The organism is Bradyrhizobium sp. WSM4872, from assembly GCF_055811715.1.
In genome coordinates this window covers 1-112015 of record NZ_JBVVPT010000019.1, presented here as the reverse complement: position 1 = coordinate 112015, position 112015 = coordinate 1, and the positions used below count along the sequence as shown (strand labels likewise).

General features: G+C 64.6%; 110 protein-coding genes, 2 tRNA genes, 1 pseudogene and 1 riboswitch (1 of these 114 cut by a window edge). Of the genes and pseudogenes, 57 read left to right on the top strand and 56 right to left on the bottom strand.

Going from position 1 to position 112015, the window contains the following annotated elements; translation table 11 throughout:
• Both AC0L3C_RS23835 and AC0L3C_RS23830 read right to left on the bottom strand, forming a co-directional pair.
• A protein-coding gene (locus tag AC0L3C_RS23835) for a cytochrome P450 (RefSeq protein ID WP_473409113.1) crosses the window boundary here: on the bottom strand, positions 1-640 show its 5' portion. Its footprint begins 728 nt before the window's first position; the window shows 640 of its 1368 coding nt (coding positions 1-640); the start codon lies at positions 638-640; its stop codon lies off the left edge, out of view.
• A gap of 34 nt (positions 641-674) precedes the next feature.
• The gene (locus AC0L3C_RS23830) at positions 675-2042 is read right to left on the bottom strand and encodes a hydrolase (protein WP_473409112.1); all 1368 of its coding nucleotides are present in this window, start codon (positions 2040-2042) and stop codon (positions 675-677) included.
• A 161-nt stretch (positions 2043-2203) separates the two neighbouring features.
• Here AC0L3C_RS23830 and AC0L3C_RS23825 point away from each other — a divergent pair, with 161 nt between their 5' ends.
• Positions 2204-3892, top strand: coding sequence for an MFS transporter (locus AC0L3C_RS23825; protein ID WP_473281737.1), 1689 nt, complete (start codon positions 2204-2206; stop codon positions 3890-3892).
• 24 nt (positions 3893-3916) lie between these two features.
• On the opposite strand, the gene AC0L3C_RS23820 is transcribed toward AC0L3C_RS23825, so the two are convergent.
• Positions 3917-4129 carry a hypothetical protein gene (locus AC0L3C_RS23820; RefSeq protein WP_007604145.1) on the bottom strand — a complete coding sequence of 71 codons (213 nt, stop codon included), beginning with the start codon at positions 4127-4129 and terminating at the stop codon, positions 3917-3919.
• Between the two features lie 178 nt (positions 4130-4307).
• Entirely contained in the window at positions 4308-4634 is a 327-nt protein-coding gene (locus AC0L3C_RS23815; RefSeq protein WP_473409128.1) for a hypothetical protein, read from the bottom strand.
• 252 nt (positions 4635-4886) lie between these two features.
• On the opposite strand from AC0L3C_RS23815, the gene AC0L3C_RS23810 reads away from it, so the two are divergent.
• Positions 4887-5933, top strand: coding sequence for a polysaccharide deacetylase family protein (locus AC0L3C_RS23810; protein ID WP_473281733.1), 1047 nt, complete (start codon positions 4887-4889; stop codon positions 5931-5933).
• A 76-nt stretch (positions 5934-6009) separates the two neighbouring features.
• On the opposite strand, the gene AC0L3C_RS23805 is transcribed toward AC0L3C_RS23810, so the two are convergent.
• The 5 genes from AC0L3C_RS23805 to AC0L3C_RS23785 form a co-directional block, all read right to left on the bottom strand.
• A complete protein-coding gene (locus tag AC0L3C_RS23805; protein WP_473281731.1) occupies positions 6010-6411 on the bottom strand; it encodes a hypothetical protein in 402 nt (133 codons plus the stop codon).
• Between the two features lie 211 nt (positions 6412-6622).
• Positions 6623-6698, bottom strand: a tRNA-Thr gene (locus AC0L3C_RS23800).
• A gap of 100 nt (positions 6699-6798) precedes the next feature.
• Positions 6799-8598: a heme biosynthesis HemY N-terminal domain-containing protein gene (locus tag AC0L3C_RS23795; protein WP_473409111.1), complete on the bottom strand. Its 1800-nt coding sequence runs from the start codon at positions 8596-8598 to the stop codon at positions 6799-6801.
• A 36-nt stretch (positions 8599-8634) separates the two neighbouring features.
• On the bottom strand, positions 8635-9888 hold the full coding sequence (locus tag AC0L3C_RS23790) for a COG4223 family protein (RefSeq protein ID WP_473409110.1): 1254 nt from the start codon (positions 9886-9888) through the stop codon (positions 8635-8637).
• Positions 9889-9953: 65 nt separating this feature from the next.
• Positions 9954-10700, bottom strand: coding sequence for a uroporphyrinogen-III synthase (locus AC0L3C_RS23785; protein WP_473409109.1), 747 nt, complete (start codon positions 10698-10700; stop codon positions 9954-9956).
• 164 nt (positions 10701-10864) lie between these two features.
• Here AC0L3C_RS23785 and tsaD point away from each other — a divergent pair, with 164 nt between their 5' ends.
• The 3 genes from tsaD to AC0L3C_RS23770 are packed head-to-tail and all read left to right on the top strand — an operon-like array spanning position 10865 to position 13337.
• Positions 10865-11938 carry a tRNA (adenosine(37)-N6)-threonylcarbamoyltransferase complex transferase subunit TsaD gene (tsaD, locus tag AC0L3C_RS23780; protein ID WP_473409108.1) on the top strand — a complete coding sequence of 358 codons (1074 nt, stop codon included), beginning with the start codon at positions 10865-10867 and terminating at the stop codon, positions 11936-11938.
• A 2-nt stretch (positions 11939-11940) separates the two neighbouring features.
• Positions 11941-12921: an NAD(P)H-dependent glycerol-3-phosphate dehydrogenase gene (locus AC0L3C_RS23775; protein ID WP_473409107.1), complete on the top strand. Its 981-nt coding sequence runs from the start codon at positions 11941-11943 to the stop codon at positions 12919-12921.
• Positions 12922-12923: 2 nt separating this feature from the next.
• Entirely contained in the window at positions 12924-13337 is a 414-nt protein-coding gene (locus AC0L3C_RS23770; RefSeq protein ID WP_473409106.1) for an EVE domain-containing protein, read from the top strand.
• 87 nt (positions 13338-13424) lie between these two features.
• Here AC0L3C_RS23770 and AC0L3C_RS23765 read toward each other — a convergent pair whose 3' ends face one another.
• A complete protein-coding gene (locus AC0L3C_RS23765; RefSeq protein ID WP_473409127.1) occupies positions 13425-14519 on the bottom strand; it encodes an adenylate/guanylate cyclase domain-containing protein in 1095 nt (364 codons plus the stop codon).
• A gap of 101 nt (positions 14520-14620) precedes the next feature.
• On the opposite strand from AC0L3C_RS23765, the gene AC0L3C_RS23760 reads away from it, so the two are divergent.
• A complete protein-coding gene (locus AC0L3C_RS23760; protein ID WP_473409105.1) occupies positions 14621-15076 on the top strand; it encodes an SRPBCC family protein in 456 nt (151 codons plus the stop codon).
• Between the two features lie 13 nt (positions 15077-15089).
• Here AC0L3C_RS23760 and AC0L3C_RS23755 read toward each other — a convergent pair whose 3' ends face one another.
• A complete protein-coding gene (locus tag AC0L3C_RS23755; RefSeq protein WP_473409104.1) occupies positions 15090-16259 on the bottom strand; it encodes a DNA topoisomerase IB in 1170 nt (389 codons plus the stop codon).
• A gap of 402 nt (positions 16260-16661) precedes the next feature.
• Here AC0L3C_RS23755 and acs point away from each other — a divergent pair, with 402 nt between their 5' ends.
• Complete coding sequence (gene acs / locus AC0L3C_RS23750; RefSeq protein ID WP_473409103.1) at positions 16662-18608, top strand: acetate--CoA ligase; 1947 nt, start codon at positions 16662-16664, stop codon at positions 18606-18608.
• Positions 18609-19052: 444 nt separating this feature from the next.
• Positions 19053-19568 carry a L,D-transpeptidase gene (locus AC0L3C_RS23745; protein WP_007598677.1) on the top strand — a complete coding sequence of 172 codons (516 nt, stop codon included), beginning with the start codon at positions 19053-19055 and terminating at the stop codon, positions 19566-19568.
• 55 nt (positions 19569-19623) lie between these two features.
• Here the strand turns inward: AC0L3C_RS23745 and AC0L3C_RS23740 are convergent, their stop codons facing one another.
• Entirely contained in the window at positions 19624-20211 is a 588-nt protein-coding gene (locus tag AC0L3C_RS23740) for a thermonuclease family protein (protein ID WP_473265594.1), read from the bottom strand.
• A 57-nt stretch (positions 20212-20268) separates the two neighbouring features.
• Entirely contained in the window at positions 20269-20478 is a 210-nt protein-coding gene (locus AC0L3C_RS23735; RefSeq protein ID WP_063992276.1) for a DUF1674 domain-containing protein, read from the bottom strand.
• A 187-nt stretch (positions 20479-20665) separates the two neighbouring features.
• Between AC0L3C_RS23735 and AC0L3C_RS23730 the strand changes: the two genes are divergently transcribed.
• The 3 genes from AC0L3C_RS23730 (at position 20666) to purH (ending at position 25646) form a co-directional block, all read left to right on the top strand.
• Positions 20666-22012 carry an RsmB/NOP family class I SAM-dependent RNA methyltransferase gene (locus tag AC0L3C_RS23730; protein ID WP_473265595.1) on the top strand — a complete coding sequence of 449 codons (1347 nt, stop codon included), beginning with the start codon at positions 20666-20668 and terminating at the stop codon, positions 22010-22012.
• Positions 22013-22168: 156 nt separating this feature from the next.
• Positions 22169-23887: a heparinase II/III family protein gene (locus AC0L3C_RS23725; RefSeq protein ID WP_473265617.1), complete on the top strand. Its 1719-nt coding sequence runs from the start codon at positions 22169-22171 to the stop codon at positions 23885-23887.
• 59 nt (positions 23888-23946) lie between these two features.
• Positions 23947-24028: riboswitch (ZMP/ZTP riboswitch) on the top strand.
• A 25-nt stretch (positions 24029-24053) separates the two neighbouring features.
• Entirely contained in the window at positions 24054-25646 is a 1593-nt protein-coding gene (gene purH, locus AC0L3C_RS23720; protein ID WP_473265596.1) for a bifunctional phosphoribosylaminoimidazolecarboxamide formyltransferase/IMP cyclohydrolase, read from the top strand.
• A gap of 144 nt (positions 25647-25790) precedes the next feature.
• Here purH and AC0L3C_RS23715 read toward each other — a convergent pair whose 3' ends face one another.
• Complete coding sequence (locus tag AC0L3C_RS23715; RefSeq protein WP_473409102.1) at positions 25791-27179, bottom strand: MFS transporter; 1389 nt, start codon at positions 27177-27179, stop codon at positions 25791-25793.
• A 99-nt stretch (positions 27180-27278) separates the two neighbouring features.
• Between AC0L3C_RS23715 and ggt the strand changes: the two genes are divergently transcribed.
• Entirely contained in the window at positions 27279-29030 is a 1752-nt protein-coding gene (gene ggt, locus AC0L3C_RS23710) for a gamma-glutamyltransferase (RefSeq protein ID WP_473409101.1), read from the top strand.
• Positions 29031-29142: 112 nt separating this feature from the next.
• Positions 29143-30438, top strand: a complete 1296-nt coding sequence (locus AC0L3C_RS23705; protein ID WP_473409100.1) for an MFS transporter — start codon at positions 29143-29145, stop codon at positions 30436-30438.
• Positions 30439-30448: 10 nt separating this feature from the next.
• Here AC0L3C_RS23705 and AC0L3C_RS23700 read toward each other — a convergent pair whose 3' ends face one another.
• A complete protein-coding gene (locus tag AC0L3C_RS23700) occupies positions 30449-31114 on the bottom strand; it encodes a glutathione S-transferase family protein (protein WP_063992271.1) in 666 nt (221 codons plus the stop codon).
• 149 nt (positions 31115-31263) lie between these two features.
• On the opposite strand from AC0L3C_RS23700, the gene AC0L3C_RS23695 reads away from it, so the two are divergent.
• The 3 genes from AC0L3C_RS23695 to panE all read left to right on the top strand — a co-directional run bounded on the left by AC0L3C_RS23695 (position 31264) and on the right by panE (position 33738).
• Positions 31264-31860, top strand: a complete 597-nt coding sequence (locus tag AC0L3C_RS23695; protein WP_473409099.1) for a DUF2239 family protein — start codon at positions 31264-31266, stop codon at positions 31858-31860.
• Between the two features lie 126 nt (positions 31861-31986).
• Positions 31987-32601, top strand: a complete 615-nt coding sequence (locus AC0L3C_RS23690) for a 2-hydroxychromene-2-carboxylate isomerase (protein WP_473281698.1) — start codon at positions 31987-31989, stop codon at positions 32599-32601.
• Positions 32602-32814: 213 nt separating this feature from the next.
• The gene (gene panE, locus AC0L3C_RS23685) at positions 32815-33738 is read left to right on the top strand and encodes a 2-dehydropantoate 2-reductase (RefSeq protein ID WP_456766892.1); all 924 of its coding nucleotides are present in this window, start codon (positions 32815-32817) and stop codon (positions 33736-33738) included.
• A gap of 12 nt (positions 33739-33750) precedes the next feature.
• Here the strand turns inward: panE and AC0L3C_RS23680 are convergent, their stop codons facing one another.
• The 4 genes and pseudogenes from AC0L3C_RS23680 to AC0L3C_RS23665 form a co-directional block, all read right to left on the bottom strand.
• Positions 33751-34344, bottom strand: a complete 594-nt coding sequence (locus tag AC0L3C_RS23680; protein ID WP_018459679.1) for a c-type cytochrome — start codon at positions 34342-34344, stop codon at positions 33751-33753.
• Positions 34345-34559: 215 nt separating this feature from the next.
• Positions 34560-35852 carry a PQQ-dependent sugar dehydrogenase gene (locus AC0L3C_RS23675; RefSeq protein WP_473409098.1) on the bottom strand — a complete coding sequence of 431 codons (1293 nt, stop codon included), beginning with the start codon at positions 35850-35852 and terminating at the stop codon, positions 34560-34562.
• Between the two features lie 379 nt (positions 35853-36231).
• Positions 36232-37217, bottom strand: a pseudogene (locus tag AC0L3C_RS23670) (NAD-dependent epimerase/dehydratase family protein).
• Positions 37218-37292: 75 nt separating this feature from the next.
• Positions 37293-37367 (bottom strand) — tRNA-Gly (locus tag AC0L3C_RS23665).
• A gap of 275 nt (positions 37368-37642) precedes the next feature.
• On the opposite strand from AC0L3C_RS23665, the gene trxA reads away from it, so the two are divergent.
• Both trxA and AC0L3C_RS23655 read left to right on the top strand, forming a co-directional pair.
• On the top strand, positions 37643-38566 hold the full coding sequence (gene trxA, locus AC0L3C_RS23660) for a thioredoxin (protein ID WP_007598659.1): 924 nt from the start codon (positions 37643-37645) through the stop codon (positions 38564-38566).
• A 68-nt stretch (positions 38567-38634) separates the two neighbouring features.
• On the top strand, positions 38635-39312 hold the full coding sequence (locus tag AC0L3C_RS23655; RefSeq protein ID WP_473409097.1) for an LON peptidase substrate-binding domain-containing protein: 678 nt from the start codon (positions 38635-38637) through the stop codon (positions 39310-39312).
• Positions 39313-39331: 19 nt separating this feature from the next.
• Here the strand turns inward: AC0L3C_RS23655 and AC0L3C_RS23650 are convergent, their stop codons facing one another.
• The 3 genes from AC0L3C_RS23650 to AC0L3C_RS23640 form a co-directional block, all read right to left on the bottom strand.
• A complete protein-coding gene (locus AC0L3C_RS23650; protein WP_473409096.1) occupies positions 39332-39925 on the bottom strand; it encodes a cytochrome b/b6 domain-containing protein in 594 nt (197 codons plus the stop codon).
• Positions 39926-39988: 63 nt separating this feature from the next.
• Complete coding sequence (locus tag AC0L3C_RS23645; RefSeq protein ID WP_473265610.1) at positions 39989-40267, bottom strand: PepSY domain-containing protein; 279 nt, start codon at positions 40265-40267, stop codon at positions 39989-39991.
• Positions 40268-40480: 213 nt separating this feature from the next.
• Positions 40481-40831 carry a hypothetical protein gene (locus tag AC0L3C_RS23640; protein WP_473409126.1) on the bottom strand — a complete coding sequence of 117 codons (351 nt, stop codon included), beginning with the start codon at positions 40829-40831 and terminating at the stop codon, positions 40481-40483.
• Positions 40832-40938: 107 nt separating this feature from the next.
• Here AC0L3C_RS23640 and AC0L3C_RS23635 point away from each other — a divergent pair, with 107 nt between their 5' ends.
• Both AC0L3C_RS23635 and AC0L3C_RS23630 read left to right on the top strand, forming a co-directional pair.
• Positions 40939-41469 (top strand): TetR/AcrR family transcriptional regulator, encoded by a 531-nt coding sequence (locus AC0L3C_RS23635; protein ID WP_473409095.1) that lies wholly within the window; start codon positions 40939-40941, stop codon positions 41467-41469.
• Between the two features lie 60 nt (positions 41470-41529).
• Positions 41530-41727: a Trm112 family protein gene (locus tag AC0L3C_RS23630; protein ID WP_007598651.1), complete on the top strand. Its 198-nt coding sequence runs from the start codon at positions 41530-41532 to the stop codon at positions 41725-41727.
• 184 nt (positions 41728-41911) lie between these two features.
• Here the strand turns inward: AC0L3C_RS23630 and AC0L3C_RS23625 are convergent, their stop codons facing one another.
• Positions 41912-43132, bottom strand: coding sequence for a ubiquinone biosynthesis hydroxylase (locus AC0L3C_RS23625; protein ID WP_473264262.1), 1221 nt, complete (start codon positions 43130-43132; stop codon positions 41912-41914).
• A 148-nt stretch (positions 43133-43280) separates the two neighbouring features.
• On the opposite strand from AC0L3C_RS23625, the gene tesB reads away from it, so the two are divergent.
• Positions 43281-44144 carry an acyl-CoA thioesterase II gene (gene tesB, locus AC0L3C_RS23620; protein ID WP_106943919.1) on the top strand — a complete coding sequence of 288 codons (864 nt, stop codon included), beginning with the start codon at positions 43281-43283 and terminating at the stop codon, positions 44142-44144.
• A gap of 40 nt (positions 44145-44184) precedes the next feature.
• Here the strand turns inward: tesB and AC0L3C_RS23615 are convergent, their stop codons facing one another.
• Positions 44185-45075 carry a DUF4339 domain-containing protein gene (locus AC0L3C_RS23615; RefSeq protein ID WP_473264264.1) on the bottom strand — a complete coding sequence of 297 codons (891 nt, stop codon included), beginning with the start codon at positions 45073-45075 and terminating at the stop codon, positions 44185-44187.
• A gap of 238 nt (positions 45076-45313) precedes the next feature.
• Here AC0L3C_RS23615 and AC0L3C_RS23610 point away from each other — a divergent pair, with 238 nt between their 5' ends.
• From AC0L3C_RS23610 to xth, 12 genes are all read left to right on the top strand, one after another.
• The gene (locus AC0L3C_RS23610; RefSeq protein ID WP_007598647.1) at positions 45314-45652 is read left to right on the top strand and encodes a P-II family nitrogen regulator; all 339 of its coding nucleotides are present in this window, start codon (positions 45314-45316) and stop codon (positions 45650-45652) included.
• A gap of 126 nt (positions 45653-45778) precedes the next feature.
• A complete protein-coding gene (locus AC0L3C_RS23605; protein WP_473264265.1) occupies positions 45779-47080 on the top strand; it encodes an ammonium transporter in 1302 nt (433 codons plus the stop codon).
• A gap of 41 nt (positions 47081-47121) precedes the next feature.
• Positions 47122-47436, top strand: a complete 315-nt coding sequence (locus AC0L3C_RS23600; RefSeq protein ID WP_247285017.1) for an ArsR/SmtB family transcription factor — start codon at positions 47122-47124, stop codon at positions 47434-47436.
• Positions 47433-47789 (top strand): SRPBCC family protein, encoded by a 357-nt coding sequence (locus tag AC0L3C_RS23595; protein ID WP_473409094.1) that lies wholly within the window; start codon positions 47433-47435, stop codon positions 47787-47789. The genes AC0L3C_RS23600 and AC0L3C_RS23595 overlap by 4 nt, the downstream gene beginning before the upstream one ends.
• A 41-nt stretch (positions 47790-47830) precedes the next feature.
• Positions 47831-48433 carry an ATP-dependent Clp protease proteolytic subunit gene (locus tag AC0L3C_RS23590; RefSeq protein ID WP_473281669.1) on the top strand — a complete coding sequence of 201 codons (603 nt, stop codon included), beginning with the start codon at positions 47831-47833 and terminating at the stop codon, positions 48431-48433.
• 435 nt (positions 48434-48868) lie between these two features.
• Complete coding sequence (locus AC0L3C_RS23585; RefSeq protein ID WP_007598642.1) at positions 48869-49207, top strand: P-II family nitrogen regulator; 339 nt, start codon at positions 48869-48871, stop codon at positions 49205-49207.
• A gap of 38 nt (positions 49208-49245) precedes the next feature.
• On the top strand, positions 49246-50694 hold the full coding sequence (locus AC0L3C_RS23580) for an ammonium transporter (protein WP_473248850.1): 1449 nt from the start codon (positions 49246-49248) through the stop codon (positions 50692-50694).
• Positions 50695-50911: 217 nt separating this feature from the next.
• Positions 50912-51316: a GFA family protein gene (locus AC0L3C_RS23575; protein ID WP_473409093.1), complete on the top strand. Its 405-nt coding sequence runs from the start codon at positions 50912-50914 to the stop codon at positions 51314-51316.
• Between the two features lie 325 nt (positions 51317-51641).
• Complete coding sequence (locus AC0L3C_RS23570; protein WP_473409092.1) at positions 51642-52856, top strand: aminotransferase class I/II-fold pyridoxal phosphate-dependent enzyme; 1215 nt, start codon at positions 51642-51644, stop codon at positions 52854-52856.
• A gap of 9 nt (positions 52857-52865) precedes the next feature.
• Complete coding sequence (locus AC0L3C_RS23565) at positions 52866-55343, top strand: DNA translocase FtsK (protein ID WP_473281663.1); 2478 nt, start codon at positions 52866-52868, stop codon at positions 55341-55343.
• Between the two features lie 152 nt (positions 55344-55495).
• Positions 55496-56251, top strand: coding sequence for an outer membrane lipoprotein carrier protein LolA (locus AC0L3C_RS23560; protein WP_456769767.1), 756 nt, complete (start codon positions 55496-55498; stop codon positions 56249-56251).
• 153 nt (positions 56252-56404) lie between these two features.
• A complete protein-coding gene (gene xth / locus AC0L3C_RS23555) occupies positions 56405-57220 on the top strand; it encodes an exodeoxyribonuclease III (RefSeq protein WP_473409091.1) in 816 nt (271 codons plus the stop codon).
• Positions 57221-57342: 122 nt separating this feature from the next.
• Here the strand turns inward: xth and AC0L3C_RS23550 are convergent, their stop codons facing one another.
• Both AC0L3C_RS23550 and AC0L3C_RS23545 read right to left on the bottom strand, forming a co-directional pair.
• Positions 57343-57786 carry a cyclic nucleotide-binding domain-containing protein gene (locus tag AC0L3C_RS23550; RefSeq protein WP_473264271.1) on the bottom strand — a complete coding sequence of 148 codons (444 nt, stop codon included), beginning with the start codon at positions 57784-57786 and terminating at the stop codon, positions 57343-57345.
• 57 nt (positions 57787-57843) lie between these two features.
• On the bottom strand, positions 57844-58530 hold the full coding sequence (locus tag AC0L3C_RS23545; protein ID WP_007598630.1) for a response regulator transcription factor: 687 nt from the start codon (positions 58528-58530) through the stop codon (positions 57844-57846).
• 202 nt (positions 58531-58732) lie between these two features.
• On the opposite strand from AC0L3C_RS23545, the gene AC0L3C_RS23540 reads away from it, so the two are divergent.
• Entirely contained in the window at positions 58733-59302 is a 570-nt protein-coding gene (locus tag AC0L3C_RS23540; protein ID WP_473409090.1) for a L,D-transpeptidase family protein, read from the top strand.
• A gap of 6 nt (positions 59303-59308) precedes the next feature.
• Positions 59309-60082: a 2-keto-4-pentenoate hydratase gene (locus AC0L3C_RS23535; RefSeq protein WP_473264273.1), complete on the top strand. Its 774-nt coding sequence runs from the start codon at positions 59309-59311 to the stop codon at positions 60080-60082.
• A gap of 156 nt (positions 60083-60238) precedes the next feature.
• Here AC0L3C_RS23535 and AC0L3C_RS23530 read toward each other — a convergent pair whose 3' ends face one another.
• Complete coding sequence (locus AC0L3C_RS23530) at positions 60239-60928, bottom strand: YggS family pyridoxal phosphate-dependent enzyme (protein ID WP_473409089.1); 690 nt, start codon at positions 60926-60928, stop codon at positions 60239-60241.
• A gap of 108 nt (positions 60929-61036) precedes the next feature.
• Here AC0L3C_RS23530 and AC0L3C_RS23525 point away from each other — a divergent pair, with 108 nt between their 5' ends.
• From AC0L3C_RS23525 to holA, 4 genes are all read left to right on the top strand, one after another.
• On the top strand, positions 61037-62734 hold the full coding sequence (locus AC0L3C_RS23525) for a diguanylate cyclase domain-containing protein (RefSeq protein ID WP_473264275.1): 1698 nt from the start codon (positions 61037-61039) through the stop codon (positions 62732-62734).
• A 169-nt stretch (positions 62735-62903) separates the two neighbouring features.
• Positions 62904-65528, top strand: coding sequence for a leucine--tRNA ligase (gene leuS / locus AC0L3C_RS23520; protein WP_473281657.1), 2625 nt, complete (start codon positions 62904-62906; stop codon positions 65526-65528).
• Complete coding sequence (gene lptE, locus AC0L3C_RS23515; RefSeq protein WP_473264277.1) at positions 65515-66066, top strand: LPS assembly lipoprotein LptE; 552 nt, start codon at positions 65515-65517, stop codon at positions 66064-66066. The genes leuS and lptE overlap by 14 nt, the downstream gene beginning before the upstream one ends.
• A gap of 47 nt (positions 66067-66113) precedes the next feature.
• Positions 66114-67142, top strand: coding sequence for a DNA polymerase III subunit delta (gene holA, locus AC0L3C_RS23510; RefSeq protein WP_473409088.1), 1029 nt, complete (start codon positions 66114-66116; stop codon positions 67140-67142).
• A 150-nt stretch (positions 67143-67292) separates the two neighbouring features.
• Here holA and AC0L3C_RS23505 read toward each other — a convergent pair whose 3' ends face one another.
• The 8 genes from AC0L3C_RS23505 to AC0L3C_RS23470 all read right to left on the bottom strand — a co-directional run bounded on the left by AC0L3C_RS23505 (position 67293) and on the right by AC0L3C_RS23470 (position 76299).
• The gene (locus tag AC0L3C_RS23505; RefSeq protein WP_473264279.1) at positions 67293-68177 is read right to left on the bottom strand and encodes a ParB/RepB/Spo0J family partition protein; all 885 of its coding nucleotides are present in this window, start codon (positions 68175-68177) and stop codon (positions 67293-67295) included.
• Between the two features lie 140 nt (positions 68178-68317).
• Positions 68318-69172 (bottom strand): ParA family protein, encoded by an 855-nt coding sequence (locus AC0L3C_RS23500; protein ID WP_473264280.1) that lies wholly within the window; start codon positions 69170-69172, stop codon positions 68318-68320.
• Positions 69173-69201: 29 nt separating this feature from the next.
• On the bottom strand, positions 69202-69975 hold the full coding sequence (gene rsmG / locus AC0L3C_RS23495) for a 16S rRNA (guanine(527)-N(7))-methyltransferase RsmG (RefSeq protein WP_473409087.1): 774 nt from the start codon (positions 69973-69975) through the stop codon (positions 69202-69204).
• Positions 69976-69982: 7 nt separating this feature from the next.
• Positions 69983-71863: a tRNA uridine-5-carboxymethylaminomethyl(34) synthesis enzyme MnmG gene (mnmG, locus tag AC0L3C_RS23490; RefSeq protein ID WP_473409086.1), complete on the bottom strand. Its 1881-nt coding sequence runs from the start codon at positions 71861-71863 to the stop codon at positions 69983-69985.
• Between the two features lie 431 nt (positions 71864-72294).
• On the bottom strand, positions 72295-73650 hold the full coding sequence (mnmE, locus tag AC0L3C_RS23485; protein ID WP_473264283.1) for a tRNA uridine-5-carboxymethylaminomethyl(34) synthesis GTPase MnmE: 1356 nt from the start codon (positions 73648-73650) through the stop codon (positions 72295-72297).
• Between the two features lie 309 nt (positions 73651-73959).
• Positions 73960-75225, bottom strand: a complete 1266-nt coding sequence (rho, locus tag AC0L3C_RS23480; protein ID WP_007598612.1) for a transcription termination factor Rho — start codon at positions 75223-75225, stop codon at positions 73960-73962.
• 246 nt (positions 75226-75471) lie between these two features.
• Positions 75472-75906: a protoporphyrinogen oxidase HemJ gene (gene hemJ, locus AC0L3C_RS23475; protein ID WP_473409085.1), complete on the bottom strand. Its 435-nt coding sequence runs from the start codon at positions 75904-75906 to the stop codon at positions 75472-75474.
• A 177-nt stretch (positions 75907-76083) separates the two neighbouring features.
• Positions 76084-76299, bottom strand: a complete 216-nt coding sequence (locus AC0L3C_RS23470; protein ID WP_473264285.1) for a hypothetical protein — start codon at positions 76297-76299, stop codon at positions 76084-76086.
• 66 nt (positions 76300-76365) lie between these two features.
• On the opposite strand from AC0L3C_RS23470, the gene AC0L3C_RS23465 reads away from it, so the two are divergent.
• The 4 genes from AC0L3C_RS23465 to dnaQ are packed head-to-tail and all read left to right on the top strand — an operon-like array spanning position 76366 to position 79237.
• Positions 76366-77205, top strand: a complete 840-nt coding sequence (locus AC0L3C_RS23465) for a pyruvate, water dikinase regulatory protein (protein ID WP_473264286.1) — start codon at positions 76366-76368, stop codon at positions 77203-77205.
• A gap of 55 nt (positions 77206-77260) precedes the next feature.
• Positions 77261-77869 carry a Maf family nucleotide pyrophosphatase gene (locus tag AC0L3C_RS23460; RefSeq protein WP_473264287.1) on the top strand — a complete coding sequence of 203 codons (609 nt, stop codon included), beginning with the start codon at positions 77261-77263 and terminating at the stop codon, positions 77867-77869.
• Between the two features lie 23 nt (positions 77870-77892).
• On the top strand, positions 77893-78492 hold the full coding sequence (gene coaE, locus AC0L3C_RS23455) for a dephospho-CoA kinase (protein WP_473283701.1): 600 nt from the start codon (positions 77893-77895) through the stop codon (positions 78490-78492).
• Positions 78493-78520: 28 nt separating this feature from the next.
• A complete protein-coding gene (gene dnaQ / locus AC0L3C_RS23450) occupies positions 78521-79237 on the top strand; it encodes a DNA polymerase III subunit epsilon (protein WP_473283699.1) in 717 nt (238 codons plus the stop codon).
• On the opposite strand, the gene secB is transcribed toward dnaQ, so the two are convergent.
• On the bottom strand, positions 79234-79716 hold the full coding sequence (gene secB, locus AC0L3C_RS23445) for a protein-export chaperone SecB (RefSeq protein ID WP_007598595.1): 483 nt from the start codon (positions 79714-79716) through the stop codon (positions 79234-79236). The two genes, dnaQ and secB, sit on opposite strands and share 4 nt — an antisense overlap.
• 415 nt (positions 79717-80131) lie before the next feature.
• Between secB and AC0L3C_RS23440 the strand changes: the two genes are divergently transcribed.
• The 3 genes from AC0L3C_RS23440 to AC0L3C_RS23430 are packed head-to-tail and all read left to right on the top strand — an operon-like array spanning position 80132 to position 82918.
• Complete coding sequence (locus tag AC0L3C_RS23440) at positions 80132-80827, top strand: Tim44/TimA family putative adaptor protein (RefSeq protein WP_027566245.1); 696 nt, start codon at positions 80132-80134, stop codon at positions 80825-80827.
• Positions 80805-82331 (top strand): murein transglycosylase A, encoded by a 1527-nt coding sequence (gene mltA, locus AC0L3C_RS23435; RefSeq protein ID WP_473264290.1) that lies wholly within the window; start codon positions 80805-80807, stop codon positions 82329-82331. The genes AC0L3C_RS23440 and mltA overlap by 23 nt, the downstream gene beginning before the upstream one ends.
• Positions 82328-82918: a Smr/MutS family protein gene (locus tag AC0L3C_RS23430; RefSeq protein WP_473264291.1), complete on the top strand. Its 591-nt coding sequence runs from the start codon at positions 82328-82330 to the stop codon at positions 82916-82918. The genes mltA and AC0L3C_RS23430 overlap by 4 nt, the downstream gene beginning before the upstream one ends.
• Before the next feature lie 51 nt (positions 82919-82969).
• On the opposite strand, the gene AC0L3C_RS23425 is transcribed toward AC0L3C_RS23430, so the two are convergent.
• The 5 genes from AC0L3C_RS23425 to hslV form a co-directional block, all read right to left on the bottom strand.
• Positions 82970-84094 carry a hypothetical protein gene (locus AC0L3C_RS23425; RefSeq protein ID WP_473283693.1) on the bottom strand — a complete coding sequence of 375 codons (1125 nt, stop codon included), beginning with the start codon at positions 84092-84094 and terminating at the stop codon, positions 82970-82972.
• Between the two features lie 29 nt (positions 84095-84123).
• The gene (gene hslU, locus AC0L3C_RS23420; protein ID WP_473409084.1) at positions 84124-85428 is read right to left on the bottom strand and encodes an ATP-dependent protease ATPase subunit HslU; all 1305 of its coding nucleotides are present in this window, start codon (positions 85426-85428) and stop codon (positions 84124-84126) included.
• Between the two features lie 52 nt (positions 85429-85480).
• Positions 85481-86098 (bottom strand): DUF2585 domain-containing protein, encoded by a 618-nt coding sequence (locus AC0L3C_RS23415; RefSeq protein ID WP_275168973.1) that lies wholly within the window; start codon positions 86096-86098, stop codon positions 85481-85483.
• The gene (locus AC0L3C_RS23410; RefSeq protein ID WP_473409083.1) at positions 86095-86580 is read right to left on the bottom strand and encodes a GNAT family N-acetyltransferase; all 486 of its coding nucleotides are present in this window, start codon (positions 86578-86580) and stop codon (positions 86095-86097) included. Before AC0L3C_RS23410 ends, AC0L3C_RS23415 begins: the two co-directional genes overlap by 4 nt.
• A gap of 216 nt (positions 86581-86796) precedes the next feature.
• A complete protein-coding gene (gene hslV, locus AC0L3C_RS23405) occupies positions 86797-87357 on the bottom strand; it encodes an ATP-dependent protease subunit HslV (RefSeq protein WP_473264296.1) in 561 nt (186 codons plus the stop codon).
• Positions 87358-87548: 191 nt separating this feature from the next.
• On the opposite strand from hslV, the gene hisB reads away from it, so the two are divergent.
• The 8 genes from hisB (at position 87549) to AC0L3C_RS23365 (ending at position 92636) form a co-directional block, all read left to right on the top strand.
• A complete protein-coding gene (hisB, locus tag AC0L3C_RS23400) occupies positions 87549-88142 on the top strand; it encodes an imidazoleglycerol-phosphate dehydratase HisB (protein ID WP_456766931.1) in 594 nt (197 codons plus the stop codon).
• A gap of 64 nt (positions 88143-88206) precedes the next feature.
• Positions 88207-88737 carry a DUF2628 domain-containing protein gene (locus AC0L3C_RS23395; protein WP_473409082.1) on the top strand — a complete coding sequence of 177 codons (531 nt, stop codon included), beginning with the start codon at positions 88207-88209 and terminating at the stop codon, positions 88735-88737.
• On the top strand, positions 88734-89384 hold the full coding sequence (gene hisH, locus AC0L3C_RS23390; RefSeq protein WP_473283683.1) for an imidazole glycerol phosphate synthase subunit HisH: 651 nt from the start codon (positions 88734-88736) through the stop codon (positions 89382-89384). The genes AC0L3C_RS23395 and hisH overlap by 4 nt, the downstream gene beginning before the upstream one ends.
• Positions 89372-90112, top strand: coding sequence for a 1-(5-phosphoribosyl)-5-[(5-phosphoribosylamino)methylideneamino]imidazole-4-carboxamide isomerase (hisA, locus tag AC0L3C_RS23385; protein ID WP_473283681.1), 741 nt, complete (start codon positions 89372-89374; stop codon positions 90110-90112). The genes hisH and hisA overlap by 13 nt, the downstream gene beginning before the upstream one ends.
• A 10-nt stretch (positions 90113-90122) precedes the next feature.
• Entirely contained in the window at positions 90123-90899 is a 777-nt protein-coding gene (gene hisF / locus AC0L3C_RS23380) for an imidazole glycerol phosphate synthase subunit HisF (RefSeq protein WP_473409081.1), read from the top strand.
• Between the two features lie 88 nt (positions 90900-90987).
• Positions 90988-91314 (top strand): phosphoribosyl-ATP diphosphatase, encoded by a 327-nt coding sequence (locus tag AC0L3C_RS23375; RefSeq protein WP_007598445.1) that lies wholly within the window; start codon positions 90988-90990, stop codon positions 91312-91314.
• A 20-nt stretch (positions 91315-91334) separates the two neighbouring features.
• Positions 91335-92291 carry a type I pantothenate kinase gene (gene coaA, locus AC0L3C_RS23370; protein ID WP_007598451.1) on the top strand — a complete coding sequence of 319 codons (957 nt, stop codon included), beginning with the start codon at positions 91335-91337 and terminating at the stop codon, positions 92289-92291.
• A 105-nt stretch (positions 92292-92396) separates the two neighbouring features.
• Positions 92397-92636 carry a hypothetical protein gene (locus AC0L3C_RS23365; RefSeq protein ID WP_473264301.1) on the top strand — a complete coding sequence of 80 codons (240 nt, stop codon included), beginning with the start codon at positions 92397-92399 and terminating at the stop codon, positions 92634-92636.
• Between the two features lie 61 nt (positions 92637-92697).
• Here the strand turns inward: AC0L3C_RS23365 and AC0L3C_RS23360 are convergent, their stop codons facing one another.
• The 5 genes from AC0L3C_RS23360 to AC0L3C_RS23340 all read right to left on the bottom strand — a co-directional run bounded on the left by AC0L3C_RS23360 (position 92698) and on the right by AC0L3C_RS23340 (position 99030).
• Complete coding sequence (locus AC0L3C_RS23360) at positions 92698-93756, bottom strand: AI-2E family transporter (RefSeq protein ID WP_473409125.1); 1059 nt, start codon at positions 93754-93756, stop codon at positions 92698-92700.
• Between the two features lie 56 nt (positions 93757-93812).
• Positions 93813-94436 (bottom strand): histidine phosphatase family protein, encoded by a 624-nt coding sequence (locus tag AC0L3C_RS23355; RefSeq protein ID WP_473409080.1) that lies wholly within the window; start codon positions 94434-94436, stop codon positions 93813-93815.
• 123 nt (positions 94437-94559) lie between these two features.
• Positions 94560-96785 carry an ATP-binding protein gene (locus AC0L3C_RS23350; protein WP_473409124.1) on the bottom strand — a complete coding sequence of 742 codons (2226 nt, stop codon included), beginning with the start codon at positions 96783-96785 and terminating at the stop codon, positions 94560-94562.
• Positions 96786-96925: 140 nt separating this feature from the next.
• Entirely contained in the window at positions 96926-97393 is a 468-nt protein-coding gene (locus AC0L3C_RS23345; protein WP_473409079.1) for a hypothetical protein, read from the bottom strand.
• A gap of 98 nt (positions 97394-97491) precedes the next feature.
• Positions 97492-99030, bottom strand: coding sequence for a YifB family Mg chelatase-like AAA ATPase (locus AC0L3C_RS23340; RefSeq protein WP_473409078.1), 1539 nt, complete (start codon positions 99028-99030; stop codon positions 97492-97494).
• A gap of 228 nt (positions 99031-99258) precedes the next feature.
• Between AC0L3C_RS23340 and AC0L3C_RS23335 the strand changes: the two genes are divergently transcribed.
• A complete protein-coding gene (locus tag AC0L3C_RS23335; RefSeq protein WP_007598461.1) occupies positions 99259-99504 on the top strand; it encodes a PilZ domain-containing protein in 246 nt (81 codons plus the stop codon).
• An 80-nt stretch (positions 99505-99584) separates the two neighbouring features.
• Positions 99585-100370 (top strand): tetratricopeptide repeat protein, encoded by a 786-nt coding sequence (locus AC0L3C_RS23330; RefSeq protein WP_473264305.1) that lies wholly within the window; start codon positions 99585-99587, stop codon positions 100368-100370.
• A gap of 108 nt (positions 100371-100478) precedes the next feature.
• Here AC0L3C_RS23330 and AC0L3C_RS23325 read toward each other — a convergent pair whose 3' ends face one another.
• From AC0L3C_RS23325 to rsmI, 7 genes are all read right to left on the bottom strand, one after another.
• Complete coding sequence (locus AC0L3C_RS23325) at positions 100479-101768, bottom strand: CpaE/TadZ family protein (RefSeq protein WP_106943964.1); 1290 nt, start codon at positions 101766-101768, stop codon at positions 100479-100481.
• A complete protein-coding gene (locus AC0L3C_RS23320; RefSeq protein WP_473264306.1) occupies positions 101765-102499 on the bottom strand; it encodes a CpaD family pilus assembly protein in 735 nt (244 codons plus the stop codon). The genes AC0L3C_RS23325 and AC0L3C_RS23320 overlap by 4 nt, the downstream gene beginning before the upstream one ends.
• Positions 102500-102567: 68 nt before the next feature.
• Positions 102568-104085 (bottom strand): type II and III secretion system protein family protein, encoded by a 1518-nt coding sequence (locus AC0L3C_RS23315; protein ID WP_473283704.1) that lies wholly within the window; start codon positions 104083-104085, stop codon positions 102568-102570.
• A gap of 10 nt (positions 104086-104095) precedes the next feature.
• A complete protein-coding gene (cpaB, locus tag AC0L3C_RS23310) occupies positions 104096-104899 on the bottom strand; it encodes a Flp pilus assembly protein CpaB (RefSeq protein WP_473283659.1) in 804 nt (267 codons plus the stop codon).
• A 446-nt stretch (positions 104900-105345) separates the two neighbouring features.
• Positions 105346-106290: a glutathione synthase gene (gshB, locus tag AC0L3C_RS23305; RefSeq protein WP_473409077.1), complete on the bottom strand. Its 945-nt coding sequence runs from the start codon at positions 106288-106290 to the stop codon at positions 105346-105348.
• A gap of 10 nt (positions 106291-106300) precedes the next feature.
• Positions 106301-106702 carry a YraN family protein gene (locus tag AC0L3C_RS23300; protein ID WP_473264308.1) on the bottom strand — a complete coding sequence of 134 codons (402 nt, stop codon included), beginning with the start codon at positions 106700-106702 and terminating at the stop codon, positions 106301-106303.
• Entirely contained in the window at positions 106689-107639 is a 951-nt protein-coding gene (gene rsmI / locus AC0L3C_RS23295) for a 16S rRNA (cytidine(1402)-2'-O)-methyltransferase (RefSeq protein WP_473409076.1), read from the bottom strand. The genes AC0L3C_RS23300 and rsmI overlap by 14 nt, the downstream gene beginning before the upstream one ends.
• Positions 107640-107990: 351 nt before the next feature.
• Between rsmI and AC0L3C_RS23290 the strand changes: the two genes are divergently transcribed.
• Positions 107991-109244 (top strand): penicillin-binding protein activator, encoded by a 1254-nt coding sequence (locus tag AC0L3C_RS23290; RefSeq protein WP_473264310.1) that lies wholly within the window; start codon positions 107991-107993, stop codon positions 109242-109244.
• A 147-nt stretch (positions 109245-109391) separates the two neighbouring features.
• On the opposite strand, the gene hemW is transcribed toward AC0L3C_RS23290, so the two are convergent.
• Genes hemW through rph form a run of 3 tightly spaced genes read right to left on the bottom strand, consistent with a single transcriptional unit; the run spans position 109392 to position 111953 of the window.
• Positions 109392-110576, bottom strand: a complete 1185-nt coding sequence (gene hemW / locus AC0L3C_RS23285; RefSeq protein WP_473264362.1) for a radical SAM family heme chaperone HemW — start codon at positions 110574-110576, stop codon at positions 109392-109394.
• Positions 110577-110592: 16 nt separating this feature from the next.
• Entirely contained in the window at positions 110593-111228 is a 636-nt protein-coding gene (rdgB, locus tag AC0L3C_RS23280) for an RdgB/HAM1 family non-canonical purine NTP pyrophosphatase (RefSeq protein WP_106943971.1), read from the bottom strand.
• An 11-nt stretch (positions 111229-111239) separates the two neighbouring features.
• Positions 111240-111953 (bottom strand): ribonuclease PH, encoded by a 714-nt coding sequence (gene rph, locus AC0L3C_RS23275; protein WP_027514789.1) that lies wholly within the window; start codon positions 111951-111953, stop codon positions 111240-111242.
• Positions 111954-112015: the final 62 nt, after the last annotated feature.

Sequence of the window (112015 nt, the reverse complement as noted above, 5' to 3'; positions counted from 1 at the left end):
TGCGGAAACGGGCACGGGCAAAATCCATCGGGCTCGGCCAGGACAGCGGCAGCACCATGTCGAGCAAGTACGGCCGCCCGAGTCGGGCTCCATATTCCATGACGAAGTTGCGCAAGGTCGGACCATGCCGGTCCATGCCGAACGAGAACATGGTGCGTCCGGCGATTTCCAGCGTCATGCGCTGCATGATCTCGCGCAGATCGACCGGCTCGCTCGTTCGCCCGTCGAGCTTCGCGATGGTCTCGTCGACCACCGCGGTCATGTGCGGAACGAGATTTGCCGTCGCCCGCGGCGTGAACGCCGGCGCGAGAGTGCGGCGCTGAAACGTCCACGAATGGCCCTCCGCAATGAGAAGACCGTCGCCGAGCACGGGGCGGAGCATGCGGATGCCCGCCGGGGTGCGCGAATAATTCTCGTAATTGCTGAGCAGGACATGCCGGATCGCATCCGGCCGGTTCAGGATGAAACTGTTGCGGAAGAAGAAGCGGCCCTCGATCACGTCTTCCTCGTAGGCGCGCTGCCCCCAGGTCGCGATCATGTTTCGCTTGAGCACGGCAAGCCGGCCGAGGAACGACATGTCGTCGGGCGCACGCGGCGGGGTCGGAGGGACGATGGGCCGACGCACGCTGGCGATGTTCATGGCTCTCTCCCGCAGAGGTAACGCAGGCAAATAGCTAGTAAGTCAGCTCGGCAATCGCAATCCTGTTCTCCGAGGCAGGCCAGGCGCGTGCCACAATTCGTTCTTCGCCAAATTGGGCTACGATGATACGCCCGACCTCGCCGGCCGGAAGGCGCAATGTTGCTGTCGAATCCGTGGGCACACCCGATTTGACGTCCGCCGGCTCCTTGCCGTCGAGCAGCACCACGTCCCGCGGCAGGCCGAAATAGCCGCGCGGACGCGACATGATCACGACAGCGCCGGCGTCCTTGTCCGCGGGCCCAAGCGGACGCGCGGCGCGCAGATGCACCACGTCCGATGAGCGCGGGAAGGGCGAGCGGTAGATGTGGGTCGTCGGCGCATCCGGCGATGCGAGGGCGAATTCGAGAGACCAGGAAGGCTCGACCTGCGCCGGTCCCCAGCGACCGTCGGTGCCGGTCTTCGAGCTGTGCACAGGGCTGCCTTTGCGCTCCCCGGTATCAGGGTCGATGCGGAATATTTCGACCGTTGCGCCCGTCACCGGGCGGTTGGTCGACACGCCGCCGGGTGTGCCGGTAACAAGGCCACTCAGCTTCACGCTCTCCTCCGGCATGATCGCAATGCGCGCGGGCTCGCGGCCGGCGATGAACTTATAGATCTCGCGGAAGGCTCGGGGGTCAAACGCCACTTCGCGATGATCGAGTGCGCCGAGCACGAGGTTGCTGGCCCCCTTCAACTCCGGACCTTCGACGCTGACGCCGGTTGGCGTACCGGGCTTGCCGATGAAACGGCCATCGGCTTGCGCGTATTTGTCCATGCCGTCGCTGCGCAAGGTCAGGAAGGCGACATCCGGCGTCACCTCGCTCTCGCCCTCATTGAGGCTGCGCAGGAACGCGCCGCGGCCGTTGAACTCGCTGTTGGGCTGGTCGTCGGTCGCGAACACACCATGATTGGGCGTGCCGCACAGCACGGCGTGGCTGACATCGCCGGCGCCGCCGTTCTTGATGACGTTGCGGATCGCATAGCCGCCGCGCGAGCTGCCGACCAGCGCCACGCGGGCTGCGCCGGTCCGACGCTTCAATTCAACGATGGCGGCGGCGAGCTCGCGGCGCTGGTCCTCGGTCGAGGAGCGGGCCGCCTGCTCGACCTTGTCGTCGCTTCGTGCATTGGGATCGGTGAAATTGATCGCATGCATGCGATCGCGCGCAATGCCGTTGGATTCCATCCGCCACATGGTGGTCATCCAGAGCGCGTCGTAATCGCCATTGCCGTGGACGAACAGGATCGGCGGCACCTCGCTCCGCGGGGCGGATGCCGTTTGGGCCAGCGCGCCCGTCCGCAAGCTCGCAACTGCGAAGGGCAAGCTGCCGGCCGCTTGCAAGATCATCCGTCGTGACAGCTTCATCTGTTCCTCCCCCGCAAAACCATCTCTGTGCACCGCTTATACCGGCCTAACCACTGGACAGCGAAGGACTTTCGCGGGCATCACTGAACTTGCCGGAATCGCCCGAAGACCACTCCAAGACAACGTCAAGACAACTTCTGCCAGCCCATTTGGAAGGGGATATGACCGAGCAGACGAACCGTCAGAAAATTGCGGCCGACGGCATCATGGCGCCGCTGCGGTACACCGTGTTCCGGCGCATCTGGCTCGCCAGCCTGCTCTCCAATCTTGGCCTGCTGATCCAGGGCGTGGGCGCCGCCTGGGCGATGACACAGATGGCGGCGTCGGCGGACAAGGTGGCGCTGGTGCAGACCGCTTTGATGCTGCCTATCATGCTGATCTCGATGCCGGCAGGCGCCATCGCGGACATGTATGACCGCCGTATCGTCACCCTGATCGCGCTCATGATCGCGCTGACCGGCGCGACCGCGCTCACGGTCCTGGCCTGGTTCAATTACATTTCCCCGGAAACGCTGCTCGCGTTCTGCTTCGTGGTCGGCAGCGGCAACGCACTGTTCGGTCCGGCCTGGCAATCCTCCGTGAGCGAGCAGGTGCCGCCCGATGCCCTGCCGTCGGCCGTTGCGCTCAACGGCATCAGCTACAACATCGCGCGCAGCTTCGGTCCGGCCGTCGGCGGCGTCATCGTCGCCGCGCTCGGCGCCGTCGCGGCATTTGCGTGTAACGCGATCCTCTATTTGCCGTTGCTGGTGGTGCTGCTGCTCTGGCGGCGCAACACCGAACCCTCGCGGCTGCCGCGGGAGAAGCTCAACCGCGCCATGGTGTCGGGCTTCCGCTACATCACCAATTCGCCGCCGATCAAGATCGTGCTGTTGCGCACGCTGGTGATGGGCCTGATTGGCGGCGCCATCATGGCGTTGATGCCGCTGGTGGCGCGCGATCTGCTGCATGGCGGCGCGCAGACCTACGGGATCATGCTCGGCGCCTTCGGCATGGGCGCCGTGGTCGGAGCGCTCAACATCCACGAATTGCGCAAGCGCATGAGCGGCGAAGCCGCAATCCGCGCCTGCACCATCTCGATGGCGTTTGCGATGGCCGCTCTCGCCGTGAGCACCGAGCCGGTGCTGACCGCGGCTGCGCTGGTGCTCGCCGGCGCGGTCTGGATGGCCGCCGTCGCGTTGTTCAATATCGGCGTGCAGCTCTCGGCGCCGCGCTGGGTCGCCGGCCGCTCGCTCGCGGCGTTCCAGGCCTCGATTTCCGGCGGCATCGCGATCGGCGCCTGGGGCTGGGGCCATCTCACCGACTATGCCGGCGTCGAGCTCGCGCTGCTGACGGCCGCCGGGCTGATGCTGATCTCGCCGGTGCTCGGGATCTGGCTCACGATGCCGCGCGTCGGCGCCCGCAACGAAGATGCCGACGTGCTGGCCGATCCGGAAGTCAAACTGTCGCTCACGGCGCGCAGCGGACCGCTGGTGGTCGAGATCGAATACCGCGTCGCCCAAGAGAACGCGCGCGCCTTTCACAACGTGATGCAGGACGTGCAGCTCTCTCGTCAGCGCAACGGTGCCTATGGCTGGTCGATCGCGCGCGACATCGCCGATCCCGAATTGTGGACCGAGCGCTACCACTGTCCGACATGGCTCGACTATCTGCGCCAGCGCAACCGCTCAACGCAGTCCGAACGCGCTCTGCATCAGGAGGCGATCGATTTCCACATCGGCCCCGATCCGGTGCGGATCCGCCGCATGCTGGAGCGTCCGTTCGGCTCGGTGCGCTGGAAAGAGGAGACGCCGGACCAGGCAGCAAGTGAGGTGCTGCCCGTGGTCGCCACCGCGGCGGGAAGCAGCACGTAGGATTTGAGAGTGCGTAGCGACCCCTTACTGCCCGTGATCCGTCAGCACCTTGTCGCAGCCTTTGGTGAGCCGCGTACGGTTCTGCTTGAGGCAGGCGAGCACAGCCTGATCGCCATTGTTCATCACCGGGCGGCAGAAGCGCGTGACGTCGCGTGCACAGGCGTCGTGACCGGGCTGCTGCGCGGACGCAGCCGATGCAAACAGGATCAATGGAATGATGAAAAGAAATCTGGTCATCGCGTAATGCCTCTTACCCGGAAGATGTGCGGGGGAAGCTAGAGCGACGATCCCGAAGCCGCAACGGCTTTATTGGCAGGCGGGCTTTGCAGGCCAATTGCGCCGCCGCGTGGCCCCGGCATTCACGCCGGGGCAATCGCGAGGGGAGCTAACCGACGCAACGACGCTGTCGTTGCTATTACTGACCGTCCTGGGCGTCAGCGACCTTGCGTGACGCGCCGCCCTTGGCGAGGTCCTTGTCCATCACCGCACGGCAACCGGCGCTCAGATCCGAACGATGCTTCACCATGCACGCCGTGATCTTTGGGATGTTCGGGATTTCCGACGAGCACAGGCGGAAAGCGTCGCCGGTGCACTGCTGCTGGGCTTCGGAGGAGAAGGCGAAGCTGGAGCCGGTCGAGGCGATCGAGAGGATGGCGGCAAAGCCCAGAGCCAGGCTGGTGTCGCGGATCTTGTTACTCAAGGACTTGGCGTTCAGAGACTTGGTGTTCAGCGAGTTGGTCATTCGAAGCTCCCATTGGCACCGCTGGAAGCGGGCCCGTTGTTGATGGGATTGACCATGCTCCAGCAAAACAGTTTCCACTGTGATGACGGTCACGGGAGGCCACCCTCTGTGACTATGGTCACGTTGGCGCACCTCGCTGAAATTCCTTCATATCCGCTGTCGTGTTGGTGTCACGTTAACTGTTCCTTCGCATTAATGGCTCGGCAAGCGGGAAATTCCGCCGGTTTGGTTGCGTAATTGGAAAGAATGGCGATGCGTAATGCGTTGGGCCTGATGCTGGCCAGTGTAGTTGCGGCGGTCGTGATTGCCGCCGGCGGTTGGTTTTATTATTCCTCGCGCGCCGACCAGGCCGCTCCCAAGACAATTGCCGCCCGTGCCGCCGATCCATTGCCGGCACAGGCGAAGCTCGCCGCCAAAGACGACGTCGCGACCACGGCGGCGATTGCGGCCAAGCCGGCGGCAGCCGCCCCGGCGCCCACACCCGCGCCGATGCCGGTTCAGCAGAAAGCGACCTGCGCCAATCCGAACGCGCTCGGCGTCTCCCGCGTGGTCGAGATCGACACCACCGGCGGTCCGGGCTTCGGCTTCGATCACTTCAAGCAGTTCGACTTCCTCACCGACAAGGAGGTCGTGCTGACGTTCGACGACGGTCCCTGGCCGGTCAACACGCCCGCCGTGCTGAAGGCGCTCGCCGATGAATGCACCAAGGGCCTGTTCTTCTCGGTCGGCAAGCATGCGACCTATCATCCCGAAATCCTGCGCCAGGTGCTGGCCCAGGGCCACACGGTCGGCACTCACACCTGGTCGCATGTCAATCTGAACGGCAAGAAGATGACCGAGCAGATGGCCAAGGACGAGGTCGAGAAGGGCATTAGCGCGGTGAAATACGCGCTCGGCACCAACCCGGCGCCGTTCTTCCGCTTCCCGCAGCTGCAGCACAATCCGGCGATCGTGAGCTATTTCGGCACCCGCAACGTCGCGATGTTCTCGACCGACATCGACTCCTTCGACTTCAGGAAGGGCGCGACGCCGGAGAAGATCATCGAGACCGTGATGACCAGGCTGGACAAGCTCGGCAAGGGCATCATCCTGATGCACGACTTCCAGAAGCATACCGGCGAAGCGATGCCGGCGCTGCTCGCGCGGCTCAAGGCCGGCGGCTACAAGGTCGTGCAGATGAAGGCCAAGACAACGCTCGAGTCGCTGCCGGAATATGACGAAGCATTGCTGAAGGATCTGAAAGTGCCGACCTCGAGCGCACGTCCGATCGGAAGCGTGGTGCAGACGGTTTCGCAGTAACGCGTCCAGTCCGATCCAAAACTCTTGCGTCATGGCCGGGCTTGTCCCGGCCATGTGCGTTTTGAGAGCAGGCACCTTACCAGTAGATGCCGTGGCGATGCAGCTCGCTGATGATGCGGCCTTCGGTCCAGGAGCGCTTGTGCTTCGGCTTATCCGCCTTGGCGGTGGTCTTCGCGGCGGGTTGGGTCGTCGTCGCGGGCGCTGAGGCCGTCGTGGCCGTCGGGGTGGTCGTGGGTGCGGCGGCCGCCGCAGGCGCAGCAAGCGAAACCGCCGGCGGGCGATCGAGATATTTCGGAGCTTCGGCGGCTGGCGCTGCTTCGCTCACCTGCGTCGGCGCGGCAGCAAGCGCCGGCGCCATTTGCTGAGCCGAAGCCGGCTCGCTCGCCGCGGACAGCGACAGGCTGCGCGGGCCTCCGGCCTGGGCAGAGGCAGAGGCAGAGACCAGCACCATGGCGGCCACCAGAATGATCTTGCGCATATGAAATCTCCCCGTGTTTGGCGTGAGCTGGACACTAGGAGAGCCGATCGCGCGGTTATGTGATTACGATCACTCAGGCTGCCGTGCGATATTGATGCCACGCTGATGCAATGGCTGCGCTCGACCGGACTCATCTGCGCAGTGCGCGCATGATGACCGTCTGCGCCGGTCAGAACGTCTGGCGTGCGGAGATCAAATGAGCTGTGAGCGCTGGTGCCGCAAGAGGGATTCGAACCCCCGACCCCGTCATTACGAATGACGTGCTCTACCAACTGAGCTATTGCGGCGAACTCTGCCGGGGCCCGCGCGAGGCCGGTCCCGATACGCGCGCTCCTGATATCGGGCATGGCCCGAATTGGCAAGGTGGAGCCGGCTCCCAAATGCCGCTCACCCGCCCCAGCGAGACCAGAATCCGCGCCAGCCGCCGGCCTGGGCCTTTGCATGGTCCCTGGGCGTGCCGATTTGTTCCGTAAATTCATCGCTCGGACCCTCGTCGTCGATCCCGGGATCATCCGGGGCGCGGACGATCGGGATGACGGCGGGAATAGGCGCTGGTGCAGGTTTGCCGAGGTCGGCGCGGGTTCTGAACACCGGCGTCGCCACCGCGGGCGATGATTCGGCGATCTCAGGGGCAGGTTTGACCGGCTCGGCGGGCGTGACGACCGGCTCTTCGTTGACGGTTTCCTTGGCGGTCTCCTTGACGGCTTCCTTTGAGATTTCCTGGGTCTCAAGGGGCGGCGAATTGTCCTGCGCGGCAGGCGCCGGATCCGGCGCGATGACAGCCGGTTCCGCGGAGCTCTCGCTCGGGGCCGCCGTCACCCGCTTCGGTGGCGGGGCCGCCAGCATGGCCTCCTCGAAGGCCGAGGATTCGATCATGGCGCCCTTGTCGGATGGAAGACTGGCGACCGGTGCTTGCCACTGGAAGGCGTCGAGGCGGCCGGTGACCGGGGAGACCGGACGCCAGCGGTCGCTGACATAACCGTCCGCGGTCCAGGCTGGATCATGGCGGGCGCGCACCGCGCGCAAGGTCCAGGCGCGGGCCCGGCCGCCGTCACCGTGCTCTGTGCGCTCGATCTCGGCCATCAGCAGCGCCACGCGCTGGGTCGGATCGTTGACGTAAGGCGCCAGCACCGCGCGCGCACGGGCGAACTCAGACGCATCGATCGCGGCGCGCGCGATCGCCAGCTGGCCCTCGACATAACCAGTCTTGTCGGCAGGAATCTTGGCCGCAAGCGTCTCGACCCGCTGCAAACGCTGCCGCGCGGAATCGCCGAGCTTCACATGCGCATAGGCATCCGCGAGATCAGGATGCGGATTGGCGAGCCAAGCGGTTTCCACCAGCTTCATGGCGCGGCGTACCTGATGCGCCTCGCTCTCGAATTTTGCGGCGAGCACCGCGGCCGGGACCAGGGTCGGCGCGAGCTTGACCGCCTGCATCACGCTCTCGCGCGCGACGTCGCGGTCCATCGTTTCCAATTCCAGCGCGCGGGCGGCGAGCAGCACGCCGCGCTGGCGGCGATAGGCCTGCTTGTCGATCAGGCCCGCGGACAGATTCGAATCGAGGATCGCGAGCGCGCCACTCCAGTCACCGCGCGCGCAGCGGAAGCCGAGCACCGCATGCGAGGCCCAGGTCGAGGACGGCGACAGCTTGATCGCTTCCTCGGCGATCATCACGGCGCCGACCGCATCGTCGGCGCGCTGCGCCTCGATGAACAGGCCACGCAGGCCGAGCAGGCGCGTGTCCTCGCGCTCGGCCATGGCACGGAAGACGCGCTGGGCCTCGTCGCGATTGCCCTCGAGCTGCGCCGACTGCGCATGCAAGAGTAGCGCAAGCGGATCGTTTGCGGCCAGCCGCCGCGCGGTATCGGCGTGACGACGGGCAAGCGCGGTGTCGCCATGGCCGATCGCAAGCAGCCCGTGGGTAATGGCGTGGCGGCCCCGCGCATGACGCTTTTCGTGACGACGGCGGCGCAGACGCCCAGGAGCGCGCCAGACCATCGTCAGCAGGCTCCAGACCAGCACGACTGCCGCGGCAAAGAGGCCAAGCAAGAACACGAATCGGGGAAGCGTCGTTGTGGCGCGGAAACTGCCCGCGGTCAGGACGAGGTCGCCGGGCTGATCGGCAACCCAGGCTGCGCCGGCCGCCGCCAGCGCGATCAGGACGAGGAAGAGGACGATGCGAAGCATGACGATCCCTATACGCGCAGATTGTTGCGCGAACCTTTATTGACCAGGCTTGACGAGATCCGCCATGGCGGCGTCGGCGAATTTGCGTGAGGCTGCGAGCGCGGCGTCACGGGCATCGGCCTTGTCGAGCCAGGCCTGTGCCGGTGCGCGATCGGCCTCGGGCAGCGTCTTCAACTCGCGCCGTGCCTCGACGAAATCGTTGCGCAACGCAGCCGCCGTCACCCGCGCGACGATGGCGCCGCGATCAGTCCCTACCCCATCGGTACGCTCGATGCGGACGAGTTTTGACGCCCCCGCCTGAAGGCGCTCGACGATTCCCGTGCCGCTGGCCGGGGCTTCCGCCGGCGGCGACAATTTCGGCACGATGTTGAGGAGTTCGCGACTGAGCGCGACCGGTGTCGGAATGCCTGACGACGCAAAGGTGTCGAGCGGCTTAAGCATATCCGGCTTTGCTGCCAGCGACCGCGCCGCGGCGAGCTGCGATTCGTAAGCGTCGCCGTGGCGAACGGCGACGTCGAGCAAGGCCGCCGCCACCACATGGCGCAGCGGCTTGTCGTCCATCGCCTTAGCCTCGGCGATCTTCTCGCTTTGCTGTGCGAGTTCTGCACGTTCGGTTTTGCTGGCACGCTCGAGCTGCGCGAGGCGGCCGTTGAGAGCGGCAATATCTGGCGCGGCAGCAGACGGCGCCGGTTTCGCGTCGTTCAGGGCGCTGGCAGTCTTGTCGGACTGCGCGCGCAGAGTGGCGATGTCGCTGCGCAGGCTCGTTGCGGATTTCTCCAGCGCATCGATCCGCGCAATTATGGCCGGATCGGCGGCAGGCTTGCCCGCCTTGGCTTCGACCGCGGCCACGCGACCGCTCAGCGCCTCGACCGTTGCGCCCGTCACTTGCGGAGCAGCCGGCGCCTGCACCGCAGGCCAGCCCAGCATCCAGCCGACCGCGATCACAATGGCGGCTGCGACAGCGCCGGAGAACGGAGCAATAACCCAGGGTGAAATCGACGGCGATACGGACGCGGACGCAACGGATGACTCTTCCTCGGCAGGTTCGGGCTGCGGCGCGGCATTGGCCTGTTCGGACTTGCCCTCTTCAGACTTTGCCTCTTCAGATTTGGCCTCTTCAAATTTGGCTTGCTCATCCGCGGCCTGTTCGGTCGCGGCCACAGGCTCGCCCACCACCTCCTGCGGCTGGGTCGAGACTTCGGTCGCCTCGAGGTCAATGGTGGGCGGAGTGCGCTTGGCACGGCCGGACTCGGGAGCCAATCCTGCGTCTTCAGGCTTGTCGTCGGCCATCGTGACGGTTCCTCACACTTACATGCCCTAAACGGACCCGATTGCGTCGGATTCGGCCCGACCTCTTACGCCAAACGGGTGCGCAAAGCACGCTCCAAGGTGTCAATTAAGGCATTTTCGTCTGGGGTCGCGGCCACCAGAACCTGCGAGGCACCAGCCTCGCGCAGCACGCCTGCGACCGTCTCGGACAGGCAGCATTGCGGGATCGCCAGAGCCGAGATTTCGACACCTTCGTCCCGCGCGGCCTCCAGGAAAGCCCGCGCGCTGCGCCGGGAGTAATGCAGCACCGCCTCGATTCCATGGGCGGCAAAGCCCTCACAGACATCGCGCGGCAACAGCTTGACCGGGGCCATGCGATAGGTCGTCTGCGTGACGACGTTAAAGCCTTCGGCGCCCAGCTCACTGCCGAGGTCGCGCGACAGATCCGCGCCCGCGAGATAGAGCAGCGTGCTCTTTTTGCTGAGCCGCTTGTCGCGCGCGCTCTGCATCACCTTGTCGCGCAAGGCGGCGGCATCGCCTCCGGCGACGACCACCTCGGCAAAGCCGGCATCGCGCGCGGCGGCGGCCGTGTGCTCGCCGACGGCAAACAGCGGCAGCTCCAGGAGACCAAGTTCCTGCAATTGCGGCGCGACGGCACGGATCGCATTGGCCGACGTGACAATGACGGCGCTGTAGCTCGTTTCACTCTCGTCATGGAAGGCGACCGGCTCGAACTTGAGCACCGGCGCGAGCAGCACCCCATGCCCCCGTGCACGCAGGTTTTCCGATGTCGCCTCATTGTCGGGATGCGGCCGTGTGACAAGAATGGACATCGCTTGTGTTCCCGAACCACGTGGCGGTGGCGCTTTCGCGAGGGACGGCCGCGCGTGACGATTGCGTTGGCCGACCCCGGAATGCTACCGGACGTACCAGAACTCTGCTTTGCGGATGAGCGCAAGGGGGGTGAGAAGGGCGCAAATTGGATAACAATTCGCCAATGCTGGTACTGGGCATCGAAACCACCTGCGACGAGACCGCCGCGGCGGTGATCGAGCGTGCGCCTGACGGCAGCGGCAAGATCCTGTCCAATATCGTGTGGTCGCAGGTCGAGGAGCATGCCCGTTTCGGCGGCGTGGTACCGGAGATCGCGGCCCGCGCCCATGTCGACCTGCTCGACGGCATCATCGACCGCGCCATGACTGAGGCCGGCATAGACTTCGCCCAGCTCGACGGTGTCGCGGCCGCGGCGGGGCCCGGGCTGATCGGTGGCGTCATCGTCGGGCTCACCACCGCGAAGGCGATCGCGATGGTGCATGACACGCCGCTGGTCGCGGTGAACCATCTGGAAGCGCATGCGTTGACGCCGCGCCTGACCGACGCACTCGAATTTCCCTATTGCCTGTTTCTCGCCTCGGGCGGCCATACCCAGATCGTCGCCGTCACCGGCGTCGGCCAGTACGTGCGGCTCGGCACCACCGTCGACGATGCGATCGGCGAGGCCTTTGACAAGGTCGCGAAGATGCTGGGCCTGCCCTATCCGGGCGGGCCGCAGGTCGAGCGCGCGGCAACCAACGGCGATCCCGCGCGATTTGCGTTTCCGCGGCCGCTGCAGGGACGCCCCGACGCCAACTTCTCGCTCTCGGGATTGAAGACGGCGGTGCGCAACGAAGCCAGCCGGTTGGCCGAGATCACGCCGCAGGACGTCAGCGATCTCTGCGCAAGCTTCCAGGCTGCCGTGCTCGATTCCACCGCCGACCGGTTGAGCGTCGGCCTCAAACTCTTCCGCGAGCAGTTCGGTGCGCCACGTGCGCTGGTGGCGGCCGGCGGCGTTGCCGCCAATCAGGCGATCCGCGGCGCCTTGCATGAGGTTGCGAGCAAAGCCGGAACACAATTGATCATGCCGCCGCCGGCGCTCTGCACCGACAACGGCGCGATGATCGCCTGGGCCGGCGCCGAACGTCTCGCACTCGGCATGACCGACACGATGGAAGCACAGCCCCGCGCGCGCTGGCTGCTCGATGCGAACGCGACGGCACCGGCCGGATACGGCAAGACACGCGCGGAATTCTAGCAATGACAGCGTTCCGATCTGTCGCGGTGATCGGCGCGGGCGCCTGGGGGACGGCGCTGGCGATGGTGGCGGCGCGGGCCGGACGGAACGTGACGCTGTGGGCGCGCAATCCCGAGCACGCGACGCGGATCGCATCGACCCGCGACAATCCGCGGCTGGCGGGCGTGCGGCTTGCGCCGGAGATCGTCGTGACGAGCGACCTGGCCCTCGCCGCGCAGGCGGACATGCTGCTGATCGCAGTGCCCGCGCAGCATCTGCGCGGTGCTGTCAACATGCTCGCCTCCCACCTGGAAAAGCCGGTGCCGATCATTGCCTGCGCCAAAGGCATCGAGCACGGCACCCATAAATTCATGACCGACGTGATCGCCGAGGCCGCGCCTCACGCGCAGCCGGCGATCCTGTCGGGCCCGAGCTTTGCCGATGATGTCGCGCGTGGCCTGCCGACCGCGGTCACGCTGGCGGCGAGGGAGGAAGCGCTGGCCAACAGCCTGGTGCAGGCGCTGGGCTCGACGACCTTCCGGCCCTATCACTCCACCGATGTCCGCGGCGTCGAGATCGGCGGCGCCGCCAAGAACGTGCTGGCGATCGCGGTCGGCATCGCGGTCGGGCGCAAGCTCGGCGCTTCCGCCCAGGCCGCACTCACCACCCGCGCCTTTGCCGAGCTGACACGCCTCGGCCGCGCGCTCGGTGCACGCAGCGAAACACTCACGGGCCTGTCTGGCCTCGGCGATCTGATCCTGACCTGCTCGAGCCCACAATCGCGCAATTTTGCGCTCGGCCTGGCGCTTGGCCGCAGCGAGCAGCCGCCCACCGGCAAGCTTGCCGAAGGCGAATTCACCGCGCCGGTACTGATCGAGCTCGCGGCTTCGCAAAACATCGAAATGCCAGTATCGGAAGCCGTCGCATCGATCCTGACCGGCAGAAGCACGATCGATGCCGCGATCTCGGGGCTGATGGCGCGACCTTTCAAGGCAGAGGAATGAAGATGGCATACTGGCTGGTGAAATCCGAACCATCGGTGTGGTCCTGGGACCAGCAGATGGCGAAGGGCGCCAAGGGCGAAGCCTGGACCGGCGTGCGCAATTACACCGCGCGCCAGAACCTCGTCGCCATGAAGAAGGGCGACAAGGCGTTCTTCTATCATTCCAACGAGGGCAAGGAGATCGTCGGCATCGCGGAAGTTATCAAGGAAGCCTATCCCGATCCGACCGACAAGACGGAAAAATTCGTCTGCGTCGACATCAAGGCCGACAAGCCGTTGAAGAGTCCGGTGACGATGGCCGCGATCAAGGCCGAGAAGAAACTCGCCGACATGGCGCTGGTGAAATATTCGCGGCTCTCGGTGCAGCCGGTGACGGCCGAGGAATGGAAGCTCGTCTGCAAGATGGGCGGGATGTAGTTGCTGCCGTAGCCCGGATGGAGCGCAGCGTAATCCGGGAAGTCTTCATGTGGCACAAGACCCGGATTGCGCTCCGCTCCATCCGGGCTACGATATCGGAGCTTGTTTCTCCGGCAACGCAAAAACCTCGCATGGCGCGGCAATGCCGCGCAGCGAATGCGATCCGAGCGCGATCAGAGGCATGTCCGTCTCGGCGGCGAGCGCGCCCGACACCAGCACGGTCTTTTCGAGCGGCTTGCACAACCCTTCGAGCCGGCTGGCGAGATTGACGGCGGGACCGATCGCCGTGAAATCGAGCCGGTTGGCGGCGCCGATATTGCCCCACAGCATTTCGCCGAGATGCAGCGCCGCGCCGAATGCGAGCGACGGCAGAGCTTGGGCACGGCGCTCCGCGTTGAGATACGCCATCCCGGCTTCGGCTGCGCTCGCGGCACGCAGAGCCGCCTCGCACGCGTGACGCGGTGACGCCCCGACCACCGGAAAGATCGCGAGCACACCGTCGCCGATGAATTTCAGCACCTCGCCGCCGAAGGCGTGAACCGCGCCGGCGATGCGATCGAACCAGGCATCGAGCGCCGCGATGACTTCGGCAGGCGCTGTGGTTTCCGAAAGCAGCGTGAAACTGCGCAGATCGGCATAGAGCAGCGCGGCCTGTATGGTCTCGCCGAGATCGCGCCGCAGGGGTGCCGCCAGCACCCGCTCCGCGCTACGCTTGCCGAGATAAGCATCCAGCGTCGCGCGCAAGGTTGCACGCGCGGCAAGCACCGCAAGAGGTGTCGCGGCAAAGCGCGCGGCCTGGCGCAAATGCTCGGTCTCGTCCGTGGTGAACGGACGCGGCCCGATCCAGCCGAGCAACGGCCCGTCGGCCCGTCCGACCACGTCCTCGTGCACCTCGCCGTCCGCGATGTCGCGCAACCAGCGGCGGCCGGCGTCGTTGGGCGGGTCGGGCGCGAGGCCGCCTGGTGCGAAGCCGAGCGCTTCGATCACCCGGCCGTTCTCCGCGCGCCACAACCAGGTCCGCTTCGCGATCAGCGGATGCGGTACCTCCAGCGTCAGGCTGCCTGCCGCAAGCGGCACGCCGTCGGCGACCAGATGTGCGCCGAGGTCCGCGAGCAGGCGGTCAGCCCCGGTGCTATCGGCGGCGGCATCGACAAGCCAGGCGAGCGTCGGCGAGAGGTGCATGGCCCGATCATGACGAAGCCAGGCCGTCTTTGTCACGGGCAATCCTTGACGGGCCGCTCGCGCGCCGCCATGTCCCGCAGTCAGCCCAGGGATGATCGCCAATGACCGAACCGTTCATAGTGCGACGCGAGACCCAGATCGCCGCCCCACGCGCCACCGTTTTCGCTTACCTGACCGACCCCGAGAAGATTTTGAGCTGGATGGGTTCCGATGCCACCACGGAGCCGCATCCCGGCGGGCTCTATCTGCTCAAAGGCATCGGCCCGCGCGGCGGCGTCGCCCGCGGCGCGTTCCGCGAAGTCGTGCCGGTGCATCGGCTCGCCTACACGTTTGGATGGGAGGGTGGCCAGGAAGTGCCGCCCGGCTCGAGCCTGATCGAGATCGACCTGATCGAACGCGACGGCGGCACATTGCTGCGCATGACCCATAGCGGGCTGCCGACCGAGGAACAGGCTGCCGCACACGCAACGGGATGGGCGCACTATCTGGGACGGCTCACGGCGGCAGCCGCAGGCGGCCATCCCGGTCCCGACAACGGCGTTTCCAACAAGGCGTAACGACGGGAGCGGGTCAGACCGCCGCGGTCGCCACCACCTGCTGCAAAAGTTGCTCGCGCCTGGCCTGCGAGCGCTGGCCCTTCATGGTCGCGGCGAAGCGTTCCAGGATGCCGTCCTCGAACGCGGTGACGATGGTATCGTGAACGTAGCTCTTGCGGCAGATCGCCGGCGTGTTGGAGAGCTGATCGGCCGCGCCGCGGATCGCTTCCAGCACCTGCTTCTTGCGGCCGCGTTGGCTGGTCGCGGGCGTGATCCGCGACAGCGATTCCACGACGACGGCAGAGGCCATCAGCGTGCGGAAATCCTTCAGCGAGATCTTGATGCCGGCGATCTCGCGCAGAAACGCGTTCACCTGCGTGGTGCTGACCGCGCGCACGATGCCGTAGGGATCGCGATACTGGAACATGCGCTTGCCGGGAACGCCCTGCAAAATCCCGATGGCGCGCACGAGCTTGGCCGCGTCGCACTCCTTGCGCACGGCCTTGCCGCCCTTTGCCTTGAAGGTCAGCACGAAGCTGTCGTCTTCCAGCGAGACGTTGGACTTCAACAGCGTGGTGGCGCCGCGGGTGCCGTTGAGACGGGCATAGGATTCGTTGCCGGGGCGGATCGCAGTGCGCGCAATCAGTTCGATGACGGCAGAGAGCGCGAATTCGCGGGTCGGCTCGTCGCCCGACAGGAACGCCGAGACCTTGCGCCGGATCTTGGGCAGCGCGCCGACGAGCTTCTCCAGGCGATGCGCCTTGCGTTGCTCGCGGACCTTCTCCCAATCGGCGTGATAGCGATATTGCAGCCGGCCCGCGGCATCGCGTCCCACCGCCTGGAGATGCGTGCTCGGATCGGCCGAGTAGCGCACCTCGCGATAGGCTGGCGGCACCGCCATCGAATGCAACCGCCGAATGGTGCGGGCGTCGCGGATGTGGACGCCGTTGGGCCGCACGAAGGAATAGCCCTTGCCGCGCCTGATGCGGCGAATGGTCAGCTCGTTCTGGTCGCCGAGCCGCAGGCCCAGTTCCTTGGCGAGGGCCTCGACCGTCGCCGCAGGCGCCGAGTCGAACGCTTTTTTCGGGCTGGGGCGGCCGGAACCGCCCGGTTCCGGCCATTGTCCGAGGGCTTTGGCCAGCGCAACGGCTGCAGGATCGGCTGAAGCGGGCCGCAAAGTCCCGAGATTCTGCTGATCCATCATAGTCTTATGCCTTAGCCCTGTCTGTTATCGGTCAATGCCGCTGTTCTGATTTTTGTTCCAAGGGGTCTCGTTGGACCCGGGTTAGCCACTTAGGGTGTTCCGAACCGCATTGCGAGTCCCGAATCAGTGAGAGGCGGTTTCTAAATACCTCTGCTGGGTGCATGGCGCTCTGCGCGGGCCCATTCAGAGGATCTGGGGCAAAGACCCGAAAGCCGCCCGTGGCCCCTGTTTCAAAACTGCGACAGTCGCTCGAAGCGGCTTGATCCTCCGCATGGCAGGCTGCTCGCCGAAGGTCCAGCTTGTGCACCTTGTCGGGTCCGGTTAGCCCGACGCATAATCGGTTCAAGGATCAAGTCGGCTCGCCAGTGGTCTGTGCTCGGCGTGCCGTATGTGGAGGGAAGCATGTCCGAGAAGATCTACGACGTCCCCGCGGAATGGGCGAAGCGCGCCTGGGTCGACCAGGCCAAGTACAAGGACATGTACGCCCGCTCGATCTCGGACCCGAACGCCTTCTGGGCCGAGCAGGCCAAGCGCATCGACTGGATGCACGCTCCGACGAAGATCGAGAACGTCTCCTTCGCGCCGGGCAACATCTCCATCAAATGGTTCGAGGACGGCATCCTCAACGTCGCCCATAATTGCATCGACCGGCATCTCCACAGCCGGGCCAACCAGACCGCGATCATCTGGGAAGGCGACGATCCCTCGCAATCCCGGCACATCACTTACAAGGAGCTGCACGACGAGGTCTGCCGGATGGCCAACATCCTGCGCACCCGGAACGTCAAGAAGGGCGACCGCGTCACCATCTACCTGCCGATGATTCCGGAGGCAGCCTACGCGATGCTGGCCTGCGCGCGGATCGGCGCAATTCACTCCGTGGTGTTCGCCGGCTTCTCGCCCGACAGCCTTGCCCAGCGCATCAACGATTGCCAGTCCAAGGTGATCATCACTGCGGATGAGGGCCTGCGCGGCGGCAAGAAGGTGCCGCTGAAGGCCAATGTCGACGCGGCACTCGCCAAGGCAGACGGCGTCGACTGGGTTGTCGTGGTCAAGCGCACCGGCGGCGCGGTCGACATGAATCCCTCGCGCGACCTCTGGTACCACGACGCCGCCAAGATGGTGACGACCGAGTGCCCGGTCGAGCACATGCACGCCGAGGATCCGCTGTTCATCCTCTACACCTCGGGCTCGACCGGCCAACCCAAGGGCGTGCTGCACACCTCCGCCGGCTATCTCGTGTTCGCCGCGATGACGCATCAATACGTCTTCGATTATCACGACGGCGACATCTACTGGTGCACCGCCGACGTCGGCTGGGTCACCGGCCACAGCTACATTCTCTACGGACCGCTCGCCAACGGCGCGACCACGCTGATGTTCGAAGGCGTGCCGAATTACCCGGATAATTCGCGATTCTGGAACATCATCGACAAGCACAAGGTCAACATCTTCTACACCGCGCCGACGGCAATCCGCGCGCTGATGCAGAGCGGCGACGCACCCGTGAAGAAGACCTCGCGCGCCAGCCTGCGCCTGCTCGGCTCGGTCGGCGAGCCGATCAATCCGGAAGCCTGGGAGTGGTATCACCGCGTCGTCGGCGACGACCGCTGCCCGATCGTCGACACCTGGTGGCAGACCGAGACCGGCGGCATTTTGATCACGCCGCTGCCCGGCGCCACGAAGCTCAAGCCGGGCTCGGCGACGCAGCCGTTCTTCGGCGTGGTGCCTGAGATCGTCGACGCCGACGGCAACGTGCTGGACGGCGAGACATCAGGCAATCTGTGCCTGACGCGATCATGGCCGGGCCAGATGCGCACGGTCTATGGCGATCACGCCCGCTTCGAGCAGACTTATTTCTCGACCTACAAGGGCAAGTACTTCACCGGCGACGGCTGCCGGCGCGATGCTGATGGTTATTACTGGATCACCGGCCGCGTCGACGACGTCATCAACGTCTCCGGCCACCGCATGGGTACCGCCGAAGTCGAAAGCGCGCTGGTGGCGCATGAGAAGGTATCGGAGGCCGCCGTGGTCGGCTTCCCGCACGACATCAAGGGCCAGGGCATCTACGCCTATGTGACCCTGATGGCCGGCATCGAGCCAACCGAGGATCTGCGCAAGGAGCTCGTCACCTGGGTGCGCAAGGAGATCGGCCCGATCGCTTCGCCCGACCAGATTCAGTTCGCACCGGGTCTGCCAAAGACCCGCTCCGGCAAGATCATGCGCCGCATCCTGCGCAAGATCGCCGAGGACGAGCCGGGCAGCCTGGGCGACACCTCGACCCTGGCCGATCCCGGCGTGGTCGACGACCTCGTCAAGAACCGGCAGAACAAGAAGTCCGCGTAGGGCAGTCTCGTGCCCCGGACGCAGCGCAGCGCTCTTTAGCGGTGCGCTGCTGAGCCGGGGCCCATGCAACGGCAGGCTCTGTAGCTGTCTCGGTCCCGGCCCTGCGTCGCACCGCTTCGCGCTGCGCTGGGGACACGAGACCCATCCCCGCGTTCGCGCCTCCCCGAACAACGGCCGTTCATACCCTCACGCACTTGTCAGGCCGCGCCCCGGCGCCCGGGCATCTTTCCCGCTGAGTGTTGTTTTCAGGTCATTTACTTTGTTTCGAACATTTCCTTTGTTCCCCCTGCTGGCTGGCCCTTGGCGGCCGTGTGTGGAAACCATCCGGTTAACAGGCGCGGTTAAGAATGTGCCCTGACAAGGACTTGTAACAAGGACTTGGCGAGCCAGCGATTGCCGGTTTGCGTAATTTTGGACGGTCCGTTCGGGGCAAGGGGAAAATCGATGTCGATGAGGATTGCTGTGGCGCTGGCCGCCACCGTCGGGGCTGGGGTCTTGATGTCGACGGCGGCGCAGGCGCGGCCGGAAATGGTGGGGACGCACCTGGCCGACTATTCGCCGGGCACCATCGTGGTCAAAACCAACGAGCGTCGGCTCTATCTCGTCCTCGATAACGGCCACGCCGTGCGCTACCCGGTCGGCGTCGGCAAGTCCGGCAAGCAGTGGGCCGGCACCACCCGCATCGACGGCAAGTACCGCAATCCGGCCTGGTCGCCGCCTGCCGAAGTGAAGCGCGACAAGCCGAGCATCCCGGACGTTATCCCGGGCGGCTCGCCGCGCAATCCGATGGGCGTCGCCGCGATGACGCTGTCTGGTGGTGAATATGCCATCCACGGGACCAACGTGCCGGGCTCGATCGGCGGCTTCGTCTCCTATGGCTGCATCCGCATGCTCAACGACGACATCACGGATCTCTATAGCCGCGTCTCGGTCGGCACGACGGTGGTCGTGACGCGCTGATCGCCGGCATCAGGGCGAGACGGCAAGAGCCGCGTCCTTCGACGCGGCTTTTTTGTTACCAGAAGCGCCAGCTCCGCGCGCACCAGCCGTCGCGATGGCCGCCATTGTAGCTTCGCGCGTAACCGCCGGCGAGCAACGCCGCCGAGACATTGGCCGTGCGTTTGGTCGCGACGTCGGCGAGAACGCGTCCGTATTTGTCAGATCCGAGATTGGTGATCGTCACGCCACCTTGGCCGAGCAGGTCGCGCAATGCGCGGGCCGCGGCTTCGGCCTTGTCCAGTTCCTCCTGGCAGGAGGCTTTCATCTCGGGTGCATCGATGCCGCGCAGGCGAACGCGCGCGACGAGGTCGCGGCCATCGCGTTGATGCACGCGCGCAAGGAAGGTGTCGCCGTCGATGGTGCGGATGACGTCGACCGGCTCACGGAGGTCAGGACTTGCCTGCTGTAAGATGATTTCGGCGTCTCGCGATTGACCGTCAGTCGCACGAGGGAAGGGCCAATTCATCCCGTGCCGGAACGTGAACACCACGGCCACCACGATTCCGACCACGAACATCCACGGCAACAGGCCTGAGAAGCGGCAGCCAAACGGTGAGCCGCTGTACGAACGCCGATAACGATGGCTTGGATTGAAACGCGACATCCGCGCACGCTAGGGCTGAGTCGGGCAGTCCGGCAAGCGAGCCTCAAAAGACAAGCTTCAGAAGTCGGAAGCGATGCCCTTGCGCTCCCAATCGCCATAGCGGGTCGGCTCGGGTCCTTTTGGGCCCTGCAACTCCTTTGGCGCCGCCTGGCCGTCATTTTTGGCTCGGACTGCCGCAGCCTGCCGGCGCGCTTCGGCCTCGGCCAGCGCACGCTGGGCGGCCGGCGTGAGCGGCTTGCGGTCGGGAACGGAAGGCTGGTCACTCATCGTCGGCTTTCTAGCGCGGGACGGCCCGCGGCGCGACGCCCAATAACGCATTCCTGAAATGGCTCCGAAAGGGCTAAAAAACCCGGAAGCGATTCTTACATTTGGCATATTCGCGTGCCAGAGATCGCCTTCTCAAGGCATGCGCCCGTATCGGCGGAACTGCCGCTCGCTAAGAACCTTAAGCCGCATGCCTTCTCAACGTTTCGCTCCTCCATCCGAAGTGCCCGGTCTCGCGGCGCGGCGGATTGCCGCCGACATCGTCGACGGCGTGCTGCAAAAGCACCGCACGCTTGACGAGCAGCTCGACGGCAGTGGCGCCCATCCCGGACTGAAGACGCTCCCCGACCGCGACCGCGCGCTGATGCGCCGCCTTGTCGCTACCGTGCTGCGCCGGCTCGGCACACTCGGCCATGTGCTGTCCCGCTTGCTCGACAAGGGCATTCCCTCCGATGCGCCGCGCGCGCAGAGTGCGCTGTTGATCGGCGCCGCCCAGATCCTCTGGATGGACGTGCCCGATCACGCAGCCGTCGATCTCTCCGTTCGCCTCGTGCAATCCGACCGGCGCGCCGCGCGCTATGCCGGCCTCGTCAACGCCGTGCTGCGCCGCTGCGCCCGCGAGGGCAAGGCGCTGGTGGACGAGGTTGCGGCGCAGTCACTGGATCTGCCGCCCTGGATGGTCGCACGCTGGAGCGCGCATTACGGCGAAGCAGTCGCAAGGGACATGGCGCTCGCGCTCAGCCACGATCCTTCGCTGGATCTGACCGTGAAGTCGGACGCCGCGCAATGGGCGAGCCGGCTTCATGGCGAAGTGCTGCCGACCGGATCGGTGCGCACGGTGCTGCACGGCGCGGTGACCATGCTTCCCGGCTTCGCCGAAGGACAATGGTGGGTGCAGGACGCCGCCGCCGCGCTGCCAGCCCGGCTGTTCGGCGACATCAAGGGCAAATCCATCGCCGATCTCTGCGCCGCTCCCGGCGGCAAGACCGCGCAACTGGCGCAGGCCGGCGCGCACGTCACGGCGATCGACCGCTCACCCGCCCGGGTGGCGCGGCTGCGCGAGAATCTGACGCGGTTGTCGCTCCAGGCCGAGACTGTCGTCGCCGACGCTGCGGAATGGGCGGGTCCGGCCGATGGCTTCGACGGCATCCTGATCGATGCGCCCTGCACCTCGACCGGGACGATTCGCCGCCACCCCGATGTCTCTTGGCTCCGGCAGGAATCCGACATCGCCGCAATGACCGTGCTCCAGCGGCGGCTGCTGCAAAAATCGGTCTCCCTGCTCAAGCCCGGCGGGACGCTGGTCTACTGTACCTGCTCGCTGGAACCCGAAGAGGGCGAGCATGCGGTCGCCGCGCTGCTGGCCACAGAGCCTGGGCTTCGCCGGGTCCCGATCGATGCGTCCGAGGTGTCGGGGCTCAGCGAGATCGTCACCGCCGAGGGCGATTTGCGCACTCTGCCCAGCCATCTGCCGAACGCCGATCCCAAGCTCGGCGGGCTCGACGGATTTTTCGCGGCCCGGCTCGTTAAATCCTGATTTTGCACTGGATTTTGCAACCACGGCGCTGATTCGCGTCGTTCAAGGTGGTGTCGGCCGTCCGATTTTGGGATTAATAAGGATTCGTCGGAATCCTCTCCCCCATCAAGGCAAGGCGTGTCGGTCGCTCAACGCAGACGTATCTCGACGCTGGTGATGAACCGCTTCGCGCGGAACATGCTCGCGCGCGCGAGCGGCGGTTCCGTCGCCCTGTCGCGGGTCTGGCCCGGCCGCGCCGACCGGCTGATCATCGCGCCGCATGATCTGCGCACCGCGGATGCGACCCGCGCCGCCGAAATCTATGCCGGCCGCTTCGTCTTCGCCGGCAAGATCGTCAATTGCCACGGCCGTTCGATCTTCGATCTCGAGCCTCCGTCGGAGGATTGGGAGGTTGCGCTGCTCGGCTTCGGCTGGCTGCGCCATTTGCGCGCCGCCGACACCGCGCTGACGCGCGCGAATGCGCGCTCGCTGATCGAGGACTGGATCGCCAATCCTGCCAGCAAGCGCCGCCCCGTAGCGCGACGCGCCGACGTGCTGGCGCGGCGCGTGATCTCCCTGCTGTCGCAGGCACCGCTGGTGCTCAACGATACTGACAACAAATTCTACCGCCGCTATCTGCGCGCGCTGGCGCGCGAAATCCGCTTGCTGCGCTACACCATGGTCAACATTCCCGACGGAGTGCCGAAGCTCCAGGTGCTGATCGCGCTGTGCTATGCGGCGCTGTGCCTCGCCAACCAGGCAAGTCACATCCGCAGCGCCTCGAAAAAGCTCTCGGATGAATTGCAGCGGCAGATCCTGCCCGACGGCGGGCATGTCTCGCGCAACCCGGGCGCGCTGATCGAGCTGTTGATCGACCTGTTGCCGCTGCGCCAGACCTTTGCCGCGCGCAACATCGCGCCGCCGCCCGCGCTGCTCAACGCGATCGACCGCATGATGCCGATGCTGCGCTTCTTCCGCCACGGCGACGGCAATTTCGCGCTGTTCAACGGCATGAGCGCGACGCCCTCGGATCTGCTCGCGACGCTGCTTGCCTATGACGACACCCACGGCGCGCCCATGTCGAACATGCCGCATACCGGTTTCCAGCGCCTCGATGCCGGCCAGACCACTTTGATCATCGACACCGGCCCGCCGCCGGCAGCCAGCGTCAGCCACGACGCCCATGCCGGCTGCCTGTCATTCGAACTGTCCTCCGGCATCAGCCGCATCGTCACCAATTGCGGCATGCCGACCACGGGCCGCGACAATTGGCGGCCGTTCGCACGCGGCACGGCGGCGCATTCGACGCTGACCTATCACGACACCTCGTCATGCCAGTTCGTGGAGATGTCGGCGATGAAGCGGCTCTTGCACGGCGCTCCGATCACCAGTGGCCCCGTCGAGGTCGAGAGCTATCGCGAGATCGTGCAGAACGGCACGCTGCTCACGACATCGCATGACGGTTATCTTACAAAATTCGGCGCGATCCATCGCCGCGTGCTGATGATCGCAAATGACGGCGCGCGCATCGACGGCGAGGACACGTTGTCGCCGCCGCAAGGCGGACGCTTCAAGGGTGCGGATGCCGATTTCGCGCTGCGCTTCCATCTGCACCCGGCGGTGAAGGCGAGCCGGCTGTCCGATGCCCGCGGCGTCATGCTGGTGCTGCCGAACCGCGACGTCTGGACCTTCGAGGCGCTCGACGACAAGGTGGAGCTGGAGGACAGCGTGTCCCTGGCCGGCAATGACGGCCCGCGCCGCACCGCGCAGATCGTGATCCGCCAGGATGCGCGGCAGGCGCCCTCGATCCGCTGGAGTTTTGTCCGCTCCACCGCCTCGCCGGCGGTCACGAATGCCCGCAGAAATGCGCGGCGGGAGCCGGAACTTCCGCTGTAAACGCATGCGATTCGGCGCCATCTGATCGTTGTGAAAGCGACCGAAAACTGCTATCGAGCCCTCGCTCGCGCGACTGGCGACCTTGGATGGAGCACCATCGGGAAGCGCGAGACTGAGCAGCCGCGCGCCTGGGCATAGACACTCCTTCAGACAGAGGATCTTGCTCATGACTGACCATCCCCGCCGCGTCACCCGCGCCCTTCTCTCCGTTTCCGACAAGACCGGCCTGATCGACTTCGCAAAGGCGCTTGCCGCGCACGATGTCGAACTGATCTCGACCGGCGGTACCGCAAAGGCGATCGCCGCGGCCGGCCTGAAGGTGAAGGACGTCTCCGAGCTGACCGGCTTCCCCGAAATGATGGATGGCCGCGTCAAGACGCTGCATCCGAAGGTGCATGGCGGCCTGCTCGCGATCCGCGACAACAAGGATCACGCGGACGCGATGGCGGCGCATGGCATCGCGCCGATCGATCTCCTCGTCGTCAATCTCTATCCGTTCGAGGCGACCGTCGACAAAGGCGCGGGCTTCGAGGATTGCATCGAGAACATCGACATCGGCGGCCCCGCGATGATCCGCGCCGCCGCGAAGAACCATGATGACGTCGCCGTCGTGGTCGAGGCGCAGGACTATCAGGCCGTGCTCGACGAGCTCGCGGCCAACAAGGGCGCGACCACGCTGAAGCTGCGCCGGCGCCTTGCCGCCAAAGCCTACGCGCGCACCGCGGCTTACGATGCCGCGATCTCGAACTGGTTCAATCGCCAGCTCGAGATCGACGCGCCCGACTTCCGCGCCTTCGGCGGCAAGCTGATCCAGTCACTGCGCTATGGCGAGAATCCGCACCAGATCGCGGCGTTCTATGCAACGCCCGACAAGCGGCCGGGCGTCTCGACCGCGCGGCAGCTCCAGGGCAAGGAGCTCTCCTACAACAACATCAACGACACCGATGCCGCCTATGAATGCATCGGCGAGTTCGACGCCAAGCGCACCGCGGCCTGCGTCATCGTCAAGCATGCCAACCCCTGCGGCGTCGCAGAGGGCTCCGACCTCGTCAGCGCCTACCGCAAGGCGCTGGCCTGCGATTCCACCTCGGCGTTCGGCGGCATCATCGCGATGAACCGCGCACTCGATGCCGACACCGCGCGCGAGATCACGAAGATCTTCACCGAGGTGATCATCGCGCCCGACGCAAGCGAGGAAGCGATCGCCATCATCGGCGCGCGCAAGAACCTTCGACTTCTGCTCGCCGGCAGCCTGCCCGATCCGCGCGCATCGGGCCTCACCGCCAAAACGGTGGCCGGCGGCCTGCTGGTGCAGAGCCGCGACAATGCGGTGGTCGACGACATGAGCTTCAGGGTTGTCACGAAGCGCGCGCCCACTGATGCCGAGATGCGCGATCTGAAGTTTGCTTTCCGTGTCGCAAAACACGTCAAGTCCAACACCATCATCTACGCCAAGGATCTCGCCACCGTCGGCATCGGCGCCGGCCAGATGAGCCGGGTCGATTCAGCGCGGATCGCGGCACGCAAGGCCCAGGATGCGGCGGCCGAGCTGAAGCTCGCCGAACCGCTCACCAAGGGCTCGGTCGTGGCGTCGGATGCGTTCTTCCCGTTCGCCGACGGCATGCTCGCCTGCATCGAGGCCGGCGCCACCGCCGTGGTGCAGCCCGGCGGCTCCATGCGCGACGATGAGGTCATCAAGGCTGCCGACGAGCACGGCATCGCCATGGTGTTCACGGGCACGCGGCACTTCAGGCACTAGATCTGTCGTGTACGAAACTCTTAACGGGTCGTCCCGGCGAAGGCCGGGACCCATAGCCCAGGAAGTAGTTTGGTCTGCGGTACTAGCCGCGTCGCGGCAACGAGAAATCACGCGGTATGGGTCCCGGCCTTCGCCGGGACGACACTAATTTTCCCGCACCCGCATCAATAGCGCCAGCCCCGCGACGAAGAACACCACCAGCACGGCCATGCCGGCCTTCTGGCTCGCCGTCACTGCGGTGATCACGCCGATCAGGAGCGGGCCGACGAAGGATGTCACTTTCCCCGTCAGTGCGAACAGACCGAAATACTGTGCGATGCGGTCTTTCGGTGCGAGACGGATCAGGAGCGTGCGCGAGGCCGCTTGCAGCGGACCGCCGGCTGCACCGATCAGGCAGCCCAGCACCAGATAAGCGCGCTCTGACGCAGCGGCGAACAATGCACCGCCGGGCGTGGGCGGCGCGACCTTGATGAAGAAGATCGAATCCTTGTCGACCAGCAGGATCGCCGCTAGAGCCAGCAGCAGGATCAGCATGCTGCCGGCGATCACGCGCTTCGGCCCGAAGCGATCGTCCAGCTTGCCGCCAAACCACGCGCCGAACGCGCCGGCGATCGCGAGCATGATGCCAAAGGTGCCGATCTGGATCGTGTGCCAGCCGAACGTGCCCGCCGCATAGATGCCGCCGAAGGCAAACAGCGACACCAGACCGTCGGTGTAGATCATGTTGGCGAGCAGAAACGCCGCAAGCGATTTCTGCTGCGGCAGACCCTTGATCGATTGCTTCAGCTCCGACAGGCCTTCGTGCAGTGCCGCGCGCAGCGGACGCTTCGCCGGATAGTCCGGCGTGAACAGGAACATCGGCGTCACGAAAATGATGAACCACAGCCCGGTCAACGGTCCGGCGGCGCGGTCGCCCTGATGGCTGACGGGATCGAGCCCGAACAGAGGCGTGAAGCCGAGCAGCGTGCGGCCGGTCTCGGGATTCGCGGCGAGCAGGCCAAGCACGATGATCAGGCTGACGATGCCGCCGACATAGCCCGTTGCCCAGCCGGTGCCGGAAAGGCGCCCGATGCGCTCTGGGGGCACCAATGTCGGCATCATCGCATTGTTGAACAGCGTGGCGAATTCCGCGCCGACGCTGGCGAGCGCGACCGCGATGAGCAGCGGCGGAATGATCGAGGGGTCGCCGGGCTTGCCGATCCACAGCGTGCAGGATGCCAGCACCAGCACTGCGCCGAATCCGGCGATCCATGGCTTCCTGCGGCCCGAAGCATCGGCGATAGCCCCGAGCACCGGCGACATCAGCGCGATCGCGAGGCCGGCGGCAGCCATCGCAAAGCCCCACAGCGATTGCCCGGTGGCGGGATTCGGCGCAATGCCGGTGGCGAAATAGGGCGCGAACACGAAGGTCGTGATCAGCGTGAAATAAGGCTGCGCGGCCCAGTCGAAGAAGATCCAGCTGACGACCGCGCTGCGCGGCGGATAGGTCCGCTGCGCGCCGGCGATGCGCGCATCCGGGGCGATCGTCGTCACTCGATAATCCTCATCACGAACAGTTTTGCCTCTGTCGAAGCAAACCGTATAGCATTGCAGCGCTGCATGTGAACTGCCCATGGCCATTGCGGAAGTTTGATGATGTCGTCTTTTTCGACGCGGCGGACATTTTTCGCCTTCCTTGCCACTCTGGCGTTCGGACTTCCGACCGCGACCGCGCAGGATGCGCGGCGGGCCTATGTGCCGCCCGCGCTCGACACGGTGCATGCCGTTCCCGCCGAGCACGGCATGGTGGTGGCGCAGGAGAAAATCTCTGCGCAGGTCGGTGCCGACATCCTGCGGCGCGGCGGCAATGCCGTCGACGCCGCGGTCGCGACCGGCTTTGCGATGGCCGTGACCTATCCGCGCGCCGGCAATATCGGCGGCGGCGGCTTCATGGTGATTCATTCCACGGAGCGCAACGAAGACATCACGATCGATTATCGCGAGACCGCGCCGGCCGCGACCACACCGCAGATCTTTCTCGGGGCCGACGGCAAGCCAGATGCGGCGAAGTCACGGGATTCAGCGCTCGGCGTCGGCGTGCCCGGCACTGTCGCGGGTCTTGCGCTGGCCCTGGAAAAATATGGTTCGGGCCGGTTCACGCTAGCGCAACTACTCCAGCCCGCGATCGCGCTCGCCCGCGATGGCTTCCTTGTCGGCGACGACATCGCCGACACGCTGCCGGGCTGGCACAAGCGGCTGGTGCGCTGGCCCTCCTCAGCCAGGATCTTCTCGCGGCCTGATGGCACGTCGCTTAGTGAAGGCGACCGGCTGGTGCAGAGCGATCTCGCCGAGACGCTGTCGGCTGTCGCCGCACAGGGCCCGCGCGGCTTCTATGAGGGGCCGGTCGCGGAGAAACTCGCCAAGGCCGTGGCTGACGCGGGCGGCATCATGACGCCGGCCGATTTGCAATCCTATCGGGCGGTGATCCGCGCGCCAGTGCGCGGCACCTATCGCGGCTATGACATCGTGTCGATGCCATTGCCGTCGTCGGGCGGCGTGGTGCTGGTGGAGACGCTCAATATCCTCGAAGGTTTTCAGCTCGCCGATCTGAAGCAGGGATCGCCGGCCTCGCTGCATCTGCTGATCGAGGCCATGAAGCGCGCCTATGCGGACCGTGCGCGCTATCTCGGCGATCCCGCCTTCATCAACGCGCCGATCGGGACGCTCACCGCCAAAGACTACGCCGCCAAGCTGCGGGCAACCATCTCCGCCGATCGCGCCACGCCGTCGAAACAGCTCGTTTCCACCGCGACCTCACCGCATGAGGGCAGCAACACCACGCATTTTTCCGTCGTCGACGGCAGCGGTAACGCGGTCAGCAACACCTATACGCTGAACTTCAGTTACGGCCTCGGCCTCGTCGCCGAGGGCACCGGCGTGCTGCTCAACAACGAGCTCGACGATTTCACCGCGGCGGTCGGCGCGTCCAATGCCTATGGCCTCGTCGGCTTCGAGGCCAATTTGCCCGGGCCGGGCAAGCGGCCGCTGTCCTCGATGTCACCGACCATCGTCCTGAAGGACGGCAAGCCGGTTCTGGTGACGGGCTCGCCGGGCGGCAGCCGCATCATCTCGACCGTGCTCCAGGTGATCGTCAACGTCCTCGATTACAAGATGGACGTCGCGGCCGCCGTGGCGGCACCGCGGCTGCATCACCAATGGCTGCCCGACGAAGTCCGGGTCGAGAGCGGCTTTCCCGATAATGTGCTGCTCGAGTTGAAGGCGATGGATCATCTCATCGTCGCGCCGATGGGGCAGACATCGGCGAATTCAATCGCGGTGACCGCCAACGGTCCGCTCGGCGCGCCCGATCCGCGTAGCCGGGGTGCGGAGGCAGCGGGGCAGTAACTCTGTCCTTGCATGGCGCGAAGGCCGGGCGACCGGCTTGCGTGCGCCGCCGCGCGTGCTACCACCGCGAGACCAAAGAAACTACGAAAGAAAACACTGTCGGGAAACGCACATGACCACCGTTGATCCGAACCAGCGCATCGAACGCGCCGAGATCGAGGACACCAGCCTTCTCGCCTTCTATCGCGACATGAACGCGCCGGAACGGCGGACGTTCTGGGCCTGCGCAGCAGGCTGGGCGCTCGACGGCATGGACTTCATGATCTATCCGCTGGTGATCGGCACCATCATCGCGCTGTGGAAGGTCGATGCAGGATCGGCCGGGCTCGCCGGCACCGTGACGCTACTGGCCTCCGCGATCGGCGGCTGGCTCGGCGGCTATCTCTCCGACCATATCGGCCGGGTCAGAACGCTCCAGATCACCATCATCTGGTTCTCGTTGTTCTCGCTGGTGTGCGCGGTCGTGCAGAACTTCGAACAGCTCCTGATCGCACGCGCGGTGCTGGGCCTCGGCTTCGGCGGAGAGTGGGCGGCGGGCGCCGTGCTGATGGGTGAAGCGATCCGGCCGCAGTATCGCGGGCGTGCGGTCGGCTCGGTGCAGTCGGGCTGGGCGGTCGGCTGGGGCCTCGCGGTATTGTCGCAGGCGATCCTGTTCTCGGCGTTGCCCTCGGAGACAGCGTGGCGCTGGATGTTCGTGATCGGCGCGCTGCCGGCGCTGCTGGTGTTCTACATCCGCCGCTCCGTGACCGAGCCGGAGATAGCGGCTGAGGCTCGCGCCAGGCACGCCGCGAGCGGCAATCGCCCGGCGCTCTGGGAAATCTTTTCAGGCCCGATCCTGAAGACCACCATCCTGGCGTCGCTGATGGCGACGGGCTGCCAGGGCGGCTACTACGCCGTCACCTTCTGGGTGCCGCAGTTCTTGACCAAGGAGCGGCATCTGTCGATCGTCGGCTCGACCGGCTATCTCTCGACCCTGATCATCGGTTCTTTCATCGGCTATCTTACCGGCGCGTGGCTCGCCGACCGGATCGGACGGCGCAATCTGTTCCTGATCTTCTCGATTGGCGCCATCGCGATTGTGCTGCTCTATACGCAGCTGCCGCTGACCAACGAGGTCCTGTGGGTGCTCGGCTTCCCACTCGGCTTTTTCGCTTCGGGCTACTTCTCCGGCGTCGGCGCATTCCTGACCGAGCTTTATCCAACGCGACTGCGCGGCTCGGGCCAGGGATTCTGCTACAATTTCGGCCGCGGCATCGGCGCGCTGTTTCCGTTCCTGGTCGGAGCGCTGTCGGCGACGACGTCGCTTGCGAATGCGATCGCGATCTTCGCGGTGGTGGCGTATGCGCTGTTCTTTATCGCCGCCTTCGCGCTGCCGGAGACGCGCGGGCGCGTGCTGCATGCGGACTGATGCAGGCTAACTATCGTCCGACCTGATACGGTCCGCCCTTTTCGAGGGCGCGGCTGTACGCCGGCCGCGCATGAATGCGCTCCAGGAACGCCATCGCCTTGGGGTGGCCGAGCTCGAGCCCGCCACGCGCCTGGGCCGCTTCGAGCGGAAAGCTCATCTGGATGTCGGCGGCGGTGAACTCGTTACCGGCGAACCACTCGCTCTTGCCGAGCTCGCCTTCCCAATAGTCCATGTGCTGCTTGAGCTGCGGATTGACCAGCGCAGTCAGCGCCTGGTTCGAGACCTTGCGCACCAGCGGGCGGAGCAACGCGGGCGCGCGCTTCGGCATCAGCGTGAACAGCAGCTTGAGCAGCAGCGGCTGCATCGCCGAGCCTTCCGCATAGTGCAGCCAGTAGGTGAAGCGCAGCCGCTCGGGCGTGTTCGGTGGCGGGACCAACCGGCCGTTGCCGTAGGTGGCGATGAGATATTCGATGATCGCGCCGGATTCGGCGATGGTGTTGCCGTTGTCGGTGATGACGGGCGACTTGCCGAGCGGATGGATGGCGCGCAGCTCCTTCGGCGCGCGCATGTCCGGCTGGCGCTGATAGCGCACGATCTCGTAGGGCACGCCCAACTCCTCGAGCAGCCACAGCACGCGCTGCGAGCGGGAATTGTTGAGGTGGTGAACGGTCAGCATCGCGTGGTCCCCGGGGCTAAGCATGGTCGATCGGCCGCGCGTTCGTGCCAGCCCGGGAACACAATGTCGAGCCATCCGGTCGGATATTTTCATCCGGGTATATTGACCTTTGCAATTTACCCGGGTATTAAAGTCTCAACATGATCAATATGGCAATGATTCCAATGCAGAAGACTTTCACCGCCTTCCAGGGTTCACGCCGCCTGGTCTCCGGGCCAGCCGGAGAGGTCGCGCTGGTTATCAAGCGGATGGCGGAGCGGCCGGACCAGCCCATCATCATCTTCGAGGACGTCACGGGCCGGTCGATCGACTTCGATCTGCGCGGCGGAGACCGCGAGGTGCTGGCGCGGCTGGCGAAGCTTGTCCCACCCCCGGTTGAGGAGACCGCATCGGCGAGCGAACCACGCGGTCGCGGCCGGCCGAAGCTCGGCGTGGTCGCGCGCGAGGTGACGCTGCTGCCACGGCACTGGGAGTGGCTCAGCGCGCAAGCTGGCGGCGCCTCGGTCGCACTACGGAAACTTGTCGAAGAGGCGCGGCGCGCCAGCGGCGACAAGGACCGCGAGCGGCAGGCGCGCGATGCGGCCTATCACTTCATGTCGACCATGGCCGGCAATCTGCCGCAGTTCGAGGAAGCTTCGCGCGCATTGTTTGCGGATGACCGGCGGCGTTTCATCGGACTGATCGCAGATTGGCCCGCCGACATCCGCGACCACATCGTCAAGCTCGCCTACAGCGACCGCGCTTGAGCTCAGGCGTTCGTACGTCCGACTCGCGCCCAACGTGTTCGCGCGCTCACAATATTATGACCGTCATTAAACGATGGACCCGCGGCGCGCGCTGCGCCACAATGCGAAAAAGCGACGTCAGGGAGGATGATTTTGACCCGCGCAGCCCCGCAATTCCTGTTCGATTTCGGCAGTCCGAACGCCTATCTCAGTCATCTCGCGATTCCGGCGATCGAGCAGCGCATCGACGTCAAATTCGAATATGTGCCGATCCTGCTCGGCGGCATCTTCAAGTCGACCAACAACAAGTCGCCGGCCGAGACGCTTGCCGGCATCAAGAACAAGCGGGAATTCCAGGCGGTCGAGACCGAGCGCTTCGTCAAGCGCTTCAAGGTGCAGCCCTATGTCTGGAATCCGTTCTTCCCTGTCAACACGCTGAACCTGATGCGCGCGGCAATCGCGGCGCAGCTCGAGGGCGTGTTCGAGCCATATGTCGAGGCCGCCTTCCACCACATGTGGCGCGAGCCGAAGAAGATGGACGATCCGGAAATCGCCGCGAAGGCGCTGGCGTCCTCCGGCCTCGACGCGCAAAAGCTGTTCACCCTCGCGGCGGAACCCGAGGTGAAGGGCAGACTGATCAAGAACACCGAGGAGGCTGTCGCGCGCGGCGCGTTCGGCTCGCCGACCTTCTTCGTCGGCAACGAGATGTTCTTCGGCAAGGAGCAGTTGCGCGAGGTCGAGGAGATGGTCTCGGGGAAGTGATTTTCGTATGATGGACAGAGCGAGCCATCATCTCTGATGTCGTCCTGGCGAAGGCCAGGACCCATAACCACCGAATCGCGTTTGGCGATAAGCTGGGCCTCCGACTTGTCCGACAATAGGCAGTCGGGGTAATGGGTCCTGGCTTTCGCCAGGACGACGGCAAGAAACAACGACGACGGCAAGAAGCAATCAAGAAACAACAAGGACAATCCCATGCGTATCCTCGTGGTCGGCGCTGGCGCCATCGGCGGCTATTTTGGTGGCAGGCTGTTGCAGGCCGGTCGCGACGTCACCTTCCTGGTCCGACCGCGGCGCGCCAGCGAGCTCGCGAGCGCCGGCCTCGTCATCAAGAGCCCGAACGGCGACGTGACCTTGAAAAATCCGCCGACCGTTCAGGCCGACGCGCTCAAGGACAAGTTCGACGTCGTGCTGCTCAGCTGCAAGGCCTTCGACCTCGACGACGCCATCAAGTCGTTCGCGGCAGCAGTCGGACCGAATACCGCGATCATTCCCATGCTCAACGGCATGAAGCATCTCGACATCCTCGACGACAAGTTCGGCAAGGAGCGCGTGCTCGGCGGCCTCTGCGCCATCGCCGCGACGCTCAACGAGAAGCGCGAGGTGGTGCAGCTGCAGCCGATGCAGTCGATCAACTACGGCGAGCGCGATGGCAAGCTATCGGATCGGGTCAAGGCGATCGACGAAGCCTTCAAGAGCGGCATCGCTGGCGCCACCGCGAGCCAGAACATCATGCAGGACATGTGGGAGAAATGGGTGTTCCTCTCCTCGCTGGCGGCGTCCACCAGCCTGATGCGCACCTCCGTCGGCAACATTCTCGCCGCTCCCGGCGGCAGGGATTTCCTGCTCGGCATGCTGGACGAGACCAGTGCGATCGCCGCCGCGTCGGGCTACACGCCGGGCGGGCCGTTCTTCGAGCGCGTGAAGGGCAACCTCACCACCGAGGGCTCACCGATGACGGCCTCGATGTTCCGCGACGTCAAGGCGGGCCTGCCGGTTGAGGCCGATCACGTCATCGGCGACCTCATCGCGCGTGCCGACGCCGCCAAGGTGCCGGTGCCGAAACTGCGCATCGCCTACACGCATTTGAAGGCGTATGAGAAGCAGCGGGCGGGGTAGGCGCACCCCGCGCTATTTGAAATACGCGAGATAGTGCGAGACGGCGGTGATTTCCTCATCGCTCATGTGATAGGCGACATCGGCCATCGCGGCGCCACCGCCGCCGACGCGCTGGCTGCTCTTGTAGTCGTGCAGCGCCTTGACCAGATATTCCTCGCGCTGGCCAGCGAGCCGCGCGACGGCCTTGGTGCCGGCAAAGCTATCCGTATGACATGAGGCGCAGCGGCGGCCGGCGGCAACTTGCGCGCCCTTTTTCGACAGGTCCGGATCCTTGTCCTCCGCCGCTGTCGGCGGCGTCAGCGCGGCGAAATAGGCGCCGAGATTGCGGACGTCCTCGTTGGTGATCTCCTCGGCGATCGGCTGCATCTGGTCGTTCTTGCGCGAGCCGGCGCGAAAAAACACCAGCTGCCATTGCAGGAATTGATCGGGCTGGCCGGCGAGCGAGGGAATGTTCTCGGTTTGCGAGATGCCGTTCTCGCCGTGGCAGCCGGCGCAAACGGCGGCCTTCTCCTTGATCGCGGCATTGTCGGCGGCGCTTGTGGGGAGAGAACCGAGCGCGAGAAGCGCAACCGCGCTGATTGCGTGCGAGATGAACTGCCGGCGCATGATTGGAATTCCGATCTATCGAACGCGTCGTTCCAGGGCAAAGAAGCGCGAGCTATGATGCGCAACTGCGCATCTGAGAACTCGATAACCCGCGTTGGTGGCCAAGGGTTCCGGACTGGCGCGCCAGCGGCGCGCGATCAGGAACGACAGCGTACGAAACTGAAATGAGAAAGGCTGCGGCGCCCCTCGGCACCGCAGCCTCGTGTCGTCTTGCGCTACTTCTTGCTGTAGCTGATGCGGTAGATCGCGCCGGCCCAATCGTCTGCGACGAGGATCGAGCCGTCCTTGGCGAGGATGATGTCGTCGGGACGGCCGAGATAGCCCTGGTCGCCCTCGATCCAGCCGGAGGCGAACACCTCCTGCTTGGCGTTCTTGCCGTCGGGCCCGACGATCACGCGCATGATGCGGCCGCCTTGGTACTTGTGACGATTCCAGGAGCCGTGCTCGGCGATCAGGATGTTGTTCTTGTACTCGGCCGGAAATTGGTCGCCGGTATAGAACTTCATGCCGAGCGGAGCGACGTGAGCGCCGAGGTTCAGCACCGGCGGCGTGAACTCGGAGCATTTGTGGCCCATCGCGAACTTGGTATCCGGCAGGTCACCCTGGTGGCAGTAGGGATAGCCGAAGTGCTCGCCGATCTTGCTGATCATGTTCAGCTTGTCCGAGGGCAGATCGTCGCTGATCCAGTCGCGGGCATTCTCGGTGAACCAGTACTTGCCGGTGCGCGGATCGACGTCGCCGCCGACCGAGTTGCGAACGCCGAGCGCATAGATTTCCGCATTGCCGGTCTTGGGATCGACGCGGCGGATCTGCGACACGCTGGTCGGGGGCACGCCGATGTTGAAGGGCGGTCCGAACGGAATGTAGAACCAGCCTTCCTTGTCGACCGCGATGTATTTCCAGCCATGCGCGGCATAGGACGGCATGTCGTCATAGACGACCTTGCCCTCGCCGGGATTGTCGAGCTTGTTCTCGATGTCGTCGTAGCGGATCAGCTTGTCGACCGCGATGACGTAGAGCGCACCGTCCTTGACGGCCAGACCGGTGGGCATGTTCAGCCCCTTGAGGATGGTCTTGACCTCTTTCTTTCCGTTGTTGTCCTTGATGGCGTAGACGTTGCCGAGGCCGAACGAGCCAACGAACAGCGTACCCTTGTCACCCCAGGCCATCTGCCGCGCGGCCAGCACGCCGGACGCATAGACCTCCATCTTGAAGCCCGCCGGCAGCTTGACCTTCTTGACGATATTGGCGAGCTCGGCGTCCGACGCGCCGGTGGGCGGACCCGACGGCGGCGCCAGGCCCTTTTGCGCCTCGGTCTCGTCGCCGAGGAACCAGTCGTCCGGTGGATGGGTCCAGAACTCCTTGGTGCCGGATTCGTATTTCTTCAGCGGCTTGTTCTTGTCCTGCTGCTGCGCGTGACCGACGCTTGTCCCCGCGAGAAGGGCAATTGTTGCAAGCGCCAGGACGGATTGAAAGGCGGATTGAAAGACGGATCGATGGAATTTCATCGCGTCACTCCCCTAAGGCAGCCGTCAGGGCTGCACATTTATTTTGTTTTGCTAGTCGAGAGGCGAAGTTCGGACTCTGTCGAGAGGACAGACGCGGAAGGTTAGCACATCTGCGAGCGGTGAGAAGCGCGCCGCGTGCGCCGCGATAGCGCTCAGTAAAAATTGAGACGTAAAGTCAATGATGGCGAATGCGGCGACGACACCGCTCTCGCTGCAGCGCGGAATCAAGATCACGCGCGGCTAATTTGCAGGCAGCAAGAAGCCCGGGACAAAAAAACGCGAAAACAACCCCATGCACAGTAGAACGGCTGTAGCCAGCTTGCTGCCGGTGACTCCGGGTAGACATCTGAGGCGTCGAGCGAATTAGCAAAGATCGCGACTACGGGGCGACGGGGTAGGGACCATCGTCGAAAATCGTCTCATGATAGCCTTTCGATCCGACAGCGCGCGCCAGGGTGCTGCGAAAATCGAGGTCATCGCGAAGACAGTTCAGGACATGCGCGAAGTCGAATTCGGGCCGCCAGCCCAACTCGCGCCGCGCGCGCGCGTTGACATAGACGCGGTCGATCGCGGGGAACAGCCGCCAGCCGCGCGCAGCAAAGAGCTCCGCACAATCCGGATAGAGCTCGCGCACAACACCAGCCGCGTCACGTGCCAGCGCAGACAGGTGGCGCTGCTCAAACGGGCTCGTGGCCGACACGATGGTGCGGGCAAACCCGATGTCCGGCGCGCGCTCGGCGGCGAGCAGATGGGCGCTCACCGCGTCCGCGATATCCAGCCGGCGATAGAGCAGCTCGTTGGCGTGCGCGTTCTCCAGCGCGTAAGCCGACCGCACCGCCGGATCGTCATCGTCTTCCGGGAAGAAGCGCGAGGTCCTCAAGACCACGACGGGCAGGCCGCGCTCGCGACAGAACAGCTCGCAGAGAGTCTCGGCCATCAGCTTGGTCGTGCCGTAGATGTTCTTCGGGATCGGCGGCAGATCTTCGGTCACCCACACCGCAGCCTGTCCCGCGTCGGAACGGAGCTGCGAGCCGAACGCGCTGGTGGTGCTGGTGAAGACAAAACTGCGCACGCCTGCCGCATCGCCGCTTCAAGCAGATTGAGCGTGCCGGTGACGTTGGTGTCGATGAAGGCTTGCTTGCTGTGGGTCGCCACATGCGGTTTGTGCAGCGTCGCGGTGTGGATCACCGCGGTGACGCCGTCCATCTGGCGCCGCACGAAATCGAGATCGACGATTGAGCCGACGGCATCGGTGAAGGGCGATGGCTTCAGGTCGATGCCACGCGCAGGCGAACCCCGCCCGCGGAGCGTGCGGAGAACGGCCTCCCCGAGATGGCCCGCGCTACCTGTGACCAGAATTGTCATTCGTGACCCAATACAGCCGCCAGCGGCGTGGAAACCACGTGCCCGTCCGGTCCGGCTGGATGCTTTGGGAAAAATTGGAGCGGGCGAAGGGGCTCGAACCCTCGACCCCGACCTTGGCAAGGTCGTGCTCTACCACTGAGCTACACCCGCATCCTGTGTCGGTCGCATGACTGCGCCGACAACGGCTGTCGTATGCCAAAAGCGGGAGGGGAATGCAACAGCTACCGGCGGCATAGATTTGCAATCGGAGGCCCGATATCGACCCGAACGCGGCCAAATGACCCAAAAATGCCCCGGAACCGCCGAATCGGCCCGCATGGATTGAAATTCGGCCGTCCCGGCCCAATTTAGGGCCAACAGCGAAGCATATGAATTGGCGACGTGCTAAAGACCCGCCAATTCCAGACATCAGACGAGGGGATCCCGTGACGATCATCGACCAGGGTAACGGAGCAGCGGGCCCGGCTGCCGCCGATCTGATCAAGGACACGACCACCCAGACCTTCGTGAAGGACGTTATCGAGGAATCGAAGCGCCAGCCGGTGCTGATCGACTTCTGGGCGGAGTGGTGCGGCCCCTGCAAGCAGCTCACGCCCTTGCTGGAAAAGGCGGTCAAGGCCGCCAAGGGCAAGGTCAAGCTGGTCAAGATGAACATCGACCAGCACCCGGCGATCCCGGGCCAGATGGGCATCCAGTCGATTCCGGCGGTGATCGCCTTCGTCAACGGCCAGCCGGCCGATGGCTTCATGGGTGCGGTCCCGGAGAGCCAGCTCAACGCCTTCATCGAGAAGCTGACCAAGGGCGTGACCGCGCCGGGTGAGCCGAATATCGCGGAAATCCTCCAGGAGGCCGAGGCCGTGCTCGCCGAGGGCGATGCCGCTGCGGCCGCGCAGATCTACGCGGAAGTGCTGCAGCTCGAATCGACCAACATCGCAGCCCTTGCCGGACTGGCGAAATGCTACGCCGTCTCCGGTGCGATGGAGCAGGCCAAGCAGACGCTCGCCATGGTGCCGGAATCCAAGCGCAACGACCCCGCTGTGAAGGCCGTGCAGACCGCGATCGATCTCGCCGAGCAGGCCGAGCAGCTCGGGCCCGTCGCCGAGCTGGAACAGAAAGTCGCCGCAAACCCGCTCGATCATCAGGCCCGATTCGACCTCGCGATCGCGCTCAACGCCCAGGGCAACCGGGCAGCCGCCACCGAGCAGCTGCTCGCGATCGTCAAGCGCGACCGCAAATGGAACGACGACGGCGCCCGCAAGCAGCTGGTGCAGTTCTTCGAGGCCTGGGGCGGCACGGACGATGCAACCGTCGAGGGACGCAAGCGCTTGTCGATCATCCTGTTTTCCTGACGATGATTGATCCATCACAGCCGGCGGAGCGTTAGGCATCGTGACTTGATGCGGACAATGGGGACCAGATGCCGATCAACATCGAATATCGCGGGCCCGCCGACCTTCCGGAGATCCTTCCGGTGTTTCCGCTGCCGGGCGCGCTGCTGTTGCCGCGCGGGCAGATGCCGCTCAACATCTTCGAGCCGCGCTACCTCGCGATGATTGACGATGCCTTCCGCGACGGTCATCGCCTGATCGGCATGATCCAGCCCGACATCGCGCACTCGCCCAAGAATTCCGACAAGCCGGCACTGTTCCGTGTCGGCTGTGTCGGCCGCATCACCCAGCTCGCGGAATCCGGCGACGGCCGCTACATCCTCGAGCTCACCGGTGTCTCGCGCTTCAAAGTGCTCAAGGAGCTCGAAGTGCTCACCGCCTACCGCCAGTGCAAGGTGGATTTTTTCGCCTTCGTCGACGACTTCACGCCGCGCATGGGCGAGGACGAGGTCGATCGCGAGGCACTGTTGACGGTGCTGGCGGATTTTTTGAAAGCCAACAACCTCAAGGTCGACTGGGAGGGCGTCGAGACCGCTCCCAACGAAGCGCTCGTCAACGCGCTGGCGATGATGTCGCCCTATGGCGTGGCCGAGAAGCAAGCGATGCTGGAAGCGCCCGACCTGAAGACCCGCGCCGAAATTTTGATCGCGGTGACCGAGATGGACCTCGCGAAGAAGCGCACCAGCGGCGATCCGCCGTTGCAGTGACAGGTGCCTGTGCGCCTGCTCAGGAATGACCGCGGATGCGCTTGCGTCCGGTGATCATCGCGCTGATCAGGTTCTCGCGCTGGAGACATCCCATCATCAGCACGCCCAGGACGTGCAGCACGACCAGGACGATGACCACGTCCGACGAATAGTGGTGGGTGTCCTCGACCCACCAGACGCCGAAAAAGGTCACCGTCACCGACATCGCGCCTGATATCGTCGAGACCGCGAGCGAGACCAGCAGCGCCACCAGCATCAACGTGCCGGCGGGATTGAGCCCGATATAGCGGCCGGTGATGCCGCGGCGCAGATTCCAGAGATAACCTGGCGCGGCCCGAAGCCTGACGCCGACCATGCGGAAGCGCGAATAGCGGCTTCCCCAAAGACCCCAGACCAGACGGAACGCAACAAGCCCGAGTACGGTATAACCGACGATGCGGTGAAGTCCGTCATAGACGGTCGGCGTGAACCAGGCGGCCAGGACGCAAGCCGCGAGCAGCCAGTGCCAGAGCCGCAGCGGGAGGTCCCAGACCGCGACTTTCCGCGAAGCGGTTCGATCCGCGGGGGTCCGGTTGGACTCCCCGCGTGCGTGCGGTACCGTTTCTTCGATCAAGCGAGGACCACCCTCAGGCATGACTTTGCGCAGACCATTTGCGCGCAGACCATCTGGCGCGGTCTACTTTGCAATCGTGTGCTTCAGGCTGAGATCTTCGGGGCTGTAGAACAGCTCGTAAAGCTTTCCTTCCTTGACGCCGTAGACCTCATAGCACGAGCCTTCGATCTTGGAGCGCCGCACCTCGTAGCCCAGCGCCTTGGCCTTGGCCTCGGCTTCGCTCGCCGGCTTCCACGACGCCTTGTCGAGCTTGGTGCAGTCCTTGAAACCATCAGCCAAGGCCGCCGATCCCATGCCAATCCCGATCGTCAATGCAACGGCAGCAACACGAATAACCTTCACGAACGTCTCCTCTTCTGTCGTGGGCGCTACGCCCTGGGGCGAAGCGGGACCGAAGGAAGCAAAGCACATGACGAAGTCAATCTGCAGCTGCGGCGCAAGCCTTTAGAGATATTCTAACGATCCGAAAAAGCTCAGCGCCCTCCGTGCGCAACCTGCATTTGGCGCGTCGATGCGGCCTTACGTCTCACGACAGGCATGACTGCGATATGCCGCTCAGTAGCCAGCGACCGCCATGACGACGACGGCACTGAGCGCCATCCATCCAAAATGCCGGCCGCGCGTGGCCCATGCGTTGGCGAAAGCAGAGAAGCCAAACACGCCGACCATGGTGACGACGATCCAGTGACGCGCCGGCTCCGATTGCATCCAGGGCGCCGCGATCAGGAGCACACCCCCGCCGATCCAGGCGACGGTCGAAGCCTGCCAGACCAGGCGGATCAGGGTGCGGAGCCGTTCCGGCCCGATGCGAGCGCGGGCAAAGACCTTGGTCTCGCCGAGAATGCCATGAATAAGGGCCACGGCAATGGTCACGACCCCGGCGCACTGGAGCAAGAGATCACGCATCATCAAAGCTCCCTGCAAATTTCATCCATACAGTTATGTATGGTGAGATAGACGCTGGCCTGTCGGCTGTCAATACACTAGTGTATGGTTCGAATCCGGAACCCGACATGGCCGAACAGCTGACCGCCGACGACTGGATCAAGCAAGGCCTGAAGGCGCTCGCGCGAGACGGCTTCACCGCGCTGAAGGCCGATCCGCTGGCGAAAGCCATTGGGGTCTCGCGCGGCAGCTTCTATTGGCATTTCGCCGATCTCGGCGCGTTCCATGCTGCTCTCTTGAGGCGTTGGCGCGAGATCGCGGCCGAGCAGATCATCGCCGATGTCGAGGCGGACAGCGACGATCCGCTGAAAGCGCTGCTGCGCAGGACTTTTGGCGCGCGGCTCGACCTCGAGCGCGCGGTCCGGAACTGGGCGGCCTTCGATGCGGCGGCACAATCGGCGGTGCGTGCGATCGACCGGCGCAGGCTCGACTATATCGAAGAGCTGCTGAGGAAGCGCGGGTTCGAGGCGGCGACGGCGCGAGCCCGCGCGCAAATCCTGTACTGGACGTTTCTCGGCTTCGCCCTGTCGGGCCCGCCATCGCCGGCCGCGCGGCTCGAGGGCCTGCTCGACGAGATCCTGCGGATGGTTTCAGCTTGAGCGACGCGATGGGCTGCTACGATTTTTTATGCTAGAGGCAACCGACCGCCGGAGACCCCCATGAACGCGCCCACCGAACGCCCCGAAGCCAGCGTCGATCCCAAATTGCTGGAGATTCTGGTCTGCCCGCTGACCAAGGGCCCGCTGGAGTTCGATTCTGCAAAGCAGGAGCTGATCTCGCGCAGCGCGAAGCTCGCCTATCCGATCCGCGACGGCATCCCGATCATGCTGCCGGAAGAGGCCCGCAAGATCGATTGAGGTTTGGCGCGATCGCCGCACCACACTCTCGCTGTCGTCCTGGCGAAGGCCAGGACCCATAACCACAGGACGTGGTTGTGGCGCAAGCCGGCAACTCCGAATCATCGCAAAATTAATGCTGCGGCGTATGGGTCCCGGATCTGCGCGCGCTTGAGGCGCGCTTGTCCGGGACGACAGGAAATTCCTACAGCACCTCGCCCTTCAGCAACCGCGGTATCTCACCGGTCAAACCCGCGGCCTGGCGGATGAACAGGTTCTTCAGCGGCGGGGCGCGGTCGACCAGGCCGAGGCCGATGTCGCGCACGGTGCGCAGCAGCGTCGATTGATTCGAGAACAGGAAGTTGAGCGAGTTGGTGGCAACGCCCATGGCCATCGTGTCGAAACGGCGCCAGCGCTGGTAACGTTCGAGTACGTCGGCGGCGCCGATATCCATGCCGAGCCGCGCGGCATCGACCACGACTTCGGCCAGCGCGGCGACGTCCTTCAGCCCCATGTTGAGACCCTGGCCCGCGATCGGGTGGATGACGTGGGCGGAATCGCCGACCAGCGCGAGGCGCTCGGCGATGAAGGAGCGTGCGACGAAATAGGACAGCGGAAACGCGCGCGGCTTGTCGAGCGCCTTCACTTCGCCGAGATGCAGGCCGAAGCGTTGCTCGAGCTCGCCGTGGAATTCTTCGTCGCTCAACGCAACGATACGCGCGGCTTCGCTGCGGCGCTCGGTCCATACCAGCGAGGAGCGTTTGCCCGAAAGCGGCAGGATCGCGAACGGACCCGCCGGCAGAAAATGCTCTTCGGCGCGGCCCTCGTGATCGCGCTCATGGCCGACGGTGACGACGATGCCGGATTGATCATATTCCCAGCCATGGGTAGCGATGCCGGCGCGTTCGCGCAGTTTCGACTTCGCACCGTCAGCCGCGACCAGGAGGCTCGCCGCGATGACACTGCCGTCGCCGAGCGTCACGTCGATGCCTTCGGCCCGCGCGTCGTAAGACGACACTGTGGTCGCGCGGAGATCAATGCCCTCGGCCTCGGCGCGCACCACCAGCGCATCAATCAGGCGGCGGTTCTCGACCATATGCGCAAAGGGCTCGCCCGGCGCGACATCGCCGGCAAAGTTGAGGAACGCCGGGCGGGTGGCGTCTTCGAGCTTTGAATCGGTGACGATCATGTCGAGGATGGGCTGCGCCTCGCCCCTGACGTCATCCCAGGCGCCGATCGCCTCGAACAGGCGGCGGCAGGCGGCCACGATCGCGGTGGCGCGCGGGTCGCGGCTGGGACGGGTCCCGAGCGCGGGGTCGGCGACGATGACGGGGATCTCGGGCCCGAGCCCCTGACGCAGCGCCAGGGCCAGCGCCAGGCCTGCAAACGCGCCGCCACCGATGACAATGCTACCCTGTACCGACATACCCAATTCCCGGCTAAGTCTTCGCGTTTCTTAGTCTTGCTAGCAGACTTGAGGTGGGCGAAACAGTGCGGTGAAACAAGGGCGGAAAGCCCCCATTGTGTCATTCCGGAGCAGCGAACCCGGGGCGGCAAGGCGAAAGCTGAATTCCATGTCCAAGAGCCTGATCGACCTCATCTCGATCCTCGACCTCGAACAGCTCGAGGTGAATCTGTTCCGCGGCAACAGTCCGAAGACCAGCTGGCAGCGGGTGTTCGGCGGCCAGGTGATCGGGCAGGCGATGGTTGCGGCGTGCCGCACCGTCGAGGGCAGGCTGCCGCATTCGCTGCATTGCTATTTCATCCTGCCCGGCGATCCGCAGATCCCGATCATCTACCAGGTCGAGCGCCTGCGCGACGGCAAGAGTTACTCGACGCGACGCGTCACCGCGATTCAGCACGGCAACGCGATCTTCTCGATCATGGTGTCGTTCCATGCCGAGGAGGAGAGCGCGTTCGATCACCAGGACAAGATGCCCGACGTGCCGCCGCCGGAAAAGCTGACGGCGGAGGAGGTGGCGAAGCAGCCGATGTTCAAGGAGATGCCGGAGTTCATCCGCCGCTACTATGAATCCGACCGTCCGATCGAGCTGCGCCCGGTCGAGCTCGGCCGCTATTTCGGGGAGAGGATCGAGGACGGCCGCATCCATGTCTGGATCAAGACCGCGGCGACGCTGCCGGACGATCCGGCGCTGCACATGTGCGCGCTGGCCTACGCGTCCGACTTCTCGCTGCTCGATGCGATCATGGCGCGCTACGGCCGCACCCTGTTCGACAAGCGCATGATGCCCGCGAGCCTCGACCACGCGATGTGGTTTCACCGCCCGTTCCGCGCCGACGAATGGCTGCTCTACGCACAGGATTCGCCGAGCGCGCGAAGCGGCCGTGGGTTGACGCGCGGCTCGATCTTCAAGCCCGACGGCACGCTGGTGGCTTCCGTCGCGCAGGAAGGCTCCGTTCGCGAACGGAAGGCCTAGGAGGCACAAGCACGATCGATCGCGCTTATGCCTCTCAAGGTCATGCCCTGAGCGATCCGCGCGGAGCCAGAACGGTCTCCGACGCGAACCAGTTCATGATCCAGCGATATACCCACGGGATCGGGATGATGAAGCCGCACAGGAATGCGGCCACGATGCCCCGCCAGAGAATTCCGAGACCGCTGCCGTTGAAGACGATCTCGCGCCGCGTGCCTTCGATGCTGCGACAGAACCAGCGCATCTGAGCCGCGGCGACCCAGGCCCAGCCGATGATGGTGATGATGGAGATCGCAAACAGCAGGCTATAGCCGACATAGGCCCAGACCGTGCCGGTGAAGCTCAGGCCGAGCGGCTGCCCGTTGGAGGCGAGGTTCGCGACCATCCATTTGATCAGGAGCCAGTACAGAACGATCTGGGCAATGAACAGCAAATTGCTCAGCAAGGGGACGCCGATCAACCCGATCACGATCGCCAGAACGATGAACCCGAAATACCAGGGCACCAGCGCCATCGCATTGCCGGTGAAGCTGAGATTGGGCCGCCCGGGGACCTTCACGCAGGACACGATCCATTTCGTGTACCAGACGAACACCCACGGCACCGGGATGATGAAGCACATGCCGATCAGCATCACGATGCTGCGCCAGGTGAACTCGAGGATGCCGAAATCGACCGCCAGCGATCCTCCGCCGCCACCGCCGCCGTAGCCCCCGGAGCCCATCATCGGCGGGCCGCCAGCCGGCATCATCGGGGGTGCACCGCCGCCGCTGATCAGGCCGGGGATTTCGGCCGCCTTCTGCCAGCCGGCCATGCCCTCCGACCACACCAGCGTATCCGGGCGCACGACTCCCTGGGCGACGAGGTCGCGGAATTGCCCTTCCTGATAGGGCCCCTGCTGCTTGCCCTCGGATGCGTAGAACCAACTCGCCATGAAGCGTCCCCCTCGAACATAGTTTTGTACCGGCCGCGACGCTTGGGTTCATCGCATCCATGCCAAAAACGCATTGTGGAGGATGAACGGCTGCCCTGTACAGAGGCGGCCGTTCACATGGCCCAACGATTTTCCGCTTCAATCTGCAACTTTTTTATGCCATTTGCCCGGAAAGATGCCAGATTGACGCAGCGCCGGGGACATACGGCGCGGCGCATCCCGGGGAATAGGCCTGACCATGAAACTCGTCGTCGCGATCATCAAACCCTTCAAGCTCGATGAAGTCCGCCAGGCGCTGACGGCGATTGGCGTCCACGGCATGACCGTGACCGAAGTGAAGGGCTATGGCCGCCAAAAGGGCCACACCGAGATCTATCGCGGCGCCGAATATGTCGTGAATTTCCTGCCGAAGCTGCGGATCGAGATCGCGGTTGCCTCCGATATCGCGGAGAAGGCCGTCGCCGTCATCACCGCGACCGCGCGCACCGGCCAGATCGGCGACGGCAAGATCTTCGTCACGCCGATCGATCACGCGACCCGCATTCGCACCGGCGAGACCGACAGCGACGCGCTCTAGATTTTTGCCTTGACGCGTTTTTCGTTTCGCGAAGCGGTATCCGCTTCGCTCGAAAACGCTCTTCTTCGATCGCACCGGGCAACGGCGCCACGGCGTGCGACGCAATCAATAGCTGGGGGAAACGACATGGCGGGATTGTTGCGCCGCGCGGCTGCTATTGCCGCGCCGATCGGGCTTGTGTCGATCATGGCTTCGCCGGCGCGTGCCGCGGGCTCCGAGATCAACACCGCCGACACCGCCTGGATGATCGTCGCCACCGCATTGGTGCTGATGATGACGATCCCGGGGCTCGCGCTGTTCTATTCCGGCATGGTGCGCAAGAAGAACGTGCTCGCGACCATGGCGCAGAGCCTCGCCGCGGTGACGATCATCTCCATTCTCTGGGTCGCGTTCGGCTATTCGCTGTGCTTCGTCGGCGACGGCCCGTGGATCGGCACGCTCGACCGCTGGTTTCTCGCCGGCATGACCATGGACAGCGTCAACCCGGCGGCGAAGACGATCCCGGAAGCGCTGTTCATGCTGTACCAGATGACGTTTGCGATCATCACGGTGGCGCTGGTCGCGGGTGCGGTGGCCGACCGGATGCGGTTCTCCGCCTATCTGCTGTTCTCGGTGGCTTGGTTCATCTTCGTCTACATTCCGCTGGCGCATTGGGTCTGGGGCGGCGGCTTCCTCGCCAGCATGGGCGTGCTGGATTTCGCCGGCGGTCTCGTGGTGCATCTGTCGGCCGGCACCGCCGGCCTCGTCGCAGCGAAGGTGATGGGACGCCGCCACGGCTACGGCACCGAAAATCTCTCGCCGTTCGATCTGTCGCTCGCGGTGATGGGCACCGGCCTGTTGTGGGTCGGCTGGTTCGGCTTCAACGGCGGCTCGGCGGGCGCAGCCAATTCGCGCGCGGTGCTGGCGATCATCGCGACCCATCTCGCCGCCTGCTCCGGCGCGCTGACCTGGGGCGCGATCGAATGGTCGACGCGGCGCAAGCCATCCGTGCTCGGCATGATCTCCGGCGCGGTCGCCGGCCTCGGCACCATCACGCCGGCCTCGGGCTTCGTGGCGCCCTGGCACGGCATCGTCATCGGCGTGATCGCGGGCCTCGTCTGCTACTGGGCCTGCACGTGGCTGAAGCATCGCTTCGACTATGACGATTCGCTCGACGTGTTCGGCGTCCACGGCATCGGCGGGCTGACCGGCACCCTGCTGGCGGGCGTGTTCGCAACCAGCGCGATCGGCGGCACCGCCGGCCTGCTCGAAGGCCATCCGCAGCAGCTTCTGAGCCAGCTCTACGGGGTCGCCGTCACGTTCGTCTGGTCGGCGGGCGTGAGCTTCATCCTGCTCAAGCTGGTCAGCCTTTTCGTGCCCCTGCGCGTCTCGCGGGAGCACGAGCTCGAAGGACTGGATATTTCGCAGCACGGCGAGGCGCTGCAGTAATTGGGCTTGCGCAACACATAAGCGTATGCTTATGTGTTGCCATGATCGAAGCCGACATCTTCAAGGCGCTGGCCGACCCGACCCGCCGCAAGGTCTTTGAGAAGCTTGCCGGCGGAAGCCTGAATGCCAGCGCCTTGCGCGACGGATTGGAGATCAGCCAGCCGGCGATGTCGCAGCATCTCGCGGTGCTGCGCGGGGCAGGCCTGGTGCGCGAACAGCGGCAGGGCCGCTTTGTGAATTACGAAGTCGATCCCGAAGGAATCTCCGCCATCGGGACCTGGCTTGCGCGCTACCGCGCCTATTGGCCGAAACGCATGGATGCCCTCGCCGATCTCTTGAAGGAGATGGATCAATGAGTGACGCCGTGAAGCCTGATCCCTCCGACGCAGCGCTCGTGCTCGAATATCAATTCGATGCGCCGCCGGCCAAGGTCTGGCGCGCGGTGACCATTCCGGCTTTGCGCGAGCGCTGGCTGCCGGATTGCGATCTTGCGGGCGCCGAGCCTGAGACATCGATCCCGGGCCAGGAGGTGCGCTACCGGCTTCGCGATTCCGAACCGCCGTTTCGCGAAAGCCATGTCATCTTCCGGATCGAGCCGAACGAGGACGGCGGCACCCGCTTCCGCATCATCCAGCAAGCCTGCGAGATCGGCATGAAGCTGCCGCAGCCGGCCAACAGCAATGGCTGCCTGATGCGCGCGGCCGCCTGACACCGACACCACTTCATCACCCGCAGACAGGGAGGTCGCCGATGCGCGACATGCTTCAGCTCGTCCCTATGGTCGTCGAACAATCCGCCCGCGGCGAACGATCCTTCGACATCTATTCGCGCCTGTTGCGCGAGCGCATCATCTTCCTCAACGGCGAGGTCAATGATGCGATGTCCGGACTGGTCTGCGCGCAGCTCTTGTTCCTGGAGGCGGAGAATCCGAACAAGCCGATCAATCTCTACATCAATTCCTATGGCGGCGTGGTCACCAGCGGCCTCGCGATGTACGACACCATGCAATTCATCAAGGCGCCGGTGCATACGCTGTGCATGGGCACCGCGCGCTCGATGGGCTCGTTCCTGCTGATGGCCGGCGAGCCCGGTCACCGCGCCGCCCTGCCCAATGCGAGCCTTCACGTGCATCAGCCGCTCGGCGGCTTTCAGGGCCAGGCGTCCGACATCCTGATCCACGCCACCGAAATGCAGGAAACCAAGCGGCGCCTCATCCGGCTCTATGCCCAGCATTGCGGGCGCCCCGAGCCGGACGTGGAACGGACCCTGGACCGCGACCACTTCATGACCGCACAGCAGGCGGTCGACTGGGGGCTGATCGACCGGGTCTTCGCGGAACGCAGCGCCGCCTGACGGTCTCTGCCGGCGGCCGTCCGGCAAGCCTCGCCCCGCCCAAGCTGTTTGGCCGGTTGCGCGCATTCCGTGAGCACAAGTGCGAGGGGTCCGATATTTCGCAGCACGACAAGCCCTGCAATAGGCGTCCGCCCTACGAAAATACCATTCTGCTGCCCGACGCATGAGCACCAATGTGTCGGCAGCTTGTCATGCCTTTATTTTAATCAGGCATGGTCAGGTATTGAGCGCGACGTAATGGCGCACTGCACCGCAATACGCGCCAAACGCGAAAACACCCGTTTTCATAGTCCGTTAGGCAACACGCCCGATCTGGCACGGCATTTGATTCTATGGGTCCTGGCTGTGCCCGCGTAGTGAACTTTCTCCCTCGTGGCGAACCAGTCGAGAAACGCCCGGCCACGTCCGGACCGGGCCCAAGCGGGGATAGGACCCATGAAAATTGTTATGGCGATTATTAAGCCATTCAAGCTGGAAGAAGTCCGTGACGCCCTGACCGCCATCGGCGTTCACGGTCTCACGGTGACGGAAGTCAAGGGATATGGCCGCCAGAAGGGCCATACGGAAATCTATCGCGGCGCCGAATATGCCGTGAGCTTCCTGCCCAAGATCAAGATCGAGGTCGCTGTCGCCTCCGACCAGGTCGACAAGACCATCGACGCCATCACGACCGCCGCGAAAACCGGTCAGATCGGCGACGGCAAGATCTTCGTCATCAATCTCGACCATGCGGTTCGCATCCGCACCGGCGAGGCCGATGCTGCGGCCCTTTGATTTCGCGCTCAATCAAAATTCAATCAGGAGTAAATGAAATGACGTTTAAGCGTCCCTATGGCGCGGGATTGGCGGCTCTCGCAGTCGGCCTGTTCGCTGCGACCGCAGCCTACGCCGAGCCAACGGTCAACAAGGGAGACAACGCCTGGATGCTGACATCGACAGTGCTCGTGCTGTTGATGACGATCCCCGGTCTCGCGCTTTTCTACGGCGGCCTCGTCCGCTCCAAGAACATGCTCTCGGTCCTGATGCAGGTGTTCTACACCGTCTGCGTCGTCACCGTGATCTGGGCCGTGTACGGCTACAGCCTCGCCTTCACCGGCGGCTCCGACTTCATCGGCGGCTTCTCCAAGGCCTTCATGATGGGCGTTACCACCGACTCGAAGGCCGCGACCTTCTCGGTCGACGCTAACATCTCGGAGCTCATCTATATGTGCTTCCAGATGACCTTCGCGGCGATCACGCCCGCCCTCATCGTCGGCGCCTTCGCCGAGCGCATGAAGTTCGCCGCGCTCGCGCTCTTCGTTCCGCTCTGGGTCACGCTGATCTACTTCCCGATCGCGCACATGGTCTGGTACTGGCCCGGCCCGGACATGATCCAGGACGCAGCCAAGGCTCTGGCTGCTGCGGCTGATGGCGCGGCGAAGACCGCGGCGCAGGCCAAGCTCGATGAGATCAACGCCGACGCAGGCTGGATCTTCAAGAAGGGTGCGATCGACTTCGCGGGCGGCACCGTGGTGCACATCAACGCCGGCATCGCAGGCCTCGTCGGCGCCCTGCTGATCGGCAAGCGCGTCGGTTACGGCAAGGAGCTGATGGCTCCGCACTCGCTGACCATGTCGATGATCGGCGCCTCGCTGCTCTGGGTTGGCTGGTTCGGCTTCAACGCCGGCTCCAACCTCGAAGCCAACGGCGGCGCGGCCCTGGCTATGACCAACTCCTTCGTCGCCACCGCAGCCGCCGCGCTGTCGTGGATGTTCGCGGAGTGGATCATCAAGGGTCACCCGTCGGTGCTCGGCGTCATCTCCGGCGCTGTCGCGGGCCTCGTGGCCGTCACGCCTGCCGCCGGCTTCTCCGGCGTGATGGGTGCGATCGTCCTCGGCCTCGTGGTCGGCGTGGTCTGCCTGTTCTTCTGCACCGTCGTGAAGAACGCGCTCGGCTACGACGACTCCCTCGACGTGTTCGGCGTGCACTGCGTCGGCGGCATCATCGGCGCCCTCGGCACCGGCATCCTCGTCAATCCGGCGTTGGGTGGTGCGGGCATCATCGACTACACCGCGATCCCGCCGAAGGTTGCCGATTACGACTTCGCGGCGCAGATGATCTCCCAGGTCTGGGGCGTCGGCACCACGCTGGTGTGGTCGGGTATCGGTTCGGCGATCCTCTACAAGGTCGTCGATGTGATCGTTGGCCTCCGCGCCAATGTCGAGAGCGAGCGTGAAGGCCTCGACATCACCGAGCACACCGAGCGCGCCTACAACATGTAAGTCTCCTCCCGGGCGCGGCCTCCTCGGGGGTCGCGCTCACAACTACGGTTTGGGGCACATACCCGGCAATGTCCCGACCGTTGAGGGGCTCCAGCGCAAGTTGGAGCCCCTTTCTTTTTGTCCGGCTGGGCGGAAAGAAGCGCGAAGAAAAGGATTGCCATTCCGGACAACCGGCGCAGAAATATCGACCTCAAGAATAACAAACCGGGAGGTCGTCATGCGTTTGGAAGGCGGATGCTATTGCGGCGAAGTGCGCTATGTCGCCGAGGGCGACCCGATGATGCAGGCGCAGTGTCATTGCCGTGAGTGCCAGTACATCTCGGGCGGCGCGCCCAACACTTTCATCGCGATGCCGGCGGCCGGCTTCAGCTACATCACCGGGCAACCCAAGCAGTTCACGCGCGAGAACCTCGAACGCGCCGTCACGCGCGAATTCTGCGCCGAATGCGGGACCCATCTGGTGACCAAGGTTCCCGGCCTGCCGGCCGCAATCCTGAAGGTCGGCACGCTGGACGACCCTGCGCAGTTCCATCCGCAGATGGCGATCTACACCTGCGACAAGCAGGACTTCCACGCGATCCCCGCGGGCATGGCGACATTCGAGAAGCTGCCGGCGCATTAAAGGCCGCGATGACGGCGCGCTCCCTCCCCCGCATGCGGGGAAGGGCTGGGGAGAGGGTGTCTCAACATCGGGACAGTCCCTGGATGGAAAGAACCCTCACCCGGCGCTACGCGCCGACCTCTCCCGCAAGCGGGAGAGGTGCAAGAACCAGCTCCCCCCGTGGCCCGCATCCCGTATGTTATCCGGCCTCATTATTCCTGCTCTGGACGGAGCCGGCGACCGATGGTTAATCGCGTCTTAACCTCGCCCTATCTATGGTGAACTGAACCGCTTCCCGCCGGCGCCTTGGTCGCGACCGGCTGTTCCAAGAGTGCTGGCGTCCAGAATGGCTATGACCGCTTCATCCCGTGCGCCGCAGGACAGTGGAAGCTCCGATAGCGAACGCTCTCCCTTCGTCCGGCTGAACGAACTGCTGGCGCCGCATCAGCCCGGCAAGCCTTTGATTTCGCTTGCCGTCGGCGAGCCGCAGCATCCTGTGCCCGACTTCGTCGGCCCGGTGCTGGCCAAGCATATCGCCGATTTCGGCCGTTACCCCGCGAACAAGGGCACCGACCCGTTCCGCAAGGCTGCGGGCGCCTGGCTGTCGTCGCGTTTCAAGCTGCCGCGCGCCCTCGATCCCGAGAGCGAGATTCTCGTCCTCAATGGCAGCCGCGAAGGCCTGTTCCTCGCCGCGATCGCGGCGGCGCGCTATGTCGGTCCGCGTCCCGGCAAGCCGGCGATCCTGATGCCGAACCCGTTCTATCCGGTCTATGGCGCCGGCGCCCGCGCTGCCGCTTGCGAGCCGGTCTACCTGCCGACCACGGCGGAGAACGGTTTCCTGCCCGATCTCGACGCCATCGACGAGGCGACGCTGGCGCGCACGGTGGCGTTCTATCTGGCTTCGCCCGCCAACCCGCAGGGCTCGGTCGCCTCGCGCGATTATTTCACGCGCCTGAAGCAGCTCGCCGACCGCTACGGCTTCGTGATCCTCAGCGACGAGTGCTATTCGGAGATCTACACCCGCGAAGCGCCCGGCAGCGCGCTCGAATGCGCCGGCCCTGATTTCACCCGCGTGGTTGCGTTCCAGTCGCTGTCGAAGCGCTCGAACCTGCCGGGCCTGCGCGTCGGCTTCGCCGCCGGGGACAAAAAACTCATCGGCATGTTCCTCGAGCTGCGCAACATCGCGGCGCCGCAGGTGCCGGTGCCCCTGCAGCATGTCGCTACCGTTGCTTACGGCGACGAGGCGCATGTCGAGGAGAACCGCAGGCTCTACCGCATCAAGTTCAATCTCGCCGACCAGATCATCGGCAATCGTTACGGCTATCACCGGCCCGACGCCGGCTTCTGCGTCTGGCTCAACACGTCAGAAATCGGCGACGACGTGTCCGTGTGCCTGAAACTCTTCACGGAAGCAGGCGTGCGCGTGGTGCCCGGCAGCTACCTGGCGCGGCTCCAGCCCGACGGCTTCAATCCCGGCGCAGGCTACATTCGCCTTGCGCTGGTGCAGGATGGCGAGACCACGGCGCAGGCGCTGCACCGCCTGGTCGAGACTCTGGGTTAGGCGGGGCCCGTGAGCATGTCGACAATCGAACGTGTCATTCCCCTGGTCGGCCATCTGCCGCCCTCGATCCGCGAGGGTCTGGCGCGGCGTGTGCGCGAGCTCAGCGGGCTCGGCCTGATCGCTTTGTCGGGCGTCGCCTCTGCGGCTCTGATGACCTGGTCGGTGCAGGATCCCAGCCTCAGCCATGCAACGTCGCGGCCGATCCGCAACATTCTCGGCTATGCCGGCGCAATCGGCGCCGACCTTGCGATGCAGATCCTCGGGCTCGGCGCGATCATGCTGGTCCTGACGGTCGCGGTCTGGGGCTGGCGCATGTTGACCCATCGCCCGTTCGACCGCGAGGCGCTGCGGCTCGGCTCCTGGATTCTCTGCACGGTGATCGCGGCGGGCTTCGTCAGTTGCTGGCCGCATGGCGGCGCCTGGCCGCTGCCGACAGGCCTCGGCGGCGTGGTCGGCGATGCGCTGGTTCGCGCGCCCGCGGTGATCTTCGGACCGCCGGGCATGATCTATCGAATCGTGCTCGGCATGATCCTGTTCGCCGCGATGGCGGCGACTTTCCTGATCGCCTGCGGCCTCGGCGCACGCGAGCATGACGACGAACTCGCGGAGATCGAGGACGACGACAAGCCGCTCGACCAGGACGAGGAGAGCGATCGCGGTTCGGTATCGCTAGGCTGGCTGTTCCACGCCTTGATGAGCACGAAAGCACGGCTGATCTGGCTGCTTGGCGCGGCCTACCGCTCGCTGGTCTCGAGCGGACCGAAGACCAAGGCCGTTGCATTCAGCCGCCAGGAGCCGAAGCTCGGTGGCGGCCGCGCTGCGCCGTCGATCTCGCCGCAGGCTCAGGACGAGGACTACGACGACGAGCACGAAGAGGTCGAAGAAGACGAGGAAGAGGAGGAGGAGCCCGCCGCCCGCGCGCCGCGCAAGAAGGCTGCGCCCAAGGCCGCTTCCAAGAAATCCTCCGACAAGTTCGAGCTTCCGTCCGTGTCGGTGCTGGCCGCACCGAAGGCCGGCGATCGCCAGCCGCTCAGTAAGGCCGAGCTGGAAACCAATTCGCGCGCGCTCGAAGGCGTGCTGCAAGATTTCGGCGTTCGCGGCGAGATCGTGAAATCCAATCCTGGTCCTGTGGTCACGCTGTACGAGCTGGAGCCGGCGCCGGGGATCAAATCGTCGCGCGTGATCGGACTGTCCGACGACATCGCGCGTTCGATGAGCGCGCTGTCGGCGCGCGTCGCCGTCGTGCCCGGCCGCAACGCCATCGGCATCGAGCTGCCGAACGCCCATCGCGAGAAGGTCTATCTGCGCGAGCTGCTGGTCGCCAAGGAGACCGTCGATTCGGTTGCGAAGCTGCCGCTCTGCCTCGGCAAGACCATCGGCGGTGATCCCGTCATCATCGACCTCGCACGCACGCCGCACATGCTGATCGCCGGTACCACCGGCTCCGGCAAGTCGGTCGCCATCAACACCATGATCCTCAGCCTGGTCTACCGGCTGCGCCCGGACCAGTGCCGCCTGATCATGGTCGATCCGAAGATGCTCGAACTCTCAGTCTATGACGGTATTCCCCATCTGCTCACGCCCGTCGTGACCGACCCGAAGAAGGCGGTGGTCGCGCTGAAATGGGCCGTGCGCGAGATGGAAGAGCGCTACAAGAACATGGCCAAGCTCGGTGTGCGCAACATCGACGGCTACAACACGCGCTTGCTCGAATTGAAGGCCAAGGGCGAAGAGCCGACCCGCACGGTGCACACCGGCTTCGACAAGGAAACCGGCAAGGCGATCTACGAGGAAGAGAAACTCTCGCTCGACCCGCTGCCCTACATCGTCATCATCGTCGACGAAATGGCCGACCTGATGATGGTTGCCGGCAAGGACATCGAAGGCGCGGTGCAGCGCCTCGCGCAGATGGCGCGCGCCGCCGGGCTGCACGTGATCCTCGCAACGCAGCGTCCATCGGTCGACGTCATCACCGGCACCATCAAGGCGAACTTCCCGACCCGCATCGCCTTCCAGGTGACATCCAAGATCGACAGCCGTACGATTCTCGGCGAGATGGGCGCCGAGCAGCTGCTCGGCCAGGGCGACATGCTCTACATGGCCGGCGGCGGTCGCATCAGCCGCGTGCACGGACCTTTCGCCTCGGACGAGGAAGTCGAGAAGGTGGTGCGCCACCTCAAGACTCAGGGACAGCCGGAATATCTCGAAGCCGTCACGGCCGAAGAACCCAGCGAGGACGAGGACGGCGCGGTGTTCGACGCGTCCGCCATGGGCGCGGATGGCGGCGGCGATTTGTTCTCGCAGGCCGTTGCGATCGTCAAACGCGACCGCAAGGCTTCGACCAGCTACATCCAGCGCCGCCTGCAGATCGGCTATAACCGCGCCGCATCGCTGATGGAGCGCATGGAACTGGAGGGCATCGTCGGACCCGCCAACCACGCCGGCAAGCGCGAGATCCTGGTCGAGGAAGAAGACAGCCATATGTGAGGCGAGCCGCCCCAGACCACCATTTCACGCAAAAACGTTATCTGCTTTTGGCCGAAATCACGCTAAAAGGGCGCCCAGCCACACAGGACGACGCGTTGATCAGACATCCGGACATTCGATTCGCTGCCATCGTCGCCGCGCGAAGCGCGCGCATGGCCGGCGTGATTCTAGTCACCGCCGCGATGGTGAGTGCAGCGTCCTTTGCGCAGACCGTTCCCGTGCCGAAGCCCGCGCCGAAGGGCCGCGATGGTGGTCCGGCAGGTGGAGGGCCCGCGGTCACCGGCGCGACCCAGACGCCGCCGAATCCGGTGATCCCGGATCCGCGCCGCAATGTGCCGAGCAGCATCTTCCAGACCTTCGATGCGAACCAGAAGGCCCAGGCCGCCAAGGTCAGCGCCTATTTGTCGTCATTGTCGACGCTGGTCGGAAATTTCGTCCAGGTCGGCCCCGACGGCAGCAAGACGCAAGGCGACTTCTACATCCAGAAGCCGGGCAAGGTGCGCTTCGAATATGACGCGCCTAGCCCGATCGACATCGTCGCCGACGGATCGTCGCTGGTGGTGCGCGACCGCAAGCTGGCGACGCAGGACGTCTATCCGCTGTCGCAAACACCGCTGCGTTTCCTGCTGTCCGACCGCATCGACCTGATGAAGGACACCAACGTCGTCAACGTCTCGGCCGACGACGTCTTCGTCAGCGTCACCATCGAGGAGAAGCAGGCGCTGGTCGGCACCAGTCGCCTTCTGCTGATGTTCGGCGCCAAGGACGGCCAGTTGAAGCAGTGGACCGTCACAGATCCGCAGGGCTACGACACCACGATCGCGGTCTATAATCTGGATACGAGCAAGAAGCTCGATCCCGGCATGTTCAAGATCGACTTCACCAATTACGGCCCGTCGCCGGGCTAGGTGCCGTAGGGTGGGTTAGCCGAAGACGTAACCCACCATCTCGGTCCGCAAATGTGGAAGCATGGTGGGTTACGCTGCGCTAACCCACCATACGATTCCGCCCCTGTGGACAAGCATTTTCCCCACGCCAATCCATGCTAAGACGCATCCCTCATGCGTTTTTCCCTGACAACCTGGAACATCAATTCGGTGCGGCTACGCATCGATCTGGTCGCAAAATTTCTCAAGAGCGCACGGCCGGACGTGCTGTGTCTCCAGGAGACCAAGTGCATCGACGACGCTTTTCCGCTGAAGCGCTTCAAGCGGCTCGGCTACGAGCATGTCGCGTTGAACGGTCAGAAGGGTTATCACGGCGTCGCCATCGTCTCGAAGATACCGTTCGAGTCGAAGGACATCCGAACCTTCTGCGACAAGGTGGATTCACGCCACATCTCGGTATCGTTCGGTGAGAAGGCCGGGATCGCGAAGCCCCTGGTGGTGCATAATTTCTACGTGCCGGCCGGCGGCGACATTCCCGATCCCGCGCTGAACGAGAAATTCGATCACAAGCTCCGCTTCCTCGACGAGATGAAGGCGTGCGAGCCGTTGCATCCGCGCGGCGAGGATCGCCACATCCTGGTCGGCGATCTCAACGTCGCCCCGCATGAGAACGACGTCTGGTCGCACAAGCAGCTTCTCAAAGTGGTGTCGCACACGCCCGTCGAAACCGAGAAGCTGCAAGCCGCGCTCGCCGCCGGCGAGTGGGTCGACGTCGCGCGCGAGCGCATTCCAATATCGGAGAAGGTCTACACCTGGTGGAGCTACCGCTCCGCCGATTGGACCGTCGGCGACCGCGGCCGCAGGCTCGACCACATCTGGGTCTCGCGCGCGCTGAAAGATGCAGTCAGTGATTTCAAGATTTTGCGCGACGCGCGCAGCTGGGAGCGTCCGTCGGATCATGTGCCGGTGACGGTGACGCTCGAGGTTTAATGTCGCCCTGGCGAAGGCCAGAGCCCATTACCACTGGTCTTCGTTGCTGCGCGAGGCCGTCGGCAATCACACCAAGCCAGAAACACTTGGGGTAATGGGTCCTGGCTTTCGCCAGGACGACGTCAACTCGTCAACTTCGCACCCGCCATCAATATATCGCTGGCGATCTGGCTGGAGCGCACCGCGAACTCGTCGCGCAGGCGAACGGCGGCGGGCGGGTCGCTTTCGAGCACGCGCTGAAACAGGCTGCGCGCGACGCGGATGACGGAGGCGTGCTCGATCGCGATCGCGCTCGACGGCCGCTTCATCGGCACGATCAGCGCGAGCTCGCCGATCAGCGCACCGGGACTTGCGATCATCTCCGCGCCGGCGCCGTCGTCGACCCGGAAGGCGCCGCGCTGGACCACGAAGCCGGCATCGGCATCGTCGCCGAGATTGAACAAGACGTCGCCGCGGACGAAGTTACGCTGCTCGGAACCGATCGCCAGCATGCGCAACGAAGCGTCTCCCAACAGGCGCAGTGTCGGGACACGCTCGAGAAGCGCTACATCGTCGTCGATTGACATTCAGGTCCGGGGCTCAAGGGCACGCAATCTAAAACGATTCGCACGCCCCAAAGCGTATCACGGCACCAGCTTGTAGCCACCGGCTTCCGTGACCAGGATCTCCGGGTTGGCGGCGTCCTTCTCGATCTTCTGGCGAAGCCGGTAGATGTGGGTTTCCAACGTGTGGGTGGTGACGCCGGAATTGTAGCCCCAGACCTCCTGGAGCAGGGTCTCGCGTGAGACCGGCATCTGGCCGGCCCGGTAGAGGAAGCGAAGGATGGCGGTTTCCTTCTCCGTCAACCGGACCTTGCGCGCATTGGCGGCGGTCAGCATCTTGGAGCCGGGCCGGAAAGAGTAGGGGCCGACCGAGAACACCGCGTCCTCGCTGGCTTCGTGCTGCCGGAGCTGGGCGCGGATGCGCGCCAGCAGCACGGCGAAGCGGAAGGGTTTTGCGACATAGTCGTTGGCGCCGGATTCCAGCCCCAAAATCGTGTCGGAATCGGTGTCATGCCCGGTGAGCATGATGATCGGAGCCTTGAACCCGCCCTTGCGCAATGAACGGACCACTTCGCGGCCATCCGTGTCGGGCAGGCCAACATCCATCAGAACGAGATCGGGGGCATTGGCCTTCGCGGCGCTCGCGCCCTTGGCGCCGGTATCGACCGCGGAGGCTTCAAACTCTTCGTGCAGCGACAATTGCTCCACCAACGTATCGCGCAGATCGGTATCGTCATCCACGATCAGGATCTTGCGGGCATTGGCCATAGGGGGTCATCCTTTTGGGGTCCGGCGCGGCGCGCATCCATGCTGCACCCAGCCGAGAGGGAAGTTTAGGGGTCGCAATTATTATTGTTGTTCGTCTTGAAGTAGTGGGCTGTTACCGATTCACAAGCCAGAACCACTCTAACCCAGAATAGCAGGCCGTTTTGATGAATGTCCTGTAATGAATTCGACATCGCACGTTCATATGAAAAATAAAGCTGCTTCAGCTAGTTACACCGTGAACCGAAGCGCCGGGCCGCTCTCGGCGATCCGCGTTAAGGCTGCCGCCGGGAATCCGCGCCGGGGCTGGCTGACCGCCGGAGCGCTGACGATTCCGGTGGCGCTCGGACGCGGCGGCATTCTGGCGAACAAGCGCGAGGGCGATGGCGGCACCCCGAGGGGCAGCTTCCGTCCCAGGCGATTGTGGTGGCGGGGCGACCGGTACAGCCGCCCGCAGACCTTCCTGCCGGCCCGGATCATCACCGGCGAGGACGCCTGGTGCGAGGATCCCAAGGACCGTCACTACAATCAGGGAATCCGCCTCGGCGAGGGGCAGGGCGGCGACCGGCTGAAGCGGGCCGACCATCTCTATGACTTCATCATCGAAATCGACCACAATACGAGGCCGCGGATCGCCGGCCGGGGCAGCGCGGTGTTCTTGCATCTCGCGCGCGACAATTTCGGCCCGACCGCAGGCTGCGTCTCGATGACCCAAGCGGCGATGCGACAATTGCTGCGGCGGCTGGGACCAAAAACAAAAATCATCATCGGGTGAGGACACATGCTCGACAGGGATCAGATCGCCGCCGCATCGCGCGTCCTCATCCGACATTGGCGCGACGGCACCAAGATTGACGCGCTGGAGGCGGGGTTGCGGCCTCAGAACCGGACCGAGGGTTACGCCGTACAGGCAGCGCTCGGCGGGACCTTGTTCGGCTGGAAGATCGCGGCGACGAGCGAGTCCGGACAGAAGCACATCAATGTCGCGGGACCGCTGGCCGGTCGGATCATGAGCGACACCGTGATCGCCGATGGCGGCACCGCCTCGATGAAGGGCAACGCAATGCGCGTCGGCGAACCCGAGTTCGCTTTCCGCATGGGACGCGATCTGCCGCCGCGCACGGCACCTTATACTGTCGACGAGGTGCTCGCCGCCGTGGACAGCTTGCATCCCGCGATCGAGATTCCCGATTCACGCTTTGCCGATTTCGCCAGCGCCGGCGAGGCGCAGCTGATCGCCGACAACGCCTGTGCGCATCTGTTCGTGCTGGGCGCAGCGACGAACGCGAACTGGCGCGCCATGGATCTCGTCGAGCAGCGGCCGCAGATCACGCTGCGTGGCCAGCGCTATCTCGGCCACGGCAAGAACGTGCTCGGCGATCCCCGCATTGCGCTCGCCTGGCTGGCCAACGAGCTGCGTGGGCTCGGCATCAGCTTGCGGGCAGGAGAGGTGGTGACCACGGGCACGTGCCATCCGCCGCTGCCGATCCAGGCCGGCGATCATCTCGCCGCGGATTTCGGCGTGCTGGGGACGGTGTCGGTGAGGTTCGAATAGGCTCATCCCCACTGTCGTCCTGGCGAAAGCCAGGACCCATACCGCGTGATCTACGCAAAGGGCAGAACGGTCGTTGCCACGGTCTTGGTCAAACAGACTATCGGGGTAATGGGTCCTGGCTTTCGCCGGGACGACCAAAAACAAATTCGCCTATGATCACCGGTGCCCGAAGATCGCACTTCCCACCCGCACATGGGTGGCGCCGAGCATGATCGCGGTCGCATAATCCGCGCTCATGCCCATCGAGAGCTTCTTCAATCCATTGCGCGCGGCGATCTTGGCGGTCAACGCGAAATGCGCGGCCGGCGGCTCGTCCACCGGCGGGATGCACATCAACCCCGAGATCGTCAGCCCGTAGGTGTCGCGGCAGCTCGCGATGAAGGCATCGGCCTCGCCGGGGGCGATGCCCGCCTTCTGCGGCTCCTCACCGATATTGATCTGGACGAACAATTCCGGGTGCTTGTTCTGGGATTCGATTTCCTTGGCTAACGCCTGGCAAATGCTCGGGCGGTCGACCGAATGGATGGCATCGAACAGCGCGACCGCCTCTTTCGCCTTGTTGGATTGCAGCGGCCCGATCAGGTGCAGCGCGATATCGGGGTAAACGGAAGTTAACGCGGGCCACTTGGCTTTGGCCTCCTGCACGCGATTTTCACCGAATACGCGCTGTCCGGCGTCGATGACCGGGGTAATTGCATCCGCGGCGAAAGTTTTCGACACCGCGATCAAGGTCACGGAGCCACGTTCGCGCCGCGCATCCTTGCAGGCGCGCGCGATTTCGGCTTCGACCGCGGCGAGCGCGTTTGGTGAATGGCCGGTTAGCGGCGCGGCGTTGGCTTCAGTCATGATGTCGCATCGGAGCTGATTGTTGCGGAGGTAGTTCTAATTTTACCGAGTTCAAGAAAGAGTTTTTGAACCCTTCGCTTTACCTTAGCCGCGGGGTGGGCAGCGAAGATGGCAAACGTCAGTTTCAACCGCAAACGAGTGAAACTCAAGCAGGTTCTCGGAATCCGGGCGCGGCTTGCGTTGCTCGCGGTCATTCTGGTGACGCCTTTGATGTTCGAGCGCATCCGTTCGCTCGAAGACACGCGCACGCGGCAGATCGCGCAGGCCACGGCCGAATTCACCACCGTCGCAAGACACAGCGCCGACGCGCAGCGCGAGGTGATCTCGTCGGTCGAGACCATCCTGAAATCGGAAGCTTTCATCCGCGCCTCCGCCGGCGGCATCAGCAAAAGCTGCGACGTGCTGCGCGCGAGCCTGCCGTCGAATCTCCCCTGGATCCGCACGCTTCTGATCGCCGGCCAGGACGGACGCATCCAGTGCGCCACCAACAACATGTATGTCGGCCTCGACCTCAGTGACCGGCCGTACTTCCAGCAGGCGCAGGAAACCGGCCGCTTCGTGCTGAGCGACTTCATCATGTCGCGCCCGGTGCCGACACCGACCGTCATGGCGGTTTACCCGGTATCCGCCTTCAGCGGCGCAGCAGATGCCGTCGTGCTCGCCACCGTCAACCTCGACTGGATGTCGAAGGTCATGAGCAATCTGGGGGGTCGCGCCGGCATCACGGCCGTGCTGGTCGACAGCACCGGCACCGTGCTGGCCGCACCGGCCGACCAGCATAGTGCAATCGGACGTCCACTCGACAACATGCCGCTGATGTCCGCGATCGCCGACAAGGCGCTGAGGTCGGATCAGGACGAAGGTTCCCTCTCTTTCCTCGCTGCCGACGGCTCCCGCCGCGCGGTCAGCTATATCCGCATTGCCGGAACCAATGCCCGCCTGATCGCCAGCATCGACGAGGACAAGGTGTCCGCCGCCGTGAGCCGCGACATCCGCACCGCCTATCTCCAGCTTGCTTTCGTCGTCGTATTCGTGCTGCTCGGCGCGCTGATCGCAGCCGAGAAACTGGTGATCAAGCCGATCAGGATGCTCGCCGACATGGCCAAGCGTCTGGGCGAGGGCGATCTCTCGGCGCGTGCCGCGCGCAACCGCCTGCCGTCCGAGTTCGTGCCGCTGGCCCGTGCGTTCAACGCGATGGCCGCGCAGCTCAGCCAGCGCGAACGCGAGCTGATGGCGAGCAATGACCGGCTCACGGTGATGGCCTCGATCGACATGTTGTCGGGACTTGCCAACCGCCGCGGCTTCCAGAGCCGCCTCGACTTCGAATGGATGCGCGCGCAGCAATATGGCAGCGACCTCGCACTGTTGATGATCGACGTCGACCATTTCAAGCTGTTCAACGACACCTACGGCCATCTCGAAGGCGATTCCTGCCTGACCAGGCTCGGCGAATCGCTGTCCGGCATCGCCGCCGACACGATGGGCTTCGCGGCCCGCTACGGCGGCGAGGAATTCTGCCTGTTGTTGCCGAACACCGACGTCGCGCGCGCCGTCGAAATCGGCGAACAGGCGCGCGCGGCCGTGCTGAAGCTGTGCCTGCCGCACATCACCTCCGACCACATGATCGTCACCGTCTCGATCGGCGTTGCCGCGACAAAGCCCAACGAGAGCTTGCGCCCGGGCGATTTGATCGAAGCCGCCGACGCCGCGCTCTACGCCGCCAAACATCGCGGCCGCAACAACGTCGTCGAGCACGGCATCACGGTGATCGACAACGGCGCGGCGGAAATGATGATGGCGGGCTGAGGGGTAACCCGTAGCAACCTTTTAATCACACCCCAATGGCGGCCCCACTATTTACCCGGGACGGTCGCGGAGGTTCCCAAATTGCGGCAACCCATTGACCCCTTGAGGACTTCTATGGCCTAGTCCGCCGTCTTTAGCCGGCCCAGATCCACGAAAACCCAACGATTCCATGACCTCCGAACGCTACAACGCCCGCGACGCCGAACCGCGCTGGCAAGCCGCCTGGGACCAACAGGCGATCTTCGTCTCCAGGAACGACGATCCGCGGCCGAAATATTATGTGCTCGAGATGTTCCCCTACCCGTCGGGGCGCATCCATATTGGCCATGTCCGCAATTACACGCTCGGCGACGTACTGGCCCGCTTCATGCGCGCCAAGGGTTTCAACGTGCTGCACCCGATGGGCTGGGACGCTTTCGGCCTGCCGGCCGAGAACGCCGCGATCGAGCGCAAGGTGGCGCCGAAGGCCTGGACCTACGACAACATCGCCGCGATGAAGAAGCAGCTCCGTTCGATCGGGCTGTCGCTGGACTGGAGCCGTGAGATCGCGACCTGCGATCCCTCCTATTACAAGCACCAGCAGAAGATGTTTCTGGACTTCCTGCGCGAAGGCCTCGCCGAGCGCGAGAAGCGCAAGGTGAACTGGGACCCCGTCGACATGACCGTGCTCGCCAATGAGCAAGTGATCGACGGGAAGGGCTGGCGTTCGGGTGCCGTTGTCGAACAACGGGAAATGAACCAGTGGGTCTTCAAGATCACGAAGTACTCGCAGGAGCTGCTGTCGGCACTGGATACGCTGGATCGCTGGCCCGACAAGGTGCGGCTGATGCAGCGCAACTGGATCGGCCGGTCCGAGGGGCTGCTGATCCGCTTCGCGCTCGATACGGCGACAACACCGGCCGGTGAGAGCGAGCTGAAGATTTTCACGACGCGCCCGGACACGTTGTTCGGCGCGAAGTTCATGGCGATCTCGGCCGATCATCCGCTGGCGCAGGCCGCCGCCGCCAAAAACCCTGCGCTCGCCGAGTTCATCGGCGAGATCAAGCGGATGGGCACGGCGCAGGAGATCATCGACACCGCCGAGAAGCAGGGATTCGATACCGGCATCCGCGCGGTTCACCCGTTCGATCCGAGCTGGAAGCTGCCGGTCTATGTCGCCAACTTCGTGCTGATGGAATACGGCACCGGCGCCATTTTCGGCTGTCCCGCACACGACCAGCGCGACCTCGACTTCGTCAACAAGTACGCTCTCGGCAACACGCCGGTGGTGTGCCCTGAGGGCCAGGATCCGAAATCGTTCGTCATCACCGATACCGCCTATGACGGTGACGGCCGCATGATCAATTCGCGCTTCCTCGACGGCATGACAATCGATCAGGCCAAGGACGAGGTGGCGAAGCGTCTCGAGACCGAGCTGCGCGGCAACGCGCCGGTCGGCGAGCGTCAGGTCAATTTCCGCCTGCGCGACTGGGGTATTTCGCGCCAGCGCTATTGGGGCTGCCCGATCCCCGTCATCCATTGTCCCAAATGCGATGTGGTGCCAGTGCCTGACGCAGACCTGCCGGTGAAGCTGCCGGACGATGCAACCTTCGACAAGCCCGGCAACGCGCTCGACCATCACCCGACCTGGAAGCACGTCAGCTGCCCCAAATGCGGCGGCAAGGCGCAGCGTGAAACCGACACCATGGACACCTTCGTGGATTCGTCCTGGTACTTTGCGCGCTTCACCGATCCCTGGAACGAGAACGCGCCGACGACGCCAGAGGTCGCCAACCGGATGCTGCCGGTCGACCAGTATATCGGCGGCGTCGAGCACGCGATCCTGCATCTGCTCTACAGCCGCTTCTTCACGCGCGCCATGAAGGCGACCGGTCACATCGCACTGGACGAGCCGTTCGCCGGCATGTTCACGCAGGGCATGGTGGTGCACGAGACCTATCAGAAGGCCGACGGCACCTACGTCCAGCCGGTCGAGGTGAAGGTCGAGACCGGCGCCAACGGCCGCCGCGCGACGCTGCTGACGTCAGGCGAAGACATCCAGATCGGCCCGATCGAGAAGATGTCGAAGTCGAAGAAGAATACGGTCGACCCCGACGACATCATCGAGACCTATGGCGCCGACGTCGCCCGCTGGTTCATGCTGTCGGACTCCCCGCCCGAGCGCGACGTGATCTGGAGCGATGAGCGCGTCCAAGGCGCCTCGCGCTTCGTGCAGCGGCTGTGGCGGCTGGTGAACGACTCTGTCGAAGGCGGCAAGGCCGCGCCGGCGGCCCGGCCCGCCAGCTTCGGCCCGGACGCCACCGCCTTGCGCAAGGCCGCCCATGGGGCGCTGGACAAGGTCACCACCGGAATCGAGCGGCTGCACTTCAACGTCTGCCTCGCCCATATCCGCGAATTCACCAATGCGTTTGCGGAGATCTTGCAGCGTCCCGGCCAGCCGGCTCCAGATTTGGCCTGGGCGATCCGGGAGGCAAGCCAGATCCTGGTCCAGCTGTTCTCCCCGATGATGCCGCATTTGGCCGAGGAGTGTTGGCAGGTTCTCGGCCACGGCGGGTTGGTTTCCGAGGCCAATTGGCCCCAAATCGAACGCGATTTGCTGGTTGAAGACAGTGTGACCCTGGTGGTCCAGGTCAACGGCAAGAAGCGGGGCGAGGTCACAGTTGCAACAGGGGCCGAGAATCCGGAAATCGAGGCTGCCGTTTTGGCCCTCGATGCGGTAAAACTGGCGCTGGACGGCAAGCCCGTCCGCAAGGTGATTATCGTCCCCAAGAGGATCGTGAATGTTGTCGGCTAGGATCCGCATCGCAGCCCGCTTGCTGGCGGTCGCCGCACTGGCGGCCATGACGGCCGGCTGCTTCCAGCCGATGTATGCCGAGCATACCGACGGAACCCCCGGCCTGCGCGAGAAGCTGATGGGGGTCGAGCTGCCTCCTGTCGACAAGCCAAATGCCTCCCGCGAGGCCCGCGTCGGCGTCGAGGTCCGCAATGCTCTGGCCTTCAAGCTCTATGGCACCGCCACCGGCATGCCGCCGACCCACCGCCTGGTGATCCGCTTCAACTCGAGCAAATCGTCCCTGATCGTCGATCCCAGCACCGGTCTGCCGAGCAGCGAAAACTACGGCATCGACTGTCAGTACAATCTGGTCGAGGTCGCGACTGGCAAATCGGTGATGACCGGCACCACGTTCTCGCGCGTGTCCTATGACATGCCCGGCTCCTATCAGCGCTTCTCCCGCAACCGCGCGGTGCGCGATGCCGAGGATCGTGCCGCCAACGAGATCGCCGAGAACATCAATACCCGGCTCGCCTCGTTCTTCACCGCGGGCACTTAATTCATCCCGCCCTTCCGGTTCGCCCGGAATGACGATTCCCAGGCACCATGGTCGCGCTGCGCGGAAAAGAGATCGACGCCTTTCTCGCCCGCCCCGATGCGGGCCGTCCGATTATCCTGCTCTATGGTCCTGACGCCGGCCTGGTCCGCGAACGCGCGGATGCGCTGATCGCCTCGGCCGTCGACGATCCCAACGATCCGTTCTCACTGGTCAAGGTCGATGGCGACGAGCTCTCCGCCGAGCCGTCGCGCCTCGTCGACGAAGCCATGACGGTGCCGCTGTTCGGCGGCCGTCGCGCCATCCGCGTGCGCGCCGGCTCGCGCAGCTTTGCCAGCGCTATCGACACGCTGGCGGAGATGGGCGTGAAGGATTGCCGCATCGTGATCGAGGCCGGCGAGCTGCGCCCGGAATCGCCACTGCGCAAGGCTTGCGAACGCGCCAAGACTGCCGTCGCGATCGCCTGCTATCCCGATACCGAGCGCGACCTCGCCAAGCTGATGGAAGACGAGCTCCGCATCGCCAATTTGCGCATCGCGCAGGATGCCCGCGCGGCGCTGATGTCGTTCCTCGGCGGCGACCGGCAGGCCTCCCGCAACGAGCTGCGCAAGCTCACGCTCTATGCTCACGGCAAGGGCGAGATCACGCTGGATGACGTGATGGCCGTGGTCGCCGATGCGTCGGAGCTGAAACTCGATCCGATCGTCGATGGCGCCTTCGCCGGGCGACCCGAGATCGTCGAGAACGAGTTTGCCAAAGCCATGATCGCCGGCACCTACCCCGGGGTGATCATCTCCGCGGCGCAGCGCCAGGCGGCGTGGCTGCACAAATCGGCGCTCGCGATCGCCGACGGCACGCCCGCTTCCGCCGTGCTCGACAGCGGTTATCCGCGCCTGCATTTTTCGCGGAAACCCGCGGTCGAAACCGCACTGCGCAATTTCAGCGTGGCGAGGCTCGCCGCCATCATCGAGCAGCTCGCGACCGCCGCGCTCGACACGCGCAAGCAATCGACGCTAGCCGCCGCCATCGCCCAGCGCACGCTGATGGCGATCGCCGCGAACGCGAGGCGGCGGGGCTGAGTCTCCCAATGTCGTCCTGGCGAAAGCCAGGACCCATTACCCCAAGGAGAGGTTTGGGGAAGATTCGTAGTCCGGTATTGCGACCAGCTCCAATCGAGACATCACGCGGTATGGGTCCTGGCCTTCGCCAGGACGACATCGAGGGTGCGTCTAGATCGCGCCCTTCGCCAGCCGCCGCATCACCTCGTCGAGTTGATCGAGGTTGCGGTAGTTGATCTGCACGGAGCCACCGGGGTCGCGGTGACTGACGGTGACCTTGAGTCCCAGCGCATCGCTGACGCGCTTCTCCAGATCGACCGTGTCGGGGTCCTTTTCCTTCGCCCCCGTGCGCGCCTTCTGCGGCTTGCGCTCCGGCACGCCCTCTTCATGCGCCAGCGCCTCGGTCTGGCGGACGTTGAGGCCTTCTTCGACGATGCGCTTGGCGGCCGCGAGCGGATCAGGCACGCCGATCAGCGCGCGGGCGTGACCGGCGGTCAGCTTCCCGCTCGTGATCAAGGCTTGCACCTCCGCGGGAAGCTTCGTCAGCCGCATCATGTTGGCGATGTGGCTGCGGCTCTTGCCGACGACCTTGGCGATGTCGTCCTGGCTGCGTTTGAACTCGTTGGCGAGCGCGTGATAGCCGAGCGCCTCTTCCATCGGGTTGAGGTCTTCGCGCTGCACGTTCTCGACGATCGCGAACTCCAGCGCATCGCTGTCGCTGATGTCGACGGGAACGATCGGCACTTCGTGCAGGCCGGCCATTTGCGAGGCGCGCCAGCGCCGCTCGCCGGCGATGATCTCGAAGCGGTCCTGCGCCCCCTTCACCGGGCGCACCACGATCGGCTGGATCACGCCATGCTGCCTGATCGAATCGCTGAGCTCCCTGAGCTCGCCTTCCGAAAAGGTGCGGCGCGGGTTGCGCGGATTGGGCTTGATGAACTCGATCGGCACCTTGCGTTGCGCGCGCGGGCGATCGACATGCTGGGCCTCGCCACCGACATCACCGATCAGACTCGCAAGACCCCGGCCCAATCGCGAACGCGCTTCGTCGGCCATCGCCAGCTCCCTTGGATTCACGCTGCAGCACTCCAGAACTGAATTGTCGTAGGGTGGGCAAAGCGAAGCGTGCCCACCAGTTAGTTATGTACGGAAGATGGTGAGCACGGCGAGACGCCTTTGCCCACCCTACAGCACCTCTAATGCGTCGTTCGCAGCTCGCGCTCGCGCTGGATAACTTCGGTGGCGAGCCGCAGGTAAGCTTCGCTGCCGACGCATTTGAGATCGTAGACCAGCACCGGCTTGCCGTAGGACGGTGCCTCCGAGATGCGCACGTTGCGCGGGATCATGGTCTTGTAGACCTTCTCGCCCATGAACTGCCGGACGTCGGCAACGACCTGGTTCGAGAGATTGTTGCGCGAGTCGAACATGGTCAGCACGATGCCGTGGATCGACAGGTTCGGATTGAGCGTCGAGCGCACCTGCTCCACCGTCTGCAGCAGTTGCGACAAACCTTCGAGCGCGAAGAATTCGCACTGCAGCGGCACCAGGATCGCGTCGGAAGCCGCCATCGCGTTCACGGTGATCAGATTGAGCGAGGGCGGACAGTCGATCAGCACGTAGGTGTAATCGGCGTCGGGCGAGACGTTGTTGTTGAGCACGCTGATCGCGTCACGCAGCTTGTACGCACGACCGGGCGTGGTGCCGAGCTCGAGCTCGAGGCCGGAGAGATCCATGGTCGAGGGCGCGATATGCAGCCGCGGCACTGCCGTCGACACTACCGCTTCCCGCAGGCTCGCCTCGCCCACCAGAACGTCATAGGTCGAGCAGGAGCGGTTGCGGCGATCGATGCCGAGTCCGGTCGAGGCGTTGCCCTGCGGATCGAGATCGACGATCAGGACACGTTCGCCGATCGCAGCGAGCGCCGTGCCGAGATTGATCGCCGTGGTTGTTTTTCCCACGCCGCCCTTCTGATTCGCCAGCGCCAGGATGCGCGGATGGCCCTGCGGGACGGCGGCGGTCTGTTCCTGCTGCGGTTCGTCAATCACGCTCATCGCAAATTCCCCACTCGGCCCCTGACGCCTCACCCGCGCCGTTCGACGGAAGCCAGCTCAACGATCCAACCGTCGCCTGTTCGGCTTCGGTGGAGCTGCGGCTGAACATTCCAATATTTAGTGGCTTCGGTCAATTCAGACTCTACATCTTGACCCTTGAGAAACAACGCCTTTGCGCCTTGGCGCATCAGCGGCTCCGCAAAGCCGATGAGTTGGTGTAGCGGAGCCAGCGCACGCGCGGTGACGCAATCGACCGGGCCGGTGATTCTATCCACATTATCCCCGATCTCAGCGAGATGTACGACTCCTGGAGATGTCGTGACGCGGACGGCTTCGCGCAGGAAGGCGGCCTTTTTGGCGATTCGCTCGACCAGATGGACGCTCGCCCCGGCCGTTCCTGCCATAGCGCAGGCCAGCACTACGCCGGGGAAGCCGCCGCCGCTACCAAGGTCGGCCCAGCGTTTGGCCGACGGGGCAAGAGCGACGAGCTGAAGTGAATCGGCGATGTGCCGGGTCCAGAGATGCGGCAACGTCGAGGGCGCGACCAGGTTGGTCTTGGCCTGCCACTCCCGGAGCAGTGCGATGTAGCGATCGAGCCGAGTTTCGGTTTCATGTGAAACGGGCGCAAGCTTGAGCGCCGCAATTTTGTCGGCCGCGATGACGGCGTCCAATGATCGATCGTTGGCGCTGGCCTTGTCGATCTTCGCCTTGGTCGGCGCCGGTTCGGAGCGACGACCGGCGCCCTCACCCGCCGAGGGTTTCTCTGATGATGATCCGCCGCCGCCCGGCGCGCGCTGTTTCACGTGAAACCTATGCGATTGCTTTGGAAGTCTTCCGCGCTTCGCGGCGGAGATAGGCCGCAAGGATCCCGAGCGCGGCCGGCGTCATGCCGTCGATTCGGCCGGCTTGGCCAACGGTGAACGGCCGCGCCTTCTCCAGCTTGGCCCGGACCTCATTGGAAAGACCGGGGACCTGCTGGTAATCGACGTCCGACAGCACCATCCCCTCGTCCCGCCTGAAGGCTTCGACGTCGGCGCTCTGGCGCTCCAGATAGACGTCGTACTTCGCGTCGATCTCGAGATGGGTGGCAATGACAGGATCGATGGCAGCGAGCTCCGGCCAGATCGCACGGACCTGGCTCCAGCCGATCTCGGGATACGCCATCAGCTCGAAGGCCGAGCGACGCTGACCATCCCGGTTCAGGGTGAGACCCTGCTTGATAGCCTCGTTCGGGGTGATCGTCAGCGACTTCGACAGCGCTCGAGCCGCATTCAGGGCATCCATCTTGGCGCGATGATGCACGGTCCGGGCGCTCCCAACACATCCCAGGGCGATGCCCTTCTCGGTCAAACGCTGATCGGCATTGTCCGCCCGCAGCGTCAGCCGGTACTCGGCCCTGGAGGTGAACATCCGATAGGGTTCGCTGATGCCGCGGGTGACGAGGTCGTCGATCATCACACCAAGATACCCATCGGCCCGGTCGAACACCGTCAACGGGGCCCCGCTCGCAGCCAAAGCCGCGTTCAGGCCGGCCACGATGCCCTGGCCGGCCGCTTCCTCGTATCCGGTCGTGCCGTTGATCTGCCCGGCCAGGAACAGGCCGCGCAGACGCTTGGTCTGGAGGGTCGGATCGAGCTCACGCGGATCGATGTGGTCGTATTCGATGGCATAGCCCGGCCGGACCATCTTCACCCGCTCCAGGCCGGGAATGGTTGCGAGGATGGCGAGCTGGACCTCCTCCGGCAGCGAGGTCGAAATGCCGTTGGGATAGACAGTGCTGTCGTCGAGCCCTTCCGGCTCCAGGAAGATCTGGTGACCGTCGCGATCGCCGAAGCGAACGATCTTGTCCTCGATCGAGGGGCAATAGCGCGGTCCGGAGCTCTTGATCTGGCCGGAGTACATCGGAGAGCGATGGACGTTGGCCCGGATCACCTCGTGGGTCGCTGAATTGGTTCGGGTGATCCCGCACTGGATCTGCGGGGTCGTGATCCGCTGGGTCATCACCGAAAACGGCTCCGGAGGCTCGTCCCCCGGCTGCATTTCGACCGCGGACCAGTCGATCGTCGAGCCGTCCAGTCGCGGCGGGGTCCCTGTCTTGAGCCGTCCAAGGGTGAACCCGGCACGCTCGAAGGAGATCGAAAGACCCATCGCAGGCGCCTCGCCAGCCCTGCCGGCCGGCCAGTTCTTCTCTCCAAGATGGATCAGACCGCGGAGGAAGGTGCCGGTGGTGACGACGACAGCCCCTGCCCGAAGTTCGCGGCCATCTGCCAGGCGCAGGCCGATCACCCGTCCCTCGACCACGATCAGCTCGTCGGCCTCGCCTTCGATCACCGAAAGACCGTCGGTCTCCCGAATCGCCGACTGCATCGCGGCGGCATAGAGCTTCCGGTCGGCCTGCGCGCGCAGACCACGGACCGCGGGGCCCTTACGGCGATTGAGGACGCGAAACTGGATGCCGCCGGCATCGCCGACCCGGCCCATCAGACCATCGAGCGCGTCGACCTCGCGAACCAGATGGCCCTTGCCGAGGCCGCCGATGGCGGGATTGCAGGACATCGCGCCGACCGTGGAGAAACGGTGCGTCACCAGCGCCGTGGCCGCGCCCATCCGGGCAGACGTAGAAGCGGCCTCACAGCCGGCGTGGCCGCCGCCAATCACGATGACGTCGAAGCTCTCTCGCTCTGTTCGCATGGGCGGACTTCTAACTCAGAGGCGGGCAAGCCGGAAGTGGAAACTGGAGAGGCGGCTGTTTCACGTGAAACGGGGCAAGCGATGCCCGAGTGTTTTCGCGAAAACAACCCCATGCACAGTAGAATGGCCCTTGGAAAGATTGCGGTTTTCAGTGCGAGAAAACGGGACTCTCGAAGGATAAGGACATGGACCGGAGGTCGTAATGCCCAGATGCCGGCCGGTCTCCGAAGGGATGGCAGCGGCATACCCCTATCGGCGCGAGAGGGGTGATCCCGGTCTCTCCGCTCACCCGCTCCTTAGCTGCTACGTTTCAGACCGGAGAATTGGGTGATGGAGACGCTTCACGTGAAACATCTGGGAACCGCCCGCCTTGTTTCACGTGAAACGCCAAGAAGTGGAACAAAGGCTAATTCTACAATGAAGCACTAGCGCTATTTTCCAACACAGAATTTCTGGAAAATAGCCCCCAGGACGTCCTCAACGTCCACCCGACCCAGCAGTCGGCCCAAGGCATAGGCGGCAGCCCGCAGCTCTTCGGCGGCAAGCTCCTCGCCGTGTTCTACAAGCTCCAGACTCCGACGCAAGCTGTCCGATGCCCGGCGCAGCAGATCCCGCTGCCGGGCCCGGGTCACCAATGCCCCCTCGGTCGTTCCGAAGAAGACGGCAGCGAATTTCACGAGGGCATCGACCAGTTCGGGAATGCCGTCGCCCCGGCTCGCTGCGATTCGGAACTCACCGCGCGGTCCGACGTCCTCGACCCCGCCGAGATCGACCTTGTTGCGCACGGTCCAGACCGAGCCGGAGCGATTGCCTGCGTTGCCGGACTTCCCCAGCAACGGTATCGCAGCCGGATCGACAGCGCGCCCCGCCTCCACCAGCCACAACACGAGGTCGGCGTCTTCGGCTCGGGCTCGCGCCCGGCGTACACCCTCCTGCTCGACCGGATCGTCGGTCTCCCGAATGCCGGCGGTGTCGATCACCGTGACGGGATAGCCGTCGAGATCGAGCTGCACCTCGATTACATCGCGTGTCGTGCCGGCATGCGGCGAGACGATTGCCACGTCGCGACGCGCGAGCTGGTTGATCAGCGTCGATTTGCCGACATTCGGCTCGCCCGCGATCGCAACCACGAGGCCGTCGCGCAAGCGTTCAGCTTGTCCCTGTGCCGCAAGGACTTCTGCGATTTCGTCGTGCAGCGCACTGATCGCCTTGACCGCAGGCGCCATCAACTCGGCGGGCACATCGCCCTCATCGGAGAAATCGATGCCGGCCTCGATCAAGGCCGAGGCCTCGATGATGCGCTCGCGCCAGTCGCGCGCGCGACTGCCAAGGAGACCCTGCAGCTGCCGTAACGCCTGGCGGCGCTGCCGGTCGGTGTCGGCGTGAATGAGATCGTCGAGGCCCTCCGCTTCGGTCAGGTCGAGCTTGCCGTTCTCGAAGGCACGCCGGGTGAATTCGCCGGGCTCGGCGGTACGCGTATTCGGAATTACGGAAATAGCGGCGAAGAGTGCCGCCAGCACCGCGCGGCCGCCATGGACGTGGAATTCGGCGACGTCCTCGCCGGTCGCGCTGGCGGGGCCTGGAAACCACAACACCACCGAATCGTCGATCGGCTGGCCCGCGTCGTCATGAAGGAGCCGGCGACTTGCCTGCCTCGGCGCCGGCAGCTTGCCCGCCAGCGTCGTCAGCACCAGGCTGGCGCCTGGCCCGGAGACGCGCACCACCGCGAGCGCGCTTGGCGGACGGCCGGACGACAGCGCAAAGATGGTGTGGTCTCGCGGATGCATGACCTATTTGTCCGGCTGAAAGCGAAAAGGCAAACATCTGTTTCGGCAGACAAATCGCGCGATTTGCTGCACCAATTCCTGCAGCAAAGCCCGTGTTGCGATGCAACAATTTCGCGAGCGCCTGTTGCAAGAACCACTTCCAACGGAATGAGCGACGCCCCTGATCTCGCTATTCGCAAATCATATCAATGTATTAGGCGACATCCGCTAAAAGCGGCAGGCGCCCCACAATGCTGCACCTTCGCTGCAGCAAAGCCGCACAACGAAAAAGGGCGCCCGAAGGCGCCCTTTGGTCATGTTGCACTGCAATCAGGTGTTCATCGAGTCGAAGAACTCGGAATTGCTCTTGGTCGAGCGCAGCTTGTCGAGCAGGAAGTCGATTCCGTCCATCGTCCCCATCGGATTCAGGATGCGGCGGAGCACGTACATCTTCTTCAGGACCACCGGATCGGTGATCAGCTCTTCCTTGCGGGTGCCGGAGCGCGAAATGTCGATCGCCGGGAAGGTCCGCTTGTCCGAAACCTTACGGTCGAGGATCAGCTCGGAGTTGCCGGTACCCTTGAACTCTTCGAAGATGACTTCGTCCATGCGGCTGCCGGTATCAACCAGCGCGGTCGCGATGATCGTCAGCGAGCCACCCTCTTCGATGTTGCGGGCCGCGCCGAAGAACCGCTTCGGCCGCTGCAGCGCGTTGGCGTCGACACCGCCGGTCAGCACCTTGCCCGATGACGGCACCACGGTGTTGTAGGCGCGGCCGAGGCGCGTGATGGAGTCCAGCAGGATCACGACGTCGCGGCCATGCTCGACCAGACGCTTGGCCTTCTCGATCACCATCTCGGCGACCTGGACGTGGCGCACCGCCGGTTCGTCGAAGGTCGAGGAGACGACCTCGCCCTTCACCGAACGCTGCATGTCCGTAACTTCTTCCGGACGTTCGTCGATCAGGAGCACGATCAGATAGCACTCGGGATGATTATGCGCGATCGAGTGCGCGATGTTCTGCATCAGCACGGTCTTGCCCGTGCGCGGTGGCGCGACAATCAGAGCACGCTGGCCTTTGCCGATCGGCGCGACGATGTCGATCACCCTTGCAGACAGGTCTTTCCGCGTTGGGTCGTCGATTTCCATGCGGAAGCGCTGATTCGGAAACAGCGGCGTGAGGTTGTCGAAATTGACCTTGTGCTTGGCCTTTTCCGGGTCCTCGAAATTGAGCGTGTTGACCTTCAGCAGCGCGAAATAGCGCTCGCCTTCTTTCGGGCTGCGGATGTGGCCTTCGATGGTGTCGCCGGTGCGCAGGCCAAAACGGCGGATCTGCGAGGGCGAAACGTAGATGTCATCCGGGCCCGGCAGATAATTCGCATCGGGCGAGCGGAGGAAGCCGAAGCCGTCGGAGAGAACCTCGACGACGCCTTCACCGACGATGTCGGTCTCGGCGAGCGCAAGCTGCTTGAGGATGGCGAACAGCAGCTCCTGCTTGCGCATGGTGCTGGCATTCTCGACCCCGTTCTCTTCCGCGAACGAGACGAGCTCGGCCGGCGTCTTCGACTTGAGGTCCTGGAGTTTGATTTCCCGCATTGGGGTGGTCCTGTGGGGTAACCTGGGAGGGGGTGCGAGGAGGCTCTGAAATGCGGACGCGAAAAGGTAAGGTCCGCAGGTCTGGCAAGGAGAGCGCCGGTGAGGCTTCAAACCTGATGGGGTGTCCGGCCTCTGGAAAGCTCAGACACGACCACATCCGCCTGCGTTGGGTGGGATATTGCTAATATAGAAAATCGCCTCTCACTCCGCAAGCAGAAGCACTGAGCGATTGTTCGCGACCCCTGCCTAGAACGGCTTCACGATCACCATGATGACGATCAGAATCATCAAGGCAGTAGGTAGCTCATTGATAATTCGATAGAATTTTTGGCTCCGGGGGCGCCGGTCCGCCGCGAAATCCTTCAGCCAGCGCGAAAAAAAGCCGTGGACCGCGGACATCGCCAGGACCAGTGCCAGTTTTACGTGCAGCCAGCCGAAACTGAACCAGTGTCCAGCCCAGGCGAGATAGAGCCCGGCGAGCCAGGTCACGATCATAGCGGGGTTGATGATCGCCTTGAACAGCCGCCGTTCCATGATCTTGAACGTTTCCGACTGCTTCGAGCCGATTTCGGCCTCGCAATGATAAACGAACAGCCGCGGCAGATAGAGCATGCCGGCCATCCAGGAGATGACCGCGATCACATGCAGCGCCTTGATCCAGAGATAGACGTCTTCAAACATGTCTGGGGTCCGGATTTCTACCCAGCCGAGGGGGAACGCTGGGGATAGTAAGAACTCGTTAAGGTCTTGCCTGCACACATATCCGTCCGTAGCGCCCTTCTCCAATAAGAATCTTAGATTCTTAAGGTTTGAGTCTATGTGACGGTGAATTGGACTCACACAATTCCGTCCGCCCGTTCACACGCGCTTGTTCACATCCATCAACATATCCCTGATCGCGCTGGCCGCTTTCGATAAGGCGGTCAGCTTCAAAGGCTTGCGCGTTTCTGTCGGCAGCTTATCAAGAGGGTTATCGGCACAATCCCGTTTCTCTTTCGACGGGGCGCCGAACTTGTTCTCACGGGCAGTGGTGTGAAGAAAATTGGCACTTGTCCCGCCCGCGGTGTCGCACATCCCTTTCCGAGGGGTTAAGGTCCACAGAAATCCACAAACCACACGGGTTTCATACAAAGGTCTTTTGTGCCGACCTCGAGCAATTATTTCCATCTGCACCTCGTGTCCGACTCCACCGGTGAGACGCTGATCACGGTCGCGCGGGCCGTTGCCGCCCAATACGCCAACGTGACGCCGGTCGAGCACGTCTATCCGCTGGTGCGCAGCCAGAAACAGCTCGATCGTGTGCTCGACGAGATCGAGGAAGCGCCGGGAATCGTGCTGTTCACGCTGCTCGAGAAGGATCTGGTCTCCAGGCTCGAGGACAAGTGCAAGGGGATCAATGTTCCGAGCCTGTCGATCATCGGCCCGGTGATGCAGCTGTTCGAGGCGTATCTCGGAGCTGCCACGACCGGCCGGGTCGGCGCCCAGCACGTGCTCAATGCCGAATACTTCAAGCGCATCGACGCGCTGAACTACACGATGATCCATGATGACGGCCAGCATGTCGAAGGGCTCGACGACGCGGACGTGGTGCTCGTCGGTGTCTCCCGCACCTCCAAGACCCCGACGTCGATCTACCTTGCCAACCGTGGCATCCGCACTGCCAACGTGCCGCTGGTTCCAGGCATTCCGGTGCCGTCGCAGTTGGAAACGTTGACGCGACCGCTGGTGGTGAGCCTGCATGCGACGCCGGAACGCTTGATTCAGGTGCGCACGAACCGCCTGCTCTCCATGGGCGCCGATTCCAGCGGCGACACCTACACGGACAAGCAGTCGGTCGCCGAGGAGGTCGCATTTGCCCGCAAGCTGAGCGCCAAGCACGATTGGCCGCTGCTTGACGTGACGCGGCGCTCGATCGAGGAAACCGCCGCGGCGATCATGAAACTCTACAGCGATCGCCAGCGTAACCGGCCGTCTGAATAAATTTGAGAACAGTCTTTGGAATATCCTTGGGAATAGTCTTGGGAATAGTTTCGCAATGGGTCTGTGGCTCGGCAAATCCTCGTTGATCCTGGCCTCGCAGAGCAGCGCGCGAAAGATGCTGCTGGCCAATGCCGGGCTCGAGTTCAAGGCGATCACGGCTGATATCGACGAGCGCGGTATCCAGGCCGCCTCCGGGCTTTCAGATCCGCGCGAGATTGCGTTGCTTTTGGCGCGCGAAAAGGCCAGAGCGGTCTCGGTCCATCACGCTGGAAGCACCGTCATCGGTGCGGATCAAACGCTGGCGCTTGGCGATAGGCTCTTCAACAAGCCTGCGGGCCGTGCCCAAGCGTTGGCGCAACTGCGCGATCTCTCCGGCCAATGCCATGAGCTGAATTCCGCCGTGGCGATAGCACGTAATGGTGAGATCATCTTCGAGGAGGTCTCGGTCGCCCGCCTCACCATGCGGCAGATGACCGAGGCCGAGCTTTCGGCCTATCTCGACATCGCCGGCGATGCCGTCACCACCAGCGTCGGCGGCTATCAGCTCGAAAGCCTGGGCATTCATTTGTTCGAGCGTATCGAGGGCGACCACTTCACCATTCTCGGCTTGCCGTTGCTGCCGCTGCTTGCGTTCCTGCGGCGCGAGCGGCTAGTTGCAGTGTAATTGGCAGAGATGGCTGGGCGCTGATGCGGATCCTGGGACTGACCGGCTCGATCGGGATGGGCAAATCCACCACCGCGAAATTATTCGCGGAGGCCGGCGTCCCCGTCTACGATGCCGATGCGGCCGTCCATCAGCTCTATGAGGGCGAGGCTGCGCCCGCGATCGAGGCCGCGTTCCCCGGCACCACCGCGAACGGCAAGGTCGATCGGCCAAAACTGTCGGCGCGTGTGGTGCACGATGCCGCCGCCATCAAGCAGCTCGAGCAGATCGTCCATCCGATGCTCGGCGCTTCCCGGAGAAAATTCTTCGCCGACGCAGAAGCCACCAACGCGCCGGTCGTGGTGCTGGACATTCCACTGCTGTTCGAGACGGGCGGCGAGACGCGGGTCGACGCCGTGGTCGTCGTCACCACGTCTCCGGAACTGCAGCGCGAGCGGGTGCTGGCGCGCGGCACGATGGACGAGGCCAAGCTCGACGCCATCATCGCCAAGCAGACACCCGACGCGGACAAGCGCAAGCGTGCTGATTTTGTGGTGGATACGTCGCATGGACTCGAGCCGGTGCGCGCCCAAATCGCGCACATCCTGGCCGAGGTCGTTAAGATGCCGCAGCGGCGCGCCTGATTCGCCGCCTGACACGGCTTCTTGGATCATGCGCGAAATCGTTCTCGACACCGAAACCACCGGCCTCGATCCGCTGCGGGGAGACCGCCTGGTCGAAATCGGCTGCGTCGAGATGCTCAATCGCATGCCGACGGGGCAGAGTTTCCACGTCTACATCAATCCGGAAAGGGACATGCCGGCAGAAGCCTTTGCGGTGCACGGGCTGTCGGCCGAGTTCCTGGCGACGAAGCAGCTGTTCCGCGAGGTCGTCGACGATTTTCTGGAGTTCATCGGCGACGCGCCGCTGGTGATCCACAATGCCTCGTTCGACATCAGCTTCATCAATGCCGAGCTCGACCGGATCAAGCGCCCGGGGATCCCGCGTGAGCGGCTGGTCGATACGCTGCTGCTGGCACGGCGCAAGCATCCCGGCGTATCTAACCGGCTCGACGATCTCTGCTCGCGCTATGCGATCGACAATTCACGCCGCACCAAGCACGGCGCATTGCTCGACGCTGAGTTGCTTGCGGAAGTCTATGTGGATCTCGTCGGCGCGCGGCAATCGCAGCTGCTGCTCGCTTCGGAATCCGAAGAGACTCGCGCCAATGGGGCTGCCGATGCGCCACGGCGGCAGCGGCCAGCGCCGCTCGCGCCGCGAATCTCAGACGCCGAGCGCGAGGCCCACCGGGCCTTCATCGCGACGCTCGGCGACAAGGCGATCTGGAACGAGTTCTTGCCCGCTCCAGCTGTCGCTTCGGCTGGTTAGGCCTGGCCGCTCGGCTGAGCGGCCATTTGCCGCTCCATGTTCTGCCGATAGAGGCCGACGAAGTCGACCGGGTCCAGCATCAAGGGCGGGAACCCGCCGTCGCGCACGGCAGTAGCGATGATCTCACGGGCGAACGGGAACAGCAGGCGCGGGCATTCGATCATGACCAGCGGATGCAAATTGTCCTTCGGCACGTTGGAGATGCGGAACACGCCGGCATAAGCGAGCTCGAACGAGAACATGATCTTGCCGGCGGTCTCGGCCTTGCCCTCGACCGACAGCGTGACCTCGAACTCCTGTTCGCTCAGGTTGTTGGCGCTGACATTGATCTGGATGTTGATCTGCGGCGGTTGGCTCTGCTGCTGGAGCGAGCTGGGCGCATTCGGATTTTCGAACGAGAGGTCCTTGGTATATTGCGCCAGGACGTTGAGCTGGGGAGCCTGGGCCGCCTCGGGAGGGGTGCCGTTACCGTTGGTCATAAGAGTGTCTCCTTACCCGATTGGGGCTGAATTTCGCGGCGGTTGGCTAACATAGGGCTACCTCGTTCCACAAGGACGAACGGTCCCGGATGGGGAATTCCGGCCACGCCCACAACTATGGCGTTCACCCCGTCGATCCCGCGTAACCGCGGCTTAAACGATTGAAGATGCGCGATTTCCGGTCAGGATCGGGTTTCCCCTTAAGCATAAAACGCGCTACACTCGGTGCTGTGCCAAAAGGCGCCATTGGCCGGGCAAGATTTCGTGCCTACATCCCACGGACCTGACGCGCGGACCCGAAATGGTGATGTAGACTTGCCGTTCCGGTATGGAACGGTCTACTGGCCGGATCGATTTTCCCGGCACGATCCTTCGAGACGGCCCCTTCTACAGACGACCAGAAAGCGAATACGACGTGGACATCTACACCATCATCTTCCTGGCGCTTGCGGTCTTCATCTTTCTGAGGCTGCGCAGTGTGCTGGGGCAGCGCACCGGTAACGAGCGGCCGCCGTTCGACCGCAACGCGCTCCAGGGTGCCCAGGACAAGAACGTCGTCACCATGCCGGGCAAGGTCATCGACCAGGCCCCCTTGGCGCCGACGGCCGAGCCGACCCCGCCCTCCGACCGCTGGAAGGGCCTGACCGAGCCGGGCACCGTGCTCGCCCAAGGTCTCGACTCCATTGTCGAAAAGGATTCCACCTTCGATCCGCGCCATTTCATCTCCGGCGCCCGCGGCGCCTATGAGATGATCGTGCTGGCCTTTGCCAATGGCGACCGCCGCGCGCTGCGCGACCTGCTGTCGTCGGAGGTCTATGAGAGCTTCGATGCCGCGATCAAGGAGCGCGAGAAGAACGAGCAGAAGACCGAGACGCGCTTTGTCTCGATCGACAAGGCCGAGCTCGTCGGCGCCGAGCTGCGCGACCGCACGGCCCAGCTCACGATCCGCTTCGTCTCGCAGATGATCTCAGCCACGCGGGACAAGGCCGGCAACATCGTCGACGGCAGCGCCGACACGGTCGCCGACATCACCGACATCTGGACTTTCGCCCGCGACATCACCTCTCGCGATCCGAACTGGAAGCTGGTTGGCACCGGAAGCGCGAATTAAGGCTTTCCTGAAGACCTGCGCGACGGCGCTTTGCGCAGGTGCCGTCGCGCTGTCGTCGTTTTCACTCGGTGCCGAGGCGGCGCGGCGCCACTATCGCAGCCATCACCATCATCTTCCGGAATTGCCCGCCGCGCCGCCGCGGGCCTTGCCGTATCCGCAGCTCCCCCTGCCGCTCGAAATTCCCGGCGCGCAATATCTGCCGCTGGCCTGGGCCGATGTGAAGGGCTGGGGCGACGACAATCATCTCGCCGCCTACAAGACCTTTCGCGCGAGCTGCCGGCCGATCAGCGCGCAGACCGGCGCGCCCGAACCGAAGGCTTTGGGCGCGTCGCTGGGCGAACCCTGCCGGGTCGCCAAATCGCTCGAGCTTACCGACGATGCCAGGGCCAAGATCTTCTTCGAGGAGAATTTCGCGCCGCTGCGGATCTCGCGCCTCGGCGAGCCCGACGGTTTCGTCACCGGCTATTACGAGCCGGTGCTGGAGGGATCGCGCACGCAGACCGAGGTCTACAACGTCCCGGTCTATCGCCGCCCCTCCAACCTGTTCGTGCGCGGCTACAAGCAGGATTCGGTCAGCCTGCCCAACAAGGGCCCGGTCTATCGCAAGATCGGCCGCCGCAAGCTCGTGCCCTATTACGACCGCGCCGAGATCGAGGACGGCAAGATCGCCGGCCGCGGACTCGAGATTGCCTGGCTGAAGGACCCGACCGATCTGCTGTTCGCCCAGATCCAGGGCTCGGCGCGGATCAAGTTCGACGACGGCGGCACGGTCCGGCTCAACTACGACGCCTATAACGGCTATCCCTACACCGCCGTCGGTCGCATCCTGATCGAGCGCGGCATCATTCCGAAGGAAGAGATGTCGATGCAGAGGATCAGGGAGTGGATGGCGCAGACACCTGACGGCGCCAAGGAGCTGCGGCGCCAGAACCGCTCCTACATCTTCTTCCGCGAGGTCAATCTGTCCGACAAGGAAGAGGCGGTCGGTGCGCAGGGCATTCCGCTGACGGCCGGCCGCTCGATCGCGGTGGACAAATCGCTGCACGTCTACGGCACTCCGTTTTTCATCGAAGGCGAGCTGCCGATCGATTCCGATCGGTCGAAGACGCCATTCCATCGCTTGATGATCGCGCAGGATACCGGCTCGGCCATCATCGGGCCCGCGCGCGCCGATCTCTATTTCGGCGCGGGTCAGGAGGCCGGCCGCGTCTCCGGGCGGCTGCGCCATGCCATGCATTTCGTGATGCTGGTGCCGAAGGGCCTCGATCCCACCACGCGCGGCGCGCGGCTCCCTGTGCCGGATCCGCGGCCGTCGGAGAGAATTGCAAAGCTGTTTCCGCAAACCGAGCCTGCGAAGACCGCTGCTCCTGCCGGAGCTGTCGCGCCGAACAAGACTGACACGGTCGCTATCGCCGGCCCGGTGCCGCTGCCGGCGCCGCGTCCCGTGATAGAACCTGTCCGCGAACCGCGCAGGCACCCGAAGAGTCGTTCCCACCAGCAATGAAGCGATCGTCCCGTCCGCCCGTGCTGGAGCCTCGTCCCTCGCCGCGCCGTCGCGCGCTGAGCGAGGAAGAGCGCGCGCTGTGGGATACGGTCGCAAAGCAGGTCAAGCCGCTGAGGAAGCCTCGTGCGGCGAAGGCGCAAGCTGCGCCGCGCGCCGAGCCTTCCCCCGCAGCGCCCGCCACGCGGCCTGCGTCATCGCCACGTCCGATTGCCGCCGTCCCGGCACCGCGTGCAGCGAAACCCGCCGTGCCGCCGCTTGCGCCGCTCGGCAAACGCGAGCGCACAAAGCTGTCGCGCGGGCGCAGCGAGATCGAGGCGCGGCTCGATCTGCACGGCATGACCCAGATGCGTGCCCATCGCGCGCTGACCGGCTTCCTGCACCGCGCCCATCATGACGGCCTGACGTTCGTGCTCGTGATCACCGGCAAGGGCCGAAGCGGCGGCGAGAGCGGCGTGCTGCGCCGTCAGGTGCCGGAATGGCTGAGCCTGCCGGAATTCCGCGCCTTCGTCGTGGGGTTCGAAGAGGCCGGCATCGGCCATGGCGGCGAGGGCGCGCTTTACGTGCGGATCAGGCGGGCTAGATATTAGCCGCGGGGCTCGCTCCAACCTCTCCCGCGAGCGGGAGAGGGAGCGCATCGTCTAAAACGGTCGCACGATCCCTACGCGCGGGATCAGCGTGAGGACCAAACCGAAAATATTCGCGCTGCGGTCTTCCGCCGGAATCAACGGCGTCTCGTGAGCGGTGGGCAGCATCTTCACCGCGTGCAGGATCAGGAACATGCAGACCGCCCAGTTCGAGATCCAGCGCGAATAGTCGAAGATCATCGCGAACATCACGAGACAGGCGAGGCTGACGCCGGCGAGCGCCGCGACCACGAGACGGCGATGTGTGTCGTTGGCGAGCGCGCCGATCAAATTCGCAAAATAGCGCCACAGCGGAGTGTGCAGCCAGATCAACAGCACGAACACGGGGACGCCCAGGATGTTGTGCGGCAGGCGGCCCCAGGTGTCGGAAATCTCCTGCGCCAGCGGCTGATACCAGATGTAGGCGAACTGCAGCAGGTCGGTCCGCGACGGATCGACCATCCGGCTCTTCAGATAGGCGACGAAATCCGCCTCCGGGATCGGCATCGTTCCCAAAAACTGCGCCGTGAAGAACAGCGTGGAAACGGCAAGCAGGGCGATGATGCCGAACGCGACATTGGTGCGATCGCAGCCGTGCGTCAGATAATGCCTGATCACGACGATGGTGATGATGGTCGGCACATACATCAGGAGATGGATGTGGTGGATCAGGACGAGAACGATCGAGAACAGCGCAGCCAGCGCCACGAACAGCAGCGAGCCGGCGGGCACCAACAGCAGGACGATCGCCAGCGCGCAGCCATAGATGTCGAAATGGCCGAGCGTGTGCATGAAGTTCTTGAGGAAGAACGGCGAGCCCGCGATGAAGACGAACAGCGGCAATGTCTTCACGGTGAAGCCGAACGTCTTCTCGAATAGTCTTACATAAAGACCGAGCGTCACCAGCCATGCCGCGCCGCCGAGCGCGAACACCAGCCATAGCGGCACCTTGTCGGTGAACAGCGCGACGATCGCCCCGATCAACGCGCGCTTGATGAAGCCGAAATGATAGTCGACGAGGAGGTGGATGTAGGGGACGTAAGGCGGCAGCTGGATCTTGTGAACGAAGACGCCGACCATGATTGCCGCGTTGATCGCGAGCAGGAGACGCCAGGGGTTTTGCAGGATGCGTGCGGTCACGCCGCATCCATAGCGCGGGCCGCCCGGATTTACAAAATGAACCGGCTCAAATCCGCGTTCTTGGCGAGGTCGCCGACGTGCTTCTGCACGAAATCGGCGTCGACCCTGACGGTCTCGCCGCTGCGGTCGGGGGCCGTGAAGGAGATCTCGTCCAGCACCCGCTCCATCACGGTCTGCAAACGCCGCGCGCCGATGTTCTCGACGGTGGAATTCACGGCCACCGCGACATCCGCCAGCGCGTCGATGGCGTTGTCGGTGATGTCGAGCGTGACGCCCTCGGTCTGCATCAGCGCGACATATTGCTTGATCAGCGAGGCCTCGGGCTCGGTCAGGATGCGGCGCATGTCGTCGCGGGTCAGTGCCTGCAACTCGACGCGGATCGGCAGGCGGCCCTGTAGTTCCGGCAACAAATCGGACGGTTTTGCGACGTGGAAGGCGCCTGAGGCAATGAACAGGATGTGGTCGGTCTTCACCGCGCCGTGCTTGGTCGAGACCGTGGTGCCCTCGATCAGCGGCAGCAGGTCGCGCTGCACGCCCTCGCGCGAGACGTCACCGCCGGCGCGGCCTTCGCGGGCGCAGATCTTGTCGATCTCGTCCAGGAACACGATGCCGTTGTTCTCGACCGCGCTGATCGCCTCCAGCGTCAACTGATCGCTGTCGAGCAGCTTGTCGGATTCCTCGTTGACGAGGATCTCGTGCGAGCTCTCCACCGTCAGCCGCCGCGTCTTGCTGCGTCCGCCGAGCTTGCCGAAGATGTCGCCGATCGAAACCGCGCCCATCTGCGCGCCAGGCATGCCCGGGATCTCGAACATCGGAAAGCCGCTGCCGCCGCCTTGCGTCTCGATCTCGATTTCCTTGTCGTTGAGCTCGCCCGCGCGCAGCTTCTTGCGGAAGGAGTCCCGCGTCGCCGCGCTGGAATTGGCGCCGACCAGCGCATCGAGCACGCGTTCCTCGGCGGCGAGCTGCGCGCGTGCCTGCACGTCTTTGCGCTTGCGCTCGCGGACCTGGGCGATCGCGACCTCGACGAGATCGCGCACGATCTGCTCGACGTCGCGGCCGACATAGCCGACCTCGGTGAATTTCGTCGCCTCGACCTTCAGGAACGGCGCATTGGCAAGCTTGGCGAGCCGCCGCGCGATCTCGGTCTTGCCGACGCCGGTGGGGCCGATCATCAAAATGTTCTTCGGCAGCACTTCTTCGCGCAAGGAACCTTCGAGCTGTTGCCGCCGCCAGCGGTTGCGCAACGCGATCGAGACGGCGCGCTTGGCATCGGCCTGGCCGACGATGAAACGGTCGAGTTCGGAAACGATTTCGCGGGGAGAAAAGTCTGTCATGGGACCTTAGCTAGGATCAGATGCGGGGCGGGACAAGCCGCTTTTTTTGCCGTCAGATGATCGGCGGGCCCGATTGCCATTGTTTCACGGCCTCGATCGGATGGATCAGCATCAGGATATTGAGCGTCAGATTGTCGCGAATATGGAGCGCCAGCATGATTTCGAAGGCGAGCCCGAGCAGGACGGTCACCGATACAGGCAGCAGGCGCGCGGCGAGGAAGCCCAGCATCATGGACAAATTGTCAGAAACCGAATTGACGATGCTGTCGCCGAAATAATCCAGCGAGATCGTGCCGGCGCGGTAGCGTTCGATGATGAAAGGCGAGTTCTCGACGATCTCCCAGGCACCTTCGATCAGCATCGCGACGATCAGGCGCGCCGGCCAGGACAGAGACACGAATGGCAGGCGTGCGAACAGCAGCCAGGTCAGTCCGTAGAACAGGAAGCCGTGCAGGATGTGCGAGAAGGTGTACCAGTCGGCGATGTGCTGCGAATTTTCCGAGCTGTTCACCACGCCATGCCACAGCTTGACATAGCCGCAAGTGCAGATCGGCACCCGGCCCATCGCAAGCAGGATCGAGGCCTGCATCGCCAGCAGCAGCAGCGCGATGCCGACCCAGGCGAGCGGTGGAAACGCGGCCCTGCTCTCATGCGTGGTTGCCAGCGTCATGGTTCGCGCACCATCAGGAGTGCCGGCCCGTCAGGCGTCTCGACCATGCGGTCGCGGACAAAGCCGGCTTTCTCATAGGCACGCACGGCACGGGCATTGAGCGGATCGGGGTCAGTGACGATGCGGGGCAGGCCCTGATGCAGCTGCGCGTCGGCGAATTGGCGGATGAATGCCGAGCCGTGCCCGCGCCCGATCATGTCGCTTTCGCCGATGAATTGATCGATGCCACGGGTGCCCTCCGGTTGCGGCCCAAGATCCGTATTCCAGGCGGTCAGGCGGTAGCATTGAAGATAGCCGAACGGCTTGCCGCCGGCCAACACGATGAACTGGTCCATTGCGGGCTCGTCGAGATCGCCGCTCACGAGCGCGAACTGCTCGTCCGGATCGCCCCACCAGTCCCGCACATGTGCTTCGCCCAGCCATCGCCGGATCAGCGGCAGGTCAGCCGCGGTCATCGAGCGGAAGGTGTAGGCGGACGTCATGAGTTCGGCCGATAGTAACGCTCTCTCCGTTCCTTCCCCCCTTGTGGGGGAGGGGCAGGGAGAGGGGTGCCACACGGGGACTCTTTCCGTCGCGCGCCCGCGCTCGTTGTATCATCCGGCACTTTTTCCTGGGCTACCCCCCTCCCTAGCCCTCCCCCACAAGGGGGGAGGGAACGCACCTTGTCGGAACGTTGGCCCGAGTCCAACCCCACAGCCCTAGCCGGCCGCCAGCGCTTCGACGGTCACATTGCGGTTGGTGTAGACGCAGATGTCGGCGGCGATGTCGAGGGAGCGGCGGACGATGGTCTCGGCGTCCTTGTCGGTGTCGAGCAGGGCGCGGGCGGCCGCCAGTGCGTAATTCCCGCCGGAGCCGATCGCCATCACGCCGGCTTCGGGCTCCAACACGTCGCCGGTGCCTGTCAGCACCAGGGAAACGTCCTTGTCGGCCACGATCATCATGGCCTCCAGCCGTCGCAAATAACGATCGGTGCGCCAGTCCTTGGCGAGTTCGACCGCGGCCCGGGTCAATTGCCCCGGATATTGCTCGAGCTTGGCTTCCAGGCGCTCGAACAGCGTGAAGGCATCGGCGGTGGCGCCGGCAAAGCCGCCGATGACGTCGCCCTTGCCGAGTTTCCGGACCTTCCTGGCGTTGGACTTGATCACGGTCTGGCCGATCGAGACCTGGCCGTCGCCGCCGACCACCACCGTGCCGCCCTTGCGGACCGTCAAAATCGTGGTGCCGTGCCAGACCGGCGAGCTGTTCTGGGAAGCCTGCATGAATGATCCTCGTTGTCCGGGCTGATTTAGGCGGTCGGGAGCGGGGGCACAACGGGCCGCTCCGGGACCAATTTCGCTCACCATAGGCAGAAGTAGAGGCCCGGCCAGCCGTTCCCGCAGTAGCGAAGGCGTCATTTGGCTGTTAAAAGACCGGCGTTTTCGGCCCCGAACGAGGATGAAAGCCAGTTTTGATGCGCACCGCGACGATCAAGCGCAAGACCAAGGAAACCGACATCGAGGTCACCGTGAACCTCGATGGCACCGGTGTGTCCAATATCGCGACCGGTATCGGCTTTTTCGACCATATGCTCGATCTCCTCGCCCGCCATTCCCGCATCGACCTCACGGTCAAGGCGGTCGGCGATCTGCACATCGATCATCACCATACTACCGAAGACACCGGCATCGCGCTCGGCCAGGCCGTCAAGCAGGCGCTCGGCAACATGGCGGGCATCACCCGCTATGCCGGCGTGCACATGCCCATGGACGAGACGCTGTCGCGCGTGGTCATCGACATCTCGGGCCGCCCCGTCCTGGTGTTCAAGGTCGACTTCCCCCGCGACAAGATCGGCGAGTTCGACACCGAGCTGGTGCGCGAATGGTTCCAGGCCTTCGCCATGAACGCCGGCGTGACTCTTCACGTCGAGACCCTATATGGCGATAACAGTCACCATATCGCCGAGTCCTGCTTCAAGGGTCTGGCGCGGGCGCTGCGGACGGCGGTCGCGATCGACCCGAAGGCGGTGGGCGAAATCCCGTCCACCAAGGGCTCGCTCGGCGGCTGACATCTTCGGCCCGCGGCCCGCGCCGCTTGCGGTATCACTGAATTCTTGGGAACGGGGCATCGCCATGTCCGTCTACACAGTTCATGCTCCCTCCCCAGCCGGAGCCGATCTGCGCGCGACCGACAGATTCGTCTTCGTGCGCGACGGCTTCCATTTCTGGGCGATGATCTTCGGCCCGCTCTGGCTGCTGTGGAATCGGCTATGGCTGGCGCTGATCGGCTGGGTGATCTTCGTTGCCGCGTTCAACGTCGGGCTGTCCAGCCTCGGCGTCGGCCGTTCGTCGATCTTTTTCGCCGACGTCATCGTCGCGCTGCTGATGGGATTCGAAGCCTCCAGCCTGCGCCGCTGGACGCTGTCGCGCGGTAAATGGCGCCAGCTCGACGTGGTCATTTCCGACGATGAGGACACCGCCGAGCGCCGCTTCTTCGAGCGCTGGAGCCAGAAGCAGCGCGGCATCGTCAACGATCAATGGGCCGTCGATCGCGGCGGCCCGCCGCCGACCCGCAACGTGCCGGGTCAGCAATTCTCCAACCCGCCGCCGATGCCGGCGGGCGGCATCATTGGTTTGTTTCCAGAACCGGGAGGGTCAAGATGAGCGTCGCCATCATCGATTACGGTTCAGGCAATCTGCATTCGGCCGCCAAGGCGTTCGAGCGCGCCGCGCGCAGCATGGATAACCCGCAAAAAGTGTTCGTCACCAGCGATCCGGACCAGGCCTACAGCGCCGACCGTCTGGTGCTGCCGGGCGTCGGCGCCTTCGCCGATTGCCGGCGTGGGCTCGATGCGGTCAACGGCATGGTCGAGGCGATCACCGAAGCGGTGCGCGTCAAGGCGCGGCCGATGTTCGGCATCTGCGTCGGCATGCAGCTGTTCGCCACCCGCGGCAAGGAGCATGTCATCACGCAAGGCCTGAACTGGATCGGCGGCGACGTCGAGAAGATCACGCCGCGCGACGAGAGCCTCAAGATCCCGCACATGGGCTGGAATACGCTCGATGTGCTGCGCGAGCATCCGGTGCTGGATAGGCTGCCGCTCGGCCCCAAGGGCCAGCACGCCTATTTCGTGCACTCCTACCACCTCAACGCCGCCGACGAGGCGGACGTGCTCGCGCGCGCCGATTACGGCGGGCCCATCACCGCGATCGTCGGCAAGGATACGGCCATCGGGACGCAGTTTCACCCCGAGAAGAGCCAGCGCTTTGGTTTGGCCCTGATCTCGAACTTTTTGCGATGGAAACCGTGATTCTCTTTCCCGCGATCGACCTCAAGAACGGCCAATGCGTGCGCCTCGAACAGGGCGACATGGCGCGCGCGACCGTGTTCAACCTCAATCCCGCCGCGCAGGCGGAGAGCTTCGTCGCGCAGGGCTTCGAGTATCTCCACGTCGTCGATCTCGATGGCGCGTTTGCCGGCAAGCCGGTGAACGCGCAGGCCGTCGAGGCGATGCTGAAGACGATCACGATTCCGGTGCAGCTCGGTGGCGGCATTCGCGATCTCGCGACTGTCGAAGCCTGGCTCGACAAAGGCATCACCCGTGTCATCATCGGCACCGCCGCGGTGCGCGATCCTGAACTGGTGAAGGCTGCTGCAAAAAAATTCCCCGGCCGCGTCGCGGTCGGGCTCGACGCGCGTGACGGCAAGGTCGCGGTCGAAGGTTGGGCCGAGACCTCGCAGGTGACGGTGCTGGAGATCGCACGGCGTTTCGAGGATGCCGGCGTCGCCGCCATCATCTTCACCGACATCGCGCGCGACGGCCTGCTCAAGGGCCTGAATCTTGATGCGACCATCGCGCTGGCGGATGCGATCTCGATTCCCGTGATCGCCTCCGGCGGCCTCGCCTCGATCGAAGACGTCAAGGCGATGCTGGCGCCGCGCGCGAAAAAGCTCGCCGGCGCGATCGCCGGTCGCGCGCTTTACGATGGCCGGCTCGATCCCGCAGCCGCCCTCACCCTGATCCGCGCCGCGGCCTAGGAGACATCCGATGTTCAAGGTGCGCGTGATCCCCTGCCTCGACGTCAAGGATGGCCGCGTCGTCAAAGGCGTCAACTTCGTCGACCTGCGCGATGCCGGTGACCCCGTCGAAGCGGCGATTGCTTATGACGCCGCCGGCGCCGACGAGCTCACTTTCCTCGACATCACCGCGACCCATGAGAACCGTGGCATCATGCTGGACGTGGTCCGGCGTACCGCGGAAGCCTGCTTCATGCCTGTGACCGTCGGCGGCGGTGTGCGTGAGGTCAGCGATATCAAGACCCTCCTGCGCGCCGGTGCCGACAAGGTCTCGATCAACAGCGCCGCGGTGTCACGGCGTGAGTTCGTCAAGGAAGCCGCCGAGAAATTTGGCGGGCAGTGCGTGGTGGTCGCGATCGACGCCAAGCGGGTCAAGCGCGCCGGTGGCGGGGAGCGCTGGGAGATCTTCACCCATGGCGGTCGCAACTCGACCGGCATCGACGCCATCGAATATGCCCAGGAGGTGGTCTCGCTCGGCGCCGGTGAAATCCTGCTCACCTCGATGGACCGCGACGGCACACGACAGGGTTTTGACATCCCGCTGACCCGGGCCATCGCCGACAGCATTCCCGTTCCCGTGATCGCCTCGGGCGGCGTCGGTAATCTCGACCACCTCGTCGACGGTATTCGCGACGGCCACGCCACCGCCGTGCTGGCTGCCTCGATCTTCCACTTCGGGGAATTTACCATTCGCGAAGCCAAGGAGCACATGTCCCGGCGCGGGCTGCCCATGCGCCTCGATGCCTGACGACTCCCGTCCATAAAAATGCTACATGATCGGCGGGGACCGGCTGATGCTGATCCCGCCAGATTACCGGCCAATCCGAGTGCTTTGTATGCCGCGTTTCACGATCCACGATCTGGCCGAGACCATCGACGCCCGCGCGGCAGCGGGTGGCGAGGCGTCCTATACCCGCAAGCTCCTCGACAAGGGCGCCGAACATTGCGCCAAGAAGTTCGGTGAGGAGGCAGTCGAAACCGTAATCGCAGCAGTCGAAAACGATCGCGCGCATCTGATCGCCGAAGGCGCCGACCTGCTCTATCATTTCCTTGTGCTGCTCAAGGCCCGCGGCGTAAAGCTGGAAGAGGTCGAGGCCGCATTGGACAAGCGGACCAATATGTCAGGGTTGGAAGAAAAGGCGTCGCGCAAGGGCGGCAGCTAGCCGAGGTGGAGAATCGCGTCATGGATATCCGCGCACCCGAGCAGCAGTATAATCCGTACCGCGTCTATACGCGCGAGGAGTGGTCGCGACTCCGCGACGACACGCCGATGACGCTTGAGCCGGGCGAGTTCGACCGGCTGCGCTCGCTGCACGACCGCCTCGATTTGCAGGAAGTCGAGGACATCTACCTGCCGCTGTCGCGCCTGCTGTCGATCTATGTCGATGCGATGCAGCGGCTGTATTACGCGGAGCGCCAGTTCCTGAACATCCGCGACCGCAAGATGCCCTACATCATCGGCGTCGCCGGTTCGGTCGCGGTTGGAAAATCCACCACGGCCCGCGTGCTTCAGGCGCTGCTGGCGCGCTGGTCGCCGCGTCCCAAGGTCGAGCTGATCACCACCGACGGATTTCTGTATCCCAATGCCGTGCTGGAACGGCAGGGCATCATGCAGAAGAAAGGTTTTCCGGAGAGCTACGACCTGCCGTTGCTGCTCAGCTTCCTCTCTGACATCAAGGCCGGCCGCCGCCATGTGCGGGCGCCGGTCTATTCGCATTTGACCTACGACATCGTGCCGAACCAGTGGGCCGAGATCGACCAGCCCGACATCCTGATCGTCGAGGGCGTCAACGTGCTGCAGACCGGCAAGCTGCCGCGTGACGGCAAGGCGGTGCCCGTGGTCTCCGACTTCTTCGATTTCTCGGTCTATATCGACGCCGACGAGGCCGCGCTGCGGCAGTGGTACATCAGGCGCTTCCTGTCGCTGCGCGACACCGCGTTCACCAATCCAAAATCCTACTTCAACCGCTATGCGCTGTTGTCGGACGAGGAAGCCACCGCCACCGCGATCGCGATCTGGGAACGCACCAACCTCGCCAATCTCGAGGACAACATCCTGCCGACCCGCCCCCGCGCGACGCTGATCCTGAAGAAGGGCGCCGATCACACGGTGGCGAGCGTGGCGCTCAGGCGGCTGTAACAGCCTTGATGAATGCAGCCCTTGTTAAATTTCGGGCTGAGTATCTTTTGTTGCAGACCGGCGATGGGTATTTGGTTATGGCTTTCGGAAACGCACACGGGCCCCATGGTTGATCGTCTCAGAAGCGCTGCCGAGCATCTCGAAGCACCGATATGCCCGGACTGCCATATCGAGATGAAGTGGTTCCGTTCCGAGCTGCTGGCCGACGAGCCGACCCCGATCATCGCGCATCTTTTCGTGTGCCCGCATTGCAAGCGCGCGGCCCAGGCAGACACCAAATTCGAGGGCACGCCGGTGCGGCCGGATAAGCTCTCTGCGCCGCGGTTTCCTGCTCACGCCGCATAGCATTCGGGGGTGACCGGATTCAGCGCTCGGCTGACCGCCGGATAGTAACTCGACATGACGATCATTTCCGGACCTCCTGTCGCGCTTTCGAGCTGACGAAGATGTGCCACGCCGTGAGAAACATCGCGGCGACGAGTGGGCCGATGACGAACCCGTTCGCTCCGAACGCCGCAAGGCCGCCTACGGTGGCGAGCAGCACGACATAGCTCGGCATTTGGATCGACTGGCCGACCAGGATCGGGCGGAGAAAATTGTCCGCAAGACCGATCACGAACGTCCCGAAAGCGAGCAGGATGATCCCTTTCGTGACTGAGCCTGCCACCAGCAGGTATAGTGCGACCGGAACCCAAACCAGGGCGGAGCCGAGCACGGGCAGCAGCGAGAGCAGCGCCATCAGGGCGCCCGCCAGCAGTGGGGCAGTCAAGCCGAGCACCCAGAAAATCAGCCCGCCAAGCGCTCCCTGAATCAGCGCAACGAGAACGATCCCCTTGATCGTCCCGCGAACCGCGAGGGTGAACGCATTCAGAATCTCGCTGGTGTGGCTTGGCCGCAGCGGCAGCGCGTCGCGGATCCGTGCATTGAGCTCGTCACCGTCGCGGAGCAGGAAGAACAGCAGGTACAACATCACGAGCAAGCTTGCGACGAATTCCAGCGTCAACTGACCGATGTTGATGGCGTGTCCCGCCAGCTGTTGGCCGGCAGGAACGACCAGACTCGACAGACGTTCCTTCAGGGCCGAAAAATCGATGCCGGCCAAACGATCCGACAGGGACGCAGCCCAGGCGGGCAGCGCGGATTTCAGCTGCTGCAGGGGATGAGCGAAACTGATCTCCCCGCTCTGAGCGCGCTGATAGAGCTCCCCACCCTGGTCGATGAGCGAGGCGATGACGACCGCCACGGGGATGAGGACCATGACGATCACGACGACGACAGTGAACGATGCAGCAAGGTTGCGCCTTCCCGGAAGCATTTCCAGGGCGCGTCGATAGAGCGGTGCGAAGATGATCGCCAGAAGCGTGGCCCACAACAACGCGCCGGAGAACGGCCAGAGCACCCACCCGAACGCAAGGGAGATCGCGGCAAGCAAGATGAGGAATGAGCGGTCTTCCGATGTTCTCACGTGTTCGCCAGCCCTTTTGTTGCAAGAAGTATGATCCGGACCTGAAGTCCGGGCCGTCACTTGTCTGCTTTCGCGGTCCAGTCGGCGAACTTGATGCGTCCTGCAAAGGTTGCGGGACCCGAGCCGCCGGCCTTGTAGACGAAAGCTTCGCCTTCCTGCACGTCCCCGGCTTCCTTGCCGAAGGCATCGGCGATGTTGGTCTTGTGGGTGACCAGGAAGGTGTTGGTGCCGGCTTTGCGCGGCGCGTCGACGAGCTGCCGCACGGCCTGGCCCGCCTTTGCGTTTGCACCGGTCGGATTTGCCATGCCCGACGCACTCGCGTTGCTGCTGTCCGTCAACGCATCGACCGGCTTGACCTCGCGGCCGGAGATCAGCCTGCCCGCCTCGATCGCGCGGTTCAGCTTGCTGGTGTAGACGTCGCCGATCGGAATTGCGAGTTCCTTGATGGCCGTCCCGATCTGGCGCGCCATGTCGCGGCCCTTTTCACTGAGCTGCCGCTGGGCGCTCATGTCGTCGAACTTGAAAGGGTAGACATCCTTTTGGCTGTCGTCGGTGGCGGTGTGCCGAAACACCAGCACGTAGCCGCCTTGCTTGAGCGAGGCGATCAGTTCCGAGCTATCGGCCGCGGCGGGGGTGGATCCAGAGAGCAGGACAATGGCGAGGCAGCAAAGCAGTTTCATGTCCGACATCCTCTTCTTGAAAACGCCCCTTGGAGGATGGTGACGTGCAGCGGGGTCGATTTCAATTCTCGAATGCCGATGGATATGAAGTTCCCATGCGCGGAAACGTCGAGCGGTCCTGTATCAAACCGCCAGCTGCCGCGCCGCCGCCAGTCCGGCCAGCGCCTCTTCCAGCTTCTCGCGATCGAGCGGCTTGATCAGAAACCCGTTCATGCCCGCTTCAAAGCAGGCATAGCGATCCTCCACCAGCGTATTGGCGGTGAGCGCCAGGATCGGCGTGTGGTGGCCACCTTTGGTGGCCTCATGCGCTCGGATTCGTTTCGTCGTTTCGATGCCATCGAGCTGCGGCATCTGGATGTCCATCAGCACGAGATCATAGGGCGTGCTGGCCGATGCCGCGCCGAGCCAGGATTCCAACGCGGCCTCGCCATTGATCGCGATGACGACGCGGTGGCCGAGTTTCGTCAGCAGCGAGCGCATCAACAGCGCATTGATCTCGTTGTCCTCGGCGACGAGAACCGACAGGCCTTTCGCCGGTACCGGGCCGGTGGATGGGGCTGATGGCTCCGGCGCGAGATCGGGCGAGGCGACCTCCGGGGGCAGCGCGAGGCGTGCGGCGAGCGAGGCCGCGCGCAGCGGCTTCACCAGGAAGCCGGTGAAGGCCGGCGAGAGTTTCTCGTGGCGCGAGCCGGACGTCAGCAGCACGAGGCGTTGCGTCGCATGGCTGCGTGCGGCTTCGCCGAGGCGGTCGGCGATGGCGGTGCCGAGCGCGCGATCGATCAGCACCGAATGCCATGAGCGTTCCGGCAGCAGCGCTTCCGCCACCGCGGCGTCCGTCACCATGCAGGTCTGGCCGCCCCAGCGCTCGAGTCGCCGCGCGATCAGTGACGCCTCGATGCCGTCGGCAATCAGCAGGATCGACTTGCCCGCGAGATCGGGACTGGGGAATGCCGTCTGTTCCGGATCGACGTGCTTTGACGCGAGCGGAATCGCGACTTCGAAGGTCGAACCCTTGTCCGGCTCGCTCGTGAGCGTGATGCGGCCGCCCATGCGCTTGACGATGCGCTCGCTGATGGCGAGACCGAGGCCGGTGCCGCCATAGGTGCGGGCGACGCGTTCGTCGGCCTGCTCGAATTCGCGGAAAATGCGCTGTTGCGCTTCCGGCGCGATGCCGATGCCGGTGTCGCGCACCAGAAAGCTGATCTCGTTCGGCCAGATGCCGGGCTCGACGATCAGCGCGACGCCGCCGCTCGCGGTGAACTTGATGGCGTTGCCGGCGAGGTTGAGCAGCACCTGGCGCAGCCGCGCGGCATCGCCGACCACTTCGAGCGGCAGCCGTTCGTCGACATAGGCGGCGATCTCGAGCTGCTTCGCCTGCGCGCGGGGCGCGAGTAGCTCGGTGATGTCCTCGATTAGGCCTGAGAGCGCGAAGGGACGCTGCTCGAGATCGAGCTTGCCGGCTTCGATCTTGGAATAGTCGAGCAACTCCTCGATCAGCGCCATCAGCGCTTCGCCCGAGGTCTTCACGGCCCTGGCGTAGGTCGACTGCTCCGGCGTCAGGGAGGTGTCGAGCAGCAGCCCGCCCATGCCGATGATGCCGTTGAGCGGCGTGCGGATCTCGTGTGAGGCCATGGCCAGGAAGCGCGATTTGGCCCGGTTGGCGGCGTCGGCCTGATCGCGGGCGTCGGACAGCGCACGTTCCGTCTCGGTGCGGTCGGTGACGTCGCGTCCGACGCTCTGCAATTCGGCGGGCTGGCCGGCGTCGAGCCGGACATAGCCTTCGCGCCAGGCGATCCAGCGCCCGCCGAGCGGGGTTGCGATCTTCTGGTCGTGAATCCGCGTTCCGTTGCTCTCGCGGGCGCTGTCGCCCTGCTCCAGCACGTCGAAATCAAAGCACGTGCCGACCAGCGCGCGGCGCGCCTGTCCGGCAAGCGCGCAATAGGCGTCGTTGGCGAAGGTGATGCGGCCGCTCGTGTCACGCAGCACGATCAGATCGCCCTGCTGTTCGAACAGGCTGCGAGCGCGTTCTTCGGCTTCCTTCAGCTCCCAATTGCGGTCGATCAGCGTTTCGTTGTGGGCGGCCAGTGCACGCATCCGCTTGTTGACGAAGCGCAGGCGCATGCTGAGCGTGGCGAGGCCGAGGCAGGCGAGCGCGAACAGGAAGCTGACGCCGATCGCAAACGCATTGGGATCGTAGCCGGACGTCTCGGACCGGCTGCCGGAGACAAACCCATAGGCGCCGCCGAAGGTCGCCGAGAAGATCATGATGGAGCGGATCGCGAAGGCGATTCTGGGGTACTGTCGCCTGAAGCGGCGCATGCGCACCTTGATCCGGAACGTCCGATCCATCGCCACCGACCCGACTCTTTTCGTAAAAACCTGTGCTCGCTGTAAACGACGATGTGCCGCCGACCTTGCGAACAGTTTGAGGTGTCGCGACCGCCTCCAAACAGGGTTGACGAGGCGTTAACGGCGCAAAGCGAGGCGGCTCAAAGCGAGGCGGCCTGGAGATGATGGTGGCCGCCGCGGGCGCCGACGATTAGCGCCGCGGCCTCGCGCTGCGAGAAGGTTTTCGAGCGCACATAGACGCGGTAATCCGCCGGCCCTTCGGTGGAGAGATAGACCACCTGGCCGCCGTCGACGGGCTGCGCGGCAATCGAGATCAGGCGCGTCGAGGGGTTGGCCTGGCAGGACTCCGATTCCGACCCGAGGCCGTCGTCGACGACCGCGAAGTCGGCAGCGTCCGCATCCTCGGTGATCTGAACCCGCACCGTGGCGCGCGCGGGATCATCCGTGAAGGCGACATGCACGCCGGCGGTCCAGAACAGCGACGTCAGCTCGACCGAGGTGTCGCCGAGGGCGATGCAGGGATGCGAGACCGATCCGATCTCGCTGCGGGCAAACACCGCGGCCGCCAAAACGGGAATAACCGAGGCCAGGATCTTGAAACGCAACATGACACGCTACTCGCCGGGCCCTGTACGGGAACTGATGGGCCTTATGGTTTGCAGAGCGTAAAGGAAACTCGTTACCGCCGGGTTGATGCGCGGAATGATCACACCAGCTGCCGCACATCCTCCGCGAGTGCGCGATAGGACAGTGCTTCGGCCAGATGCAGCCGGCCGATCTTGTCGGCGCCGTCGAGATCGGCCAGCGTGCGCGCCACCCGCAGCACGCGGTGATAGCCACGCGCCGACAGCCGCATGGTCTCGGCGGCGTCGCGCAGCAGCTTCTGGCCTTGCGCATCCGGCTTGGCGATCTCCTCCAGCACCGAGGCCGGGGCTTCGGCGTTGGTGCGAACCTTCGGCAGGCCGGCGTCCGCGTAGCGCGCGAGCTGGATGTCGCGCGCGGCGGCCACGCGCGCGGCGACTTCGGCCGAGCCCTCCGCCGGCGGCGGCAGGATCAAATCGGCCGCGGTCACCGCGGGAACCTCGATGCGCAAATCGATGCGGTCCATCAGCGGCCCCGAGATGCGGGCCTGGTAGTCGCCGGTGCAGCGATCGATGCGGCCGCGCTTGCAGGCATAGCCGGGCTCGAATGCATTGCCGCAGCGGCAGGGATTCATCGCGGCGACCAGCATGAAGCGCGCGGGATAGGTGACGCGGTGGTTGGCGCGGGAGACCGAGACCTCGCCGTTCTCCAGCGGCTGGCGCAGCGAATCCAGCACGCGCGGATCGAATTCGGGGAGCTCGTCGAGGAACAGCACGCCCTGATGCGCGAGCGAGATCTCGCCGGGCCGTGCGCGCATGCCGCCGCCGGTAAGCGCGGCCATGCTGGCGGAATGATGCGGCGAGCGAAACGGCCGCCGCGCCGTCAGCGCGCCGCCCTCGATCTCGCCGGCAACAGAGGCGATCATCGAAACCTCGAGCAACTCGCCCGGTGACAACGGTGGCAGGATCGAGGGCAGGCGTGCCGCCAGCATCGATTTGCCGGCGCCGGGCGCGCCGATCATGAGCAGGTGATGACCGCCGGCGGCCGCGATCTCCAGCGCCCGCTTGGCGCTCTCCTGGCCCTTGATGTCGCGCAGGTCGAGGGGCGAGCTTGCTGCTTCATGCACCTTCGGCACCGGCCGCGACAGCACCTGCGTTCCCTTGAAATGGTTCGCGATCTGGATCAGCGAACTTGCGGCGATGATCTGGATGTCCGGGCTCGCCCATGCCGCTTCCGAGCCGCAAGCCGCCGGACAGATCAGCCCCTCCTCGCGCACATTGGCGCCGATTGCGGCAGGAAGGACACCGGCCACCGGCGCGATCGATCCGTCGAGGCCAAGCTCACCCAGAACGGTGAAGCCGGTCAGTGCATCCGGTGGAATCGCGCCGATCGCCCCCATCAGCCCGAGCGCGATCGGCAGGTCATAATGGCTGCCTTCCTTGGGCAGATCGGCGGGCGCGAGATTGACGGTGATCCGCCGCGCCGGCAGCGCCAGCCCCGAGGCGATCAGCGCCGAGCGGACCCGCTCGCGCGCCTCCGACACCGCCTTGTCCGGGAGACCGACGATCGCGAAGGCCGGCAGACCCGGCGCGACCTGCACCTGCACGTCGACCGCGCGGGCCTCGATCCCCTCAAAGGCGACGGTAGAAACCCGCTGAACCATGCCCGAACCAGCCTGCCCTTTTGCACAATTAGGGGTAGCAGAGCGGGCCAGTCCTTGCAAGAACAATACGGGAACGTGTTGAGGGGGCCTGGAAGGCCCTAACCGATCGTAAACACGACGAAGACACTACGCCTCGAATGCAAGCTGCTCTGCTCAGCACATTCCAACGAATGTCCGCTACTCCTAGGGGTGCGGGATGGGCCGTGGTCTAACGGGTGAACAATTCAAATGCTTGCAAATCGCCGGAGAAGCGAACGACGGATGTGCACGCGGCTCGCCAAGATTCATTTTGGCGCGGGTTCGCTGCCGCGGGACTGCACGATCACCGATATTTCGGATGGCGGCGTGAAAGTAGTGGCGGAATTTCTGGAAGTGCCGCCGCAATTCACCATCATCTTCGCACCCGACTATTCCCGCCAGTGCCGCCTGCGCTGGCGCATCGGCTGCGAGTTCGGCGCTGAATTCACCGACTGAGCCATCGGAAGCGCCCCGCCTTAACGGGACTTTAGCGTTAATCGGTAAGCATCTCTGATCAGTCGCCGAGTGATCAGAGTATGTCCAAGCGTTCGTCCGTCGCCTCTCCTCCGGCGAGATATCTGTTTTCCGCGCTTCTGATCCTGGCCCTCGGCGGCTGTCAGACCACCGGCATCGAAGACATCACCGGCGCGCTCGGCGGAAAGTCGGACACGGCTGGCAGGGCCGACACCAAGCCCGACGTGAGGCCGGACATGGACGCGCTGCGCGAGCGCTATCGCGCCAAACCTGGCGATCCCAACATCGCGCTCGAATACGGCAAGGCGTTGCGTCAGACCGGCCAGCGCGCGCAGGCGCTCGCGGTGCTGGAGCAGGCCGTGCTCACCCATTCCAACAACAAGGCGCTGCTCGCCGGCTATGGCCGCGCGCTCGCCGACAGCGGCAGTTTCCAGCAGGCGTTCGACGTCCTCGGTCGCGCGCATTCGCCCGAGGATCCCGACTGGCATATTCTGTCGGCGCAGGGCGCCGCGCTCGATCAGCTCGGCCGCAACGAGGAAGCGCAGCAATACTACGCCGCCGCGCTGAAGATCGTGCCGGACGAGCCGTCGGTGCTGTCCAATCTCGGACTGTCCTACATGCTGCAGAACAATCTGCCGCGGGCAGAGGAAACGATGCGCCGTGCGCACGCGCGCAATCCCGCCGATTCGCGCGTGCGCGCCAATCTCGCGCTCGTGCTGGGACTGGAAGGAAAGCAGGCCGAGGCGGAGACCATCGTGAAGGCCGACCTGCCGCCGGATCAAGCGGCGGCAAAGGTCACGGCGCTGCGGCAATTGCTGGTGAAGAAGCAGCAGCGGGCGGAGAAGTAACCGGCTCGTTCCTGAGCTCGACAGATTGAGCCTCGCCGAGCGCACCGAGGGAGGTGCGTTCCCTCCCCCAGAAGGGGGAAGGGAGCGGAGAGAGCTCAGTTCTTGTCCCTACGACGCCTTGCGATGCGGGGCTGATCCGCGCCCCGACCTGCCCTTCAGCTTCTTCAGCAGCGGGCCGAGCAGCGAGCGCTTCGGCTTCTTCACCTCGCCGCGCCCGGCAAGGCGGTTCGCCATGTTCTGGAACAGCTCGGTGGTGCGGTGGCTCTTGGAGACCTCCGCGATCATCTGGCCGTTGTTGGCCGCGGTCGAGAACAGCTTCGAATCGAACGGGATCACCGCGATAGGCTGGCTCTCCATGGTCTTGGCGAAGGCCTTGACCTCGATCTCCGCACGCTTGGGCATGCCGACCTGGTTGATGCAGTAGAGCGGTGGCCGGTCGTTCGGCCGCGCCGCCTTCAACACGTTCAGCATGTTCTTGGTGTTGCGCAGGTTCGCAAGATCGGGCTCGGCCACGATCACGATGTCGTCCGCGTTGACCAGCGCGCGTCGGGTCCAGCCGGACCATTGGTGGGGAACGTCGAGCACGATGCAGGGCGTGGTCATCCGTAGCGTGTCGAACACCGCGTCGAAGGCCTCCGCGCCGAAATCGTAGACGCGGTCGAGGGTGGCAGGCGCAGCAAGGAGGCTGAGCCGCTCGGTGCATTTGGAGAGCAGACGCTCCATCAGAGCCGTGTCCGGCCGATCCTGTGACAGCACCGCATTGGCGATGCCCTGCACCGGGTCCTGGTTGTAGTCGAGACCCGCGGTACCGAAGGCGAGGTCGAGATCGATCACGACGGAATCGAGCGCGAGGTCGCGGGCGATGGTCCAGGCCACATTGTGCGCGACGGTGGAGGCACCGACACCGCCCTTGGCGCCGACCACCGCGATGACGCGGCCGGTGATGATGGTTTCGGACGCCGAGAACAGGCTGCAGATCGAGCGGACGACGTCGAGCGTTTCGACCGGTCCCACCACATAGTCGTTGACGCCGCGGCGGACCAGCTCGCGATAGGGCGCGGTGTCGTTGGGATTGCCGATCACGACCACACGGGTGCCGGGATCGCAGACGCCGGCGAGGTCGTCGAGGCCCTCGAGGATGTCGCGCGTGCCGTCGGATTCGATCACGATGACGTTCGGCGTCGGCATCGTTTCATAGACTTCGATGGCCGCAGCGAGGCCGCCGTCCTTGGCGGTGAGATGCGCCTTGGCGAGACGGCGATCCTGCCCGGCCGCGGTCACCGCGGCGAGCGTCTGCTCGGTCTCGCAAAAGGCCTGCACGGAGATGCGAGGAACCGGCGCAATGTGTTCCTCGGGGTGCTGCGGATCGTCCGCTTCTTCGTCGTGGACGCGTGTCATCTGCCTGTGTCGCTGAGTTTGGCCTTGTCGGCGTCTGGATTGGTGGTCCCGATCGGCGTGCCCTTGCGATAGCGCTCGAAGGCCATGTCGCGCCGTGCGTTATAGGCCGGCGTCTCGGACCGCGGCTGCTCGAGGTCGGCCGGATTGTCGATCATGGCCGCGAGGTTGCGCTGGCTGGCGCAGCCCAGATTGAAATAGGGCTGGTTCTCGTTGTAGCCGGGGTCGAGGATGGAGGGGCCGATATCTTCCGGCCACAGCCCGCAGGGGCCGGCGACCGCGGCGATCCGGGAATAGCTCAGGCGGATGGTGGGCAGCAGTCCGGGATCCTCGGGCCGATAGGGGTGCTGGACGATGGCACGCGAGGGCACGCCGACGGATGCGAGCACGGAACGGATCTCGTGATAGGTCGCTGCGGCCGCGCGCGAATTCGCGGCGTTGGCGGGGACGTCGACCACGACCGAGCCGGTGCCTTCGCGCACCCAGTCCCGGGCAATGCCGGCGACGTCCGCGTGCTGCGCGGCCGAGAGGCCGCCGCGAGCCTTGCCGACGAAGATCACGATCGACTTCTTGGCTTCCTCGACCGCGATCGGGTGACGCTGGCGATAGTCGGTCGGCACCGTCTGGGTGACGATCTCGCCGGTGGTGTTGCAGGCGCCCAGCATGACGGAGAGCCCCGTCAGCGCCAGCGCGACGCTCAACTTGCGACGTCGATCGGCCATGGTCTTCGTCATCGCTTCGTCCCCTCGTGCCCCATCTCTCGCCCGTCTCTTGTCCCGTTCCCCAAGCCGTCCGTTCGCCATCAGTCGATGATGAAGCCGAAATCGCCGGGCGTGCCCGCGATCGGATCGACGCGGCGCGCGATACCGTAGAGGCGGTTCATGCGGCCGAGCAGCGCCGTCTGGGCGTCAGAGGCCGGCGCAAAGCCGTCGTCGGGCCGGGACAGTTCCTTCTGAGCCACCGCGCGCACCACATAGGGGGTCACGATCACCATCAGCTCGGTTTCGTTGTTGACGAAGTCCTGGCTGCGGAACAGCGCGCCGATGATCGGCACCTGGTCGACGCCGGGCAGGCCGTTGATCGCCTGTTTGGTCTGCTGCTGGATCAGGCCGGCCATCGCCATCGAACCGCCCGAGGGAATTTCCAGTGTCGTTTCGGCGCGACGGGTCTGGATCGAGGGAATCGTGATCGAGTTGGTCGAGCTCGACGACAGCGCCTGGGTCACCGTGATGGCGCTCTGGTTCGACAACTCGGACACCTCGGTCATCACCCGCAGGCTGATCCGGCCCTCGCTCAGTACGACCGGGGTGAAGTTCAGGGAGATGCCGAACTTCTTGTAGGTGATCTGGGTGGTACAAACGTGGGTGACAGGATCGCAGGCATAGCCCGACGGAATGGGGAATTCGCCGCCGGCGATGAAGGTGGCGGATTCGCCGGAGATCGCGGTCAGGCTCGGCTCGGCGAGCGTGCGCATGACACCGGCACTTTCCATCGCGCGCATCGTGGCGCTGACGGTCGCGAAGCCCTTGGTGAGGCCGGCGACACCTAATCCGTTGTTGCTGACGATCGGTCCACCGCTGACCGAGAACGGGTTGGAATTGTTGAAGTTCACCACTGCGGTGCCGGCGTTCAGGCTGGCGCTGAGATCGACGCCCAACTGCTTGACGATATCGCGGCGCACTTCGCCGACGACGACCTTGAGCATCACCTGGTCGCGGCCGCGCACGACGATGTTGTTGACCACCTTCTCGGAGCCGCCGACCAGTTTGGCGGCGACGTCGCCGGCCTGCTGCGCCTCGACCGGGCTCGACACCGAGCCGGTCAGCATCACGCTGTCGCCCACGCCTTCGATCTGCACGCCCGGCAGCGACTGACGCAGCGCCGTGCGCATGCCGTTGAGATCGCGCTTCACCGCGATGTCGTAGGCAGCCACCTGCTGGCCGTCGGCGGCGAAGAACACGACGTTGGTCTGGCCGACCTGTCCGCCGATGATATAGGCGCGTTGGGCCGAGCGGATCACGGCATTGGCGATCTTGGGATCGGCGACCAGCACGTCCTTGACGTCGCGCGGCAGGTCGATGACGGCGGACTTGCCGACGCCGAGCGACAGGAAGCGCGTCTTCGCAGGCACGATCGTTCCGACCGGCGACACATCGATATCCGCTGCCTGCATCGGCGCCTGGTCGCCGACCGGCGCATCTGCGGCGCTGACGATATCGGGGGCTGCGAGGAGCCCCAGGATCAGCATCGTCCCCGTCCAGAACGAGCGCGCGCGATTCCCCCGAATGCGCATGCCCGTCCGATCATCCCCGTAGTTCATCATATCCCCATCACTTCTGTGACGTCAGTTGCCGCGCCTGTACGCCGTAGCGGATCACGTTGACCCCGCCCGACCGCTTGCTCGCCAGGTCCTCGGGCGCGCTGTCGACCGAGTTGGCATCGACGATGCTGCGCAGCGCGAGTGTCAGCGTGCCGCCCTGGCGCGCCGCCGATAGCGTGCCGACCTGGTCGGGTTTGAGCTCGAGCGTGACGGTCCTGCCGACGACGGCATTCTGGCCGTCCTTTTCCTTTGGCGCTTGGTCGATCGCGAGCACGCGGATATTGGTCAGGATCGCTTCGGACAGGATGAGGTCGTTACCGGCGGCCCCGTCAGGATTCTTCAGGCGGCGGGTCAGCACGATGTCGACGCGGTCATTCGGCAGGATGAAGCCGCCGGCGCCGGTCTCTGCTGAAATCTCGGTGGAGACGGCGCGCATGCCCGACGGCAGGATCGCGGCCATGAAGCCGGAGCCGTCGGCCTTGACCAGCTTCTGCTCGCGGATCGGCTCGCCCTGCATCAACGGCACGCGTGCGATCGAGCCTGCGATCTGGATCTGCGCCTCGGGCCTGTTGTCGCGGCGGATGAAGGCGCTGCTCGCGGTCGCCGCCGGCCAGACCTGCCATTGCAGGTCCTCGGGCTTCACGGCTTGACCGAGCTGGATGTCGTTCTTGGCGACCAGCACCTCGACCGTCGGCAGCTTCTCGGCGACGGGGAGAACGGGCGCGGGCTTGTTGTCATAGCCGCTCGCCAGATACGCAGCGACGCCGCCGGCGCCCAGCGCGATGACGAGAACGACAATGCGTGCGGTGTTCATACGCTTCTACTCTTACGCAGGGCACTCGAACCGCACCTGGCGGGTTCCCCAACGTCGATGAGTAGGCAGTAAAAGTATAAGCGGTGTTGCGAGGCCGAATGTGAGCGCTGGCCGCGCTGGGGTCTTTCGGCAGATGGTGAACGTCGCGTTAGCCGGTCGGCCACTGGCCCCGTAGTTTCACGCAGTCGCGGCCCGTGCGTTCGAACGATGCGCGCCGCGTCATGGTGAATGCGTGGTTAGTGATGTGCGGGTGCGGTGTCATGGCTAAGAGCCGGAAGCAATGCGCCACACCATCGCTGTCGTCCCGGCGAAGGCCGGGACTCATACCGCGTGATCTCTCGATTGTAGAAGACAGAAGTACCAACGACGAGTCTTCGCCAAACCACGCCCTGTGGCTATGGGTCCCGGCCTTCGCCAGGACGACGTTGGAGAGGTAGTGCGCTCCCCTACTTCGCCCGCTTCTGCTCGATCACGTCCCAGAGCTTTGCGGCAACGTCCGGTCCGCCGAGCCGCGCGATGGCGCGGATGCCGGTCGGCGAGGTCACGTTGATCTCGGTGAGGTTGCCGTTGATGACGTCGATGCCGACGAACAACAGCCCGCGCTCGCGCAGCGCCGGGCCGACGGTGGCGCAGATCTCGCGCTCGCGCGGCGTGAGCTCGGTCTCCTGCGCTGCGCCGCCGCGCACCATGTTGGAGCGAAGGTCGTCAGCGGCCGGGACGCGATTCACGGCGCCGGCGAACTCGCCGTTGATCAGGATGATGCGCTTGTCGCCGTGCTTCACCTCGGGGATGAACTGCTGGATCACCCAGGCTTCCTTGAATGTCACCGAGAACATGTCGAACAGCGAGCCGAAATTCATGTCCTGCGGCATCACGCGGAACACCGCCGCGCCGCCGTGGCCGTGCAGCGGCTTCATGACGACGGCGCCGTGCCTGTCGCGAAACGCGTTGATCTCGCCGAGGTCGCGCGAGATCAGCGTCGGCGGCATCAGCTGCGGAAAGTTCATCACGAACAGCTTCTCCGGCGCGTTGCGCACCGAGGCGGGATCGTTGACGACGAGCGTCTTCGGATGGATGCGTTCGAGAAGGTGCGTCGAGGTGATGTAGGCGAGGTCGAACGGCGGATCCTGGCGCAGCAGCACCACGTCGAAGCCGTTGAGCGCCTCGCGCCTGGGTTCGCCCAGGGTGAAATGATTGCCGGGCTCGTCGCGCACGGTGAGCAGCTGAACGGGAGCGACGATCTCCTCGCCGACCATCGAGAGCTTGTCGGGCGTGTAATAGGACAGGCCGTGGCCGCGCTTCTGAGCCTCCAGGAGCAGCGCAAAGGTGGAATCACCCTTGATGTTGATGCGGGCGATGGGGTCCATCTGGACGGCGACGTTCAGTTTCATGGTCTGCCTTTCAGGTCGAGGCGTCGAATGCCGCCAACACATGGCGTGGAAGTGACCGCGGCGCAATCAGCATGGCATCGAATCGCATTTCAAATTCCGCATGCTCGGGATGCGCGACGAGCCAGCCTTGCGCGGCGTCGATGATGCGCTGCTGCTGGCGCGGCGTCACCGCGAAGGCGGCGTCGTCCAGCGTCGCGCGCGCCTTGACCTCGACGAAGGCAATCAAATTGCGGCGGCGCGCCACGATGTCGATCTCGCCATGCGGCGTCCGGTAGCGTTTGGCGAGGATGCGGTAACCCTTGGCCATGAGATAGGCCGCGGCGCGGCTTTCCGCGGAGATGCCGGTGCGAAACGCGGCGACGCGCTCGGGCGAGGCGATTTTCGGTTCCGCCGGGGCGTTAGTCTTCGCCATCGCCGCCCCGCAGATCTTTGGCAAGCTCGAGCGCGCGGGCATAGACCTCGCGGCGCGGCCGGCCCGAGAGCGCGACCGCATGCGCGACCGCATCCTTGACGCTGTTCGCGGCGAGCTGCTCGCGCAGGACGTCGTCGAGCGCGTCCGATGTCAGCATCTCGGCATCCGCCGCAGGCGGAGCGATCACCAGCACGAATTCTCCGCGCGTCTCCAGCGTGTCGGCGCCGCGCGCGAGCTCACGCAGCGTCGCGCGCGAAATCTGCTCGTGCAGTTTCGTCAGCTCGCGGCAGATCGCGGCTTCGCGGGTCCCCATGATCTCGGCGAGCTCGGCGAGCGTGTCCTGCACGCGGTTGCCGGAATCGAACATCACCAGCGTCGCATCGATGCGCGCAAGCTCGGCCAGGCGCGACCGCCGCGCGGCCGATTTCGCCGGCAGGAAGCCTTCGAAGAAGAAGCGGTCGGTCGGCAGCGCTGCGACCGACAGCGCCGCCAGCACCGAGGACGGACCGGGCAGCGCGTAGACCGCGTGGCCGGCGGCGCAGACCTCGCGCACCAGCTTGTAGCCGGGGTCCGAGATCAGCGGCGTGCCGGCGTCCGACACCAGCGCGATCGAGCCGCCCTGCGAAAGCCGCTCCAGGATCTTCGGGCGGGCCGCTTCCGCGTTATGCTCGTGATACTGCTTGAGCTGCGCGGAGATGTCGTAGCGCTCGGTCAGACGTCGCGTAATGCGGGTGTCCTCGCAGGCGATGACATCGACCCCGGCGAGGGTTTGCAGCGCCCGCAGGGTGATGTCACCGAGATTGCCGATGGGGGTCGCGACCAGGTGCAGGCCCGGTGCGGCCTTCGGCGCGACAAGCCGATGGGCGTCGATGGAGAAACCGCGCGAGGCGGGCTCCGTCGTCTCAGGTGTATTTATCGGGGACGGCTTTGCGCGCATAATCAGACGAACTTAGGCATGATCCCCGGGGCTGGGAACCGGTCCCCGGAAAAAGATCGTGCCTGGGCAAGGGGCGAGGCAAGGGGCGAGGAAGGACTGGAATGTGATCCACTCGACATCACATTCCCGAGGGAATGAAGCGTCAGCGCCATATTCGCGGCGGAAACGCCGCCTTGATGCTGGGTGACGGACGGCGGACAGCGAGCCAGAACTTGAGAGGAAGCCGCGTTAAGCGGGCATTATCCTTTTGTTTGAGTTAACTATTTGCCGACAATATGCCTGAATCCATGGCCGGTGTCGTGGAAAGATGTCGTGACCGGCTGGCGACGGTCGGTCAGAAGAGAAACTGTCATGACGGGCCCACGTGATCCCAGATATTCCTCTTCGGAGGAGTCTCCCGTTCAGGGGCCCCTGATGTCAGGGGCGACCCGGCGAAGCGCGCTCGGCCTGTTGCTCGGCGCGCCGCTGCTGTCGGCCTGCGCCGGCGTGCAGCAGAGCCTGAGCCAGTTCTCCAATCCGTTCAGCAGTTCCTCTCCGCCTCCCGCCCAGCCGGCTGGCCCGCCGCAGCAGGCGACGACCGCCGGCACCGGCGGGGTGAAGGTTGCCGTGATCCTGCCGCTGTCGGCATCCGGCAATGCCGGCCTCGCTGCGCAGTCGATGCGCAATGCCGCCGAGATGGCGTTGGCCGAGTTCCAGAATCCCAACATCCAGCTCCTGATCAAGGACGACAATGGCAGCCCGCAGGGCGCGCAGGCGAGCGCGCAGCAGGCGGTCGACGAGGGCGCCGAGATCATCCTGGGGCCGCTGTTCGCGCAATCGGTGCCTGCGGTGGCGCAGATCGCGCGTACGCGCGGCATTTCGGTGATAGCGTTCTCGACCGATTCCAGCATCGCCGGCCGCGGTGTCTATCTGCTGAGCTTCCTGCCGGAGTCCGACGTCAACCGCATCGTCGAATATTCCGCCAGCATCGGAAAGCGCTCCGTCGCCGTTCTGGTGCCGGACAATGCCTATGGCAATGTGGTCGAGGCCGCGGTCAAGGCGGCAGTGCCGCGCCGCGGCGGGCGCATCGTCGCATTCGAGAAATACGGCGCCGATCGCGCCACGCCGGCCCGGACCGTGGCGCAGCAGCTCGGCAGCGCCGATGCGCTGTTCATCGCCGATGATGGCGACGCCGTCGTCTCTGTCGCCGATGCGTTGAGCGCCGCGGGTGCTAACCTGCGCAATATCCAGCTGCTCGGCACCGGCCTGTGGGACAGTCCGCGCGTCTATGCCAGTTCGAGCTTGCAAGGCGGCCTCTACGCCGCGCCGGACCCGGCCGGTTTCCGCGCCTTCTCCGGCCGTTATCGCACCAAATACGGCGCCGAGCCCGTGCGCACCGCAACGCTCGCCTATGATGCGGTTGCCCTGGTCGCCGCGCTGGCGCGCACGCAAGGCACCACGCGCTTCTCGTCCGACGTGCTCACCAATCCTTCCGGCTTCGCCGGCATCGACGGCCTGTTCCGCTTCCGCGCCGACGGCACCAATGAGCGGGGCCTCGCGGTGATGAAGGTCACGACGGGCGGCGGCGTAGCCGTGGCCGGCTCGCCGAAGAGTTTTGGGGCTTGATGGTTCACCTCTCCCGCTTGCGGGAGAGGTCGGCGCGTAGCGCCGGGTGAGGGTTCTTTCCTCTAGCGGTTGTCCCGGAGACACCCTCTCCCCAACCCTCTCCCGCAAGCGGGCGAGGGAGCCGCACCGCCGAATTCGGTCGAGACCTTACGCCGCGAGATCCGCGACCACTGCGTCCAGCACCGGAAAACCGCTGCTGGTCACGCGCAGCCGCCCCGTTGCATCCACCGTGATCGCGCCTTCTTCGCGCAGCAGCGTGATGCGCTTGGGATCGAGCGAGCGGCCTGACAGCGCGCGGTAGCGCTCGGGGTCGATGCCCTCGGCAAGGCGCAACCCCATCAGCAGAAATTCGTCGGCGCGCTCTTCGCTGTTGAGGAGATCGTCAGTGACGACGCCGTGCCCGTTGGTCTCGACCCGCATCACCCAGGCCTCGGGACGCTTCTCGGTAGCGGTCGCGTGCCTAATGCCGTCGATGTCGAGCCGGCCATGGGCACCGGGGCCGATGCCGGCATATTCCTCGCCGCGCCAGTAGACCAGATTGTGCCGGCACTCGGCGCCCCGCCGCGCGTGATTTGAAATCTCGTAGGCGGGCAGGCCGAGCTTGTCGCAGGTTTCCTGCGTGACGTCGTAGAGCGCGCGTGCGATCGCTTCATCCGGCGTCTTCAGCTTGCCGGCCTGATGCAGGCCGAAGAACGGCGTGCCTTCTTCGATCGTCAACTGATAGAGCGACAGATGCTCGGCTGCCTCGTCGATCGCGAGACGCAATTCATCGGCCCACATCGCCGGCGTCTGGTCGGGACGGGCGTAGATCAGGTCGAACGAATAACGATCGAACGAGCGGCGCGCGATGGCGACCGCGTCGAGGGCCTCGCGCGCGCTGTGCATGCGGCCCAGCGCCTTCAGCGAGGCATCGTCGAGCGCCTGCACGCCGAGCGAGACGCGGTTGACGCCGGCGGCGCGATAGCCGGCGAAGCGCGTGGCTTCGACGCTGGTTGGGTTTGCCTCCAGCGTGACTTCAACGTCTTTCGCCACGGTCCAGTGCTTGCCGATGGCATCGAGCACAGCGCCGACGGTCGCAGGCTGCATCAGGGATGGCGTGCCGCCGCCGAGAAAGATCGAGGTGACCTCGCGGCCGGGCGAACGTTGCGCGGTCGTTTCGATCTCACGCGCGAATGCTGACGCAAAACGCGCCTCGTCGATCGCGGCGTGGCGGACATGGCTGTTGAAGTCGCAATAGGGGCACTTCGACAGGCAGAACGGCCAGTGCACGTAGACGCCGAAGGCTTCGGATTCTTGTTTTGACGCGTTTTCCTGGCGCGAACCGGTATCCACTTCGCTCGAAAGCGCTCTAGCGCGGCTCAAGGCAGATCTCCGCCAGTTTCACGAAGGCGCGGGCACGATGCGACAGGCCGAGACCGAGCGGCGGCAGGCCGTGCTTCTCGATGCTCTCCATCTCGCCGAAGGTGCGGCTGTGGCCGTCGGGCAAAAACATCGGGTCGTAGCCGAAGCCGGCGGTGCCGCGCGGCGGCCACACCAGCGTGCCGTCGACGCGCGCCTCGACCTCTTCGAGATGATCGTCGGGCCATGCAACGCAGAGCGCGGAAACGAAATGCGCCTTGCGCTTGGCGGGCGTGGTCGCGCCACGCTCCTGCAACAGCCGTTCGATCTGCGCCATTGCCGCGGCAAAATCCTTGTTCGGGCCGGCCCAGCGCGCCGAGTAGATGCCGGGCGCACCGTCGAGGGCGTCGACCACGATGCCGGAATCATCGGCGAAAGACGGCAGCTTCGTCGCCTGCGCTGCCGCGATCGCCTTGATCGCGGCGTTGCTGCGGAAATCGTTTCCGGTCTCTTCCGGCTCGGGAAGACCGAGCTCGCCGGCCGACACCGCATCGATGCCGTAAGGCGCGAGCAGCTCCTTCATCTCGGCGAGCTTGCCGGGATTGTGGGTCGCGATGACCAGCTTTCCGGTGATTCGGCGATGCATCGGACTATTGACTACGCTACCGCCAGTTTCTGCAAGTCCACCAGACGCGCCACGCCCTTGCGCGCCAGCGCCATCAACGCCAGGAACTCGGCTTCCGTGAACGGCTCGCGTTCCGCGGTGCCCTGGACTTCGATGATGCGGCCATCACCCGTCATGACGAAGTTGGCGTCGGTATCGGCCTCGGAGTCCTCGGCATAGTCGAGGTCGAGCACGGGCGTGCCCTTGTAGATGCCGCAGGAGATCGCGGCGACGTTGTCGCGCAACACATTGGCTTTGACCATGTTGCGCGCCTTCATCCAGGTGATGCAATCGGCGAGGGCGACCCAGGCGCCGGTGATCGAGGCCGTGCGGGTGCCGCCGTCGGCCTGGAGCACGTCGCAATCGACCGTGATCTGGCGCTCGCCGAGCGCTTCGAGATTGATGATGGTGCGAAGCGAGCGGCCGATCAGGCGCTGGATTTCAACAGTGCGGCCGCTCTGCTTTCCTGCGGAGGCCTCGCGGCGGGTGCGTTCCGAGGTCGCGCGCGGCAGCATGCCGTATTCGGCGGTGACCCAGCCACGGCCCTGGCCCTTGAGCCATGGCGGCAGGCGGTCTTCCAGCGTGGCGGTGACCAGCACGTGGGTGTCGCCGAACTTCACCAGGCACGAGCCTTCCGCATATTTGACCACGCCGCGCTCCAGCGTCACGGGGCGCAATTCGTCGGGCGCACGGCGGCTTGGCCGCATGGGAAATCCTCCAAAACTCTCGGAAAAGGGCTGTTGGCGGTGCTTGTAGGGGGGGTGAGGGT

Coding starts and splice junctions, on each gene's coding strand:
- AC0L3C_RS23830 (WP_473409112.1), bottom strand. CDS start 2,042: ATGAAGCTGTCACGACGGATGATCTTGCAAGCGGCCGGCAGCTTGCCC.
- AC0L3C_RS23825 (WP_473281737.1), top strand. CDS start 2,204: ATGACCGAGCAGACGAACCGTCAGAAAATTGCGGCCGACGGCATCATG.
- AC0L3C_RS23820 (WP_007604145.1), bottom strand. CDS start 4,129: ATGACCAGATTTCTTTTCATCATTCCATTGATCCTGTTTGCATCGGCT.
- AC0L3C_RS23815 (WP_473409128.1), bottom strand. CDS start 4,634: ATGACCAACTCGCTGAACACCAAGTCTCTGAACGCCAAGTCCTTGAGT.
- AC0L3C_RS23810 (WP_473281733.1), top strand. CDS start 4,887: ATGCGTAATGCGTTGGGCCTGATGCTGGCCAGTGTAGTTGCGGCGGTC.
- AC0L3C_RS23805 (WP_473281731.1), bottom strand. CDS start 6,411: ATGCGCAAGATCATTCTGGTGGCCGCCATGGTGCTGGTCTCTGCCTCT.
- AC0L3C_RS23795 (WP_473409111.1), bottom strand. CDS start 8,598: ATGCTTCGCATCGTCCTCTTCCTCGTCCTGATCGCGCTGGCGGCGGCC.
- AC0L3C_RS23790 (WP_473409110.1), bottom strand. CDS start 9,888: ATGGCCGACGACAAGCCTGAAGACGCAGGATTGGCTCCCGAGTCCGGC.
- AC0L3C_RS23785 (WP_473409109.1), bottom strand. CDS start 10,700: ATGTCCATTCTTGTCACACGGCCGCATCCCGACAATGAGGCGACATCG.
- tsaD (WP_473409108.1), top strand. CDS start 10,865: ATGCTGGTACTGGGCATCGAAACCACCTGCGACGAGACCGCCGCGGCG.
- AC0L3C_RS23775 (WP_473409107.1), top strand. CDS start 11,941: ATGACAGCGTTCCGATCTGTCGCGGTGATCGGCGCGGGCGCCTGGGGG.
- AC0L3C_RS23770 (WP_473409106.1), top strand. CDS start 12,924: ATGGCATACTGGCTGGTGAAATCCGAACCATCGGTGTGGTCCTGGGAC.
- AC0L3C_RS23765 (WP_473409127.1), bottom strand. CDS start 14,519: ATGCACCTCTCGCCGACGCTCGCCTGGCTTGTCGATGCCGCCGCCGAT.
- AC0L3C_RS23760 (WP_473409105.1), top strand. CDS start 14,621: ATGACCGAACCGTTCATAGTGCGACGCGAGACCCAGATCGCCGCCCCA.
- AC0L3C_RS23755 (WP_473409104.1), bottom strand. CDS start 16,259: ATGATGGATCAGCAGAATCTCGGGACTTTGCGGCCCGCTTCAGCCGAT.
- acs (WP_473409103.1), top strand. CDS start 16,662: ATGTCCGAGAAGATCTACGACGTCCCCGCGGAATGGGCGAAGCGCGCC.
- AC0L3C_RS23745 (WP_007598677.1), top strand. CDS start 19,053: ATGTCGATGAGGATTGCTGTGGCGCTGGCCGCCACCGTCGGGGCTGGG.
- AC0L3C_RS23740 (WP_473265594.1), bottom strand. CDS start 20,211: ATGTCGCGTTTCAATCCAAGCCATCGTTATCGGCGTTCGTACAGCGGC.
- AC0L3C_RS23735 (WP_063992276.1), bottom strand. CDS start 20,478: ATGAGTGACCAGCCTTCCGTTCCCGACCGCAAGCCGCTCACGCCGGCC.
- AC0L3C_RS23730 (WP_473265595.1), top strand. CDS start 20,666: ATGCCTTCTCAACGTTTCGCTCCTCCATCCGAAGTGCCCGGTCTCGCG.
- AC0L3C_RS23725 (WP_473265617.1), top strand. CDS start 22,169: ATGAACCGCTTCGCGCGGAACATGCTCGCGCGCGCGAGCGGCGGTTCC.
- purH (WP_473265596.1), top strand. CDS start 24,054: ATGACTGACCATCCCCGCCGCGTCACCCGCGCCCTTCTCTCCGTTTCC.
- ggt (WP_473409101.1), top strand. CDS start 27,279: ATGATGTCGTCTTTTTCGACGCGGCGGACATTTTTCGCCTTCCTTGCC.
- AC0L3C_RS23705 (WP_473409100.1), top strand. CDS start 29,143: ATGACCACCGTTGATCCGAACCAGCGCATCGAACGCGCCGAGATCGAG.
- AC0L3C_RS23700 (WP_063992271.1), bottom strand. CDS start 31,114: ATGCTGACCGTTCACCACCTCAACAATTCCCGCTCGCAGCGCGTGCTG.
- AC0L3C_RS23695 (WP_473409099.1), top strand. CDS start 31,264: ATGGCAATGATTCCAATGCAGAAGACTTTCACCGCCTTCCAGGGTTCA.
- AC0L3C_RS23690 (WP_473281698.1), top strand. CDS start 31,987: ATGATTTTGACCCGCGCAGCCCCGCAATTCCTGTTCGATTTCGGCAGT.
- panE (WP_456766892.1), top strand. CDS start 32,815: ATGCGTATCCTCGTGGTCGGCGCTGGCGCCATCGGCGGCTATTTTGGT.
- AC0L3C_RS23680 (WP_018459679.1), bottom strand. CDS start 34,344: ATGCGCCGGCAGTTCATCTCGCACGCAATCAGCGCGGTTGCGCTTCTC.
- AC0L3C_RS23675 (WP_473409098.1), bottom strand. CDS start 35,852: ATGAAATTCCATCGATCCGTCTTTCAATCCGCCTTTCAATCCGTCCTG.
- AC0L3C_RS23655 (WP_473409097.1), top strand. CDS start 38,635: ATGCCGATCAACATCGAATATCGCGGGCCCGCCGACCTTCCGGAGATC.
- AC0L3C_RS23640 (WP_473409126.1), bottom strand. CDS start 40,831: ATGCGTGATCTCTTGCTCCAGTGCGCCGGGGTCGTGACCATTGCCGTG.
- AC0L3C_RS23635 (WP_473409095.1), top strand. CDS start 40,939: ATGGCCGAACAGCTGACCGCCGACGACTGGATCAAGCAAGGCCTGAAG.
- AC0L3C_RS23630 (WP_007598651.1), top strand. CDS start 41,530: ATGAACGCGCCCACCGAACGCCCCGAAGCCAGCGTCGATCCCAAATTG.
- AC0L3C_RS23625 (WP_473264262.1), bottom strand. CDS start 43,132: ATGTCGGTACAGGGTAGCATTGTCATCGGTGGCGGCGCGTTTGCAGGC.
- tesB (WP_106943919.1), top strand. CDS start 43,281: ATGTCCAAGAGCCTGATCGACCTCATCTCGATCCTCGACCTCGAACAG.
- AC0L3C_RS23615 (WP_473264264.1), bottom strand. CDS start 45,075: ATGGCGAGTTGGTTCTACGCATCCGAGGGCAAGCAGCAGGGGCCCTAT.
- AC0L3C_RS23610 (WP_007598647.1), top strand. CDS start 45,314: ATGAAACTCGTCGTCGCGATCATCAAACCCTTCAAGCTCGATGAAGTC.
- AC0L3C_RS23605 (WP_473264265.1), top strand. CDS start 45,779: ATGGCGGGATTGTTGCGCCGCGCGGCTGCTATTGCCGCGCCGATCGGG.
- AC0L3C_RS23600 (WP_247285017.1), top strand. CDS start 47,122: ATGATCGAAGCCGACATCTTCAAGGCGCTGGCCGACCCGACCCGCCGC.
- AC0L3C_RS23595 (WP_473409094.1), top strand. CDS start 47,433: ATGAGTGACGCCGTGAAGCCTGATCCCTCCGACGCAGCGCTCGTGCTC.
- AC0L3C_RS23590 (WP_473281669.1), top strand. CDS start 47,831: ATGCGCGACATGCTTCAGCTCGTCCCTATGGTCGTCGAACAATCCGCC.
- AC0L3C_RS23585 (WP_007598642.1), top strand. CDS start 48,869: ATGAAAATTGTTATGGCGATTATTAAGCCATTCAAGCTGGAAGAAGTC.
- AC0L3C_RS23580 (WP_473248850.1), top strand. CDS start 49,246: ATGACGTTTAAGCGTCCCTATGGCGCGGGATTGGCGGCTCTCGCAGTC.
- AC0L3C_RS23575 (WP_473409093.1), top strand. CDS start 50,912: ATGCGTTTGGAAGGCGGATGCTATTGCGGCGAAGTGCGCTATGTCGCC.
- AC0L3C_RS23570 (WP_473409092.1), top strand. CDS start 51,642: ATGGCTATGACCGCTTCATCCCGTGCGCCGCAGGACAGTGGAAGCTCC.
- AC0L3C_RS23560 (WP_456769767.1), top strand. CDS start 55,496: ATGGCCGGCGTGATTCTAGTCACCGCCGCGATGGTGAGTGCAGCGTCC.
- xth (WP_473409091.1), top strand. CDS start 56,405: ATGCGTTTTTCCCTGACAACCTGGAACATCAATTCGGTGCGGCTACGC.
- AC0L3C_RS23550 (WP_473264271.1), bottom strand. CDS start 57,786: ATGTCAATCGACGACGATGTAGCGCTTCTCGAGCGTGTCCCGACACTG.
- AC0L3C_RS23545 (WP_007598630.1), bottom strand. CDS start 58,530: ATGGCCAATGCCCGCAAGATCCTGATCGTGGATGACGATACCGATCTG.
- AC0L3C_RS23540 (WP_473409090.1), top strand. CDS start 58,733: ATGAAAAATAAAGCTGCTTCAGCTAGTTACACCGTGAACCGAAGCGCC.
- AC0L3C_RS23535 (WP_473264273.1), top strand. CDS start 59,309: ATGCTCGACAGGGATCAGATCGCCGCCGCATCGCGCGTCCTCATCCGA.
- AC0L3C_RS23530 (WP_473409089.1), bottom strand. CDS start 60,928: ATGACTGAAGCCAACGCCGCGCCGCTAACCGGCCATTCACCAAACGCG.
- AC0L3C_RS23525 (WP_473264275.1), top strand. CDS start 61,037: ATGGCAAACGTCAGTTTCAACCGCAAACGAGTGAAACTCAAGCAGGTT.
- leuS (WP_473281657.1), top strand. CDS start 62,904: ATGACCTCCGAACGCTACAACGCCCGCGACGCCGAACCGCGCTGGCAA.
- lptE (WP_473264277.1), top strand. CDS start 65,515: ATGTTGTCGGCTAGGATCCGCATCGCAGCCCGCTTGCTGGCGGTCGCC.
- holA (WP_473409088.1), top strand. CDS start 66,114: ATGGTCGCGCTGCGCGGAAAAGAGATCGACGCCTTTCTCGCCCGCCCC.
- AC0L3C_RS23505 (WP_473264279.1), bottom strand. CDS start 68,177: ATGGCCGACGAAGCGCGTTCGCGATTGGGCCGGGGTCTTGCGAGTCTG.
- AC0L3C_RS23500 (WP_473264280.1), bottom strand. CDS start 69,172: ATGAGCGTGATTGACGAACCGCAGCAGGAACAGACCGCCGCCGTCCCG.
- mnmG (WP_473409086.1), bottom strand. CDS start 71,863: ATGCGAACAGAGCGAGAGAGCTTCGACGTCATCGTGATTGGCGGCGGC.
- mnmE (WP_473264283.1), bottom strand. CDS start 73,650: ATGCATCCGCGAGACCACACCATCTTTGCGCTGTCGTCCGGCCGTCCG.
- rho (WP_007598612.1), bottom strand. CDS start 75,225: ATGCGGGAAATCAAACTCCAGGACCTCAAGTCGAAGACGCCGGCCGAG.
- hemJ (WP_473409085.1), bottom strand. CDS start 75,906: ATGTTTGAAGACGTCTATCTCTGGATCAAGGCGCTGCATGTGATCGCG.
- AC0L3C_RS23470 (WP_473264285.1), bottom strand. CDS start 76,299: ATGTGCGACACCGCGGGCGGGACAAGTGCCAATTTTCTTCACACCACT.
- AC0L3C_RS23460 (WP_473264287.1), top strand. CDS start 77,261: ATGGGTCTGTGGCTCGGCAAATCCTCGTTGATCCTGGCCTCGCAGAGC.
- coaE (WP_473283701.1), top strand. CDS start 77,893: ATGCGGATCCTGGGACTGACCGGCTCGATCGGGATGGGCAAATCCACC.
- dnaQ (WP_473283699.1), top strand. CDS start 78,521: ATGCGCGAAATCGTTCTCGACACCGAAACCACCGGCCTCGATCCGCTG.
- secB (WP_007598595.1), bottom strand. CDS start 79,716: ATGACCAACGGTAACGGCACCCCTCCCGAGGCGGCCCAGGCTCCCCAG.
- AC0L3C_RS23430 (WP_473264291.1), top strand. CDS start 82,328: ATGAAGCGATCGTCCCGTCCGCCCGTGCTGGAGCCTCGTCCCTCGCCG.
- hslU (WP_473409084.1), bottom strand. CDS start 85,428: ATGACAGACTTTTCTCCCCGCGAAATCGTTTCCGAACTCGACCGTTTC.
- AC0L3C_RS23415 (WP_275168973.1), bottom strand. CDS start 86,098: ATGACGCTGGCAACCACGCATGAGAGCAGGGCCGCGTTTCCACCGCTC.
- AC0L3C_RS23410 (WP_473409083.1), bottom strand. CDS start 86,580: ATGACGTCCGCCTACACCTTCCGCTCGATGACCGCGGCTGACCTGCCG.
- hslV (WP_473264296.1), bottom strand. CDS start 87,357: ATGCAGGCTTCCCAGAACAGCTCGCCGGTCTGGCACGGCACCACGATT.
- hisB (WP_456766931.1), top strand. CDS start 87,549: ATGCGCACCGCGACGATCAAGCGCAAGACCAAGGAAACCGACATCGAG.
- AC0L3C_RS23395 (WP_473409082.1), top strand. CDS start 88,207: ATGTCCGTCTACACAGTTCATGCTCCCTCCCCAGCCGGAGCCGATCTG.
- hisH (WP_473283683.1), top strand. CDS start 88,734: ATGAGCGTCGCCATCATCGATTACGGTTCAGGCAATCTGCATTCGGCC.
- hisA (WP_473283681.1), top strand. CDS start 89,372: ATGGAAACCGTGATTCTCTTTCCCGCGATCGACCTCAAGAACGGCCAA.
- hisF (WP_473409081.1), top strand. CDS start 90,123: ATGTTCAAGGTGCGCGTGATCCCCTGCCTCGACGTCAAGGATGGCCGC.
- AC0L3C_RS23375 (WP_007598445.1), top strand. CDS start 90,988: ATGCCGCGTTTCACGATCCACGATCTGGCCGAGACCATCGACGCCCGC.
- coaA (WP_007598451.1), top strand. CDS start 91,335: ATGGATATCCGCGCACCCGAGCAGCAGTATAATCCGTACCGCGTCTAT.
- AC0L3C_RS23365 (WP_473264301.1), top strand. CDS start 92,397: ATGGTTGATCGTCTCAGAAGCGCTGCCGAGCATCTCGAAGCACCGATA.
- AC0L3C_RS23355 (WP_473409080.1), bottom strand. CDS start 94,436: ATGAAACTGCTTTGCTGCCTCGCCATTGTCCTGCTCTCTGGATCCACC.
- AC0L3C_RS23350 (WP_473409124.1), bottom strand. CDS start 96,785: ATGGATCGGACGTTCCGGATCAAGGTGCGCATGCGCCGCTTCAGGCGA.
- AC0L3C_RS23345 (WP_473409079.1), bottom strand. CDS start 97,393: ATGTTGCGTTTCAAGATCCTGGCCTCGGTTATTCCCGTTTTGGCGGCC.
- AC0L3C_RS23340 (WP_473409078.1), bottom strand. CDS start 99,030: ATGGTTCAGCGGGTTTCTACCGTCGCCTTTGAGGGGATCGAGGCCCGC.
- AC0L3C_RS23335 (WP_007598461.1), top strand. CDS start 99,259: ATGCTTGCAAATCGCCGGAGAAGCGAACGACGGATGTGCACGCGGCTC.
- AC0L3C_RS23330 (WP_473264305.1), top strand. CDS start 99,585: ATGTCCAAGCGTTCGTCCGTCGCCTCTCCTCCGGCGAGATATCTGTTT.
- AC0L3C_RS23325 (WP_106943964.1), bottom strand. CDS start 101,768: ATGACACGCGTCCACGACGAAGAAGCGGACGATCCGCAGCACCCCGAG.
- AC0L3C_RS23320 (WP_473264306.1), bottom strand. CDS start 102,499: ATGACGAAGACCATGGCCGATCGACGTCGCAAGTTGAGCGTCGCGCTG.
- AC0L3C_RS23315 (WP_473283704.1), bottom strand. CDS start 104,085: ATGAACTACGGGGATGATCGGACGGGCATGCGCATTCGGGGGAATCGC.
- cpaB (WP_473283659.1), bottom strand. CDS start 104,899: ATGAACACCGCACGCATTGTCGTTCTCGTCATCGCGCTGGGCGCCGGC.
- gshB (WP_473409077.1), bottom strand. CDS start 106,290: ATGAAACTGAACGTCGCCGTCCAGATGGACCCCATCGCCCGCATCAAC.
- AC0L3C_RS23300 (WP_473264308.1), bottom strand. CDS start 106,702: ATGGCGAAGACTAACGCCCCGGCGGAACCGAAAATCGCCTCGCCCGAG.
- rsmI (WP_473409076.1), bottom strand. CDS start 107,639: ATGCGCGCAAAGCCGTCCCCGATAAATACACCTGAGACGACGGAGCCC.
- AC0L3C_RS23290 (WP_473264310.1), top strand. CDS start 107,991: ATGACGGGCCCACGTGATCCCAGATATTCCTCTTCGGAGGAGTCTCCC.
- rdgB (WP_106943971.1), bottom strand. CDS start 111,228: ATGCATCGCCGAATCACCGGAAAGCTGGTCATCGCGACCCACAATCCC.
- rph (WP_027514789.1), bottom strand. CDS start 111,953: ATGCGGCCAAGCCGCCGTGCGCCCGACGAATTGCGCCCCGTGACGCTG.